The organism is Maritalea mobilis (assembly GCF_004363175.1).
In the GTDB taxonomy this organism is placed as follows: Bacteria; Pseudomonadota; Alphaproteobacteria; order Rhizobiales; family Devosiaceae; genus Maritalea; species Maritalea mobilis.
In genome coordinates this window covers 510,724-623,971 of sequence record NZ_SNYR01000002.1, presented here as the reverse complement: position 1 = coordinate 623,971, position 113,248 = coordinate 510,724, and the positions used below count along the sequence as shown (strand labels likewise).

At 52.8% G+C, this 113,248-nt stretch carries 113 protein-coding genes, 3 tRNA genes, 1 pseudogene and 1 riboswitch (2 of these 118 running past the window's edge); of the genes and pseudogenes, 59 read left to right on the top strand and 58 right to left on the bottom strand.

Going from position 1 to position 113,248, the window contains the following annotated elements:
• Both ATL17_RS10850 and ATL17_RS10845 read left to right on the top strand, forming a co-directional pair.
• Positions 1–1,019 carry the 3' portion of an efflux RND transporter periplasmic adaptor subunit gene (locus tag ATL17_RS10850; protein WP_133572814.1) on the top strand. The gene continues 415 nt to the left of window position 1, outside the view, so 1,019 of the gene's 1,434 nt are visible here — the last part of the coding sequence; its start codon lies beyond the left edge, outside the window; its stop codon occupies positions 1,017–1,019.
• A 2-nt stretch (positions 1,020–1,021) separates the two neighbouring features.
• Positions 1,022–4,180, top strand: a complete 3,159-nt coding sequence (locus ATL17_RS10845; protein ID WP_133572813.1) for an efflux RND transporter permease subunit — start codon at positions 1,022–1,024, stop codon at positions 4,178–4,180.
• 9 nt (positions 4,181–4,189) lie between these two features.
• Here ATL17_RS10845 and ATL17_RS10840 read toward each other — a convergent pair whose 3' ends face one another.
• Positions 4,190–5,635, bottom strand: coding sequence for a TrkH family potassium uptake protein (locus ATL17_RS10840; protein ID WP_133572812.1), 1,446 nt, complete (start codon positions 5,633–5,635; stop codon positions 4,190–4,192).
• Positions 5,636–5,813: 178 nt separating this feature from the next.
• Between ATL17_RS10840 and ATL17_RS10835 the strand changes: the two genes are divergently transcribed.
• Entirely contained in the window at positions 5,814–6,437 is a 624-nt protein-coding gene (locus ATL17_RS10835; RefSeq protein ID WP_133572811.1) for a CDP-alcohol phosphatidyltransferase family protein, read from the top strand.
• Between the two features lie 335 nt (positions 6,438–6,772).
• On the opposite strand, the gene metZ is transcribed toward ATL17_RS10835, so the two are convergent.
• The gene (gene metZ / locus ATL17_RS10830) at positions 6,773–7,978 is read right to left on the bottom strand and encodes an O-succinylhomoserine sulfhydrylase (RefSeq protein ID WP_133572810.1); all 1,206 of its coding nucleotides are present in this window, start codon (positions 7,976–7,978) and stop codon (positions 6,773–6,775) included.
• 47 nt (positions 7,979–8,025) lie between these two features.
• Positions 8,026–8,104, bottom strand: a riboswitch (SAM riboswitch).
• Between the two features lie 89 nt (positions 8,105–8,193).
• Here metZ and ATL17_RS10825 point away from each other — a divergent pair.
• Entirely contained in the window at positions 8,194–9,288 is a 1,095-nt protein-coding gene (locus ATL17_RS10825; RefSeq protein WP_133572809.1) for a 2'-deoxycytidine 5'-triphosphate deaminase, read from the top strand.
• Positions 9,289–9,556: 268 nt separating this feature from the next.
• Here ATL17_RS10825 and ATL17_RS10820 read toward each other — a convergent pair whose 3' ends face one another.
• The 7 genes from ATL17_RS10820 to ATL17_RS10790 form a co-directional block, all read right to left on the bottom strand.
• Positions 9,557–10,003, bottom strand: coding sequence for an ABA4-like family protein (locus tag ATL17_RS10820; protein WP_133572808.1), 447 nt, complete (start codon positions 10,001–10,003; stop codon positions 9,557–9,559).
• Between the two features lie 9 nt (positions 10,004–10,012).
• Complete coding sequence (locus tag ATL17_RS10815; protein WP_133572807.1) at positions 10,013–10,477, bottom strand: cupin domain-containing protein; 465 nt, start codon at positions 10,475–10,477, stop codon at positions 10,013–10,015.
• Between the two features lie 3 nt (positions 10,478–10,480).
• Positions 10,481–10,798 (bottom strand): YbjQ family protein, encoded by a 318-nt coding sequence (locus ATL17_RS10810; protein WP_133572806.1) that lies wholly within the window; start codon positions 10,796–10,798, stop codon positions 10,481–10,483.
• A gap of 5 nt (positions 10,799–10,803) precedes the next feature.
• The gene (locus tag ATL17_RS10805; protein ID WP_133572805.1) at positions 10,804–11,016 is read right to left on the bottom strand and encodes a hypothetical protein; all 213 of its coding nucleotides are present in this window, start codon (positions 11,014–11,016) and stop codon (positions 10,804–10,806) included.
• 855 nt (positions 11,017–11,871) lie between these two features.
• A complete protein-coding gene (locus tag ATL17_RS10800; RefSeq protein WP_133572804.1) occupies positions 11,872–13,515 on the bottom strand; it encodes a thiamine pyrophosphate-binding protein in 1,644 nt (547 codons plus the stop codon).
• A gap of 12 nt (positions 13,516–13,527) precedes the next feature.
• Positions 13,528–14,682, bottom strand: coding sequence for a CaiB/BaiF CoA transferase family protein (locus ATL17_RS10795; RefSeq protein ID WP_133572803.1), 1,155 nt, complete (start codon positions 14,680–14,682; stop codon positions 13,528–13,530).
• Positions 14,683–14,705: 23 nt separating this feature from the next.
• The gene (locus ATL17_RS10790; RefSeq protein ID WP_133572802.1) at positions 14,706–15,929 is read right to left on the bottom strand and encodes an acyl-CoA dehydrogenase; all 1,224 of its coding nucleotides are present in this window, start codon (positions 15,927–15,929) and stop codon (positions 14,706–14,708) included.
• A 381-nt stretch (positions 15,930–16,310) separates the two neighbouring features.
• Here ATL17_RS10790 and ATL17_RS10785 point away from each other — a divergent pair, with 381 nt between their 5' ends.
• A complete protein-coding gene (locus ATL17_RS10785) occupies positions 16,311–16,871 on the top strand; it encodes a type 1 glutamine amidotransferase domain-containing protein (RefSeq protein WP_133572801.1) in 561 nt (186 codons plus the stop codon).
• A 37-nt stretch (positions 16,872–16,908) separates the two neighbouring features.
• Here ATL17_RS10785 and ATL17_RS10780 read toward each other — a convergent pair whose 3' ends face one another.
• Positions 16,909–17,424 (bottom strand): GNAT family N-acetyltransferase, encoded by a 516-nt coding sequence (locus tag ATL17_RS10780; protein WP_133572800.1) that lies wholly within the window; start codon positions 17,422–17,424, stop codon positions 16,909–16,911.
• A 97-nt stretch (positions 17,425–17,521) separates the two neighbouring features.
• Between ATL17_RS10780 and ATL17_RS10775 the strand changes: the two genes are divergently transcribed.
• The 4 genes from ATL17_RS10775 (at position 17,522) to ATL17_RS10760 (ending at position 19,564) form a co-directional block, all read left to right on the top strand.
• Positions 17,522–17,595 (top strand) — tRNA-Gly (locus ATL17_RS10775).
• Between the two features lie 67 nt (positions 17,596–17,662).
• On the top strand, positions 17,663–18,271 hold the full coding sequence (locus ATL17_RS10770) for a response regulator (protein WP_133572799.1): 609 nt from the start codon (positions 17,663–17,665) through the stop codon (positions 18,269–18,271).
• A complete protein-coding gene (locus tag ATL17_RS10765; protein WP_133572798.1) occupies positions 18,264–18,770 on the top strand; it encodes a hypothetical protein in 507 nt (168 codons plus the stop codon). The genes ATL17_RS10770 and ATL17_RS10765 overlap by 8 nt, the downstream gene beginning before the upstream one ends.
• Positions 18,771–18,835: 65 nt before the next feature.
• Complete coding sequence (locus ATL17_RS10760) at positions 18,836–19,564, top strand: class I SAM-dependent DNA methyltransferase (RefSeq protein WP_133572797.1); 729 nt, start codon at positions 18,836–18,838, stop codon at positions 19,562–19,564.
• A 3-nt stretch (positions 19,565–19,567) separates the two neighbouring features.
• On the opposite strand, the gene ATL17_RS10755 is transcribed toward ATL17_RS10760, so the two are convergent.
• Together ATL17_RS10755 and ATL17_RS10750 are read right to left on the bottom strand one after the other, a co-directional pair.
• Positions 19,568–21,277, bottom strand: a complete 1,710-nt coding sequence (locus ATL17_RS10755) for a methyl-accepting chemotaxis protein (RefSeq protein WP_133572796.1) — start codon at positions 21,275–21,277, stop codon at positions 19,568–19,570.
• Positions 21,278–21,423: 146 nt separating this feature from the next.
• Positions 21,424–22,098, bottom strand: a complete 675-nt coding sequence (locus tag ATL17_RS10750) for an SDR family oxidoreductase (RefSeq protein WP_133572795.1) — start codon at positions 22,096–22,098, stop codon at positions 21,424–21,426.
• Positions 22,099–22,353: 255 nt separating this feature from the next.
• Here ATL17_RS10750 and ATL17_RS10745 point away from each other — a divergent pair, with 255 nt between their 5' ends.
• A complete protein-coding gene (locus tag ATL17_RS10745; RefSeq protein ID WP_133572794.1) occupies positions 22,354–23,331 on the top strand; it encodes a DUF808 domain-containing protein in 978 nt (325 codons plus the stop codon).
• Between the two features lie 788 nt (positions 23,332–24,119).
• On the opposite strand, the gene ATL17_RS17230 is transcribed toward ATL17_RS10745, so the two are convergent.
• Entirely contained in the window at positions 24,120–24,347 is a 228-nt protein-coding gene (locus ATL17_RS17230; protein ID WP_425462425.1) for a DUF6966 domain-containing protein, read from the bottom strand.
• A 231-nt stretch (positions 24,348–24,578) separates the two neighbouring features.
• Positions 24,579–25,160 (bottom strand): ATP-dependent Clp protease proteolytic subunit, encoded by a 582-nt coding sequence (locus ATL17_RS10740; RefSeq protein WP_133572793.1) that lies wholly within the window; start codon positions 25,158–25,160, stop codon positions 24,579–24,581.
• A gap of 182 nt (positions 25,161–25,342) precedes the next feature.
• Here ATL17_RS10740 and ATL17_RS10735 point away from each other — a divergent pair, with 182 nt between their 5' ends.
• Complete coding sequence (locus tag ATL17_RS10735) at positions 25,343–26,512, top strand: M20 aminoacylase family protein (protein WP_133572792.1); 1,170 nt, start codon at positions 25,343–25,345, stop codon at positions 26,510–26,512.
• A 62-nt stretch (positions 26,513–26,574) separates the two neighbouring features.
• Here ATL17_RS10735 and ATL17_RS10730 read toward each other — a convergent pair whose 3' ends face one another.
• Both ATL17_RS10730 and ATL17_RS10725 read right to left on the bottom strand, forming a co-directional pair.
• Positions 26,575–27,612 (bottom strand): carbon-nitrogen hydrolase family protein, encoded by a 1,038-nt coding sequence (locus ATL17_RS10730; protein ID WP_133572791.1) that lies wholly within the window; start codon positions 27,610–27,612, stop codon positions 26,575–26,577.
• Positions 27,613–27,636: 24 nt separating this feature from the next.
• Positions 27,637–28,278: an HD domain-containing protein gene (locus ATL17_RS10725; protein ID WP_133572790.1), complete on the bottom strand. Its 642-nt coding sequence runs from the start codon at positions 28,276–28,278 to the stop codon at positions 27,637–27,639.
• Between the two features lie 79 nt (positions 28,279–28,357).
• On the opposite strand from ATL17_RS10725, the gene ATL17_RS10720 reads away from it, so the two are divergent.
• Complete coding sequence (locus ATL17_RS10720; protein WP_133572789.1) at positions 28,358–28,984, top strand: TetR/AcrR family transcriptional regulator; 627 nt, start codon at positions 28,358–28,360, stop codon at positions 28,982–28,984.
• 141 nt (positions 28,985–29,125) lie between these two features.
• On the opposite strand, the gene ATL17_RS10715 is transcribed toward ATL17_RS10720, so the two are convergent.
• Genes ATL17_RS10715 through ATL17_RS10675 form a run of 9 tightly spaced genes read right to left on the bottom strand, consistent with a single transcriptional unit; the run spans position 29,126 to position 38,466 of the window.
• On the bottom strand, positions 29,126–29,362 hold the full coding sequence (locus ATL17_RS10715) for an Lrp/AsnC family transcriptional regulator (protein ID WP_027833800.1): 237 nt from the start codon (positions 29,360–29,362) through the stop codon (positions 29,126–29,128).
• On the bottom strand, positions 29,359–30,195 hold the full coding sequence (gene kynA / locus ATL17_RS10710) for a tryptophan 2,3-dioxygenase (RefSeq protein ID WP_133572788.1): 837 nt from the start codon (positions 30,193–30,195) through the stop codon (positions 29,359–29,361). The genes ATL17_RS10715 and kynA overlap by 4 nt, the downstream gene beginning before the upstream one ends.
• On the bottom strand, positions 30,192–31,388 hold the full coding sequence (gene kynU, locus ATL17_RS10705; protein WP_133572787.1) for a kynureninase: 1,197 nt from the start codon (positions 31,386–31,388) through the stop codon (positions 30,192–30,194). Before kynU ends, kynA begins: the two co-directional genes overlap by 4 nt.
• Positions 31,385–33,010: an AMP-binding protein gene (locus ATL17_RS10700; RefSeq protein WP_133572786.1), complete on the bottom strand. Its 1,626-nt coding sequence runs from the start codon at positions 33,008–33,010 to the stop codon at positions 31,385–31,387. The genes kynU and ATL17_RS10700 overlap by 4 nt, the downstream gene beginning before the upstream one ends.
• A 19-nt stretch (positions 33,011–33,029) precedes the next feature.
• The gene (locus ATL17_RS10695; protein WP_133572785.1) at positions 33,030–34,166 is read right to left on the bottom strand and encodes an acyl-CoA dehydrogenase family protein; all 1,137 of its coding nucleotides are present in this window, start codon (positions 34,164–34,166) and stop codon (positions 33,030–33,032) included.
• Complete coding sequence (locus tag ATL17_RS10690; protein ID WP_133572784.1) at positions 34,166–34,978, bottom strand: enoyl-CoA hydratase family protein; 813 nt, start codon at positions 34,976–34,978, stop codon at positions 34,166–34,168. The genes ATL17_RS10695 and ATL17_RS10690 overlap by 1 nt, the downstream gene beginning before the upstream one ends.
• Complete coding sequence (locus ATL17_RS10685) at positions 34,971–35,438, bottom strand: MarR family winged helix-turn-helix transcriptional regulator (protein WP_133572783.1); 468 nt, start codon at positions 35,436–35,438, stop codon at positions 34,971–34,973. Before ATL17_RS10685 ends, ATL17_RS10690 begins: the two co-directional genes overlap by 8 nt.
• Complete coding sequence (locus ATL17_RS10680; protein ID WP_133572782.1) at positions 35,435–36,181, bottom strand: SDR family NAD(P)-dependent oxidoreductase; 747 nt, start codon at positions 36,179–36,181, stop codon at positions 35,435–35,437. Before ATL17_RS10680 ends, ATL17_RS10685 begins: the two co-directional genes overlap by 4 nt.
• Positions 36,178–38,466, bottom strand: coding sequence for a bifunctional salicylyl-CoA 5-hydroxylase/oxidoreductase (locus tag ATL17_RS10675; RefSeq protein ID WP_133572781.1), 2,289 nt, complete (start codon positions 38,464–38,466; stop codon positions 36,178–36,180). The genes ATL17_RS10680 and ATL17_RS10675 overlap by 4 nt, the downstream gene beginning before the upstream one ends.
• A gap of 137 nt (positions 38,467–38,603) precedes the next feature.
• Between ATL17_RS10675 and ATL17_RS10670 the strand changes: the two genes are divergently transcribed.
• From ATL17_RS10670 to ATL17_RS10625, 10 genes are all read left to right on the top strand, one after another.
• On the top strand, positions 38,604–39,395 hold the full coding sequence (locus ATL17_RS10670; protein WP_208111186.1) for an enoyl-CoA hydratase-related protein: 792 nt from the start codon (positions 38,604–38,606) through the stop codon (positions 39,393–39,395).
• Positions 39,395–40,540, top strand: coding sequence for a 3-hydroxyacyl-CoA dehydrogenase NAD-binding domain-containing protein (locus tag ATL17_RS10665; RefSeq protein ID WP_133572780.1), 1,146 nt, complete (start codon positions 39,395–39,397; stop codon positions 40,538–40,540). Before ATL17_RS10670 ends, ATL17_RS10665 begins: the two co-directional genes overlap by 1 nt.
• Positions 40,533–41,387, top strand: coding sequence for an alpha/beta hydrolase (locus ATL17_RS10660; RefSeq protein WP_133572779.1), 855 nt, complete (start codon positions 40,533–40,535; stop codon positions 41,385–41,387). The genes ATL17_RS10665 and ATL17_RS10660 overlap by 8 nt, the downstream gene beginning before the upstream one ends.
• Positions 41,388–41,595: 208 nt before the next feature.
• The gene (locus ATL17_RS10655) at positions 41,596–42,744 is read left to right on the top strand and encodes an ABC transporter substrate-binding protein (protein WP_133572778.1); all 1,149 of its coding nucleotides are present in this window, start codon (positions 41,596–41,598) and stop codon (positions 42,742–42,744) included.
• Positions 42,745–42,804: 60 nt separating this feature from the next.
• Complete coding sequence (locus ATL17_RS10650; RefSeq protein WP_133572777.1) at positions 42,805–43,725, top strand: branched-chain amino acid ABC transporter permease; 921 nt, start codon at positions 42,805–42,807, stop codon at positions 43,723–43,725.
• On the top strand, positions 43,718–44,707 hold the full coding sequence (locus ATL17_RS10645; RefSeq protein ID WP_133572776.1) for a branched-chain amino acid ABC transporter permease: 990 nt from the start codon (positions 43,718–43,720) through the stop codon (positions 44,705–44,707). The genes ATL17_RS10650 and ATL17_RS10645 overlap by 8 nt, the downstream gene beginning before the upstream one ends.
• On the top strand, positions 44,700–45,452 hold the full coding sequence (locus tag ATL17_RS10640; protein ID WP_133572775.1) for an ABC transporter ATP-binding protein: 753 nt from the start codon (positions 44,700–44,702) through the stop codon (positions 45,450–45,452). The genes ATL17_RS10645 and ATL17_RS10640 overlap by 8 nt, the downstream gene beginning before the upstream one ends.
• A complete protein-coding gene (locus ATL17_RS10635) occupies positions 45,452–46,144 on the top strand; it encodes an ABC transporter ATP-binding protein (protein WP_208111185.1) in 693 nt (230 codons plus the stop codon). Before ATL17_RS10640 ends, ATL17_RS10635 begins: the two co-directional genes overlap by 1 nt.
• Entirely contained in the window at positions 46,144–46,563 is a 420-nt protein-coding gene (locus tag ATL17_RS10630; protein WP_133572774.1) for an acyl-CoA thioesterase, read from the top strand. Before ATL17_RS10635 ends, ATL17_RS10630 begins: the two co-directional genes overlap by 1 nt.
• Positions 46,563–46,964, top strand: coding sequence for a RidA family protein (locus tag ATL17_RS10625; protein ID WP_133572773.1), 402 nt, complete (start codon positions 46,563–46,565; stop codon positions 46,962–46,964). The genes ATL17_RS10630 and ATL17_RS10625 overlap by 1 nt, the downstream gene beginning before the upstream one ends.
• Here ATL17_RS10625 and ATL17_RS10620 read toward each other — a convergent pair whose 3' ends face one another.
• On the bottom strand, positions 46,965–47,924 hold the full coding sequence (locus ATL17_RS10620; RefSeq protein ID WP_166639003.1) for an AraC family transcriptional regulator: 960 nt from the start codon (positions 47,922–47,924) through the stop codon (positions 46,965–46,967).
• 127 nt (positions 47,925–48,051) lie between these two features.
• Between ATL17_RS10620 and ATL17_RS10615 the strand changes: the two genes are divergently transcribed.
• Both ATL17_RS10615 and ATL17_RS10610 read left to right on the top strand, forming a co-directional pair.
• Positions 48,052–49,542, top strand: coding sequence for a flavin-containing monooxygenase (locus tag ATL17_RS10615; protein ID WP_133572771.1), 1,491 nt, complete (start codon positions 48,052–48,054; stop codon positions 49,540–49,542).
• A 12-nt stretch (positions 49,543–49,554) separates the two neighbouring features.
• Positions 49,555–49,998 (top strand): cupin domain-containing protein, encoded by a 444-nt coding sequence (locus ATL17_RS10610; protein WP_133572770.1) that lies wholly within the window; start codon positions 49,555–49,557, stop codon positions 49,996–49,998.
• An 84-nt stretch (positions 49,999–50,082) separates the two neighbouring features.
• On the opposite strand, the gene ATL17_RS10605 is transcribed toward ATL17_RS10610, so the two are convergent.
• The 7 genes from ATL17_RS10605 to ATL17_RS10575 all read right to left on the bottom strand — a co-directional run bounded on the left by ATL17_RS10605 (position 50,083) and on the right by ATL17_RS10575 (position 60,294).
• A complete protein-coding gene (locus ATL17_RS10605) occupies positions 50,083–51,489 on the bottom strand; it encodes a TRAP transporter large permease (protein WP_133572769.1) in 1,407 nt (468 codons plus the stop codon).
• Entirely contained in the window at positions 51,486–52,127 is a 642-nt protein-coding gene (locus ATL17_RS10600) for a TRAP transporter small permease subunit (protein WP_133572768.1), read from the bottom strand. Before ATL17_RS10600 ends, ATL17_RS10605 begins: the two co-directional genes overlap by 4 nt.
• A gap of 68 nt (positions 52,128–52,195) precedes the next feature.
• Complete coding sequence (locus tag ATL17_RS10595) at positions 52,196–53,197, bottom strand: C4-dicarboxylate TRAP transporter substrate-binding protein (protein ID WP_133572767.1); 1,002 nt, start codon at positions 53,195–53,197, stop codon at positions 52,196–52,198.
• Positions 53,198–53,935: 738 nt separating this feature from the next.
• Complete coding sequence (locus tag ATL17_RS10590) at positions 53,936–55,282, bottom strand: sigma-54-dependent transcriptional regulator (RefSeq protein WP_133572766.1); 1,347 nt, start codon at positions 55,280–55,282, stop codon at positions 53,936–53,938.
• Positions 55,279–57,039: a sensor histidine kinase gene (locus ATL17_RS10585; protein ID WP_133572765.1), complete on the bottom strand. Its 1,761-nt coding sequence runs from the start codon at positions 57,037–57,039 to the stop codon at positions 55,279–55,281. The genes ATL17_RS10590 and ATL17_RS10585 overlap by 4 nt, the downstream gene beginning before the upstream one ends.
• Positions 57,039–58,298 (bottom strand): threonine ammonia-lyase, encoded by a 1,260-nt coding sequence (gene ilvA / locus ATL17_RS10580; RefSeq protein ID WP_133572764.1) that lies wholly within the window; start codon positions 58,296–58,298, stop codon positions 57,039–57,041. Before ilvA ends, ATL17_RS10585 begins: the two co-directional genes overlap by 1 nt.
• Positions 58,299–58,356: 58 nt before the next feature.
• Positions 58,357–60,294 (bottom strand): glycosyltransferase, encoded by a 1,938-nt coding sequence (locus ATL17_RS10575; RefSeq protein WP_133572763.1) that lies wholly within the window; start codon positions 60,292–60,294, stop codon positions 58,357–58,359.
• Positions 60,295–60,426: 132 nt separating this feature from the next.
• Here ATL17_RS10575 and ATL17_RS10570 point away from each other — a divergent pair, with 132 nt between their 5' ends.
• A complete protein-coding gene (locus tag ATL17_RS10570; RefSeq protein ID WP_166639002.1) occupies positions 60,427–61,206 on the top strand; it encodes a transporter substrate-binding domain-containing protein in 780 nt (259 codons plus the stop codon).
• On the opposite strand, the gene ATL17_RS10565 is transcribed toward ATL17_RS10570, so the two are convergent.
• Positions 61,175–62,038: a sterol desaturase family protein gene (locus tag ATL17_RS10565; RefSeq protein ID WP_133572761.1), complete on the bottom strand. Its 864-nt coding sequence runs from the start codon at positions 62,036–62,038 to the stop codon at positions 61,175–61,177. The genes ATL17_RS10570 and ATL17_RS10565 overlap by 32 nt on opposite strands.
• Positions 62,039–62,176: 138 nt before the next feature.
• Positions 62,177–62,584, bottom strand: coding sequence for a tellurite resistance TerB family protein (locus tag ATL17_RS10560; RefSeq protein ID WP_133572760.1), 408 nt, complete (start codon positions 62,582–62,584; stop codon positions 62,177–62,179).
• Positions 62,585–62,808: 224 nt separating this feature from the next.
• Between ATL17_RS10560 and ATL17_RS10555 the strand changes: the two genes are divergently transcribed.
• The gene (locus ATL17_RS10555; RefSeq protein WP_133572759.1) at positions 62,809–64,416 is read left to right on the top strand and encodes a lysine--tRNA ligase; all 1,608 of its coding nucleotides are present in this window, start codon (positions 62,809–62,811) and stop codon (positions 64,414–64,416) included.
• A gap of 648 nt (positions 64,417–65,064) precedes the next feature.
• Here ATL17_RS10555 and ATL17_RS10550 read toward each other — a convergent pair.
• Entirely contained in the window at positions 65,065–65,757 is a 693-nt protein-coding gene (locus tag ATL17_RS10550) for an ankyrin repeat domain-containing protein (protein WP_166639001.1), read from the bottom strand.
• Positions 65,758–65,865: 108 nt separating this feature from the next.
• On the opposite strand from ATL17_RS10550, the gene ATL17_RS10545 reads away from it, so the two are divergent.
• Complete coding sequence (locus ATL17_RS10545; RefSeq protein ID WP_166639000.1) at positions 65,866–66,615, top strand: LytTR family DNA-binding domain-containing protein; 750 nt, start codon at positions 65,866–65,868, stop codon at positions 66,613–66,615.
• Positions 66,616–66,617: 2 nt separating this feature from the next.
• On the opposite strand, the gene ATL17_RS10540 is transcribed toward ATL17_RS10545, so the two are convergent.
• Positions 66,618–67,253 (bottom strand): S24 family peptidase, encoded by a 636-nt coding sequence (locus ATL17_RS10540; protein WP_133572756.1) that lies wholly within the window; start codon positions 67,251–67,253, stop codon positions 66,618–66,620.
• Positions 67,254–67,422: 169 nt separating this feature from the next.
• Here ATL17_RS10540 and ATL17_RS10535 point away from each other — a divergent pair, with 169 nt between their 5' ends.
• Entirely contained in the window at positions 67,423–67,764 is a 342-nt protein-coding gene (locus ATL17_RS10535; RefSeq protein ID WP_133572755.1) for a DUF952 domain-containing protein, read from the top strand.
• Positions 67,765–68,877, top strand: coding sequence for a quinone-dependent dihydroorotate dehydrogenase (locus ATL17_RS10530; protein WP_133572754.1), 1,113 nt, complete (start codon positions 67,765–67,767; stop codon positions 68,875–68,877). It begins immediately after the preceding gene.
• Here the strand turns inward: ATL17_RS10530 and ATL17_RS10525 are convergent.
• From ATL17_RS10525 to ATL17_RS10515, 3 genes are all read right to left on the bottom strand, one after another.
• A complete protein-coding gene (locus ATL17_RS10525; RefSeq protein ID WP_133572753.1) occupies positions 68,874–70,238 on the bottom strand; it encodes an MATE family efflux transporter in 1,365 nt (454 codons plus the stop codon). The genes ATL17_RS10530 and ATL17_RS10525 overlap by 4 nt on opposite strands.
• Before the next feature lie 39 nt (positions 70,239–70,277).
• A complete protein-coding gene (locus tag ATL17_RS10520; protein WP_133572752.1) occupies positions 70,278–71,051 on the bottom strand; it encodes an SDR family NAD(P)-dependent oxidoreductase in 774 nt (257 codons plus the stop codon).
• 72 nt (positions 71,052–71,123) lie between these two features.
• Positions 71,124–71,411 (bottom strand): DUF6460 domain-containing protein, encoded by a 288-nt coding sequence (locus ATL17_RS10515; protein ID WP_133572751.1) that lies wholly within the window; start codon positions 71,409–71,411, stop codon positions 71,124–71,126.
• A 63-nt stretch (positions 71,412–71,474) separates the two neighbouring features.
• On the opposite strand from ATL17_RS10515, the gene ATL17_RS10510 reads away from it, so the two are divergent.
• The 3 genes from ATL17_RS10510 to pdeM are packed head-to-tail and all read left to right on the top strand — an operon-like array spanning position 71,475 to position 75,168.
• Positions 71,475–74,018, top strand: a complete 2,544-nt coding sequence (locus ATL17_RS10510; RefSeq protein WP_133572750.1) for a ligase-associated DNA damage response DEXH box helicase — start codon at positions 71,475–71,477, stop codon at positions 74,016–74,018.
• Entirely contained in the window at positions 74,015–74,467 is a 453-nt protein-coding gene (locus tag ATL17_RS10505; protein ID WP_133572749.1) for a GNAT family N-acetyltransferase, read from the top strand. Before ATL17_RS10510 ends, ATL17_RS10505 begins: the two co-directional genes overlap by 4 nt.
• Positions 74,464–75,168, top strand: coding sequence for a ligase-associated DNA damage response endonuclease PdeM (pdeM, locus tag ATL17_RS10500; protein WP_133572748.1), 705 nt, complete (start codon positions 74,464–74,466; stop codon positions 75,166–75,168). Before ATL17_RS10505 ends, pdeM begins: the two co-directional genes overlap by 4 nt.
• Here the strand turns inward: pdeM and ATL17_RS10495 are convergent.
• The 5 genes from ATL17_RS10495 to ATL17_RS10475 form a co-directional block, all read right to left on the bottom strand.
• Positions 75,165–75,665 (bottom strand): GNAT family N-acetyltransferase, encoded by a 501-nt coding sequence (locus ATL17_RS10495; protein ID WP_246028685.1) that lies wholly within the window; start codon positions 75,663–75,665, stop codon positions 75,165–75,167. The genes pdeM and ATL17_RS10495 overlap by 4 nt on opposite strands.
• A complete protein-coding gene (locus ATL17_RS10490) occupies positions 75,605–76,063 on the bottom strand; it encodes a DUF3429 domain-containing protein (RefSeq protein WP_133572747.1) in 459 nt (152 codons plus the stop codon). Before ATL17_RS10490 ends, ATL17_RS10495 begins: the two co-directional genes overlap by 61 nt.
• 1 nt (position 76,064) lies before the next feature.
• Positions 76,065–76,823, bottom strand: coding sequence for a TIGR02186 family protein (locus tag ATL17_RS10485; protein WP_133572746.1), 759 nt, complete (start codon positions 76,821–76,823; stop codon positions 76,065–76,067).
• Positions 76,823–77,758, bottom strand: coding sequence for a sulfite exporter TauE/SafE family protein (locus ATL17_RS10480; protein WP_133572745.1), 936 nt, complete (start codon positions 77,756–77,758; stop codon positions 76,823–76,825). The genes ATL17_RS10485 and ATL17_RS10480 overlap by 1 nt, the downstream gene beginning before the upstream one ends.
• A 143-nt stretch (positions 77,759–77,901) precedes the next feature.
• Positions 77,902–81,705 carry a peptidoglycan-binding protein gene (locus ATL17_RS10475; RefSeq protein WP_133572744.1) on the bottom strand — a complete coding sequence of 1,268 codons (3,804 nt, stop codon included), beginning with the start codon at positions 81,703–81,705 and terminating at the stop codon, positions 77,902–77,904.
• 270 nt (positions 81,706–81,975) lie between these two features.
• Here ATL17_RS10475 and ATL17_RS10470 point away from each other — a divergent pair, with 270 nt between their 5' ends.
• The 5 genes from ATL17_RS10470 (at position 81,976) to ATL17_RS10450 (ending at position 86,623) form a co-directional block, all read left to right on the top strand.
• Positions 81,976–82,407 carry a MerR family transcriptional regulator gene (locus ATL17_RS10470; RefSeq protein ID WP_133572743.1) on the top strand — a complete coding sequence of 144 codons (432 nt, stop codon included), beginning with the start codon at positions 81,976–81,978 and terminating at the stop codon, positions 82,405–82,407.
• Between the two features lie 100 nt (positions 82,408–82,507).
• On the top strand, positions 82,508–83,167 hold the full coding sequence (locus ATL17_RS10465; RefSeq protein WP_133572742.1) for a response regulator: 660 nt from the start codon (positions 82,508–82,510) through the stop codon (positions 83,165–83,167).
• 65 nt (positions 83,168–83,232) lie between these two features.
• Entirely contained in the window at positions 83,233–83,550 is a 318-nt protein-coding gene (locus ATL17_RS10460; RefSeq protein ID WP_133572741.1) for an NIPSNAP family protein, read from the top strand.
• Positions 83,547–83,873, top strand: coding sequence for an antibiotic biosynthesis monooxygenase family protein (locus ATL17_RS10455; protein ID WP_133572740.1), 327 nt, complete (start codon positions 83,547–83,549; stop codon positions 83,871–83,873). Before ATL17_RS10460 ends, ATL17_RS10455 begins: the two co-directional genes overlap by 4 nt.
• A 56-nt stretch (positions 83,874–83,929) precedes the next feature.
• Positions 83,930–86,623: a DUF2339 domain-containing protein gene (locus ATL17_RS10450; RefSeq protein WP_166638999.1), complete on the top strand. Its 2,694-nt coding sequence runs from the start codon at positions 83,930–83,932 to the stop codon at positions 86,621–86,623.
• Here the strand turns inward: ATL17_RS10450 and ATL17_RS10445 are convergent.
• Positions 86,620–86,985: a DUF6713 family protein gene (locus ATL17_RS10445; RefSeq protein WP_133572738.1), complete on the bottom strand. Its 366-nt coding sequence runs from the start codon at positions 86,983–86,985 to the stop codon at positions 86,620–86,622. The genes ATL17_RS10450 and ATL17_RS10445 overlap by 4 nt on opposite strands.
• A 10-nt stretch (positions 86,986–86,995) precedes the next feature.
• Positions 86,996–88,591: an ATP-binding response regulator gene (locus ATL17_RS10440; RefSeq protein ID WP_133572737.1), complete on the bottom strand. Its 1,596-nt coding sequence runs from the start codon at positions 88,589–88,591 to the stop codon at positions 86,996–86,998.
• A 363-nt stretch (positions 88,592–88,954) separates the two neighbouring features.
• Between ATL17_RS10440 and ATL17_RS10435 the strand changes: the two genes are divergently transcribed.
• The gene (locus ATL17_RS10435) at positions 88,955–89,593 is read left to right on the top strand and encodes a response regulator transcription factor (RefSeq protein WP_133572736.1); all 639 of its coding nucleotides are present in this window, start codon (positions 88,955–88,957) and stop codon (positions 89,591–89,593) included.
• Positions 89,594–89,751: 158 nt separating this feature from the next.
• Complete coding sequence (locus tag ATL17_RS10430) at positions 89,752–90,165, top strand: ACT domain-containing protein (RefSeq protein ID WP_133572735.1); 414 nt, start codon at positions 89,752–89,754, stop codon at positions 90,163–90,165.
• Between the two features lie 4 nt (positions 90,166–90,169).
• Here the strand turns inward: ATL17_RS10430 and hemA are convergent, their stop codons facing one another.
• From hemA to ATL17_RS10410, 4 genes are all read right to left on the bottom strand, one after another.
• Positions 90,170–91,450, bottom strand: coding sequence for a 5-aminolevulinate synthase (gene hemA / locus ATL17_RS10425; protein ID WP_133572734.1), 1,281 nt, complete (start codon positions 91,448–91,450; stop codon positions 90,170–90,172).
• A 227-nt stretch (positions 91,451–91,677) separates the two neighbouring features.
• Positions 91,678–91,896 (bottom strand): helix-turn-helix domain-containing protein, encoded by a 219-nt coding sequence (locus ATL17_RS10420; protein WP_133572733.1) that lies wholly within the window; start codon positions 91,894–91,896, stop codon positions 91,678–91,680.
• 9 nt (positions 91,897–91,905) lie between these two features.
• A complete protein-coding gene (locus ATL17_RS10415) occupies positions 91,906–92,439 on the bottom strand; it encodes a DUF2975 domain-containing protein (RefSeq protein WP_133572732.1) in 534 nt (177 codons plus the stop codon).
• A gap of 121 nt (positions 92,440–92,560) precedes the next feature.
• The gene (locus tag ATL17_RS10410) at positions 92,561–93,025 is read right to left on the bottom strand and encodes a TspO/MBR family protein (RefSeq protein ID WP_133572731.1); all 465 of its coding nucleotides are present in this window, start codon (positions 93,023–93,025) and stop codon (positions 92,561–92,563) included.
• A gap of 118 nt (positions 93,026–93,143) precedes the next feature.
• On the opposite strand from ATL17_RS10410, the gene ATL17_RS10405 reads away from it, so the two are divergent.
• From ATL17_RS10405 to pcp, 3 genes are all read left to right on the top strand, one after another.
• A complete protein-coding gene (locus ATL17_RS10405; protein ID WP_133572730.1) occupies positions 93,144–94,403 on the top strand; it encodes a Mur ligase family protein in 1,260 nt (419 codons plus the stop codon).
• 149 nt (positions 94,404–94,552) lie between these two features.
• A complete protein-coding gene (locus ATL17_RS10400) occupies positions 94,553–96,007 on the top strand; it encodes an NAD-dependent succinate-semialdehyde dehydrogenase (RefSeq protein WP_133572729.1) in 1,455 nt (484 codons plus the stop codon).
• A gap of 9 nt (positions 96,008–96,016) precedes the next feature.
• Positions 96,017–96,664 (top strand): pyroglutamyl-peptidase I, encoded by a 648-nt coding sequence (gene pcp / locus ATL17_RS10395; protein WP_133572728.1) that lies wholly within the window; start codon positions 96,017–96,019, stop codon positions 96,662–96,664.
• Between the two features lie 10 nt (positions 96,665–96,674).
• Here pcp and ATL17_RS10390 read toward each other — a convergent pair whose 3' ends face one another.
• The 5 genes from ATL17_RS10390 to ATL17_RS10370 all read right to left on the bottom strand — a co-directional run bounded on the left by ATL17_RS10390 (position 96,675) and on the right by ATL17_RS10370 (position 100,824).
• On the bottom strand, positions 96,675–98,078 hold the full coding sequence (locus ATL17_RS10390; protein WP_133572727.1) for a serine hydrolase domain-containing protein: 1,404 nt from the start codon (positions 98,076–98,078) through the stop codon (positions 96,675–96,677).
• 67 nt (positions 98,079–98,145) lie between these two features.
• On the bottom strand, positions 98,146–99,426 hold the full coding sequence (locus ATL17_RS10385; protein WP_133572726.1) for an NAD(P)/FAD-dependent oxidoreductase: 1,281 nt from the start codon (positions 99,424–99,426) through the stop codon (positions 98,146–98,148).
• A 32-nt stretch (positions 99,427–99,458) separates the two neighbouring features.
• On the bottom strand, positions 99,459–100,154 hold the full coding sequence (gene ung / locus ATL17_RS10380) for a uracil-DNA glycosylase (RefSeq protein ID WP_133572725.1): 696 nt from the start codon (positions 100,152–100,154) through the stop codon (positions 99,459–99,461).
• Between the two features lie 120 nt (positions 100,155–100,274).
• On the bottom strand, positions 100,275–100,592 hold the full coding sequence (locus ATL17_RS10375; RefSeq protein WP_133572724.1) for a hypothetical protein: 318 nt from the start codon (positions 100,590–100,592) through the stop codon (positions 100,275–100,277).
• 157 nt (positions 100,593–100,749) lie between these two features.
• Positions 100,750–100,824: transfer RNA gene (locus ATL17_RS10370), tRNA-Thr, on the bottom strand.
• Between the two features lie 181 nt (positions 100,825–101,005).
• On the opposite strand from ATL17_RS10370, the gene ATL17_RS10365 reads away from it, so the two are divergent.
• The 11 genes and pseudogenes from ATL17_RS10365 to ATL17_RS10320 all read left to right on the top strand — a co-directional run bounded on the left by ATL17_RS10365 (position 101,006) and on the right by ATL17_RS10320 (position 107,431).
• On the top strand, positions 101,006–101,191 hold the full coding sequence (locus ATL17_RS10365; RefSeq protein ID WP_208111184.1) for a hypothetical protein: 186 nt from the start codon (positions 101,006–101,008) through the stop codon (positions 101,189–101,191).
• A 107-nt stretch (positions 101,192–101,298) separates the two neighbouring features.
• Positions 101,299–102,591, top strand: a complete 1,293-nt coding sequence (murA, locus tag ATL17_RS10360) for a UDP-N-acetylglucosamine 1-carboxyvinyltransferase (protein WP_133572722.1) — start codon at positions 101,299–101,301, stop codon at positions 102,589–102,591.
• Between the two features lie 100 nt (positions 102,592–102,691).
• Positions 102,692–103,123: a DUF2948 family protein gene (locus tag ATL17_RS10355; protein ID WP_133572721.1), complete on the top strand. Its 432-nt coding sequence runs from the start codon at positions 102,692–102,694 to the stop codon at positions 103,121–103,123.
• Between the two features lie 8 nt (positions 103,124–103,131).
• The gene (hisD, locus tag ATL17_RS10350; RefSeq protein ID WP_133572720.1) at positions 103,132–104,424 is read left to right on the top strand and encodes a histidinol dehydrogenase; all 1,293 of its coding nucleotides are present in this window, start codon (positions 103,132–103,134) and stop codon (positions 104,422–104,424) included.
• A gap of 22 nt (positions 104,425–104,446) precedes the next feature.
• Positions 104,447–104,911: pseudogene (locus tag ATL17_RS17085) on the top strand (UPF0262 family protein); the annotation flags it as partial.
• A 6-nt stretch (positions 104,912–104,917) separates the two neighbouring features.
• Entirely contained in the window at positions 104,918–105,409 is a 492-nt protein-coding gene (locus ATL17_RS17080; RefSeq protein ID WP_281275890.1) for an arsenate reductase ArsC, read from the top strand.
• A gap of 62 nt (positions 105,410–105,471) precedes the next feature.
• On the top strand, positions 105,472–105,690 hold the full coding sequence (gene infA / locus ATL17_RS10340; protein ID WP_027833738.1) for a translation initiation factor IF-1: 219 nt from the start codon (positions 105,472–105,474) through the stop codon (positions 105,688–105,690).
• Positions 105,691–105,729: 39 nt separating this feature from the next.
• On the top strand, positions 105,730–106,362 hold the full coding sequence (locus ATL17_RS10335; protein ID WP_133572718.1) for a Maf-like protein: 633 nt from the start codon (positions 105,730–105,732) through the stop codon (positions 106,360–106,362).
• A gap of 2 nt (positions 106,363–106,364) precedes the next feature.
• Positions 106,365–106,574 carry a DNA gyrase inhibitor YacG gene (yacG, locus tag ATL17_RS10330; RefSeq protein WP_133572717.1) on the top strand — a complete coding sequence of 70 codons (210 nt, stop codon included), beginning with the start codon at positions 106,365–106,367 and terminating at the stop codon, positions 106,572–106,574.
• A 126-nt stretch (positions 106,575–106,700) separates the two neighbouring features.
• Positions 106,701–106,776 (top strand) — tRNA-Phe (locus ATL17_RS10325).
• Between the two features lie 364 nt (positions 106,777–107,140).
• Positions 107,141–107,431 (top strand): DUF2218 domain-containing protein, encoded by a 291-nt coding sequence (locus ATL17_RS10320; RefSeq protein ID WP_133572716.1) that lies wholly within the window; start codon positions 107,141–107,143, stop codon positions 107,429–107,431.
• A gap of 18 nt (positions 107,432–107,449) precedes the next feature.
• On the opposite strand, the gene ATL17_RS10315 is transcribed toward ATL17_RS10320, so the two are convergent.
• Positions 107,450–108,160 carry a CPBP family intramembrane glutamic endopeptidase gene (locus ATL17_RS10315; protein ID WP_133572715.1) on the bottom strand — a complete coding sequence of 237 codons (711 nt, stop codon included), beginning with the start codon at positions 108,158–108,160 and terminating at the stop codon, positions 107,450–107,452.
• 105 nt (positions 108,161–108,265) lie between these two features.
• Between ATL17_RS10315 and ATL17_RS10310 the strand changes: the two genes are divergently transcribed.
• The 3 genes from ATL17_RS10310 to cueR all read left to right on the top strand — a co-directional run bounded on the left by ATL17_RS10310 (position 108,266) and on the right by cueR (position 110,371).
• Entirely contained in the window at positions 108,266–109,642 is a 1,377-nt protein-coding gene (locus tag ATL17_RS10310) for a multicopper oxidase family protein (protein WP_133572714.1), read from the top strand.
• 181 nt (positions 109,643–109,823) lie between these two features.
• Positions 109,824–109,973, top strand: coding sequence for a hypothetical protein (locus ATL17_RS16930; protein ID WP_166638998.1), 150 nt, complete (start codon positions 109,824–109,826; stop codon positions 109,971–109,973).
• Complete coding sequence (gene cueR, locus ATL17_RS10305) at positions 109,970–110,371, top strand: Cu(I)-responsive transcriptional regulator (protein WP_133572713.1); 402 nt, start codon at positions 109,970–109,972, stop codon at positions 110,369–110,371. Before ATL17_RS16930 ends, cueR begins: the two co-directional genes overlap by 4 nt.
• On the opposite strand, the gene ATL17_RS10300 is transcribed toward cueR, so the two are convergent.
• Positions 110,363–111,283 carry a carbohydrate kinase family protein gene (locus ATL17_RS10300; protein WP_133572712.1) on the bottom strand — a complete coding sequence of 307 codons (921 nt, stop codon included), beginning with the start codon at positions 111,281–111,283 and terminating at the stop codon, positions 110,363–110,365. The genes cueR and ATL17_RS10300 overlap by 9 nt on opposite strands.
• A gap of 110 nt (positions 111,284–111,393) precedes the next feature.
• Between ATL17_RS10300 and ATL17_RS10295 the strand changes: the two genes are divergently transcribed.
• The 3 genes in view from ATL17_RS10295 to ATL17_RS10285 are tightly spaced (at most 23 nt apart) and all read left to right on the top strand, a layout consistent with a single transcriptional unit that may run on beyond the window.
• Positions 111,394–111,885 (top strand): acyltransferase, encoded by a 492-nt coding sequence (locus tag ATL17_RS10295; RefSeq protein WP_133572711.1) that lies wholly within the window; start codon positions 111,394–111,396, stop codon positions 111,883–111,885.
• A complete protein-coding gene (locus ATL17_RS10290; RefSeq protein ID WP_166638997.1) occupies positions 111,878–112,696 on the top strand; it encodes an SDR family oxidoreductase in 819 nt (272 codons plus the stop codon). Before ATL17_RS10295 ends, ATL17_RS10290 begins: the two co-directional genes overlap by 8 nt.
• Before the next feature lie 23 nt (positions 112,697–112,719).
• Positions 112,720–113,248, top strand: the 5' portion of a protein-coding gene (locus tag ATL17_RS10285; RefSeq protein WP_246028684.1) for a cephalosporin hydroxylase family protein. The gene runs 212 nt beyond the window's last position; 529 of the gene's 741 nt are visible here — the first part of the coding sequence; it begins with the start codon at positions 112,720–112,722; the stop codon falls past the right edge of the window.

Below are 113,248 nucleotides of genomic sequence, written 5' to 3'. Positions count from 1 at the left end.
GCGCACTCACCGAAGCAAAGGCCAGCTTGGCCGAAGCAGAATTGGCCGCCACTGAAGCGCGTGAGCGGTTGCAGCTTGAGCAGGATAATCTGAGCTTTGCCCGCGAACAGCTTGAGCTTTCTAAAACCGATTTGGAACGGGCCAAAACCCTATTGCAATCTGGGGCCTTGACCCAGAAAAACGTTGATGATCGGGAATTGTTGGTGTCGCAACGGGCGCAGGCTTTGAAACAGCGTGAAGCCAATATTGCCATTCAGCAAGCACAGTTGGATCGCCAATTGGCCAGCATTGATCGGTTTGAGTGGCAAGTCGAACGCGCAGAGCGCAACCTTGCCAACACCGAAATTCGTGCCCCGTTCGATGCTGTGGTCAACACGGACTCCATTGCTCTGGGCAAAATCGTCAACGCCAACGAAGTGTTGGTGGGGCTATATCGCCAAGATCAGTTGGATGTGCGGTTTACCATGTCAGACCGTCAATATGGGCAAATCTTCGCGGATGGCCTCGTTGGACGACCCATTGAAGTGATCTGGGAAGTTGAACCGCAAAATCTAACCGCCACAGGTGCCATTTCGCGTGCCGGGGCGCAAATCGATGCAGCCAAAGGTGGTGTAGAGGTTTATGCGCGGCTAGACGATGCGCAAGCCGCTACGTTCCGTCCGGGCACATTTGTCAAAATTCTGGTGCCGGGTCGCGCATATGAAAGCGTGATCCGCCTGCCTGAAACCGCCATTTATGATAACCGCCTCATCTACACAATCGAGGATGGCCGTATGGTGCCACACGATGCCGAGATTGTTGCGCGCGATGGGGCGCAGCTTTTGGTGCGGTCAGACGTGGTGGACGGGGCCAATGTGATCACCACACGCTTGGCACAAGCGGGCGAAGGCCTTGCCGTCACAGTTGAAGGCGAAGCGCCGCCCATCCCGCGCCGTGGCAATGGCGAAGGCAATCGCGGCGAGCGTGGGGCGCCGCCACAGGCTGAAGAAGCGGCCTCAAGCGAAGGCGATGGGGCATAATCATGGCGAAAAGCACCCGCGCACGCTCCATCGTTGAGCTATTTGTCCGCCATCGCAACGCTGCCAACTTGTTGATGATCTTGATGATCTTGTTTGGTGCATGGGGCGTGTCCAAACTCAATCGGCAATTCTTCCCCTCGCTTGAAGTCAAGCAAATCCAAATCTCCATGGTATGGTCTGGTGCCAGCGCCGACGATATTCGCAAAAACATGTTGCAGGCGATTGAGCCAACGGTACGGTTTTTAGATGGCGTGCGGTCCATGTCTTCTCAAGCGCGGGAAGGCTCCGGCTTTATCAATTTGGAGTTTGAGCGCGATACGGACATGCGCCAAGCCGAAGCGCAGGTCGAAGCCGCTGTTGCGGGTGTCAGCAACTTGCCCATTGAGGCGGAAACGCCAGAGGTCAACACGCCCAAATTCTTCGATCCCATTGCCGATATCGGTATTTCGGGCCCATTTCCTGAGGCAACCTTGCGCCATTATGCGCGGCAAATTCGTGACGGATTGTTGGATGCCGGGGTCGATCGGGTCACCTTCACGGGCTATCGCGACCGTGAAATTAAAGTGGTGGTCGATGATCAAAAGCTACGCCAGTTAGATTTGACCACGGCGCAGATCGCGCAGGCCATTGCGCAAAATACTGCCGATAGGCCTTCCGGTTCCGTTGAAGGGGATTTGCAAGCACAGATCCGCGCCCTCGCGCCCGAAATTGGCATCAATGAACTCTCAAAGCTGGAAATTAAAACCACCTTCCAAGGCGACAAATTGCTGCTCGGTGATGTGGCAAAAATTACTGACGGATTCAACGCCGATCAAAGCGTTGGCTTTATGCGCGGCGATCAGGCTATTCGTCTGTCCGTCTCTCGCTCAGCTACCGCAGACACGGTCGAGTCCTTCGAGAAAATGAACAATTATCTCGATGAAATCCGCCCCACATTGCCCGCATCGCTGAACATTGAAGTGTTCAACGCCGCCGCCTCATTGGTGGAAGATCGCCTAAATCTGCTCGTGAAAAACGGCGTAACTGGCTTGGCGCTGGTCTTGATCGTCCTGTTTATCTTCTTGGATTTCCGCATCGCCTTTTGGGTGGCCGTGGGCATTCCCGTTTCAATTTTGATGACATTGGGCGTGATGTTCTTCACTGGCCAAACCATCAATATGATTTCCATGTTCGCCCTGTTGCTCACGCTGGGCATCATTGTTGATGATGCCATTGTGGTCGGCGAACACACCGCCACGCGCTATGCATTGGGCGACAGCCGCGCCGAAGCGGCCACCAAAGGGGCAGGGCGCATGGCTGCACCAGTTATCGCTGCTAGCCTCACCACCATGGCCGCTTTCGGCCCCATCCTGTTGGTGGGCGATGTGGTTGGGCAAATCCTGTCAGCCCTCCCGATGGTGGTGATCGCCGTTTTGCTGGCGTCGCTGATCGAATGTTTCTTTGTGCTGCCGGGTCACTTGTCTCACGCTCTGCCAAAAGAGCGGAAAGAGCCGGGCATGTTCCGCCGCAATTTCGACCGAGGCTTCGAGTTTTTCAAAGAGCGCATTTTTGGCGCAGTCTCCCGCGTGTCCTATCGCTGGCGCTACGCCACCACTGCCATCGCCATTGCCTTGGCCATTCTGGGCGGTGCGTTGATCCCTGCGGGCAAATTGGGATTTGAGTTTTTCCCCTCAGTCGAAGGGGAAACGGTTTCGCTGAACGCCAATTTCCAACCCGGTGTGCCGCAGGAAGATATGTATGCGCTCATCGATGAAATGGGCAAAGTGGTCACCAAGGTTGAGGAAGAATTGACCCCCGAGGGCGAAACTTTGATTGTCACCAGCTTCGCCTCGTTGGACGTAGAAAATGGCCGGGCGAACATTCAAGTCTATCTCACCCCATCTGAGTTGCGCTCAGTGCGTACCCGCGAAATTGGTGCCGCTATCCGCCAACAATTACCGCGCTTTGCTGGGGTAGACCGCATTGGCGTGCGCGAGCCTCGTGGAGGCCCTCCAGGTCGCGCCATCGACATTGAATTCACCGGAGCCGACACAGCCACATTAAAAGCAGCAGCAGAAGATTTGACCGCAGTGCTTGAGGGCTTTGATGGGGTGCAGGACATTAACGACACCCTCAATTACGGCAAGCCCGAATTGGTGTTGGAGCTGACCCCGCGCGGCAGCGCTTTGGGCTTTAATATCGATAGTTTGGGCAGCCAAATTCGCGATGCATTTGAAGGCCGGGTGGCCCGCCGCGTTGCTGCAGAAAATGAAGAGATCACCATCCGCGTAGAGCGTGATGGCGAAAATGAAGGCACATCTGCCCTGCGCAATTTGTGGGTGCGCTCACCCGCAGGCAATTTCGTGCCCTTGCTCGAAGTGGCCAGCTTAAGCGAACGTCAGGGCTTCAATCGCATTGTGCGTGAAGAGGGTAAAACGACGGTCCGCGTGATTGCCGATACGGATGGCGACATCATCACTGGCCCCGAAGTGCTGGAACGGCTGGAAGCAGATTATCTCGGCACCATCGTGGCCGACCATGGCGTGGCCTACAGTTTTGGCGGCACCCAAGCTGAACAAAGCGCCGCTTTTGGCGATTTGCAATTGGGCGGCCTGATTGCCTTGGGCATTATGTATGTGATCATCGCCTGGATTTTCGCGTCCTATTTTGCCCCCTTGGCGGTGATGTTGATCATCCCATTTGGCGTCGTGGGGGCCATTTGGGGGCATTATATTATGGGCTATTCGCTCACCATCATTTCGGTGATGGGCTTGTTGGGCTTGGCCGGTATTTTGGTGAATGACTCTATCGTGCTTGTCTCCCGCTTGCAGGAGCGGTTGGAAGAGGGTGACAGCCTGTTCGAAGCCGCCACAGGGGCCTCGCGAGATCGTTTGCGGGCCGTGCTGCTTACCTCATTGACAACCATTGGTGGCCTTGCCCCACTCTTGTTCGAAACCAGCTTGCAGGCGCAATTCCTCATTCCAATGGCAATCACCATTGTATTTGGCTTGGGGTTGGCCACGGCTTTGGTGCTGTTCTTGGTGCCTGCCTTTATTGGCATCGGCGCAGATATTGGCGCTTTCTTTGGCTGGCTTTTCCTGCGGCCCAATGCGCCAAGTTTCCGCGGCCTTTTGCTCGGCCATCACCACACGGAACCGCGCAAGCCAGAACCGGCAGAATAAGCGAAATGGTTAGCCGCGCCAAAAGCGCGGCATAAACAGCACCAACACGGTGAAGATTTCCAGCCGGCCCACAATCATGCCGATGGACACCATCCATTTTGAAATGTCGGGCAGCGGGCCAAAATTGCCTGATGGTCCGATAATTTCACCAAGGCCTGGTCCCACATTGGAAATGGCCGTTGCAGCCCCGGAAAAGGCGGTCAAACTGTCTAATCCGGTCAGCGACAATAACAGCGCCAAAATGATGAAGAACAAGAAGTAGAGAAAGATAAAGCTCATCACAGAGGCGGAAACCGTGTCGGAAATCACTTGCCCATTATAGCGTTTCACAAACACGCCTGAAGGATAAAGGATTTGCCGGATATGCTGTTTCAAATCCAAAAATAGCACTTGGAAACGGAAGATTTTAATCCCGCATGAGGTTGAGCCCGCGCACCCACCAATAAAGGTGATGATAAAGAACAGCGTGATCGAAATCCCGCCCCATTGGCCATAGTCAGTTGTCGCATAGCCGGTGCCTGTCATCACCGAGGTGACAGAAAAGAGCGCGTGGCGGAATGCCACTTCGCCGCGATCAATATCATCAACATATTGGATCAACACGGCCACAAAGGTCACCGCCGCAACCAATATCAAAAAGGTTCGTACTTGGCTGTCGCGCCAAAGCCCCAACAGGTCGCCACGCACCATTTTCACATACAGCAAAAACGGCAAGGCACCCAAAATCATAAAGGTCACCGCAATATAGTCGATCATCGCGGATTCATAACTGTCGATTGATCCATCACGCGTGGAAAAACCACCCGTGGCCACTGTGGTCATAGAGTGGGCAATCGCATCAAAAAGGCCCATGCCTGCAGCCCAATAACAAATGGCGCAAATGAAGGTCAGGGCAATGTAAATGGTGGTCATGTTCGAGGCGATTTGCGCGGCGCGCGGCAAAATCTTTTCTGCGGTGTCAAAGGCTTCCGCCTTAAACATCTGCATGCCCCCAATTTGCAACATAGGCAGCACGGCAACCGCCATCACAATAATGCCCAAGCCGCCAAACCATTGCAGCAAGCTACGCCACAACAAAATGCCCGGGGGCAAATCATCAAGGCCAGAAATCACCGTTGCCCCGGTGGTCGTCAGGCCCGACATGGATTCAAAAAACGCGTCAGTGAAGTTAAGGTTGATCCCTGCCCAATAAAAGGGAAGGGCACCAAATAAAGCCAGCACCACCCAAATGATGGCGGTCATAAAAAAGGCCTGCCGTGCATTCAGGCTTTGATCATAGCCAAATGAAGAAGCCCAAATGCCTGCGCCCAGCAATGTGGTGATCAAACCGGAGGTGACAAAAACGATCCAGTCATCATTGCCCACCAGCGCATCGGCAATAGCAGGCAGAAACATGGAGCAGCCCAAAATCGCGGTCAGCACACCAATGATCATCAAAATCGGACGAAATTCCATAAATGTGCAAATCCCGGATGTTGCCGACTCTTTTGCGTCACCGCAAATCTACCATAACATTCTGCTCACAAACATGTGCAGCCTGTTCTCAACTCTTGAGTGATAGTTTAGTTTGCGTCGCAAGTGAAGCCTTGTCGAAGGCTTTGCACCCAGTCTGATGTTTGTGAGGGATTTATTCATGCTTGATGGCCAGATGCGAAGATGGATCGATCCTCCGCTCAATTTTATCGGCCAGCAAATGGCGCGGGCGGGCATTTCCGCCAATGGCGTCACCTTCGCTGGTCTCGCAATCGGCCTGCTTTCTGCCGTTACGGTCGCCTTGGGCATGTTTTATGCTGCATTGATTTTGATGTTGCTGTCCCGCGTGATGGATGGCTTGGATGGCGCCGTGGCCCGTGCCACGCAGAAAACTGACTTTGGCGGCTATTTCGACATTACCGCAGATTTCCTATTCTACGGCGCATTCCCCTTCGCCTTCATTGTGCTGGACCCCGCCCAAAATGGCGTGGTCGGCGGCCTGCTTCTGGTCAGCTTCTATTTTAACGGTGGCACATTTCTGGGCTATGCGATCCTCGCCGAAAAGCACAAAATGAGCACTACAAAGCGCGGGTCGAAATCACTCTATTTTTCCACAGGCCTTACCGAAGGCACCGAAACAATTGCCTTCTTCGCCGCGCTATGCATCTGGCCACAATATTTCAACATACTCGCAGCCATCTTCGCCGCTGCGTGTTTTTACACCGCCTTTGTTCGGATGCTCTTGGCCTATCAGGAGTTCGGCGGAGTCCAAACTAAGGAGTAGGGCACCGGGACTGTTCCCGGCGCGAGGCTTGGATTCCGGCCTTTAGCGATCCTAGAAATATAAGCGCAGCCAATCCTTCCCACGGCGTCATTGCAAGACTTGATCTTGCAATCCATTTCACCTTTCGGGGCGGCACGAGCTGCAATCAATCTCAAAAACCATCCGGCTCGGCCAATCCCAATTGGACCCCAAGATCAAGTCTTGGGGTGATGGGCAAAGCCAAAGCACACACGACGCTTCATATGTATCCGCTGCAAATCAAACGGCACTGACGCCGCCCCGGACTTGATCCGGGGCCAATACGCCCGCGATACGCCATCAGGCCGTGATCACCCCTAGATTTGGTCCAGTGCAAATTGCAGGTCAGAAAGCAAATCTTCTTCCGCTTCCAACCCAACAGACAAGCGCAACAGCTTTTCTGAAATGCCCAACTCTGCCCGATCTTCTTCTTCCAACCGCTGGTGGGTGGTGGTGGCCGGGTGGGTGATAATGCTCTTGGCATCACCCAAATTGTTGGAGATTTTGATCAGCGCCAAATGGTCCGCAACAGTGTAAGCATCTGCCTGCTTGCCCTTCACGTCAAAGGCCAACATGTTGGAGCCGCCACTCATTTGCTTTTGCGCCAAATCATATTGCGGGTGCGATGGGTGCCCGGCATAATAAACCCGCTCCACCTTAGGGTGGTTGGCCAACATGTTGGCAACAGCGCTGGCATTTTGCGCCATTTTTTCCACCCGCAAGCCAAGAGTTTCAAGCCCCTTGAGCATCACCCATGCATTAAATGGACTGATGGAGGGGCCAGTTTGGCGGATAATCGTGTGCACATCGCCTTCGATCAGCTCTTTATCACCCACAATCACACCGCCCAAACAGCGGCCTTGCCCATCGATATGCTTGGTGGCCGAATAAACCACCAAATCCGCGCCCAATTCCAAGGGGCTTTGATAGATTGGGGTGGCGAACACATTGTCGACCACAAATTTTGCCCCATGGGCTTTGGCAATTTTGCCCACAGCTTCCAAATCGACCAGCTCGATTGTGGGGTTGGTCGGGCTTTCTACAAACACCGCCTTGGTGTTGTCGCGCATCGCAGCTTCAAAATTCTTGGGGTCGCGGCCATCCACAAGGGTGGAGCTGACGCCCCAGCGCGGCAGAAAATCTTCCACCACATAGCGGCACCCGCCAAACAATGCACGCGAGGCCACCACATGGTCGCCCGCCTGCACCAAGCTCATCAGCGCGGTGGTTACCGCCGCCATGCCGGTGGCCGTGCCCCGCGCAGCGTCTGCGCCTTCAAGGCCCGCCATGCGGTTTTGAAACATCTCAACAGTTGGGTTGGAGAAGCGCGAATAAATATGGCCTTCCGTTTCGCCCTTAAACCGCATTCGTGCTTCTTCTGATGTGGCATAAGTAAAGCCAGATGAGAGGTAAAGCGCTTCTGAAGTTTCGCCATGATGGCTGCGCTCAGTGCCGCCATGCACAGCGCGCGAAGCAGGGGATTGGTTTTTCGGGTCCAAAAGTGGATTTGTCTTGGTCGCCATATTTTTTCTGACTAAACGCCAGTCTCCAAACAAAAAAGCCGACCCAATTGGCCGGCAAACGGTCGCCTTTAGCTAATTCTTTAAGGTGGCTGCAAGCAGACCGGCCAAATCACCACCGAATTATGTGATCTAATGCCAATTGTGGCTTGGCGTCAATGTTTAACATTGCTAACAACAAAGGGTCAGCAAAAGAATTTAATGGAAACGTCAAGTAAATGACTTCGCCAACTGGTATCTATTCAGCCCGCATGATCAATCAAATGCATCAGGATGGCGCCATTATTGTCGCCCATGCCTTCGATGAAGATCAGGTGCAACCTGCCAGCTTGGATTTGCGCTTGGGCGAAATTGCCTATCGCGTGCGCGCCAGCTTTTTGCCGGGGCCACAAACTTCGGTGATGGAGCGGATTCAAGACCTAAAATTGCACCAGATCAATTTGAGCGAGGGCGCTGTGCTTGAGCGGGGCTGCGTTTATATCGTGCCGCTGATGGAAGAACTGGCATTGCCAGAAGGCGTTAGCGCCACCACCAATCCCAAAAGCTCCACGGGTCGTTTGGACATTTTTACCCGCGTGATCACAGATGAAGGCCGCGCCTTTGACACGGTGCCCGCTGGCTACAAAGGCAAGCTTTATCTCGAAATTAGCCCGCGCACTTTCCCTGCGCTGGTGCGTCAAGGCTCTCGCCTCAGCCAAATCCGTTTCCGCTCCGGCGATAGCCGTTTGAGCGTTGAAGAACATAAGGCGCTCCACGCTGAACAAACATTGGTGTTTGATGAAAACGCCATCGTAGAGCAGGGCGTTTCTTTATCTATTGATCTGCAAGGCAGCGATCGCGGCGGCCTGATCGGTTATCGCTCCAAGCGACACACCGCGGTTGTTGATGTCGATAAGAAAGCCGCGCTAGACGTGCTCGATTTTTGGGAACCCTTGCACGATCGTGGCACAGGCGAACTGATCCTCGACCCAGACGAATTCTACATTCTTGTCTCCCGTGAGGCGGTGCACGTCCCGCCGGATTATGCCGCCGAAATGGTGCCATTCGACCCGCTGGTCGGCGAATTCCGCGTTCATTATGCCGGCTTCTTCGATCCCGGCTTCGGCCACGCTGGCGCTGCGGGCGCTGGCAGCCGCGCCGTGCTGGAAGTGCGCTCACGCGAAGTGCCATTCTTGGTCGAACACGGCCAAACCATCGGCCGCTTGATCTATGAACGCATGGCCGAACGCCCCGACAATCTTTACGGCGCCGACCTTGGGTCAAACTATCAGGGCCAACATTTGAAGCTTTCCAAGCACTTCAAACAAAACTAGCCACGCATTGGCTCCGCTTGGGGAATAGGGGCTGGAGTAAGCGATACCAAATCGCGACCCAACCACACCCCTCCGTCATCCTCGGGCTTGACCCGGGGATCCAGTCAAGCGCAACCCAAGCGCAAAACATCAAGGTCATCACGAGACGACAGATCCCATCTGGATTCCCGCCTATGCGGGAATGACGCGGGGGGATGAGGCCAACACTCATTTTCCTCCCACTTGTGGGGAGGGATTAAGCGTGGGGGGAGGCGAATTCACCCCCACCTCACTCCTCAAGCGAAGGCACCTGCCGCTCTTTCCAAAAACGGAAAACCATATAGGCGAGCAAGCCAAACGGCCCATAGAGATAAGTGAACAGCATCATGGGCGCCACAATCAAATGGCGGTAGTTGCGCCGCGCCGCATCGCGGCCAATCCACGCGCCAACAAACAGGTCAAACGCCAGATAGTGCGACCATCCAATTAAAACACCATTGGGGTGATCAAACAGCGTCGCCACGCCGTCTAAGGTGAAAAAATTAAACCCCTCTGCCGCTTGCCCCAAAAAGGCTGCTGCCAAAAAGCAAAGCAGATAGAAAAGCCCAATGCCGATGGGGTAAATGCCGCTATGCACCAGCTTCCGGGTCAACGCGGCCCGTGGCATAAACAAGAGCAGCGCCCACGCGGGCACAATAGCCGCATTCAACAACAGATATAGCGTGTCCCAATTCATCGCATTGCCTTACTCTGAAGTGACGATGGGTGTGCCATCCAGCCGTGTGAAGCTCCGCTTGTCCCCATCGCGATGCAAGGTCACATCATGGTCAGGATAATGCACCTTATCCTGCTCAGCATTAGCACCAACGATCAGATAGGCTGCGTTTTCACTTGAACGGTTTTGCAGACAATGGCCAACCGGGCTCCCCGCTTTCCAAGCGGCGCAATCGCCCGCCCGCAAAATGGTCTCTTCATCTTCAACCAAAACCAGTTCGCCCGAAAGCATCAGCAAAAATTCATCTTCAGTTTCGTGCCAATGGCGGTGAGATGAAGCCGAGCCGGGCGGCAGCATTTCCATGCGCACACCAAGCCCGCTCAATCCTGCCAATTTGCCCAGAACCTTCTCGCCATAAGCGCCATCATCCTGCCCTGTCAGCGGATTTGGCTCACTTTCATGGTGGGTCCATTCCGGGATGTCGATTTTAGGCATGGCTTAGCGCTTCAGCTTTACGGCTGTGCCATAAGCCAAAATTTCAGCAGCGCCTTGGGTGATCATAGAGGTGGTGAAATTCACCCCAATCACAGCATCAGCACCCACACTTTGGGCATGGGCCACCATGCGGTCATAAGCCTGCTCGCGGGCCTCGGCCATCAGCTTGGTATATTCACCCACTTCGCCGCCCACCAAATTGCGCAAGCCAGCAATAATGTCTGTGCCCACATGCTTTGCGCGGATGGTGTTGCCCCGCACAATGCCAATTGTTTCGATGATTTCGCCTTCAGGCACGGTCAAGCCAGTTGTCACGATCATGCAAATTACTCCTGAATATTATCTTCGTAATATTTATCTTCTTTGTTGTTCAACTTGTCGGAAATGACTCGTGACATCAAATAGATACCGATTGCCAGCAAAATAAAGAAAGGCCAAAGCGGCACGCCCGAAGCAAAAATGCCAAACGCCATCACGCCGACATAAATCCCGGCTGCAACAATCACAATGATCAGGGCAATCTTATCGAGCGACATCATCTCTCTCCCTCACCGCCGCCCCGCAAAACGCGCAGCGCACAGCTTAAAAGTAGGCAGAGTCCCCACACTTTTCAATCAAATTGCAGCATTTGACGATAGCCACCGCCAACTCGAACACCACTATCGAGCACCAACCGGCGGGGGTGCCGGGGTAGTGAGCGCAGCGAACGACGGCGGCAAGAAAAAATGGCGGGGTGCCGGGGTAGTGAGCGCAGCGAACGACGGCGGCAAGAAAAAATGGCGGGGTGCCGGGGTAGTGAGCGCAGCGAACGACGGCGGCAAGTATCCTAAGTTGCGTGCAAGCGGTTGATCCTGGCTCAAGGCCGGGAATGCAACTGGATGAAAGGTGCGAGCCCTATGGCCGCCCCGGACCTGATCCGGGGCCGCTTCAATCCAATGCACAGCCCTAACCACGCTCTCCGTCATCCTAAGACTTGATCTTGGGATCCATTTGACATCTGCGGTTTGGCAAAGCCCGAGCCAAACATACTGGCGTCATCTTCGGGCTTGACCCGGGGATCCAGTTGGGATTGTCCTTGCGGCAAATAGTGGGCGATGTGCACCTTGGCTAGCTCTGCTTGGATCCTCGGGTCAAGCCCGAGGATGACAGTGGTGCGTGGTGATATTCTTAGCCCGAAACGGGCACTCTTTTCCCTCCCCTTGATGGGGAGGGATTAAGGGTGAGTTGCAATAACCACAAACAAAACGCCAACAAAGATCGATCTAAGATGGCCCAAACAAAGCTAGCACCATTAGCACCTAAACAGGGCTTGGGCGGCTAAGCCCGAAACCTTCAGGTTTCGCCCCCGCGGAGGTTAGGCGCGCAGCGCCGCTCAACCGTGAGCGAAAACTAACCTACTTCCCCCGCAACTGCGATATCGTCGCCGTTGGTGAAATCGCCTCAGCCGCCGTTTTAATATGAATAATCGCAGGCTTGCCGCTTTCCCGCGCCCGTTCAAACGCAAGCGGGAACTGGTCGGTTTGTTCCACCGTTTCTCCATGGCCGCCCATGGCGCGGGCCCACGCGGCGAAGTCAGGATTCACCAAATCCGTTGCGGAAATCCGTTCAGGATAGTGCTTTTCCTGGTGCATGCGGATGGTGCCGTAAATGCCATTGTCGATCACCAGCACAATAATGTTGGCACCAAACTGGGCGGCGGCAGCAAATTCTTGCCCGGTCATTTGAAAACAGCCATCGCCCGCAAAGCAAATCACGTCCCGCTCCGGGTGCCGCAATTTGCCGGCGATAGAGGCGGGCACGCCATAGCCCATGGACCCGGAGGTCGGGGCCAATTGGGTGCCATAGCGCTGGAAGCGCCAGAACCGGTGTAGCCAGATCGCATAATTCCCCGCGCCATTGCACATAATCGCATCGTCAGAAAGTGCTTCACGCAAATAGGTCATCACGCCGCCCATTTGCACATCGCCGGGTGTTTCCGGCATCGCATCGGTCCAAGCGCGATAAATCGCATTGGCCTTTTTGCCGCGATCCGCAGCGGGCAGGGCATCAATATGATCTACCGCATCAAAGAAACATTCCGGCGTCGCATTGATCGAAAGCGTCGGCGTGTAAATCCGCCCCAACTCTTCCGCACCGGGATGAATATGGATTAGAGTTTTGCCCGGATTAGGCATGCCCAACAGCGTGAAATTTTGGCTCGGGTTTTCAGAAAAACGCGCGCCCAGCAAAATCAGGCAATCTGATTGCTCAATCTGCTCTTTCAGCGCTGGGTTGATCCCCAAGCCTACATCGCCTGCATAATGGCTATCTGTGTGGTCAAACAATTGCTGCCGCCGGAAGGAGCAGCCCACCGGAATGTCGTGCTTATGCGCAAAAGCCTTCAACTGCGCCACGGATTGTTCTGTCCACCGCGAGCCGCCTGCAACGATGAAGGGGCGCTCTGCCGTGCGCAACAGCTCTTCAAACCGCGCTGCGGCTTTCAAGCTTGGGGCAGGCTCTGCCACTTCGATGTATGGGCAAACGGGCACGTCCACTTCGTCGCGCAACATATCTTCAGGCAGTGCCAAAACCACAGGGCCGGGGCGACCAGACATGGCAATATGATATGCATGGGCAATCACTTCGGGAATGCGCGCCGCATCGTCAATTTCTTCCACCCATTTCGCCAGATCGCCAAAGGTTTGCCGATAATCCACTTCCTGAAACGCCTCGCGGCCTTTCATGGCGCGGCCAATCTGGCCGACAAACAAAATCATCGGCGTGCTGTCTTGCTTGGCGATATGTACGCCAGCGGCGGCGTTGGTGGCGCCGGGTCCGCGCGTCACCATGCAAATGCCGGGGCGGCCCAGCATCTTGCCGTCCGCTTCTGCCATAATCGCCGCGCCGCCTTCATGGCGCGAGGTCACCACATCGATATTGCTGTCGTGCAGTCCATCGAGCACCGCCAAATAGCTTTCGCCCGGCACGCAGAACACACGGTCCACCTCCTGCGCTTCAAGGCATTTCACCAAAATTTCGCCGCCGGTCATTTTCGCCATTTTATGTGCTCTTTAATTGTCGTTGAGGGCTTTAAGTTCGTTCAAAATCTCTTGCGTATGCTCGCCCACTTTCGGGGAAGGGCGATCAAATGTCAGTGTCGCGTCTGAGAATTGGATCGGCGTGCGCACACCGGGTACCCCATCCATATCAAGCGCCATCTTGCGGGCCAGCACTTGCGGATCGGCAAACACTTCATCAATCCAGTTGATCGGCCCCGCAGGCACGTTCGACGCGTGCAGCGCGTCCAGCAATTTCAGCTTTTCCCACTTTTGAAACTCAGTTTCCAAAAGCGCGGTTAGCTCAATCCGGTTTGCAACACGCGCGGCATTGGTGGCAAAACGCTCATCAGCGCCAATCTGTTCCTGCCCGATCAGTTTGGCCAAGCGTTGAAACTGCCCATCATTGCCTACCGCCAAAATGATATGACCATCTTTCACGGGCAGCACTTGATAGGGACAAATGTTTGGATGCGCATTGCCTAGCCGCGTAGGCGCGGTACCGCTGGCCAAATAATTCATCGCTTGGTTGGCCAAAACGCCCACCATGCTGTCCAACAGCGCCATGTCGACCTGTTGGCCCAGTCCGGTGCGCTCGCGCTGCCACAGTGCCGCTTGAATGCCGATGGTGGCGTAAAGCCCGGTTATGATATCCGCCAGCGCCGTGCCGATTTTTTGTGGCTGACCGTCCGGTTCCCCGGTGATGGACATCATGCCCGACATGCCTTGAATGATAAAATCATAGCCCGGCTGTTCTGCATAAGGCCCATTTTGACCAAAGCCGGTGATGGAGCAATAAATCAGGCGCGGATTAATCGCCTTCAGGCTTTCATAATCCAGCCCATATTTTTGCAACCCATTGAGTTTGAAATTCTCCACCAGCACGTCTGATTGCGTGACCAACTGTCGTATGGTTTCGAGATCATCTTCATTCTTAAAGTTCAGCGCGATAGAGCGTTTGCCTCGGTTGCAGGAATGGAAATAGGCGGCGCTTTTATCGTCGCCGCGTTCAATCCATGGTGGCCCCCAGGCGCGGGTGTCGTCACCATTGGGCGATTCCACCTTGATCACATCTGCGCCCAAATCCGCAAGGGTTTGGCCAACCCAAGGGCCAGCCAAAACCCGTGCCAATTCAAGCACTTTTAAACCTTTAAGCGGTTGCTCTTGCATTGCTTTTACCTTGCTGTCCGGGCTTAAAAGAATGCCTGCAAGCCGGTTTGCGCACGGCCCAATATCAGGGCGTGCACGTCAGCAGTGCCCTCATAAGTGTTCACCGTTTCAAGGTTGATCATGTGGCGGATCACATCAAATTCGTCTGAAATGCCATTGCCGCCATGCATGTCGCGGGCCATCCGCGCAATGTCCAGTGCCTTCACGCAATTGTTGCGCTTCATCAGCGAGATCATTTCCGGCGCGGCTTTCGCTTCATTCATCAAACGACCCACGCGCAGCGAGCCTTGAAGGCCGAGCGTAATGTCGGTCATCATGTTGGCCAGCTTCATTTGGAACAATTGCATCTGCGCCAAAGGCTTGCCAAATTGCTTGCGCTCCTGGCCGTAACGGTTGGCCGCGTGCCAGCAGGCTTCCGCCGCACCCATCGCGCCCCAGCTGATGCCATATCGCGCACGGTTCAAACAGCCAAACGGACCCTTAAGGCCTTCCACATGTGGCAGCAGTGCGTCTTCGCCCACTTCCACATTGTCCATCACAATTTCGCCGGTGATTGAGGCACGCAAAGACAGTTTGCCGCCCACTTTCGGTGCGCTCAAACCCTTCATGCCTTTGTCCAATACAAAGCCCTTGATCTTGCCGCCATGGGCTTCTGATTTGGCCCACACCACAAAAACGTCTGCAATCGGGCTGTTGGAAATCCACATTTTCGTACCGTTCAGCACATAGCCATTCTCAGTCTTTTTGGCGCGGGTCAACATGCTGCCGGGATCAGAGCCCGCATCTGGTTCGGTCAAGCCGAAACAGCCAATCAAGCTGCCATCAATCAGGCCCGGTAAATATTTCTGCCGCTGCTCTTCGGTGCCATAAGCGTAGATCGGGTAGATCACCAATGAGCTTTGCACAGACATCATGGAGCGATAGCCGCTGTCAACGCGCTCAACTTCACGTGCAATCAAGCCATAGGCCACATAGCCTAGATCCGCCCCACCATATTCTTCCGGAATGGTTGAGCCCAAAAGACCCATCTCACCGAACTCTTTGAAAATGTTCGGGTCGGTCTTTTCTTCATTATAGGCCTCACGCACACGCGGACGCAGCTTTTCATCAGCAAAGGCGCGCGCAGTGTCCACCACCATGCGCTCTTCTTCTGTCAGCTGATCGTCCAGCAAAAAGGGGTCTTCCCATTTAAATGAACCTAGGTCAGGGCGGTCTTTGTCGCGCATTGTGGGGCGATCGGCAGTCATCGGCTTATCCTTCTCCTAATGTCGGTGCTTCTTAAAAGGGCCGATATCCTCCTCGATATCCCATTCAATAGCCCGCGCACCCAACAAGGTGATATTTATGAGTTTGAGGCATTAAACGCTTTAGGTTTGAAGGATTGAAGCGATAAATGGGTATAAGTTCATGCATTTGACGCATGAACATATGGTTTTAACTTGAATTAAGTTGAAAAATTAGGTGCGCGATAGTCGTAATGTCTACATCTGGCTCCTTATTAAATTTCTCATGGAACGATCAGCGCCCCGATTTGTTGTGCAGATGAAGGCAAACAGGCTTGCGTTGCGCGCCAACATTTTGGCCGACCAAGCAACTGGTTTGCACATAACTTATTTAAGGAGATTGCTATGCCTAAGCTAAGTGAATCTAAAATCTTGATCATGGCCACTCATGGCTTTGAGCAATCAGAATTGTTCACGCCGCTCGAAAAGTTGAAAGAAGCAGGCGCAACTGTCCACGTCGCCACACCAGATGGCGAGGCAATCACAGGCTGGAACGAAAAGGACTGGGGTAAATCTGTCGATGCAGATTTGAGAATTGCTGATGTGAAAATCGATGATTACATCGCATTGGTGCTGCCCGGTGGCCAAATCAACCCCGATCTTTTGCGGGTTGATGAAACTGCCGTCAGCAAAATCAGAGAGTTCGTCAAAAATGATAAGATCATTGCTGCCATCTGCCATGCCCCATGGCTGTTGATCGAGGCTGGCGTGGTCGAAGGCCGCGAAATGACAGCCTATCCATCTATCCGCACTGATTTGAAAAATGCAGGTGCAAATGTGGTGGATAAAGAAGTGGCCATTTCAAATGGCATCATCACGTCGCGTAATCCAGATGATTTGGAGGCATTCGTGTCCAAAATCATTGAAGAGGTGCGCGAGGGTGAACATCAGCGCAAAGTCGCATAATAAAGCAGAAATGCCCCCGGCCATTGGTTGGGGGCAACTATCGCGCTCTCAGCTGATAAATATCCGTGTCCAAACCGTCTTCATCTTTGGTCTTGGCAAATAGCTCAAAGCCCACCTTCTTCAGTAGATTGATCGAACGGCCATTTTCCGGGTCTACCGTCGCATGCAGGGGCCAGATTTTATAATGCTCCCGCGCCGCGTCCACCAAACCGCGTGCGATCTCGGTGCCCAAACCTTTGCCCCATTCAGTGGGAGATAAACCGTAAATGATCTCAACTTCCTCGCCTTCGGGCCGCACATAGCCAGCCCAGCCAATCAATTGATCATCATTTTTGCGCACAATTGCCCCGGTGCCAAAACCATTCTTTTCGATATTCTCGCGCGAACGGTTGATCCACAAGCTCACCTGATCCGGCGGCAAGGGCTGGCCATCGCCCACATATTGATAGACTTGCTTGTCGCTTTGCAGCGCCAACAGGGCATCAAAATCCTTCGCCTCAAACGGCCGACAAATCACACGATCAGTTTCAAATAACAAGGTTGGCAACGACATTATTCTGTCCAAGCTTCGAAAACGAGTGGGCGCAGCTTATCCCAATTCTTCTTGACGAATAAGCCCAAAGCACGGCATATCAACATCGCTATCTTTCGCGGGTGTAGCTCAATGGTAGAGCAGCAGCTTCCCAAGCTGACGACGAGGGTTCGATTCCCTTCACCCGCTCCAAATCCCGCCAATTCACCATTTACTTACTCAAGACTGTTAGCTTGAACGCCAAGCAATAGGCAGGCACATGTCGAGCAATTTATTCGGGCACAATACAAAATATAATTTCGGTGACATGAAAGTCCTGATCGTCGACGACAATCAGCACATGCACAATATTTTGCGCGATATGTTGCTGGGCATGCGCATCAAAAAAATCCGCCACGCGCTTTCGGCCAAAGAAGGCATGCAAATGGCGGAATCCGAACTGCCGGATATTATGATTGTAGATTTGCTGATGAAGCCGGTGAGCGGCTTTGAAATGATCAAAAATATCCGCAATCACAAAGACGAAACCATTCGCGATTTGGCGGTTTTGGTGCTCACCTCATATTCAACAGTGGTACATGTGCGCCGTGCGCGCGACAGCGGCGCCAATGAAGTATTGTGCAAACCAGTGTCCGTGGCAGGCTTATTTGATCGGTTTACCTATATGCGTGATCATCCGCGCCAATTTGTGAAAACCAAAGACTATGTCGGGCCGGATCGGCGCCGTTCTTTGCGGGGCTTTGATGGCGAAGATCGTCGCTCCAACCCCTCTGGTGCCGAAATTGCAGATGATGGTCATGGTGAAACGGTGCAGATTTCTCCAAATGCGGAAATGACGGATATTGAAGAGGCGGGTGCAAATGAGTGACAAAAAAGAGAACAAAGTCGCCCCGCGCCTTCAAGGCGAACATGCGGTGGAGTTTTACACGCCGCGCAACCGGCTTGCAGAGGTGATCCGCCCGAATTCCGGCCATACGCTGAAGGAAATGGAATTTGCTGCCGAACAGCGCATCCGCAAGCTTGGCGAAGATTATCCAGAGCTCGTCAAAAAAGCCGTCGCTGATATGAAAGCCGATTTAGCATCAGACGCACCGTTTAAGGAGCGGCTCGACGATATTTTTATGCGTGCCCATGATTTGAAGGGGCAAGCTGCCACATTCGGCTATAAGCTGGTGGGCGACGTGGGCAAAAGCCTTTGCGCTGCCATCCGCGCGGTGCCAGACCTGTTGGAAAAAGAGCAGGATATTTTGCAATTGCATATCAACGCTATCTCTTGGGCGCTGCAGCACGAGCACGATGATAAGGTCGCTACCCAGAAAAGCGAGCTGATCAACTCCCTGCACGAGTCGATCAAAAAAGGGCTTTAGCTGTCACCCAATTACACTAGTCAGCGCCTCGTGCCTTCGCCAAACTTCGGCAGCGGAGGGGCGATATGTTTGACTTTACATCAGACCAGTTTGGTCAACTCAATGCAGAAGATTATGACATCCAATTTGATCCAGGCAATGCCAATCAGATTGTGGAGTTCGTCAAATCCTATGGGCATCAAGGCCGCATCTTAGAGTTTGCGATCGGCACGGGCAGGGTGGCTATTCCCCTTGTCGAGGCAGGTTTTGAGCTTGTCGGCATCGAAGGCAGTGCCGAAATGGTCGATAAAATGCGCGCGAAACCCGGTGGCGATGTGCCGTCGCACATTGGCGATTTCGCCTACACCGAAGTTGGTGGCGAGTTTGATATGGTGCTGCTGGTCTATAACACCCTGTTCAACCTCACCTCGCAGAGGCATCAGGTGGATTGCTTCAAAAATGCGGCAAAACATCTAAAGTCGGGCGGACGGTTTATTCTGGAAACATTCGTGCCGGATTTATCAGGGTATAAAGATCATCAGCGCGTTTCCACCCAGCGGGTGGGGGAAGATCATGCATGGTTGGAATCAGCTCTGCACGATCCGTTGGCGCAAAAATTCCATTTCCAACGTATTCGCATAACAAATGAGGGCATAAAGCTCGTGCCGTTGCCCATGCGCTATGCCTATCCGCCGGAAATGGATTTGATGGCCCAATTGGCAGGCTTGCAGTGCGAACACCGCTTTGCGGATTGGCAGCGAAACCCGTTCACCGCCAACAGCAAGTCGCATATTTCAGTCTATAAAAAAGCCTGAGTTTTAGGCCACTGAACGATGGGTGTGGGCAGTGCCGTTGCCGCGTTCGTCCAGTTTGAACTGCTCAACCATCATGTCCAAATCGCTTGATTGGCGTTCACATTGCCCAATCGCGGCATTCATTTCTTCTACCAGCGCGGCATTGCGTTGAGACATTTCGTCGATCTCGCGGATCGCCATGCTCACTTCGTTGATGGTGTTGGCTTGGTCTCTCGTTGCGCTGGAAATTTGCCGCACCACATCGTTGGATTGGGAAATGTCCGTCAACATTGCCTGCACTTTTTCCGTCGCGTCTTTCACAAACTGCTCACCGCCGCCAACTTCCTTGGAGGCCTGCTCAATAAGCTGCTTAATCTCGGTTGACGAATTGGCGGAAGATTGCGCAAGCCGACGCACCTCAACTGCAACCACCGCAAAGCCTTTGCCGGCTTCGCCTGCGCGCGCTGCCTCAACCGACGCATTCAGCGCCAACAGATTGGTTTGAAAAGCAATATCGTCAATCAGGCTGATGATATTCGATATTTTTGAAGAGGATTCGGCAATGGCGGTCATCGCGCCTGTTGCGCGGCTCATCGCTTTGTCGGCATTTGCTGCGCCAACGCTCAATGTGTCCGTGGTTTCCGAGGCGTGAGATGCATTCTTCTTGTTGGCTTCAACCGTTGAAGCAAGCGTCTCAACAGAAGAGGTGGTTTGCGCAATCGCGCTGGCTTCGCGATTGGTGCGATCACTCAAATCGTTTGCCCCCGCCAAAATCTCCTGTGTCGCGGCGCGTATGCCGCTTGTCGAATGCTTGATGCTACTCACAATCCCCACAAAAGTGTCGATGGATTTGTTGAGCGCAATGCGAACTGGATCCAGATCATTATTGAATTTTTGTTCAATACGACAAGTTAAGTCGCGATTTGCCAATGCTTCAAGCGAATGGCCAATCGCTTCCATGGCATCTTTGCGTTCCGTGATCACGGTCGCAAATTTCATCACGCGGATGGGCGTGCCTTCATCATCCAAAATCGGGTTGTAAGAGGCTTGAATCCATACCCGTTTTCCGCCTTTGCCATAACGCAAATATTCGTCAGACTTGAATTGTCCTTTGCCCAAATCTGCCCAAAAAGCGGCATAGTCTTGGCTGGTCGCTTCTTCAGGGGCCACAAACATGCGGTGATGCTTGCCAACAATTTCCGCTTCTTTATAACCCATGGCTGCCAAAAAATTCTCGTTGGCCTTCAAAATAGTGCCGTCTAAATTGAACTCAATTGCCGCGAGTGACCGGTTGATGGCGGCAATCTGCCCGGCGTCACTTACCGCCTGATGCTTCTGGCTGGTAATGTCACAGGCCAGTTTCACAATTTTTACAACCTGCCCGTCAGCGTTCAGCACTGGAGAGTAAATCGCCTGCACCCACACGATTTCACCCGTTTTGGTGAGGCGCTTGAATTGCCCGCCGCTCGATGTGCCCGCTGCCAACTTTCGCCAAAAATTCTGATATTTTGGAGATTGGGCGAAACTTTCCTCGACAAACTGTCGGTGATGGTGGCCGATAATTTCCTCAAGCGAATAGCCAAAAATATCGAGAAAATGCTGGTTTGCAGATAAGACGATGCCTTTAGGATCAAATTCGATCATGGCCTGCGTGTTCGAAATCGCCGCCAAAGTTCTTTCTGCTGAACTTGTTGAACCTGTTTTCCGTTTGAAGGCGTTGAAAAGCAAATCCATGACAATTCTTTCATATCTGAGGGGCGGAAGGCCGAACAGATATATTACCGAATTTGAATAAAATATTAATTAACACCTTGAATTTGCGAAAAAATTTGCCCAAGGCAAGCGAATTTAACCGCCACCTTGGGCCAAAAAAGCGCCTGCTATTGCGTCGGCATCAAGAATATCTCATTCACCGCGCAACGTGGGTTCGCTTCAAGAGCGTGCATCACCGCATCCGCAATATCTTCCGGCTGCAATTTGTCCGGCTTTGGTTCGTCGAAAAACGGTGTGTCCACCATGCCGGGCGCGATCACAGTGCAGCGGCCGCCAAAGGATTTCATTTCTTCGGAAAGATTACCGCCATAACCATGCACAAACCATTTTGAGGCACCATAAACCGAACCGGCAATATGCCTGCGCCCCGCGGCCGATCCAGTCAACAGCAAGTGCCCCGTGCTCTTTTTGAGGTAAGGCATTGCCGCTTTCACGGTCCACAACACGCCCATCACATTCACCTTGATCATGCGCTCCCATTCTTCCGGATCGCCCGCATCGGTGCCCGCCGCAGAAAGGCCCGTGCCCGCATTGGCATAAACCGCGTTGATGCCGCCTGCATGGTCGGCAAACTTGTCCATCGCCGCCGTTACGCTTTCAAAGTCAGTCACGTCGCCGGGCAGGGCGATGGCCTTGTCGCCCAATTCATCAACCAGCGCATTCAGCTTGTCTTCCGAGCGGGCAAAAAGCCCCACGGTCCACCCGTTTGCAATCGCCTGTCGCGCTGTCGCTGCGCCAATGCCGCTTGAGGCACCGGTGATCAAAAGTGTCTTTTCGCTCATGGAAAACTCCCTTGTTTTAAACTTGCTCATTGCACAACGTGCGCAACCCACAATGGTTGCTTCTTGACTTTTAGTCTCGATGATAAGGCCAAAAGACAGCGCTGCCCACCGCCTTGGGTATAACGGCGAATGCCCAAAGGTAAGCCCTTGATCCACCAAACCAATCAGGCAATAATGCCGCAAATGATGGGCTGTTCGGCCCGTCACAACATATAAATCGCCGCAATGCCGGCGCAAATTTTGCAGGAGACAGGCATGAGCGGCTTAATGGCATTGTTGGATGATGTGGCGGCGCTGGCCAAATTGGCAGCAGCGTCAATTGACGATGTGACGGCGCAGGCCGTGAAAGCTGGGTCGAAAGCCGCAGGCGCGGTTATCGACGACGCGGCGGTGACCCCAAAATATATGCAGGGCTTTTCCCCCGCGCGCGAATTGCCGATGGTGTGGAAAATTGCCCGGGCCTCGCTCATCAATAAGCTGATTTTCCTGCTGCCTGCCGGGCTGGCCTTATCCGCTTTTGCACCGTGGATGATCCCGCCTTTGCTGATGTTGGGTGGTGGCTATCTTTGCTTCGAAGGCGCTGAAAAAATTGCCCACTTCCTTGGCTTTGGCAAAGGCCATGGCGGGCCCGATGGCAGCCATACTGAAGGCAATGCAGCGCAGCTAGAACAAGAAAAAGTCGCAGGCGCGATTAAAACAGATTTCATCCTGTCTGCCGAGATTATGACCATCGCGCTTGCCGCCATTCCCGAAAGCACATTGTGGATGGAAGCGGCCACTTTGGCCATGGTCGCCGTGGGCATCACTGCTTTGGTTTATGGCGCCGTGGCGCTGATCGTGAAGGCAGACGATGTGGGCCTTTATCTGGCAGAACGCGGAAAACTAGGCGCAACCCGAGCCATTGGCCGCGGCATTGTTTATGGCATGCCCAAATTCATGACCTTGTTGATGATCGTCGGCACCGCCGCCATGCTCTGGGTCGGCGGCTCCATTATCCTGCACGCCTTAGATCAAATGGGCTTCTCCGCCCCCTATGATTGGATTCACCACATCGCCGTAGATGCAGCTCACGCCATTGGCGCATGGGAAGGCGCCATAGAATGGACCGTCACCGCCGGCCTAGACGGCATCTTCGGCCTCGCCCTCGGCGTGATCCTGATCCCCATCGGCGTAAAAATCATCAAACCCCTCTGGACCCGGTTCGCCCCAAAACCCGTCGCCGCCCCCAAATAGGTCACTGCGCGAGTTATTTTCACTCACGGTTGAGCGGTGCTTGCAGCACCTAACCTCCGCACGGGCGGCCAAAAAGTTGGCCGTGGTCCTCAGCCAGTCGGCTTCGTACGCTCCTTTCTCACGCTTGCTCAGCGTTTGTTTAGTGCGCCATCCGGCGGGGGGGCCGGGGACGGACGCGGAGCGTCCGGTGGCGGCAAGAATAATGCCGGGGGTGCCGAGGACGGACGCGAAGCGTCCGATGGCGGCGCGCAAAAAGAGGCCGGGGTACCGGGACGCCTAACGTCCGATGGCAGCATATAAAAATACAGTGGATGCCGGACTAGTGGGCGCCGCGAACCACGGCGTCGCGTAAAAAAGAGAGACACTGGGCGCGTAAGCCATACGGCTCATCGCCAAAAACACACCCACCCGTCACCCTCGGGCTTGACCCGAGGGTCCAAGCAGCGTCGACGTTTTTGGCAAAGCGCCATCCACCCCTTCTGCGTCATTGCAAGACTTGATCTTGCAATCAATTTCACCTTTCGCCCACGCACGCGCTGCAACCAAACTGAAAAACAATACCGCTCGGCTAATCTCAATTGGCCCCCAAGATCAAGTCTTGGGGTGACGTTGCGGCAATCTAGCTGCACAAGTAAGATGCTGAGATAGAGCCTTAAGTCATTGGGCACAACGCCGACACCGAGCCCACACCTCATCTTCAGACTTGACCTGGGGGAGTCATTGAAGTGCAGTTCAAAGCCCGCAACGCTAGTGTTATTTTTGGGGATCAGGCCATCTAATGCTGTATATTAAAGCAATGCCTGCGCGAGCTTATATGAATGAGTTCGTTCTCTATAAAATATTTCGTTTACCGGTTTGGGAGCTTGCAAAACTAGGTCACCGAAACTCCCCATCCCGCCGAATAGACTCAAGAAACGTTCAATACATGCGCCATCTGAGTTTTCAGCAATTCTCCGAACCCTTTTGATATGCTCAGCCCAAAAATCTTCTTCATACTCAAGAAGAATCTTTTCCATGCGCAAAAGACTTGAAATGAATTCGAGTATATCAGGGTGAAGTTTGTGTGAGGCCATGAGTTGAATTTATCGATTGAAAAGATGCGTTAAACCACAACACTGTAGTATGTTCGGACTTAGAATAACAACTTAAGTCAAGTTGCAAATGGCCGATACAGTTATTGCATCTCGCGTTCCCCCACAAAAAAAAAAGCCGCCTCGCGGCGGCTTCCTCATTCTTGCTTCAACCCCTTAGGTCAAATCTTCGATACTGGTGATCACCCGGCCCAGCAGGCCATAGTCGATGGCCTCTTTGGTGTTGAGCCAGAAATCGCGGTTGGTGTCTTCGGCGATTTTTTCTGGGGTTTGGCCGGTGGCTTCTGCAAACAAAATGTCGAAGCGTTCGCGCATTTGTTTAATTTGCTCGGCCTGAATTTGAATGTCAGACACTTTGCCGCCCACGCCGCCGCTTGGTTGGTGCAGCAAAAAGCGGGTGTTGGGTAGGCACAGGCGGTTTTCGCGTTGCGCACCCACAAAAATCAAAGCGCCCGCGCTGGCCACCCAGCCGCTGCCGATGGTGCGCACGGTTGGTTTGATGAATTTGATGATGTCATGCACCATGTCGCCACTTTCAACATGACCACCAGGTGAGCTGATAAACACATTGATGGGTGCATCTGAATGGTCGGCAAGGGCCAACAAACGACCAGAAGCTTCCCGCGCCAACTTGTCGTTGATTTCGCCTGTGATCAAAACCGTGCGGTTTTCAAACAGGATTTTCTCAACGCTTGGGTCTTTCTTATCGTCTTTTTTGTCTTCGTTCTCATTTGCCATAGCTAAAAAATGTCCTTGCCCTTGAGTTCGCGTCGTAATTTGCATCTTGGCCTTTTAATTCATGATTCGGCTAAATCTAACGTAAAATTGTGTTCAGCCAAACAATTCCATTTGCCATCCTTAATGGGACATGATGATAATCTGACCTAGTATTGGTTGCACCAATGTTCAAGGGGAGACAAATGCCAGTTATTAATCGTGTTGCTGAATTTCATAAAGAACTGACCGAAATACGGCAAGACATTCATGCCCATCCAGAATTGGGCTTTAATGAACATCGCACCGCGGCGCTGGTGGCGGAAAAACTCAAAAGCTATGGCGTGGACGAAATCGTCACCGGCATTGGCAAAACTGGCGTTGTGGCGGTGATCAAGGGGCAACAAAATAAGTCCGGCAAAACCATCGGTTTGCGCGCCGATATGGATGCGCTGCCCATTCACGAGATTCTGGGCCATGAGTATAAATCGCAAAATGAAGGCGTGATGCATGCCTGCGGCCATGATGGCCACACCACCATTTTGCTGGGCGCGGCAAAATATTTGGCCGAAACCCGCAATTTTGACGGCACCGCCGTGATGATTTTCCAGCCCGCTGAAGAAGGCGGCGGTGGCGGCAATGAAATGGTCAAAGACGGGATGATGGAGCGGTTCGGCATTGACGAAGTCTATGGCCTGCACAATTCGCCCGGCACCGACACAAACCATATTCACGCCCGCACCGGTCCCTTGATGGCCGCTGCAGATTTTTTCGAAATTGAAATCATCGGCAAGGGTGCTCATGCGGCGCATCCGGATCATGGCATTGACCCAATCATTGTCGGCACAGATTTGGTGCAAGCTTTTCAGCGCATTGTTTCGCGCAACGTCGATCCGCTGAAGTCCATCGTGGTGTCTGTCACCACCTTCCATTGCGGCACCGCCGACAATGTGATCGAGCAAACCGCCAAGCTTTCAGGCACCGTGCGCACGCTCGATATGGATGTGCGGGACTTTGCGGAAAGGCGGATGCAGGAGATTTGCAACGGCATCGCGCAATTGCACGGCGCCAAAATCAATTTGAATTACCAAAAGGAATATCCGGTCACCATCAACCATCCTGAGCAAACCAAATTCGCGCTGGACGTGGCGAAAAAAGTGGTCGGCGAAGATCGGGTGAAAGACGATATTGAGCCAGTTATGGGCGCGGAGGATTTCTCCTTCATGCTGTTGGCACGGCCCGGCGCTTACGTGTTTTTGGGGCAGGGCGACACGCCAAATTGCCACCATCCGGAATATGATTTTAACGATGAAATCATCCCAACCGGATCGAGCTTTATGGTCAAGTTGATCGAAGAGGGCATGCCTCTTTCATAAATACCTTTTAAAAAGGGAAGTGGGCGCAAGCCAAAACTTGCGCCCACAGGAAACGCCCGAGATTATACCAGCTCTTCTTCATCTAAAACGGCATCATCCTCGCGAAAATCAGATGCAGTTCGTCCAAATGAAGGTGTGGGTTCGCGCACCAATGTGGTGGGGGCCGGTGTGCGGTTTAATAAGAGTTGGGTCACATCTGGGCGAGAGTAATGGCCAGATGGGTCAGCAGCGGCTTTGGCGAGGGAAATCATACCAAGGTCCACCTCAGCCACCACAATGCCTTCTTCATTTGGCGGCAATGGGGTGCTGATCAATTGCCCATCCGGCGCGAAGATGGAAGAGCTGCCGCCGCCCACAGGCAGCAAATCTTTTTGCATCTCATCAAGTCCAAGGGCGTCCTGTATTTCGCTGGTCATCACGGAAGTCGCCGCGATCACAAAACACTGCCCTTCCATGGCATAGGTGCGCGAAAGCGACATATTGGCTTCCGGCCCCAGTGCAAAGGCTTTGCCTTCATATAGCGAAAGGGTTGGCCACGCGGCGGCATGCACCTGCTCATTCATGGAATAAAGCGCATATTTAGACAGCGGTTGCATATGCTCCCAGCAGCAAAGCGCGCCCAAATTGCCCGCATCTTCGGTGCGGTGCACATCAAGGTCCGCGCCGCTGCCTTCGCCAAACACAGCCCGTTCCACATGGGTGGCTTTCAGCTTGCGGCGGTTGGCAATCACCACCCCGTCTGGCCCGATAATGCTTTGGGCAATGTAAACACTGCCTTCAAACTTTTCGGCAAAGCCCAGCACCACATACATGTTGTGGGCCCGCGCTGCGGCGCAAATGGCTTGGTGATGTTCGTCGCCAACTTCCATGGCATTGTCATGATAAGCCTGCACAAATTGCATGCCCCAGGCCTGCGGGCCAAGCCATGCCCAATAGGGATAGCCGGGAATCCAGGTTTCTGGAAACACCAGCACTTTCACGCCTTTTTCGCTGGCCTCCTCAATCAGCTCAATGGTGCGGCGCACCCCGCCTTCAAGGTCATGCACAACAGAGGCAGCTTGCACCGCCCCTGCGATATATTTTGGATGAGAACGTCCCATATTTCCTCCCGATCTCGTTGGTTGTTATTCGGCAAATGGTGAGTGGGTCACAATGTCCACAAAGTTTGGCGCGTGATAATGGTCCACACAGCGGTGGCCCACATGCTCCAAAAAGGTGGTGACGGTGGCGCGCGGGTTGCGCTGCACCACATGGCCCAATGTTTCGATAATGGCTTTTTTGAACCCAAGGCGTGGATAGAGTTCCACAATCTCGTCGATCTGTTTCGCCTCTAACCCTTCATAAGGGAACATGCCCACATCCAAGCCAGCGCCAAAATGCACCAACGCCACTTCAGGGCTCAAAAATTGCGGCACATCATGGGTGGTGTGCAGGGCAATGGCCTGCCAAATCACATCGATTTTCTTGTCGTCATAGCCGCGCTCAGACAAAAATTCCTTAGCGGCATTGGCGCTATCCACTTCAAAGCGGTGGCCATTTTCAAATTGGTCAACAAAGGCAAGGTCATGCATCACCGCGCCCAAAAACAGCATTTCCGCATCAAAGCTCTTGCTTTGCTTCTGCCCGATGGCGGCGCCAAACGCGTAGGAACGCATCAAGTGATTGTACAAAAAGGCGGGCGAAACATCTTTCACCAAATCATGGGCAGCCACACAAATATCAGAATCGGGCCACGTAATTTCAGGGGCGGATTGAAGGGCGGACATGGTTGAACTTGCTCCTTTGCTCAAAATTGTGTACTGAAAAGTACATAAAAAAATCTGCTTGGCAAGAGTTTTGTACTAAATGGTATCAAAAGATGAAAAGCGTCCCCGTGGTCGCCCGAAACAATTTGACGAAAAAACCGCGATCAGAAAGGCGACAGATCTGTTCCGCCGTGCCGGATATGATGGGGTGCGCATTGACCAATTGGCCAAGGAGATGGGACTGAATAAACCCAGCTTCTACCGGGCTTTTGGCGACAAAGAACAATTGTTTGCCCGCGTGGCCGAGGCCTATATGCAAGAGGTGTGGACCGAGTGGCAAAAGGGCATTGAACGCGCCACTAGCTTGGATGAGGCGATTGACCGCACCCTCGACATTTCAATTTCGCGCTTCGCTGCAGCCGCGCCAAGTCGGGCGGGGTGCCTTGTGCTCACCACCATGCCAGCCGCTGCTGGCGAGCATGATCAAATTCAAAAATCGCTTCATCATTTTTTGAACGCGGCGCAAACCCAAATTGCCGAGAAGCTGGCGACCAAGTTTCCAGACTATTTTGAGCAGTCAGCATTGAGCGCGGACGAATTGGCAAGTCTGATCAATTCCACCATGCACAGTTTGGCGATTCAAGCGCGGGGAGGGGCCACTTCGGCAGAGTTGCAAAAGGTCAAAAATATCTTTTTGAAAAGCCTGCAGCCGATGGGCATAAAATAAACTGAAAAAGTGCTGTAATTTTCTGGAGTTTTGCTGAAATAAACTAAAATTTTAGCGCCCGATTTCAGTTTTTACGCAAAAGAAAAGGGATTTCAGATGCTTACACCTGAAATCCCTCTCTAATTTTAATGATTTTGACCCTTAAAATGTTTTAAAGGTCAGGGTGGTCAACGAACGCTCAATGCCTTCAATATCAACAATATTGTCATTGATGAACATGCCCACATCCTCGCCTTCGGGAATATAGATCTTCATCATCAAATCAAAATTGCCCGAGGTCGAATAAAGCTCGGAAACAATTTCGCGCTCGTGAATTTGGTCGGCAACTTCATAAGTTTTGCCCGGTTTGCACCGCAATTGAACAAATACGCAGGTCATAATTGTGTCCTCACATGCCAAAGTTCGGGGAATAGTTCCACATCCAGCATCCGGCGTAAATAGCTCACGCCACCCGTGCCACCTGTGCCCCGTTTAAAGCCGATAATCCGTTCCACCGTTGTGACATGGTTGAAGCGCCAGCGGCGAAAATAATCTTCAAAATCAACAAGCTTTTCCGCCAATTGATACAGCACCCAATATTTCTCCGGGTTCTCATATACCTTGGCCCATGCCGCTTCAACGCCATCGTCCGCCACATGGGTTTTGCTGACATCGCGGCTCAAAATCGCTTCCGGCACATCAATGCCACCCAACTGCAATAATTGCAGCGCCACATCGTAAAGGCTTGGCACATCTAGCTCTTTTTTGAGCATGGCGTGAATTTCTTCCCGATGCGCATGGGGCTTCAGCATGGATTGATTGCGGTTGCCCAGAATATATTCAATCTGCCGATATTGGTAAGATTGAAAGCCGGAGGATTGGCCCAATGTCTCGCGAAACTGGGTATATTCCGACGGGGTCATGGTGCGCAAAACATCCCATGCATTGTTGAGTTGCTCAAAAATACGCGCCACCCGCGCCAACATTTTGAACGCTGGCTCAAGGCGGTTTTCCTGCATCGCCGCGCGGGCCGCATGCAGCTCATGCACCGCCAGCTTCATCCACAATTCGCTGGTTTGATGCTGAATGATAAACAACATCTCATCATGCGCCGTGGAAAGCGGTTTTTGGGTGTTGAGGATGGTATCAATTTGCAAATAGTCACCATAGGACATGCGTCCATCAAATGACATTTGAGCGCCTTCTTCGCTCGGATCATATGGCTTGATCATGTAACTTTTGACCTTCTTTGGTATTTGGGATCGTCCCAAACTTTTTCATTAATAATGGTACCAAGAATGGCCGCAGCGCCACGCACATCATCATGATCAACATAAAGCGGGGTAAACCCGAACCGCATCATATCCGGGGCGCGGAAATCGCCGATAACCCCGTTGGCAATCAGTGCCTGCATCGCCGCATAGCCATTCTCGAAATGGAATGACACTTGCGAACCCCGGCGCTTGCCTTCACGCGGCGACCCCAATTGCAATTGCGGGCAAAGCCGCTCAACTTCATCAATAAACAAATCACATAGCTCGATAGAGCGCTCGCGCACCGCGTTCATCTCCACCATGTCCCAAATGTCCATGCTGGCTTCCAAAACGCTCAGTGCGATGATCGGCGGCGTACCCACGCGCATCCGCTCAATGCCCGGCGCAGCGCGATAATCCAGATCAAACGCGAACGGTGCTTCATGCCCCATCCAACCGGAAAGGGCAGGGCGCGCCGCATCCTTATGCTTGTCCGCCACATAGATAAAAGCAGGTGCACCAGGGCCGCCATTCAGATATTTATAGGTGCATCCCACAGCAAAATCAGCGTTGCAGCCTGCAAGGTCAACCGGCAACGCGCCTGCGGAGTGGGCCAAATCCCAAATGGTCAAAATGCCATTGGCATGGGCTTTTTCGGTGAGCGCCTTCATGTCGTGCTTGCGGCCAGTGCGATAATCCACTTCGGTGATCATCATCACGGCAACATCGTCCGTCAGCGCATTTTCAACCTCTTCCGGCGCGACCACGCGCAGCTCGTATTCATCGCCCAAGCTCTTCAGTAAACCATCTGCGATATAAAGGTCGGACGGGAAGTTTCCCTTATCAGACAGCACCACTTTGCGGTCCGGATTAAGCTCCAATGCTGAGGCCAACGCCTGATAAACCTTGATCGACAGCGTGTCACCCATCACCACAGATCCAGCAGGCGCGCCGATCAATTTGCCAATCCGGTCGCCAATTTCGCTGGGCTTGTTGATCCACCCGGCCTTGTTCCACCCGGTGATCAGCATCTCGCCCCATTCATCCTGAATGGTGCGCTCCACCACGCCCATCGCCGCTTTTGGCAGCGGGCCAAGGCTGTTGCCATCCAGATAAATCACGCCCTTTGGCAGATGAAACTTGGCTTTGGTTTGGGCAAAAATATCGCTCACTTTTGGTTTTCCCTTAGCTGGAACCGCTGGATTTTTCCGGTTTGGGTTTTGGGCAACTGATCGGTGAATACCACAGAGCGCGGATATTTAAAGGGCGCAATGGTCGCTTTCACATGATCTTGCAAAATCTTGGTGGTTTCATCGGATGCTGAAGCGCCTTCGGCGAGCACCACATGCGCTTGCACAATATGGCCGCGCTCCGTGTCGGGCACGCCAATCACCGCACATTCAAGCACATATTCATGCGCCAATAGCGCCGCTTCCACCTCCGGTCCGGCAATATTATAGCCGGATGAAATGATCATATCGTCATTACGGGCGGCGAAATGGAAATAGCCATTCTCATCTTCCACAAAGGTGTCACCCGTAATGTTCCACCCATCTGTGACATATTTCGCCTGCCGCTCATCATTCAAATAGCGACAGCCAGTCGGTCCGCGCACGGCCAAGCGACCCGGCTCGCCACGCGGCATTTCATTCATATTGTCATCAACCACTTTGGCCTCATAGCCTGTCACTGGCTTGCCCGTGCAGGCAGGTTTGGCATCGTCCAAGCGGTTTGAGATAAAGATGTGCAACATCTCCGTTGCGCCAATGCCGTCCAACATCGGCTTACCTGTCTTTTGCTGCCATTCATCAAACACAGGCTCAGGCAATGTTTCCCCCGCAGAGACCGCGCAACGCAAGGTGGACAAATCCGCCCCTTCATCCATGGCCCGCAACATCACCCGATAAGCGGTGGGGGCGGTGAAGCAGATGGTAGCTTTGTGGGTTTCGATAATCTCAATCATGTTCGGGGGCGAAGCAGTTTCCAGCAAAGTGGCCGTTGCGCCAAAGCGCAAGGGGAACACGGCCAAACCGCCCAACCCGAAAGTAAAAGCCAAAGGCGGAGAGCCAACAAAAACATCTTCTGGCGTGACTTGTAACACTTCCCTAGCATACCCATCGGCGATGATCAGCAGATCGCGGTGGAAATGCATAGTGGCCTTTGGCTCGCCGGTGGTGCCAGACGTGAAGCCCAACAGGGCCACATCGTCACGACCCGTTTTCACCGCATCAAACTTTACAGATTTGCCCAAAGCAATCCGGTCCAGTTCCGCATCATGATTGGCGGTGCCATCAAACCCGATAATGGTTTTGAGATGTTTCGATGTTTTGCCGCAGGCAACAATCTCGTCCATCATCCGCGTGTCGCACAAGGCAAATTCAATTTCGGCCTTGTCGACAATGGCACCCAACTCACCTGCACGTAGCAATGGCATGGTGTTGACCACCACAGCGCCTGCCTTGGTGGCCGCAAGCCAACAGGCGACCATAGCGGGGTTGTTGGCAGAGCGGATCAACACGCGGTTGCCGGGCTTCACGCCATAATCTTCCACCAGCGCATGGGCCAAACGGTTGGTCCAGTCGGCCAATTCCTTATAGGTGCGCTGGCGGCCATTGCCGATCAATGCAGTGTGGTCGCCAAAGCCTTTTTCCACCATCGCATCGGTGAGGGCGCGGCCCACATTTAAATATTCCGGATAGGTGAAATCTTCCGTGTTGATCTGCGGCCATTGATCAAATGGCGGCAAGTTCTCCCGGCAAAAATGGTCCACATGACCAGTTGGTCCCAATTCCATGATCCCCTCCCAAGGAATTTTAGCTTAGTGTCTGGCGCGCAATCACAATTTTTTGGACGTCAGAGGCGCCCTCATAAATGCGCAAGGCGCGAATTTCTCTGTATAGGCTCTCGACGATTGACCCTTTGCGCACCCCGTCGCCACCGTGAATTTGCACAGCTTTGTCGATCACCTCTTGCGCTTTGTCCGTCGCGTAAAGTTTGGCCATGGCCGCTTCGCGAGTCACGCGGGCAGCGCCCATATCTTTGGTCCAGGCGGCGCGGTAAATCAGCAAGGCCGCCGCATCCACATCCAACGCCATATCGGCAATATGACCTTGTACCATTTGCAATTCAGCCAAGGGCGCACCAAACAATTCCCGCGATTTGGCGCGGGCCAATGTTTCGTCTAGCGCGCGGCGGGCAAAGCCCAACGCTGCCGCGCCAACGGTGGAGCGGAACACGTCCAAAACGCTCATGGCGATTTTAAAGCCTGCGCCTGCTTCGCCAATCATATTGGTTTTCGGCACATGCACATTGTTAAACTTCAACCGGGCGAGCGGATGCGGCGCGATCACGTCCAAGCGTTCGGCAATCTCCAGCCCCTCGCTATCAGCTGGCACCACAAAGGCAGACAGCCCTTTGGCCCTAGGCGCTTCGCCCGTGCGGGCAAAAACCGTGTAGACATTGGCGATGCCGCCGTTGGAAATCCACGTCTTTTCGCCATTGAGCACATAATGATTGCCCTTATCTTCGGCGCTCAATTCAATATTGGCCACATCCGACCCGGATTTGGGTTCGCTCAAAGCAAACGCGGAGAGCGCTTCGCCTGCGCGGGTTTTGTCCAGCCAAGCCTGCTGGTCCGGCGTGCCAAATAGCGACAGCGCCCCGGTGCCCAAGCCTTGCATCGCAAAAGCAAAATCGGCCAAGCCATCATGCCGCGCCAAAGTTTCGCGGATCAGGCAGAGGCTGCGCACATCCAGCTTCTCGCCTTGCTTCGCGCCGCTATGCTGCAAAAAGCCTGCTTTGCCCAACGCGGCCACCAAATCTTTGCACGCTTGATCCACATCGCTGTGATCGACGGGCAAATTGGCGCTGGCCCAGCTCTCCAGCTCGGCGTGCAAGGCGCGGTGCTTATCTTCAAAAAAGGGCCAGTTGAGAAAGCTTTGATCGGCCATTAATTGCCCTCAAACTTTGGTTTTTCTTTCGCGACAAACGCGTGATAGGCGCGCTCAAAATCCTTGGTTTGCATGCACAAGGCTTGCGCCTGCGCTTCGCTCTCAATCGCTTGTTCGAGGCTCATGTTCCATTCCTGATTGAGCTGGGTCTTGGTGATCCCGTGGGCGAAAGTCGGCCCGGCCACCACACGCTCAGCGAGCTTCATGGCGGCTTCATCCAGCTCATCGGCGCTGTGCAGCGCGTTGAAGAAGCCCCAATTCAAGCCTTCCTCAGCGCTCATAGAGCGGCCCGTATAGAGCAGTTCCGCCGCGCGGCCTTGCCCGATCAAACGGGGCAGCATCGCGCACGCGCCCATATCGCAGCCTGCAAGGCCGACACGGGTAAACAAAAAAGCGGTTTTGGCTTCTGGTGTCGCCAACCGCATGTCGGACGCCATGGCGATAATCGCCCCTGCGCCAACCGCCACGCCATCGACCGCAGAGATGATCGGGGTGGAGCAGTTGAGCATGGCCTTGACCAAATCCCCGGTCATGCGGGTGAAGGCCAACAGCTCTTTCATATCCATACCCACCAGCGGCCCGATAATGTCGTGCACATCGCCGCCAGAACAGAAATTGCCGCCATTGCTGGCAAAAATTACGGCATTGATGTCGTCGGCGTAGTGAAGCGCGCGGAAGAAGTCGCGCAGCTCAGCATAGCTTTCAAAGGTGAGCGGATTTTTCCGGTCGGGGCGGTTCAATTGCACAATGGCAATGTCGCCCTTCATGGTTAGCAAAAAATGCTCTGGTTGATAGTCGGCCAATTTAGTCATGCTGATGATCCTTTCGGATATGATTGAGCGCGTCGATAAAATGCTCAATGTCCTGATCTTGCACATTGTCCATCAATTCATCTATCCAGCGTTCATGCTCGGCGGCCATTTCGGCAAACTTTTCGATGCCCTTCGGCGTGAGGCGCACCAGGGTGGCGCGCTTGTCGCCTTTCACGGAGACGCGCACCACATAACCATCCTGCACCAACCGATCGATAATGCCCGTCACATTGCCGTTCGACACCATCAATTGCTGTGACAATTGGCTCATCAACAGCCCTTCGCGGGTGCGGTCCAACATCGCCATCACGTCAAAGCGGGGCAGGGTGGATTGGTAGGTGACGCGCATGCGCTCGCGCAGTTCATTTTCCACAAAGCGGGCCGTTTTCAGCATATGCAGCCATAGGCGCAAACGCTGCTTGCTCATGGGGTGCCCGGTCACCGGGTCAGTTGCGCTCATATTTCACCTCCTGAAATAGAAAGGGCCACACCATTAAGCCCCTCGCTATGCGGACCGCACAAATTAAGTGCCGCCGCGGCCACTTCTTCCGGCTCGATCAGCCGCCCTTGCGGGTTGTTTTTCGCCAGTGCCTTGAGCGCATCATCCGCGCTCATGCCTGTCTTTTCCATAATATTGGCGACGGACCGCTCGGTCATTTCCGTATTGAGAAAGCCGGGGCAAAGCGCATTGGCGGTGATGCCGCTTTTGGCCACTTCCAACGCCATGCTTTTGATGAGGCCGATCACCCCATGTTTCGCCGCCGCATAGGGCGCGACATAAGGATAGCCTTTCAGGCCAGCAGTTGACGCCACCGCGATCAAGCGTCCCCAGTCTTTGCCTTTCAGCCGCACCAATCCCTCTTTGAGGGTCAGGAAGGTGCCGGTCAAATTCACATCGATCATCTGCTGCCAATCGGCAAGCGAGGTCTTGGCCAAGGGCGCGCTGGATGACGCACCGGCATTGGCGACCACAATTTCCATCACGCCGATCTCATCAAACAGAGTCTTCACCGACTCTTCGTCTGTGATGTCCACGGTCGCCACTTTGATGTTGGCATGTTGGCTGGCCGCTTGGTCAAGCGTTGCGCGGGTGCGGCCCGCCACGGTAACCGTGCCGCCCGCCTCAGCGAACTGCTTGGCCATCACGGCACCAACGCCGGTGCCGCCGCCTGTGATCAATATGTTTTTGCCCGCTAAGATCATACCTTAATCCCGATGCCTTCATTCCGTTCTGCCAATCGCATCATTTGATCCCGACCAGGCAAATAGGGCAAGGGCCATTCGCTGTCTTTATCGCCAAGGGCTGCTGCGGCATGCAACGTCCAATAAGGATCAGCCAAATGTGGCCGCGCCAGACACACCAGATCAGCCCGGCCTGCCATCAGGATCGAATTGATATGGTCCGGCTCATAAATATTGCCCACGGCCATGGTCTTGAGGCCCGTCTCATTGCGAATACGGTCTGAGAACGGTGTTTGGAACATGCGACCATATATCGGTGCCGCGTCAATTGAGGTCTGGCCCGCAGACACGTCGATAATATCAATGCCGACGGCGGAGAACATTTGCGCGATCTGGACCGCTTCGTCTGGCGTCACGCCTTCTGCGCCCACCCAGTCATTTGCGGAAATCCGCACGGACATTGGCTTGTGATCAGGCCACGCGGCACGCATGGCTTTGGCCACTTCCAGCGGATAGCGCATGCGATTGTCCAGCGAGCCGCCATATTCATCCTGCCGATTGTTCGACTTGGGGGAGATGAAGGACGAAATCAAATAGCCGTGCGCGGCGTGCAGCTCGACCATGTCAAACCCGGCCCGATCTGCCATTTTGGTGGAGGCGACAAACTGATCGCGCACCATGTCCATATCATCGCGATCCATGGCCTTTGGCGTCGCATTATCCGGCGACCACGGAATGTCTGATGCCGATAGAAGCGGCCAATTGCCCTCTTTGATCGGCGCATCCATGGTCTCCCACCCCAATTGAGTCGAACCTTTGCGGCCGGAATGGCCGATCTGCATCGCCATTTTGGCGCTGGTCTCGCTATGCACAAAATCAGTAAGACGGGTCCACGCCGCCTCATGCTCGGGGGCATAAAGCCCCGGGCAGCCCGGTGTGATCCGCCCCTCGGGCGACACACAGGTCATTTCCACATAAACAAGGCCAGCGCCGCCTTTGGCGCGCTCAGCATAATGGGCAAAATGCCAGTCGGTGGGGCAACCATTCTTGGCCTTATATTGGGCCATGGGCGAGACCACCACGCGGTTTTTCAATTCCATATCGCGCAGCTTGAACGGGGCAAACATCGGCGCACGATGCACGCCTTTCGCGCCAGCCTGTTCCTGAAACCATGTTTCGGCGGATTTCAGCCATTCCGGATCGCGCAGGCGCAGATTTTCATGGCTGATCCGCTGGGAGCGGGTGAGCAATGAATAGTTAAACTGCACCGGGTCAAGATCGAGATAGCGCTCCACATCTTCAAACCATTCGGTTGAGTTGCGGGCCGCGCTTTGCAGGCGCAAGACGTCGAGACGACGATCTTCCTGATATTTGCGGAACGCGGCGTCTAGGGTCGGCTCGGTGTGCAAAAACTCAGCCAGTGCAATGGCGCTTTCAAAGGCGAGTTTGGTGCCGGAGCCGATGGAGAAGTGGGCCGTCGCCGAGGCATCGCCCAACAGCACCACATTTTCGTGGTGCCACTTTTCACACAATACGCGCGGGAAGTTCAGCCAGGCCGATCCGCGAATATGGTTGGCATTGGTCATCAAGCTATGCCCGCCCAAATGATCTTTGAAAATCTCTTCGCAGATCGCGATGGTTTCTTGCTGGCTCTTTTCGCCAAATCCGAACTTTTTGAAGGTCTCAGGCGCGCACTCTACAATAAAGGTCGCTGTGTCTTTGTCGAACTGGTAGGCGTGGGCCCAAATCCAACCATGCTCGGTTTTCTCAAAGATAAAGGTGAAGGCGTCATCAAATTTCTGATGGGTGCCTAGCCACACAAAGTGGCATTTGCGCGTGTCGATTTGGGGCTTGAAATGATCGGCAAACTCGGTGCGGGTTTTGGAATTCAACCCATCTGCGGCCACCACCAGATCATATTCTTTCATCAACGGTGAGGCGCTATCAATCTCAGTTTCGAACTCCATTTTAATGTCGAGTTCGCGGGCACGTTCTTGCAAGGTCAGCAGCAATTGCATGCGGCCAACGCCGCAAAATCCGTGGCCAGTAGAAACGGTGCGGTGCCCATCATGCACCACCGCAATATCGTCCCAATAGGCGAAATGTTCGCGGATCGCTTCGGCACTCTGCTTGTCATTTTCAGCCATATTATCAAGGGTTTCATCGGACAAAACCACGCCCCAGCCAAATGTATCATCCGGCTTGTTGCGCTCAAAAATCGTGATGTCGTGCGACGGGTCACGCCGCTTCATGCTGATGGCAAAATATAGACTGGCCGGGCCACCGCCCAAACATGCGATTTTCATAATGTCCTCCCATTGGCGCAATGTAGATCACGCATGGTGAGTATGATTGCATCTGAAACAAGATATTTCAAGCTCAAAATTTTAGGCTTGAAATATATTTGTTTTTGGTGAAGACTTAAGGCTGATAGGGAGGATGTATGGGCGAGCAAAATATGCTGCGCATAGAGCAAGTGGACATAAAAGGCTGCAATGCCGCGTGGGCGATTCTCAGCATTGATCGACAAAAGCAGCGCAATGCACTCAACACAGAATTGTTGGGGCAGATTGCCGATGCGTTGGACGATTTCGCCCAATCCTCAACCGTGCGCGCAGTGCTGATTTGCGGCGAAGGAGAGCATTTCGCCGCGGGCGCCGATATCAATGAGATAAAAGATAAAGGCCGTGAAGAAGGCTATCTCGATCCGCGCAAAGCCCATTGGAGGCGTATCCGCAATTGCCCTTTGCCGCTGGTAGCGGCAGTGGATGGCTTTTGCCTTGGCGGCGGATTTGAACTGGCGCTAATGTGCGATTTGATCGTGGCGGGCACCACCGCCAAATTCGGCTTGCCAGAACCCAATCTGGGCCTGATCCCCGGCGCAGGCGGTATTGAGCGACTGACCGCAATGGTGGGCCGCGCACGAGCCGGACGCATTGTGCTTGGTGGCGAGATTGTCGATGCGATTACCGCCAATGATTGGGGTATTATCAGCTACATGGCCGAAGATGGGGCGCTGCCTTTTGCGGCGAAACTGACCGAGCGTATGGCCTTGCGCGCACCCTTGGCGATGCAGGCGGCGAAAAAGGCGATTGTCGCAAGCGCCGAAACCCCGCTGAAACATGTGTTGGGCGAAACCAGAGGCGATTTTGAAATATTGCTGGGCACTACCGATAAGGCTGAAGGCGTGGCGGCCTTTCTTGATAAGCGCAAACCGACATTTGAGGGCAAATAATGGCTGAGCTGAACAAAATCGGCGTGGTGGGGGCAGGCGTGATGGGGCGCAATATCGCGCTCTTTTTTGCGCAAACCGGCCATCAGGTGCAGCTTTTTGATGTGCACCAGGATGCGGTGACCTCGGCGCTGGACGCGGTAGGCCAAACTTTGACACGTGCCGTGGATAAAGGGCGGGTGAGCGCCGATGATGCGGCGGCCACCAAGGCGCGGCTTAATGCAGCGAGCAAATTAGCTGATCTCGCCGATTGTGATCTGGTGATCGAAGCCATTGTCGAGCGGTTAGACGTCAAGCAAACCCTGTTCGCTCAATTGGAAGAGGTTTGTGGTTCAGAAGCGCTGCTGGCGACCAACACCTCATCGCTCAGCGTTGCCGATATTTTTGCCAATCTAACCCATAAAGACCGGGCGCTAGGTCTGCACTTTTTCAACCCCGCCCACATTATGAAGCTTGTCGAGGTCATCACAGCCCCACCCGTATCTCAGATACGATGTGATGACCTCGTCATTTATCTCAATCAAATTGGTAAAACGGCAATCAAGGTAAAAGATAGCCCAGGCTTTATCGTCAATCGTTGTGCGCGGCCCTTTTATGGCGAGGCGCTGGCGATTTTGGAAGAAGGCGACTTTTCGGCCCACCAAATTGATGCGGCGATGCGGGCGCAAGGGTTCCGCATGGGGCCATTTGAACTGATAGATCTAGTGGGCGCAGACATCAATTTGGCTGCTAGCGAAACCATGGCAGAAGCCTTTGATCACCATCCGCGTTATTATGTTTTTAACCAGTTAAAGCAGCAGGTTGAGCAAGGGAATTTGGGCGGCAAAAGCGGCAAAGGTTTCGTGACAGACGAAGCAGATGCAACCCTTGCCGAAAGCGAACAGCAGCAAATTGCGGAGCGCATTTTAGCGACGCTGATCAATGAAGCCGCCTCCGCCGTCGACGACCAAGTAGCCACGCCGCAAGATATTGATCTGGCGATGCAATTAGGCTTGAATTTTCCGAAAGGCCCATTTGCATTTTTCGCTGAAATCGGGCTTGATCGGGTGCGAGAGATTTTGGCGCAGTTGGATGCCAATGCCCCAGCACATTTGAACGGGCGCTATCAACCAGCCGCTGCCTTACAAAGGGGACCAATAGATGCGTGACGGACTGCCAAACTGGACAACACCCAGCGATTGGGACGATGCCTATGCCAATGGCGCTTACATCGAGAATTCAGGCTCTTATGTGGAGCATTGGGAGCGTGCGTCTGAGCGGTTTCGCGACGAGATGCTAGCTGCTAATCGTGCTGAGTTGGACTTGGCCTATGGCGATGCCCAGCGGGAAAAACTTGATTTGTTTATGCCGGAAGGCACGCCGAAAGGCCTGTTTGTTTTTGTGCATGGCGGCTATTGGCTGAGCTTTGATAAAAGCGCTTGGTCGCATCTGGCAGCGGGGCCAATTGCACGTGGCTGGGCCGTGGCCATGCCCTCTTACACTTTGGCACCGGAAGCGCGGATCAGCACCATGACGCAGCAAATTGGCGCGGCGATCCTTTATGCCGCGACCAAGGTGAAAGGCCCCATTCGCATTGCGGGCCATTCCGCCGGTGGTCATTTGGTGTCGCGCATGATGTGCGCAGACACTCCTTTGTCAAAAGAGGTACAGGCGCGCCTGAACCATGTGATTTCGATTTCCGGTTTGCACGATCTGCGGCCCTTGCTCAACACCCGCATGAATGACGGGCTGCAGCTGGATTTGGCTGAGGCGCGGGCGGAAAGCGCCGCACTACGCGAACCGCTTGGCGGCGTGAACCTCACCTGCTGGGTGGGCGCAGAAGAGCGACCCGAATTCTTGCGGCAAAACCAGCTTTTGACCAATATCTGGACGGGACTTGGCGTGGACACCGATGCGGTGGAAGTGCCCTACAAACACCATTTCAACGTGATTGCAGATTTGGAAGAGGCGGATAGCGAGCTGACCAAATTGGCCACGGATCAGGTTGATGATTGAGATATTTTAAGCATGATATTTTAATATTGAAATATATTAAGATTCATGCATGGATGTAACTATTAGAGTTTTGCGGCGATTGGGTATTTTGCCCATTGTTGCGAGAATTGGCCTTTGCTTTGGGAGAGGCAAAGGGCAAGCTAGATGCTTCACCTGTCGTGAAGTGTTGTAATCGGCGAACCTTAGGTTCGCAGTTTGGGAGGAAACTATGAAGACGCTAAAAACAATTATGGCCAGCGCAGTGGCGATGAGCTTAGCCCTTGGCGGCTCAGCCATGGCCGAAGGCGCGAAAATCGGCATGATCACAACCTTGTCCGGCGGTGGCGCTGGCTTGGGCGTGGATGTGCGCGATGGCTTTATGCTGGCGATTGAACAAGCTGGCCGCGACGATGTTGAAGTCGTGATCGAGGATGATGCGCAAAAGCCTGAATTGGCCGTGCAAATCGCCGATAAAATGATCCAATCTGAAAAAGTGGATATTTTGACGGGCATCATCTGGTCAAACTTGGCCATGGCGGTTGTGCCATCAGCCGTGGCGCAAGGCAAAATCTATGTGTCGCCAAACGCTGGTCCATCTGCTTTGGCAGGCAAGGGCTGTAACGCCAACTATTTCAACGTGGCATGGCAGAACGACAATTTGCACGAAGCCATGGGCGCTTACGCCAATGTGGCTGAATATACAAACACCTTCATTTTAGCGCCAAACTATCCGGCTGGCCAAGATGCGTTGAACGGCTTTAAGCGTGAATATCGCGGCCAATTGGCGGGTGAAGTGTTCACCAAATTGGGCGCAACTGACTATGCTGCTGAAATCGCACAAATCCGCGATTCCGGTGCAGACAGCGTGTTCTTCTTCTTGCCAGGCGGCATGGGTATTGCGTTCATGAAGCAATATGCCGCTTCTGGTGTTGATCTGCCTGTGATGGGCCCAGCCTTCTCATTCGACCAAGGCATTTTGGGCGCTGTGGGCGACGCGGCACTTGGCGTGCGCAACTCGTCACAGTGGAGCAAAGACATCGACAACGAAACCAACAATGCGTTTGTTGCTTCATTCCAAGAGAAATATGATCGCTTGCCATCGCTCTATGCCAGCCAAGGCTTTGATGCGGCAAATCTAATCCTTTCTGCGTTGGACAAAGCCGATGTGAAAGACACAGAAGCATTCAGCGCAGCCTTGAAAGAAGCTGACTTTAAGTCCACCCGCGGTGACTTCAAGTTCGGCAACAACAACCACCCCATTCAAGACATTTACGTACGTGAAGTGGTGAAAGAGGGTGACGTTTTGACCAACAAAATCTTGGGTCTGGCACTGACCGATCACCAAGATGCTTATGCGGTTGATTGCCCATTGCAATAATAACTGAGTTGCTTGGCGGGATGCTTCCATCCCGCCAACCTTCAAACCGCTGGGGAAATTATGTCCACCACTCTTTTATTTGAACAGCTCTTAAACGGCTTGCAATATGGCGTGACGCTGTTTTTGATGGCTGCTGGCCTGACGCTGGTTTTCGGCGTGATGGGGCTGATCAATTTGGCGCACGGCTCGCTTTATATGATCGGGGCATTTGCCTGTGCGGCCGTGGCTGCGGCTACAGGCTCGTTCTGGCTTGGCCTTGTGGCGTCCATCGTCGCAGCTGGTTTCGCTGGTGTCTTGATCGAGATGTTTGTGATCAGACGATTATATGATCGCGATCACCTCGACCAAGTGTTGGCTACGTTTGCACTGATCCTGATCCTTTCCGAAGGCTGCCGGATGGTGTTTGGCTCTTTCCCCCTATATTTGGATGCACCGGGCTTTTTGGCCGGTCCAGTCACCCTGTTTGGCGGTTTCCAATATTCTGCTTATCGCTTGGCGATTATCCTTGTCGGCGGTCTAGTGGCGCTGGGGCTTTATCTCCTTATCACGAAAACCCGCCTCGGCATTCGCATTCGGGCGGGCGAAGCGGATCGCGAAATGATCGCGGCGCTCGGCGTAAATATCGCCACGCTTTATACCATAGTGTTCGCCATCGGCGCTGCTTTAGCTGGCTTTGCCGGGGCGATGATGGGGGCCATCCAGTCGGTGCAAGTGGGCATGGGCGAACCCGTGCTGATCTTGGCCTTTGTGGTGATCGTGATCGGCGGTATCGGCTCGATTAAAGGCGCGCTGATCGGTTCCATCCTTGTGGGCGTGGTCGACACGCTTGGGCGTGTCACGCTGCCGGGCTTTTTCAATCTATTTATGGACACGGCAGCCGCCAACTCTGTCGGTGCGGCGCTGTCCTCCATGTCAATTTATGTGCTGATGGCGGTCATTCTGATCTTCAAGCCGGAAGGGTTGGTGAGCAACAATGCCTAATCTTTCCAGAGAAACCTTTTTGAACATTATCATCAGCCTTGGGCTGCTGGTGTTCCCCTTCATCGCCACCGCGATGGATGAACCATTCTACATTACGCTGGCAACCCGCGTGGCCATTTTGAGCCTCGCGGCGGTGGGGTTAAACCTCGCCCTTGGCACCGGCGGTTTGGTGAGCTTCGGCCATGCAGCATTCTTCGGCATTGGCGGTTATGCCATGGGCATCTTGGCCAGTCACGCGCAAACCTACACGCCTATTTTCACTTGGCCTTTCGTGATCGAAGGCACCAATCAGATGCTGATCATTTGGCTGGTGGCGATTGTGATGAGCGGCATTGCCGCCCTGTTTATCGGGCTGCTCTCCCTGCGCACATCGGGTGTTTATTTCATTATGATCACCTTGGCCTTCGCGCAAATGATCTATTATTTCATGATCTCATGGCCCACCTATGGCGGCGAGGATGGCTTGTCCATCTATGTCCGCAACCAGTTCCCGGGCGTGAATACGCTTGATCCGTCCAGCTTCTTCTATATCTGCCTTGCGCTGATGTTTGCCGGATTGGGCCTTTCGGCCATGATCAAAAACTCACGTTTTGGTGCGGCGCTACAAGCAGCGCGGCAAAATGAAGAGCGGTTGGCCGCAACAGGCATTCGCCCGTTCAACATCAAGCTCACCGCGTTTGTCATCTCCGGCATGATCACCGGCTTGGCCGGGGCGCTGATGGCGGATTTGAACCGCTTCGTGTCGCCCACCATGCTGTCTTGGCACATGTCTGGCGAGATCATGGTGCTGGTGATTTTGGGCGGCGTAGGTCGGCTATATGGTCCTGTCGTGGGCGCGCTGATCTTTATCATCTTCGAATTTATTTTCGGCGGCATGACAGAATTTTGGCAGTTCTATTTGGGCCTTGTGCTGCTCGGCGTGGTGTTGTTTGCCCGCGGTGGGGCCATTGGCCTACTGGCCGGAAAGGCACGTCATGACTGATCAAACTGTATTGCAAATCCAAAATTTGAACAAGAATTTCGGCGCGCTGAAGGCCACTGATGATGTGACGCTCGATCTAAAGAAGGGTGAAATTCACGCCCTGATCGGGCCGAACGGGGCAGGTAAATCCACTTTGATCAAACAGATCTGTGGCCAGCTTAGTTCCGACAGCGGCAAAGTGATCTTTAACGGCAAAGACTTGGCGGGCATGGACGTGGCCGACCGGGCGAAGGCCGGGCTGGGGCGCACCTTCCAAGTTTCATCATTGGTGATGGAGTTTTCCGCGTTGCGCAATGTGATGCTGGCGGTGCAATCAAAATTGGGCACCAGCTATCGCTTCTTTAAAAATGTGCGTGGCGACAACAACCTGACCGAGCCCGCAATGGCGGCGCTAAAGCGCGTTAATTTGGAAGAACGCGCACATATCATGACAGCTGAGCTGTCACACGGTGAACGGCGTCAGCTTGAAATCGCGATGGCGCTGGCGCTTGACCCCAAAGCCTTCCTGCTCGATGAGCCAATGGCAGGCATGGGACCGGAAGGCTCGAAAAAGCTAATCGGCTTTCTCGATGAACTGCGCCATGAAGCGCCGATCCTATTGATCGAACATGATATGGATGCAGTGTTCTCGCTGGCTGACCGGATTTCCGTGCTGGTCTATGGCCGGGTGATCGCCACCGGATCGGTGGAGGATATCCGCAATAACCCAGCGGTACGCGAAGCCTATTTGGGGAGTGCAGCCTAATGTCAAACATTCTGCTTTCCATCAAAGATATTGAGGTGTTTTACGGCCCGTCACAGGCACTGTTTGGTGTGTCGCTTGAAGTGAAACAGGGCGAAGTGGTAGCGCTGATGGGCCGCAACGGCATGGGCAAAACCACCACCATCCGCACCCTTTGCAAAATGTCTAAACCCGCCAAAGGCGACATCCATTTTGACGGTACATTGGTCAATAAATTGCCCAGCCACAAGGTGGCAAAATTGGGCGTGGGTCTGGTGCCGGAAGGCCGACGCTGCTTTTCCAATTTGACCGTTGAAGAAAACCTAGTGGCTGCCCAGCGTGAGGGCGAATGGACACTTGAAAAGGTCTATCAACTGTTCCCTCGGCTGGAAGAGCGCAAGCACCAATTGGCCAACACGCTTTCAGGCGGTGAACAGCAAATGCTGGCCGTTGGCCGCGCTTTGACCACCAACCCCAAATTGCTGGTGCTGGACGAAGCAACTGAAGGGCTAGCGCCCGTGATCCGCGATGAAATTTGGCGGGCGGTGAAAGAGCTGAAAGCGCAAGGGCAATCGATTTTGATCGTAGATAAGAGCCTCAGTGAATTGCTACCGTTGGCCGATCATTGTGTGATCTTGGAGCGCGGTGAAACTGTTTGGACGGGCACGCCGGACGCGCTAACGGACGATCTGGCTGATCGCTATTTGGGGGTCTGATGAGCAAAACCTTCACCATCGATCAGGACATATTGTTCCAGCATTGCGATCCAGCAGGGATTGTGTTTTACCCGCGCTTTTTCGAGATGATCAATCTCACCATCGAGCGCTGGTTCGACAAGGCGATTGGCTATTCCTTCGCGCAAATGCATGTGGCCGACCAAACGGCAGTGCCTACCGCCAGCGTGGAAGCTACGTTCAATGCGCCGGGCAAACTGGGCGAAGAATGGCAATGGCACCTCACTGTTGAACGGGTAGGCCGCACCAGCGTGAAAGTGCGCGTGTGGGGCACTCATGATGCGCAAACAAAGGTGGAAAGCACCATGACTTTGGTGCACATCACCAAATCCACTGGGCGACCCATTGAATGGTCGCCAGAGCTTAAAGATAAAATGACACTCTATTTGGAAAAAGAATAATGGCACATATTGTTGTACACCCTGAAGGATGGAAGCCCGCAAAAGGCTATGCCAATGGCATGCTTGCTGAAGGGCGCACGCTGTATGTGGGCGGTCAAATCGGCTGGACGAAAGATCAGGTTTTTGAAGCCAAAGACTTTATCGGCCAAATGGAACAGGCGCTCCGCAACATTTTGGATGTTGTGGAAGCGGCGGGCGGCAAAGCCGAACATTTGACCCGTCTCACCTGGTTCGTGACCGACAAGCAAACCTATCTGGATCACCAAAAAGAGGTGGGCGCTGCTTATCGTCGGGTGCTGGGATACCATTTTCCCGCAATGACCATGGTGGTCGTGTCGGCGCTGGTAGAAGATGAGGCGCTGATCGAAATTGAAGGCACCGCAGTGCTGCCGAATGAATAATTAGATCAATTGCTGTTTGGCGAAATTCAGCGTTTGCTGCGGGGTTTCGCCAAAGGCATCCCGATAATCCAGTGAAAATCGCCCTAAATGGCTAAAGCCTAAATCCGACGCAATTTGTGTGACGGTTTGATCGCCATGCGCCCCTTGCAACATATAATGCGCCCGGCGTAACCGCTCCAACCGCACCATTTGCATCGGCGTCACGCCATAAGTTTCTTTAAACCCATATTGCAGCGCCCGCAGCGATGCGCCAGCGGCGTGGGCCACGTCTTGCAAGCTAATGTCCGATCGATATTCGCTTTTGATATAAGCCATGGCCCGCTTGATTTGTGCGGGTGCAAGATGCACGGGCGCAGCATCAAAGAAACATTGAATGTTGCTGGGCGCCGCTTCCAACAATTGCAGCAGAAGTTCCGATAGGCCATGCGGGGCCACGCCTGCGTCTAAATCTGAAAAGATGGACCGCAATTGTTGCCGCCACGGGCCAAGCTGTTTGGCACGCATCCGCAATTTAGGATCGAACCGAATAGGGGCGTTCAGCGAACGACCGAGCATCAGCTCCGCCTGTTTACGCAGATGCTGCGCATCGATTTGCACCAGCAACATTTCGCAATCCGCGTGCCACACCATGTCCGTTTTTAAGTCTGGATTGAGGATGCTGGCAAACTCAACAGTGCTCTCAACTTCCATTTTGCCATTGGTGATGTGCGCACCACCGGCCAAAGGAATTTGGATCAAATAGAACTTTTCCAACTCACCGGGATTGATGTGCACCGCGCCACCATAGCGCATATAATTGAACGACAAACCGGGCAGGGCCACGTGGTTATGCACCGCGTCCAGCCGCGATTGCGGCGCAACAAAATCGAGCCGATGGGCGCAATATTTCTGCGCCACCATCTCCCGCGCACACTCCAATTCAGCCGATTGAAACAGCCGATATTTAGCCAGTGGCTCCATAAGGTGCCTTCCACCCGGCGGCGATATCCGCATTATTTTGCGTTTTTCGGATAGCCGCCTCCCTCTATCTGACATTTAGTTTAGGCATAAAATAATAAATGTTGCAATCGGCTTGGAGGAGGGGACGATGACAACGAAGAAAAAGGTGGCCGTAATCGGCGCTGGGGTAAGCGGACTTGTAACCGCAAAAACGTTCAAGGAAAAAGGTCACGATGTGACCATTATCGAACGCAGCCATGATTTGGGCGGCGTGTGGGAATTGTCGCGGTCCTATCCAGATGTGCAAACCCAAAGCCCCAAAGATTTATATCGCTATACCGATAAACCCATGCCGGATGATTATCCGGAATGGCCCAAGGGGCCGCAGGTGCATGCCTATCTAGATAGCTATGCCGCAGACTATAATCTGCGCGACCATATTCGCTTCAACACAAGCGTTTCAGAAATGACTCGCCGCACGGACGGGCAAAAAGGCTGGACGCTTCACTTGGTGGATCAAAACGGGGCAGAGAGCACCGAGGAATTTGATTTTGTCTCCGTCTGCACCGGGCAATTCAGCGAGAAAAATATTCTCACCCACCCTGGCCAAGAAGCATTTGAAGCGCAGGGCGGCGAGGTGATGCACTCATCTGAATATACCGACCCGTCCATCGTTGACGGCAAAAATGTCACCGTGCTGGGCTTTTCCAAATCTGCAACCGACATTGCGGTGAATGCAGTGAAAAATGGCGCAAAATCTGTGACCATAGTCTATTTGACTTCGGTGTGGCGGGTGCCCTACTTCATTGGCGGACTGATCAATTTCAAACGCATCCTTTATATCCGCAAGCAGGAGCAAATGTTCCCCAGCTGGGGGTTGAACCCAATGCAGAAGTTTGCGCATGTGATCGGCAAGCCCTTTGTGTGGGCAAATTGGCGCGCACTTGAAGCGTTGCTGACCATGCAGCTTAAGCTGAAAAAGACTGGGCTGCGGCCAGAAATCAAAATTGAGGATGAGATCAATTGCTCCGTGCCGATCGTCACCCCCGGCCTGTTCGATATGATTGCCGATGGCCGCATCAACTGCATCAAAGGCACCTTCAAAGAATATGAAGGCGACAGCGTGGTGCTAACTGGCGGCGAAAAGGTGAAAACAGACCTCGCCATTCTGGCGGTGGGCTGGAAGCTGGGCGTGCCCTATTTGCCGAAAGAATATCAGGACAAGCTAGTTGAAGAGGATGGGCAATATCGGCTTTACCGCATCATCGCCAATCCTGATTTGCCGGATATGGGCTTTGTGGGCTTCAACTCATCTTTCTGCACCGTGCTGTGCGCGGACCTCGCGGCCAACTGGCTGGTGCGCTATGCCGATGGCAAATTGGCCAAGCAGCCCACCGAACAGCAAATGAACGACAATATCGAACAGATGTTGCACTGGAAGCGGCATGAAAAACCGTCGGCCAAAGTCTATGGCGGGCTGTGTGTTGCCCCTTACCATTTCAAACATTTTGATGAATTGCTGGACGATATGGGCGCCAAAGTTCGGCGGCGCAATCCGCTGGCGGAGAACTTTACCCCGCCGGACGCCGACGCCTATCGCCGCTTTTTGGATTCAACCCCGGACTATCGGGTGAATTAGGAGGAGAAGAAAATGACATTAACACCAGGCATTACCGCCAAAGGGGAAGGCCTTGAAGGCACCAAATGGAACATTTTGGGCCAAACCTATATCCCCAAACTGCACTCGGAAAACGCCATGATCTGGCACGCACTTTTGCCGGCAGAAAGCTTTGTGCCGCCGCACATCCATCCCACACAGGATGAGTGGATCACCATGTTGGATGGCGAACTGGAACTGGCCTTTGGCGATCAAATTTTGACCGCCCGCGCGGGCGACACGGTGCGCATGCCCATGGGCATTGCCCACGGCATCACCAACAAATCCGGCAAGGATGCGAACTGCTTTTTCGGTGTGGCACCAAGCCGCAAACTCTTTGATCTGTTTGAAGCTTTGCATGATTTGGGCGACCCAGATGAAGTGGTGCGCCTGTCTGCATTGCACGAAGTGAACTTTCTCCCACCGCCATCTGAATAGGGTTTAACCTGACGCGTCTTCAACAGATGGCACAAAGAAAAAGGGCGGGGAATTTCCCCGCCCTTATGATCTCAATGAAGATGACTAGCCTAACAAAAGGCCAGGCAACCACAACACAATGCTCGGGAAAGCAATAAGCACGGCGATGGTGATTGCATCCGCGACAAAAAACGGGGTAGCACCGCGGAAAACGTCTTGCACTGAGATATCATCGCGCACCCCGGCAACGACGAAACAATTGAGCCCAATGGGCGGGGTGATCAAACACAGCTCTGCCATTTTCACCACAATGATGCCGAACCAGATGGCACAGCCCCAGCCGCTCATGCCAAAGGCACTTTCCGCAGCCGTGACATCCATGCCGCCATTGAGCGCCATCACCGCAGGAAACACCACAGGCAGGGTCAGCAGCAACATGCCAATCGCATCCATAAACATGCCTAGCACCGCATAGGCCAACAGGATCATGATGAGAATGATCATCGGATGTTGATCAAGCGAGGTGATCCAATCCGAAAACGCGCCGGGCAAATCGGCAAAGCCCAAAAAGCGCACATAGATCAACACGCCCCAAATGATGGTGAAAATCATAACCGCCAATTTGGCTGACTCGGTGAGTGCGTCTTTAAACTGCCCCCACTTCATGCCGTGGATTAGGGCCATCACGAAGATGATGAACGCACCAATCGCGCCACCCTCTGTCGGCGTGCCCCAGGCATCGCCGCCAAACGGGTTGTAGATAAAGCAAATAATGATGATCACCACCGCAAAGATCGGCAGGGCAGGGGGCAGGGCTTTAAAGCGTTCGCCCCACGTAAAGCCGCGCACTGGCGGGCCAAGATCTTTGTTGAACGTGGCCAACAGTACCACCAAGCCACCATAAATGAGGGCGGATACAGCGCCGGGCAAGAAGCCCGCAAGCAATAGAGCGCCCACATCCTGTTCTACAATAATGGCATAAATCACCAAAATGGCAGATGGCGGGATCAAGGATGCAAGCGTGCCGCCCGCGGCCACAACGCCAGCTGCAAATCGCCTGTCATAGCCGACTTTCAACATTTCAGGAATGGCAATGCGGGCGAATACTGCTGACGTGGCAACAGACGCGCCAGACACGGCGGCAAAGCCTGCCGTGGCGAAAACAGTGGCCACGCCCATGCCGCCCGGCAACCAGCCAACCCATTTCTTGGCCGCCTCAAACAGGGCTTTGGTTAGCCCCGCATAATAGGCGAGATAGCCGATCAAAATGAAGGTGGGGATCAAGGAAAGGGCCTGCGAGGACACCTTTGAGTGCGGCACTTGCCCCGCAGTTTTCGCGGCAACGCTCAAGGCCCAGAAGAACTGGTTCGGGTCATATCCCTTTTTTGACCAGAACACCCACACCAGCCCGATAACGCCAGCCATCGCAGCAGCGAATGCCACGCGCACGCCGATCAAGACCATCAGAAGCAACAGCCCCGTAACGATCAAACCAATATCAATCGTGGTCATTTGCTGTCCTCCTCAAGGCCGGAAACGCTTTCAGCTTCGCGTTGCGCTTGGGTGGCTGCATCTTCAATCAGCGGCACGGCGACAGGATTGGTCGCATCTGTTTTCACCGCGCGGCCAAAGCCCCACAATTGAATGGTAAGACGCAGGGAAAGCACAAAAAACGCAATGGGCGCCAGCAATTTGGCGGGCCAAAGCGGCAAGCCAATATCAATGGAGGAGTCGCGGCTCCACATGGGCACGCTGAAATCAAACGACCGTTGGAAATGGGCCCACGAACCCCAAAGCAGCAAAAGCGTAAGAACAAGCATCGCAAAGGTGGAAACAAACTCAGCAAGCCACAGTAGACGACCTTTGAGCTGACCAACCAAAATATCCATGCGGATATGGCCGCCCACGCGCTGAGTGTAAGCGATGCCCACAAAGGCAATCAGCGGCATGGCTTGCTCAATCCAATCCACATAGCCCGGCAAGGGGCGGTTGAAAAAGTTGCGACCGCCAACTGAAATAACGGCCATGAGCATAAGCGAGAAAATCGCCAAGCCGCCGATCAGGATCAGTATTTTTTCGATGGAAAAGAGCCGTTGATCTAAACGGCTTAAAAAGCTGTCATCCGTCAAAACGGAAGCTGTGCCCGCCATGGTGTCCTCCCCCGAAAACCAATAGCAAAAAAGAAACCGGCCACGACAAGCGTGGCCGATTGTTCAGATTAATTTGCCAATGTTGAATTGACCAAATCCAGCAATTCTTGCGCTGGCAAGCCTTTGGCGTTGTTTTCTTCAACCCAGTTTTTGGCAATATCACCAGCGGCTGAACGGAAATTGTCCAACTCTTCGTCTGTGTAGGTGATCCGCTCAATGCCACGCTCATCAAGCGCTGGGCCCCAAGCTGCCATGGTTTGGTTGTTGTAGAAATCAACATAATATTGAAGTGACTCTGGAATAGAGCTCAACAAGGCCTCGCGGTGCGCATCAGACAAGCTATTCAACGCATCGGTGTTGGCTACAACAGGGCAGTTCACAGTGCCTGGGTTCATGTTGGTGGTCCACCATTCGCCACTCTCAATTGTGCCGAAAGACATGTGCGCATGCGGTGCAAAAGACACGGCTTTCACAACACCTGAATCAAGCGCTTGGCGCACTTCGGTGGCCGACATGGAGTTTGGTACAGCGCCAATGCTTTCCATCGCCCTGCCAATGCCGCCAGTGGCGCGCACGGTCAAGCCTTCAAAATCATCCAAGCTGCGCGGCGCTTCGCCAACGCCCACAAAGTTATATTGCGGCAAAGGCGATGGCATCAGCAATGTTGCGTTCCAACGGCCCAAATCCGCTTGCGTTGCCGGGTGATTATAAACCGCCATGGATGCAGCAATTTCTTGCTCAAGCGAGGTTACGCCCAAAAATGGCAGTTCCAACACGGTGATGGATGGGTTTTTATCCGCGTGATAACCCGCACAGAACTGCGCCATTTCAAACGCGCCGATGGAGATGCCATCCAAATTTTCGCGGTTATTCGATAAGCCACCATAAGACAAGTTCAGCGTGAACTCACCATTGGTTTTTGCGCTGACCAACTCGGCCAATTTCTCAACATGTTCGGTAAATGCGCGGCGCTGACCCCAAAGGGACACATTCCACTCAACCGCAACGGCTTCGCCCACAAAGGACATGCCCAAAAGCGCAGCGATGGCTGTTTTCGTAATGGTCTTCATCTTGTTCCTCCCAAGAAAACCTAACCCAAATCTGTTTGCACAATTCGTCCCAGCCCTTGGCCGAGTCGATGCTGCCAATAGATTAGGTGGGGGCGAGAAGCTTGGGTATGAAGAAAACTGCCAATGGGAAAAGCACGGCCCTGCGGATTTCCGCAGGGCGGATTTTGTGGGCGGCGGTGGTTGCTGTGCTCAGTCTTTTTGCCGCCGTCGTTCGCTGCGCTCACTACCCCGGCATCCCCGCCAATTGGTGCACCACTTACATGCTGTGCTGGGGATCGTCACACCCTCTCACGTCATTACCGGACTTGATCCGGTAATCCATTTGCGCTGTCCTTTAATCGAAGTGCTTGAGATACATATTTAAACGAGATCACGTTTTGAAATGTGAATTGGACCCCAAGATCAAGTCTTGGGGTGACGTGTGGGAGTGAGAAGCACGGCAAAAATTAGACACTGTCCAGGGTGATGCGAGAGGTTTGGGCAAAATTAGTGCAGTAGCATTGATTAAGGCAGGCCCTTCCAACACGCCGCCGCTACATGGATTACCGGATCAAGTCCGGTAATGACGGAGGGAGATGGCGAAGGTCAATAACTCTCGATCAGACCCAAGGATAATGCGGTTGCTAGTTAACAGGCTCAGGCAAACTTTAGTAGGGAAAAAGGCGGACGAGCGCAGCGAGGACCCCGGCGTACTTTTGTGCCGCCCTGCCGAAGGCACCGATCAACCGTGAGGCAAAACTAAAGCAACTCAGATTTATCCAAGTTCAGCTTCACAATCTTCTCATTCAGCGTCCGCCGACCAATGCCGAGCGCTTCGGCGACAGCGTCCATGCGGCCTTGGTGGGTTTGGATGGCTTTGGCGATCAGGCTCCGCTCGAAGCTCGCGACAGCCTCGCGCAATGTTTCGGGCACATTGCCCATTTCATTGTCGAGCCGCATGGAGGCGCTGATGGAGCCGCCGCCGCGGCGGGCGGAAAGCACCCGCCGTTCAGCCACATTGCGCAATTCGCGCACATTGCCCGGCCAATCATGCGCCAACAGGGTAGCGATCTCTTCGGCGTCCAATTCAGGGGCTGCGGTTTCGTAAAGCGTGGCGTAATGGGCGAGGAAGTGCTGCATCAGCAGCACAATATCGTCCTTGCGCGACCGAAGGTTCGGTAGATCAATCACCACGGTGGAAAGGCGGTAATATAAATCTTCTCGGAAGCGGCCTGCGGCGATGGCATCATCCAAATTCTCATTGGAAGCCGAGACGATACGCACATCAACCGATTGCGGTTTGTCTGAACCAATAGGGGTAATTTCGCGATGCTCAATAGCGCGGAGCAGTTTGGCTTGAATGTCGGGATTGAGCGAGGCCACCTCATCCAAGAACAGCGTGCCGCCTTCGGCTTGCATAAAGGTGCCAAGACTTTCATTTTGCACACCAAACACCATGCGCTCAAAGCTGCTGGCTTCAAAGGTGGCGCAATTCATGGCGATAAAAGGTTGATCTGCCCGGTCGCTCAAATCATGAATGGCGCGGGCCACCAGTTCTTTGCCGGTGCCCGTTTCACCCGAAATCAAAACCGGGGCAGGGGTGGAACTGAAATCGATGATCTGCTCGCGCACGGTTTGCAATTGCGGTGACTGGCCGAGCAATACCCGGTCAATGCCGGAGAGCTTGGCCAATCGTTCCTGCAAGCGCTGGGTATTTTGCGTCAGGCGATGGCGCTCCGCCGCATTGTTCATGATCCGCAACAGGCGCTGTGGGTCGAACGGCTTTTCCAAAAAACTATAGGCCCCGGCGCGCATAGCCTCCACAGCCATGGGAATATCACCATGGGCAGAGATCAGCACGATTGGCGGTGTTTGTTGCTCAAGATGCAGCAACTCCAAACCCGATCCACCGGGCATCCGCACATCAGACAAAATGGCATCTGGCTGCCACTGGTTGAGCTTTTGCTCCACCTGCGTAATGCCGCTGAGCAGTTCCACGCGCCAGCCTGCTGCATCCAAAAGGTGTGAGAGCGAAAGGCGCATTTCCTTGTCATCATCGATCACAAGCGCGCGGAAGGGGCGTCTTTTTTGCTCGGCGTCGCTCATTCTGTGCTCTCTTCATCAAGGGGGGTGAGAGGCGGCACCAACACCGTGAAGGTGGCCCCGCCATGATCATTATCTTCGGCAAACAATTCGCCCGCATGTTCTTTCACAATGGACGCAGAAATGGCAAGACCAAGCCCCATACCCTCGCCAGAAGGCTTGTCAGTGCGGAATGGCTCCTGCAAATCTTCAATCTGTTGCCCCTTAAGGCCGTGGCCATTATCCGCAACAAAGATAACGACCTGACCAAGTTCCAGCGTCCAGCCAATCTCAATGCGGGGCGCATCCACATTATCCACGGCGCTGATGGCATTGCGCAGCAAATTGACCAGCACCTGCTCAAACCGGGCGCTATTGCCCAAAATCTGCGCACCGGGACTTGGGGCTTTAACCTGTAGCTCAATCTCTTTCGCCTGCACATCATGGCGCACCAAGCCCACCGCATTGTCGATGGCGCGGGAAATATCGAACGGGGATTGCTGGTCTTGCTTTGGCTGCGAGAAAAACCGCAGATCGCGGGTGATATTTTCCATGCGCCGCACCAGCGAGGAAAGGCGGGTGGCCAGACTGTCCGGCTTTTGCGTGGCGCCCATTTCCTCAATCGCAATATAATTGCGCATGGCAGAAAGGGGTTGGCCCAGTTCGTGCGTCACCGATGCAGCCAACTGGCCAAGGGCGGCCATGCGGCTGGATTTCTCTAGCTCTTTTTGAGTTTTGGCCAGCGCCTTTTCAGTGGCCTTGCGTTCTTCAATCTCGCGCAACAGGCGTTGCCGATCTTGATGTGAGGCATGGAGCGCGCGGCGCAACCGCTCAGATCGCCAAAAGATGAAGAGAATGGCCAAAAGAGCGACAGAAATGGCCGCGAGGAACACGACGAATAAGGCTCGTTCCTGCAACCCCGCGGTGCTGACGATAAAGTGCAATTGCCAAGGCTGACTTTTTACCGGAACGCGCACACCAATATGGCGTTCCCCCGCAAAATCGATTTCGTCATCGTCTAAACGTGTCCAATCCAATGGCTGCAACGCCTCTTGCCCGAATTGGCGCATATTGCGGATATCCAACAGGCGCTCTTCGCTGATGGGCAGCAATGTGCGGTAATGCCAATCGGGCTGACTGGCGAGCACAATGATTGTATCCAGATTGGTGATCAGGATTTTCTCGCCGGATGCTTGCCAAGCGGCGACCAGTTCATCCAACTCGATCTTGAGCGCAATCACGCCGATGATTTTGCCCGCCAAATTGCGCACAGGTTCTGCGACGAAAAAGCCAGGCCGTTTGGTGGTGGCGCCAATGGCAAAGAACTTGCCACGCTGGCCACTTTTTGCGGTTTGAAAATAGGGGCGAAAACTGTAATTCTCACCGATAAAATTCACAGGCTCAGCATAATTTGAGGCAGCGACCGTAAGCCCCGTCAAATCCATCACATACAGCGCTTCGGCATTGGCACGGCTGGCAAAATCGGCCAAACGGCGGTTAAGGGCGTCGCGGCTATCTGGATCAGTTAGCCCGCGCACAACCGCTGGGTCTTGCCCGACAATAAAGGGCAAGTGTTCAAGCCGATCCAAGGCGCTTTCTAATGTGGTGCGATAAAACTCGGCCCGGCCTTCAGCCCGCTCCAATTCGCTGGCCTTAAAGGTAGAAAAGGCGGCGGCATAGATCACCAGAAAGGACACGGCCAGCAAGAAAATAGCGATAAGAACCGCCGCGAGGCGACGCCGCTGATATTGCAAAGAACTGGTGGTTCCCGCAGCGAACATTAGACAATCAAGCTCGACAGAAGGTCGTTTTCAGTGATGTCTTGATAGGAAAAGCCAGCAGCGGCCATCTTATCAAACAGTGCTTGAAAATTGGCCGGATCGTTGGTTTCTATGCCCAACAGCACCGTACCAAAATTGCGCGCCGACTTTTTCAAATATTCAAATCGGGCAATATCATCGTCGGGCCCAAGCATGTTCAAAAAGTCTTTCAAGGCACCCGGGCGCTGCGGCAGGCGCAGGATGAAATATTTCTTCAGCCCGCGATAGCTCATCGCCTTTTCTTTCACTTCCGGCAGCCGTTCAAAGTCGAAATTGCCGCCAGAAACGATGCACACAATATTTTTGCCTGCAATGCGGTCGGCGGGCAAATCTTCCAACATGTCGATGGAGAGAGCACCGGCAGGCTCCAGCACCAAACCTTCAATGTTCAGCAATGAGCTGATGGTGGCGCACAAGCGATTTTCGGGCACCAAATGCACATGGTCGCTGGGCACATCTTTCAAAATGTCGAAATTCAACTCGCCAATCTGCGCAACGGCTGCGCCATCGACAAAATTATCAATCTTATCGAGCTTCAATCGTGTTTGGGTTTCAAGGCTACGCTTTAGGCTCGGCGCACCAGCAGGTTCCACAAACACAAATTCGGTGTCCGGCGCAATCTCGCGGAACAATTGCAGCAGCCCAGCGCTCAACCCGCCACCGCCGACAGGCAGGATGATCATATCTGGCGCGTTATCTTCCAACTGCTCCATAATTTCCAAGCCGATGGTGGCTTGGCCTTCAACAATATCTGCATGATCAAATGGCGGCACCAGATGCGCGACCTGTTCGGTGCAAAATTGCTGTGCGGCAGCGTAACATTGATCAAAAATATCACCCGTGAGCTTCACTTCAACAAACTCGCCACCGAAAATCTTAGTCTTGTCGATCTTTTGCCGTGGCGTGGTGACGGGCATGAAAATGGTGCCGTGCACGCCAAAATGGGCGCAGCTAAAGGCAAAGCCTTGCGCATGATTGCCCGCAGAGGCGCACACAAAGTGAGGCTTGGCTTCACCCTTATGAGCAGCAAGCGCCTTGGAAATAAAGTTAAACGCGCCGCGCAATTTGTAAGACCGGACCGGGGTCAAATCCTCGCGCTTGAGGTAAATTTCGGCACCATATTGTTGTGATAGATGCACATTGCGCTGCAGCGGCGTTGCGGGCAAAACGGGTGCCAAATTGTCTTTCGCCTGTTTAACTTGTTCTACAAAACTGCCCACGCCAACCTCTTTGCGCCATCAAATCCTTATTTTGTCCTATTGTTTTTCCAGCAAAAGATCAATCTGTGGTGGTGGCGCGGCGTTTAGCTTTGGCGACCCATTGGCGCTTAACGCGTCGCAATTGCACCAAAACGCGCTTGGTGCGGTTTTGCCGTTTCGCCCACAAATTGCGCTGCACGCGGGTTTTACCATGCGTGGTTTTTTCCCAACTGAAAGGATCAACGGCCAATTGCCAGGCCGCGCGCAAAGTGGCCACAGGTGTGAGGACCCAATATAAGGGCAGCAGCACCTGATAGACGATCAGCAAGGGCTTGCCAGTGCGGATAAGGCCTAAAATGCCGGAGATCAAGGCGCTACCATAGGTCATGGACAGCACAATAAAATAGGGCCACGCATGCGCTAAGCGCGCGGGCAGCTCCCCTTGATAATATAGCGCTTCCCCAGTGAATTTGATCAGAAAAATGCCATGCATAGGCGCGGCAAACACCATGCCGCCAATATAGAGATAGAAAAACAAGAAGTTGCGCCAGCCCAACTGCATTTGCAGCACGCGCAATTCACTGGAATGTACCATAAGTGTTTGCATCCAGCCTTTCATCCATCGTGTACGCTGCTTCACCCAAGGCCAAATATTGATCGGCGCTTCTTCTCGCGTGGCCGAAGGCAGCATGGCACAACGCATGCCTACGCGAGCAAGGCGCATGCCCAAATCCGCATCTTCAGTCACGTTAAAACTGTCCCACCCGCCAACATAGCGCAAGGAAGCGGTGCGGAAATGATTGGATGTGCCGCCAAGTGGAACCGGCATGTTCAAATCTGCAAGGGCAGGCATGATCAACGCAAATTGTGCCGCATATTCAGTGGCAAACAGCGCGGTAAGTGCATTCTCGCCGCTATTGTCGATCAGCAGCTCAGCTTGAAAACAATCAATATCTGGCCTTTGGGCAAATAAGGTTGCGGCAAGACGCAATTGATTGGGATGTGGAATATCCTCTGCATCGTAAACCACAACATGGTCGCCGCGCACCAACGGCAGCGCGAAGTTTATCGCTTTGGGCTTGGTGCGGGGCATGCCATCAGGCACTTCAACCAGTTCAAAGGGCAAATAGTCCAACTCTTGCTCAACTGCGGCGATCGTGTCTGGCGAGACGGATTCCACGACAAATTTTATGTCGAGTTTTTCGGGCGGATAATTGAGCGCCTTGAGTGCATCGGCCAATTGCGGCACCAACTGCGCCTCATCCCGCAAAGGGATCATGATGCTGTAAATCGGCAGGCACGCATCGCCCAACAATTTGGGACGACGGCCATGGCCGAGCATCAACCCATATAGCGAAGCGTAAAGCCGGAAACTGGCGGGGCTGACATAAAGTAGCGCCAAAAAGACGAACAGCAAAATTTCTAAAATCGGCGGGTCCCAAGCGGACAGAACCGCGACACCCAGCACCGCCGCCAAAAACATAAAACGCTTGACCCCGCCAAGCCCCAAATGGGCGCTGGCCCGCGGCCAGATGCGGGAAAGAGATTGCACTGCATGGCGATAAAGCGCCGGGCGTTGAACCTGCCGAACCGCCCTCTGTAACGCCTTTGGTGGCACGACACATATCTGTTGCGAAAGATGCGGCTGTTGCCGCAACTGATTTGCCAACTGGGCAAACTTGGCTAAGCCAGGCGACATGAACAACACTTCGCGATCCAACACGGTGGCGCGGATCATCTTTACGCCCGAAAGCCGCGCGACATTGTCCACTTGCGGCATGTGCAGGCGACTTGCGGGCACCACATTAAAAAAGGCCAATCCGATCAGATTGGCCAATTGTTCATAAAGCTGGGCTTCGGTAAGGTGAAAGCGCGCGGCGCACAGGGTGAGCGGTTCAATCTGCTGCTCGCGGGCATAACGAAGAAGCCGCTCAATCTCGGCTTGGCCGATTTGATAGGGAGATAAAATTTGCTGCAACAAATGGGCAGCGGAAATATCGCTCTCGAAACGAAACAATGTAAATCGCTATAAAAATTAAATAAAATAAGCTTAACTGTGGCAAATGGATGTACTTGAGTCAAAGAGTTTATGGATAAGTATTTGAAATTAGTTGTAAAATTGGCTCTCACTTCAACCTTGGGTTTTATTTTGACTGCATTCGCAGTGGCAGCAATGGCGCAGACTTTGCCCAATCATGTGGATGTGGATGCCCATGAAGATGTGTTTAACGCCAGCCAAGTGGGCGCGATCCGGTTTTTAACCACAACTGATTTTCCGCCGCTTAATTTTCGCAATGCGACTGGGGACTTAACTGGCTTTCATGTGGAGCTGGCCGAGGCGCTTTGCGCGGAAATTGATATTAAATGCACCATGCAGTCTTGGCCTTGGGAGCAATTGGCATCGGCGTTGGAAAACAATCAGGGTGACGCTGTGATCGCTGCGATGGCCGTTGCCCCGGAAACGGCAAAGCTGATGGATTTTTCACAAACTTATTTGAAGTTTCCTGCCCGCTTTGTTGGGCGGCAGGAAGGGCAATTGCGCTCTAGTGATCAGGTCAAAAACAAGGTGGCGGTGCGCAAAGGCTCCAGCCAAGCTGAGTTTTTGGCCAAGCATTTTAAAGCGCTTGAAATTGTTGAATATGACAATGAGTTTGAAGCGCTGGAAGCGGTAAAATTTGCCGATGTTGATCGCGCATTTGTTGATGGGATGCGGGCCTCATTTTGGCTGAATGAGAACCCTGACTGCTGTGCCTTTATTGATGGGCCTTACTTTTCAGCCGAATATTTTGGCGCTGGCCTAACCGTCGCGGTGAAAAGCGGAAACGATGCAACCCGCCGCGCCATCAATATTGGCCTGCGCCGTTTGCAAGAAAAAGGCAAATTCACTGAGCTTTACCTCAAGTGGTTTCCTGTGAATTTTTATGATTAGACGCTTGGTCCTTTTTGCGCGATTTCATTTTAAAGAACGGCAAAACAATCGACCATAAAAAGGTCTCTGGCCCTTCTTCTTGCGCGTCAGGTTGACCGATAATCATCTTATCATGGCCTAGTTCCGGCTCGACGCTGTAAACCCGAAACAGGCGATCCCAAATACTGAGCGCAAAGCCATAATTGGTGTCATGTTCGCGCCGCTCAATGGAGTGGTGAATGCGGTGCATATCCGGTGTGACGATGAACCAACGCAAAACATGGTCGAGCTTGGTGGGGATTTTAAAATTGGCGTGGTTGAAAAGGGCTGAGCCATTGACCACCGCTTCGAAAATCACCACCAAAACCGCGCTTGTGCCAAGCAACAACACCGCAGCCGATTTGATGAAAATGGAAAGAATGATCTCCAGCGGATGAAAGCGCACGGCGGAGCTGGCGTCTAAATCCTGATCAGTGTGATGCACCCGGTGAATGCGCCACAAAATCGGAATTTTGTGAGTGATGACATGCTGCCCCCAGATCACAAAATCAAGCACCAAAAACGCGATCAACCATTCCACCCAAACAGGCCAATCGAGCCAATGGAAAATGCCAATTTGATATTGCTGGGCGAATAAGGCGGTGATGACAGCGGTGACTGGCACCAGCAACACCACCAATGTAACCGCCAGATAATCAGAGAACAGGATGCCAAAATTGGTTGCCCAACGGCGTAGCCGCGTGTGCCGACGCTCGCGCCTTGGCCACACGGCCTCCAACGCGATCATGATCAGCAACACAATCACAAAAGCACCAAACCGCCATGCGCCTTCATTAAATCCAAGTTCAGGCATAAATTCTCCTTTGTTCGGATTGTTTTAGCATGGGCGTGCGCCACACAAAAAGCAAATGGCTGTGAACAGTATGTGAGCAATAAAAAACGCGCTCGATTGGCATCAAGCGCGTTTCAAAATAGGCGAGTGCGCTGAAGGCTACACGGTGCGGTGACGCGCGCGGGCGGCCATTTCAATGGCGGCGCTGGTCAATTTGTCCAAACCAAACTTCATGCGCAGCAAATCAAGCACGCGGCTCTCTTCCGGGCGGATTTGCAAATCAGCAGCGGCAATCTCCACAGCCAAGGCATAGGCAGTGTCGTTCAAATGTGATGGCAAATCATTGGTGATGCCGTCGATCACGCTCTGCAAATCGCCATCCGCATCCAACATTTTGGCGCAATCGGCTGCCACCAATGGCAAACTATCTTCCGAAAAATCTTCAAAAACCGGCAATTGACGCACAACGGACCCAATCCGCTTCAATTCTGAATCGTCCATCTTCCGGTCCGCTGCGGAGGTGACGACCATAATGTAAATCAGTGCTTCTTGTGGTGACAATGACATGAATAACCCTCTTTGCTTGCCCCAAAATCTGACTGAAAGTTAGGGCTCTGATGCGCCAATTACAAGCAAAAGACAGCAGCTTTATATAATTTCAAAAAATTCCATCCTATTGACGCCATCGGCGCAACGTGCGAAATGCCGCAGGCACGGGCTTTCGCGCAAGGTGAACGCGCAATGATGGCCTGGCCGTAAAAACAAAATTTAAACCGGAAAGGGACGCCAAAATGGCAAACACCCCCACACTTTTTGACGCTGATTTTTTTGACGCGGCACAAAATGCCCGCGCATGGCCTTTTGAAGAGGCAAAAAAGGTGCTCAAACGTGTGGAGAAATCCGGCAAGAAAGAAGTGATTTTTGAAACAGGCTACGGCCCATCGGGCTTGCCGCATATCGGCACGTTTGGCGAAGTTGTGCGCACATCCATGGTGCGCCATGCATTTCGGCTTTTGACCAAAGATGAAATTCCGTCAAAGATCATTTGCTTTTCTGATGATATGGACGGCTTCCGCAAGGTGCCAACTAACGTACCGAACCAAGAGCGCTTGGCAGAATATATTGGCAAGCCGCTGACCAAAGTGCCTGACCCGTTTTCAGATGAATATGAAAGTTTTGCCCATCACAACAATGCACGTTTGTGCAAGTTTTTGGACGATTTCGGCTTTGAATATGAATTTGCGAGCGCGACGGATTATTACACGTCCGGCCGTTTGGACGCGGCGCTTTTGCGTATGCTTGAAGTTTATGATGACGTAATGAAGGTAATTTTGCCAACGCTTGGTGAAGAGCGGCAAAAAACCTACTCGCCGTTTCTTCCTGTGTGTCCACGCACCGGCATTGTGTTGCAAGTGCCCATGATCGCCCGCGACGTGGAAAAAGGCACCGTGACCTATGTTGATCCGGAAACAAATGAGGAAGTGACCGTGCCTGTAACTGGCGGTGCGGTGAAGTGCCAATGGAAAGCCGACTGGGCGTTGCGCTGGTACGCATTGGGCGTGGACTATGAAATGTCCGGCAAGGATTTGATTGATAGCGTGAAGCTCTCCTCCCGCATCGTGCGGGCGATGGGCGGCACCCCGCCGGAAAGCTTGAGCTATGAATTGTTCTTGGATGATAAAGGGCAGAAAATCTCAAAATCGAAAGGCAATGGCCTGTCGATTGAAGATTGGCTGACCTATGCATCAGATGAAAGCTTGGCGTTGTTTATGTATCAAAAGCCAAAAACAGCCAAGAAACTGCATTTTGATGTGATCCCGAAGGCGGTGGATGAATATTACACCTTCTGCGAAAAGGCGGCTGAACAGTCACCTGCTGAAGTGTTGGAAAACCCTGCCGTGCACATTCACGCGGGCATGCCGCCTAAGCACGATATGCCGCTGAGCTTTGCCTTGTTGCTAAACTTGGTTTCGGCTGCAAATGCGTCAGATGCATCTGTGCTGTGGGGCTTCATCACCCGCTATGCACCAGAAGCGACACCGGAAACGCACCCGGAATTGGACCGGATGGTGGGCTATGCCATTCGTTACTTCAACGATTTTGTGAAGCCAACCAAACAGTTCCGTGCCCCAACCGATCAAGAACGCGCTGCCATGGAAAAATTGGCCGCACGTTTGGATGAAGTGGAAGACCAAAGTGATGCAGAAGCCATTCAAACCCTTGTGTTTGAAATCGGCAAAGAGTTCGAGTTCGAACCGTTGCGCAACTGGTTCAAAGCGCTTTATCAAGTGCTGCTGGGGCAAGATCAAGGGCCACGCTTCGGCTCTTTCATCGCCCTTTATGGCGTGGCAGAAACCAAGCAACTGATCGCCGAGGCACTGGACGGAAAATTCGTCTAGTTGAACTCTGCGTGGTCACCACAAACTTAACCTCTCCCCATCAAAAGGGGAGGGGATTTCTCTTTGCCTCGCTGATAGTTTTACAGCTCCGCACCATCTACCGCCGTCACCCCGGACTTGATCCGGGGTCCAAGCAGTATCGGCGAGGATAAATAACATTAATTGCATTGCTCAATGCTGCCGCTACATGGATTACCGGATCAAGTCCAGTAATGACGTGAGAGGGTGATGCTATGCCCTGCACGGTGCGAAATCGGGGCACCATCTGGCGGGGGTGCCGGGGAAGTGAGCGCAGCGAACGACGGCGGTAAGAAAAGTGGCGGGGGTGCCGGGGACGGACGCGCCAGCGTCCGGTGGCGGCATGTGAAAATGCCGGGAGGCGCCGAGGACGGACACGTCAATCTCCCCCGCGTCATTGCAAGACTTGATCTTGCAATCCAATTCACCTGTCCCCTTGGCACCTACAGAGAAAAGAAGCTGTCGGCTTGCGGTTTGGTACACGTGAAATGGATCCCAAGGTCAAGCCTTGGGATGACGGGAGGAGGTGGGTATAAGCTGTGTTTTATGCAGCAAGCGCACCGGCCGACAGCGGCGCGAGAAATACCCGCGCTCTGCGAGCAGAGCGCAGATTTTTGCGACGTTTATATTTTATTCTATGTCGCAAGGGTTAGAGCCACAAAACTCTGGATGATATTCCTTCAAGAGTGGTAGCGCGAAGCTTTCCCGCTCCCACTTCTTGGAGAATTGAAACGCATTCAACCCATCATTATTGAGAACGGCCGGGTCAACGCCATTTTCCAAGAGCGCCCGTACCACCTTTTCATTGCGTTGATAAATCGCCCCATGCAGGGACGGATCGCCCACCTTGTCTGGCGCATTCAAGTCGACTCCGGCGGTGATAAAGGCCAAGGCATGATCGGTGCGGTGGTTCATGATGGCCAACTGCAATGGCGTCATCACCCATTCACCGCTCTCAAACTCAGTTTCGGCACCGCTTTCAATCAGCAAGGCAATAAGGTCTGCAGCGTCGCGGCTGGACACAGCGGCCAGCGAAAGCGGACGATCTTCACTGCCGGGCCGTACAGGCTGGTTCACATCTGCGCCTGCGTCGATCAACAGTTTTGCGATTTCCGCGTCACCCTTATAGGCAGCCATGCCCAGCGCGGTGAAGGCGCCTTTTTTGAAATAGTTTGCGTCGGCACCCGCAGCCAGTTCGCTTTGCACCATCTCTGCATTTTGATCCTGCACCGCTTTATAAAGCGCGTCGTTGCCAAGGCTGATCTCAGCAGAAAGGCTGCAAAGGCTGATCGCGATGATGATTGATTTCCATTTATTGATCATGGAATTGAACTCTCCCAATTCGTTTAAAAACAAAGGGATTGAATTGGGGAGAAAGAAACGGTTCAATTCAGGATGCATGAGGGACCAATAAAAATTCGGCAACAACCAATGGCACTGCAACAGCTTTTTCAAAAGAGTGATTTTCTAGACGTGCGGCGGCTGCTGTTCTTCCTCGCCATCGCCGCCAGCTTGGCGATGACCGGGCCGTTTGGCACCTTCTATCTGCCTTTGCTCACCCGCGCGACCTATTGGACCTTGTGGCTTATGATGATCTGGGCACCGACCGTGCTGATCTTCGGCGCGGCACAGCGCGGCCCACTGACCACATGGATGCCAAGCTGGACGGTGAGCACAGGCGTATTCATCATCTCATGGCCGATTGTTGCCTTCTGCGCGGTATCCCTCGCGAGCCAGTTTTTTGCGGACTTTCCGCTCACACTGGGCAATGTGATCGCTGAGGCGAAAGTGCTGTGGCCAGTTCTTTTTGCACTGGTGTTGCTGCTGCATTTTACCCATCGCAAAGCCGAAGTGGTCGAGGCCGGGGAAGAGCAACCAATCGCCTTTTTAAAACGATTGCCCGCAAAACTGGGGCAAAAGCTGATTTCCATTTCAAGTGCCGACCATTATTTGCAGGTGAAAACCGAACAGGGCGAAACCCTGATTTTGCTGAGTTTAAAACAGGCAGAAGAAGAGCTGAACGCTTATCCCGGTTTGCGCGTGCATCGCGGCCATTGGGTGGCGCTGGATGCGGTGACGCAAAAAATCTGGCGCGATAGTCGGTTGTTTTTAGAGCTAAAAGATGGGGCGGAAGTGCCCGTTGGGCGTTCTTACAGATCGCAAGTTTTGGCGCAATTATAGCGCTATTGGCTGGCCCACAAAATACGGGCAATCCAATCCAAGTCTTTGGATTTGATGATGCGTGGCTCATGCTCTGGATTGATGGAATGCAGCTCCACCTGATTGGCAGTTTGCCGATGCAAAATCTTCGCCATCACTTCACCATCTTGCGTGCGCACCACCACCCGGTCGCCGCGGCGCACCTGTTCGGTGGGCGAAACGATGATCACATCGCCATCGCGATAGAGGGGCAGCATGCTGTCGCCGCTCACTTCCAACGCATAGGCATTTGCGTCCGGTCCAACGGGGAAATGCACTTCATCCCACCCTTGGCCAACCGGAAAGCCGCCACTGTCAAAAAAACCGCCAGCGCCTGCTTGTGCAAATCCCAATAATGGGATGGGATGTTCATGAATGTCAGGCTGGGTATAGACGCCACCGCCAGCCAGAAAACCATCCATATCCTCATTGGTCGCATCGAGAATTTTTGCTAAACTTTCGGTAGAAGGCCACCGTTCGCGTCCATCCTTGCTGGTGCGTTTAGACGGATTAAAGCTGGTTGGGTCCAAACCCGCAAGGCGCGCAAGCGCAGACACAGAGAGCCCTTTGCGCTCTGCCAAAGCGTCAATCGCGTTCCAAATATTGCGATGAGAAATCATGGTTGGACCCTGTCGTTACAGGAATAGATTCGCAAAAACGGATTAAAATCCTATCTCTTGGTAACTATTCTTGGTAAATTTGTAAAGTAAAAAGGCCTAACTTCGCTTGCACTTTCCGATGGAAAGGACTAAGCCTTTGGTGAATTAAACAATTTAGGGTTTAACACCCATGATCATTTATAAAGTCTGCCCCAATGCTGATTATCAGGCGGCCAAAGACACTGGCCTTTATGCGGGTATGCCGATTGATCATGAAGATGGCTATATGCATTTCTCCACTGCAGCACAATTGAGCGAAACCTTGGAAAAGCATTTTTCAGGGCAGTCAGATCTTGTGCTTCTTTATGTGGATGCAGAGCGCGTTGAAAATCATTTGAAGTGGGAACCTTCGCGCGGCGGCGATTTGTTTCCGCATCTCTATTCCGAATTAAATATAGCGCATGTGCTTAAAACCCACGCGCTCGAAACTGACGAGAACGGACAGTTTATTCTGCCCGACGATATACGATAAATGAAATCATACATCTCTAAATTGCTGAATAACCCGCTGGTTCAAAATCTAACGCGGGACGCTTTGCTGAAACTGGACCCAGAACAAGCCCACCGTACCACCATTAGTGCGCTGAAATTGGGCGCGGTGCCGGAACAGGAAGAGGCTGATCCAACCTGCCTGACCACCTCACTTGCAGGGCTGGAACTGAAAAACCCAATCGGCATGGCCGCCGGGTTTGATAAGAATGCAGAAGTGCCAAACCAATTGATTCAAATCGGGTTTGGCTTTGTGGAAGTGGGCACCATCACCCCGCGGCCGCAAGATGGCAATCCAAAGCCGCGCCTGTTCCGCTTGCCCGAACATATGGGCGTGATCAACCGCATGGGCTTCAACAATGAAGGCCATGAAGCTGCGTTTGAACGCCTGACGCGCAACAAGCAGCCCGGCACCACCATTGGCATCAATGTGGGCGCCAATAAAGATAGTGAAGATTTTGTGGCTGATTATGTGGAAGGCGTGAAGCGCTTTGCCCCGATCGCAGATTATCTAACCGCCAATATTTCATCCCCAAACACGCCAGGCCTGCGCAATTTGCAAAGCAAAGAAGCGCTAAAACGGCTTTTGACCGAAGTGCTTGCTGAGCGCAGCCGCGCTTCAGTTCGCGTGCCCGTATTTTTAAAACTTGCGCCCGATTTGAGCGAGACGGAAATGGACGAAATCACGTCTGTTATTGAAACGCTCGATCTTGATGGATTGATCATTTCCAACACCACCATCCGCCGCGATTTGGTAGAGGGTGCGGAAAATGCAGATGAAGCGGGCGGCCTGAGCGGCAAGCCATTGTTCAATTTCTCCACTCAGCGTCTGGCCCAGATGCGTCAACGCGTGGGCAAAGATATGCCGATCATCGGCGTGGGCGGCATTTATTCCGCCGAAACCGCTTTGGCCAAATTCGAAGCCGGGGCGGACGCGGTGCAGCTTTATTCTGCGCTGGTGTTTGGCGGCATGGAATTGATGACGAGCATCAAAAAAGGGCTGGTCAGCGAGATGATGCGCCATTCTTACAAGAGCGTTGCAGACATTTCTGGCACCAAAACCGACGATTGGGCCAGCGGCAAGATTGAAATCTAAGCCGCTGCCTGCTCGGGATGATCTTCCTCAAATAAGCTCGGCACGCGCCGCATCAACAGCCACAAAAAGATCACGCTGCGGGCGATGAAAAAGCCATGCAGCGCCAGCCATAGCCCATAAATGCCCCAAAGCGGCACTGCAATCGCCCAAATCGCGAAGAAGGCGACAGCGGACAACATCATACCATTGCGCATATCTTTGCCCATGGCCGCGCCAGCAAACACGCCATCCAACACAAAAGCCAGCACCCCAAACACAGGGGCGAGGGCTGCGAGCCACAAAAAGTCGCGTGCGGTTTGGCGCACCACGTCACTGGTGGACATAAAGTCAATGATCATAGGCCCGGTGAGGATGAAAATCACCGTCAAACAGCCCGACAAGATAAAGCCCCATAGGGACGACAGCTTGATGGCGCTGAAGAAAGCAGGCTTCCATCGCGCCCCAATCGCTTTGCCACACAATTGTTCTGACGCGGCGGCAAGCCCGTCTAAAAAGAATGCGGCGACCATCAAAAAGTGCAGCAAAATACCATTGGTGGCGAGAACCGCATCGCCTGCCTGCGCCCCTTCGCGGGCGAAGAACGAAAAGACCGCATTTATGGTGACCGAACGCAACAAAATATTGCTGCTCAAAGAGAGCATCTTTTTGATCTCGGCTTTGTCCAACAAATTGGCTTCATCCAAGCGCCGCGCCAACTGAGAAAAACCACCGAGCGTGTGAATGGCAACAAAGACGCCGATGGTCATAAAAATGACCGTGGCGGCAACCGTGCCCCATGCCACGCCAGCAATGCCCATATCAAACTGGAACACCAGCACATAAGACACGATGATGTTGGTGATATTCAAACCTGCCTGTAGCGCCAACGCGGTGATGGATTGACCGCGGCCCAAAAACCAGCCTGCCAACACAAAGTTCATAAGCGCGAAGGGCGCAGCAAAAAGCCGGATGAAGAAATATTGGTCAAAGGCCGCATTCACCGCGTCGCTGGCACCATAAACCACTTTGGCGAACTGGGCGAGAGGACCGCCGAGCAGCAAGATCAATAGTCCCGCCGCCAACCCGATCACCAAACCTCGCGCCAATTGCGCTGTTTGCTTTGCCTCATCACGCGCGCCGAAGGCTTGGGCAGTGAGACCCGTGACCGACATGCGCAAAAAGTAGAAAAAGGCGAACATAAAGTCGAAAACCAACCCACCCAGCAGCAAGCCGCCCAGCAAATCCACTTCGCCCAAGCGCCCCACAATTGTGGTGTCGGCAATGCCGAGCAAAGGCTCGGTAACGAACGCAAGGGCCGTGGGCAAAGCGATGTACCACACATCTTTGTGCCGCACATCAAACGGGTAGGTTTTGGCTGTCATGTCAGACGCTTTCAAGGCGCGCCGAAGGGCGCAAGGGAACTAGCCGCGCGTGATGGTGGGCGCGCTTGGTGTTTGGGCAATCGGCATCACTTCAACGCAGTTGATGTTCACATGGGCAGGGCGCGTGGCGAGAAACCAAACAATCTCCGCAATATCTTGCGGCACCAAGGGCAGAACATCTTCATAAAGCTTTTCATTGGCTTCTTCGCTGCCTGTGCGCACCAAGGTGAATTCTGACTTGGCCATGCCCGGCTCTAGGCTGGTGACGCGAATATCACCGCCTGCAAGATCACTGCGCAAATTATAAGAGAATTGATGGGTGAATGCTTTTGTGGCGCCATAAACATTGCCGCCGGGGTAAGCAAAGCTGCCCGCGATGGAGCCAACATTGACAATGCTTGCGCCTTTACCAGCTTTTTTCAGGTGCGGCAGCAAGTTCAAAGTCACGTCCAACACGCCCATAATGTTGGTGTCAATCATGGTGCGCCATTGCTCGCGCGATACGTTGGGAACCGGGTCTACACCAAGTGCCAAACCGCCATTATTGAACAAGCAATCCACAGTGCTGTGGCTTTCAGGCAGGGCATTAATACCCGATTTGATGGATGCCTCGTCAGTCAGATCCATCTGAACGATGTGAACTTGCCCTTCAGGAAATTCGCTTTGGAGATCCTTCAACCGCTCTTCGCGCCGACCTGTAGCTACGATCTTCCAACCATTTTGCGCAAACAACCGCGCGGTTGCCGCGCCAAAGCCAGAAGTTGCGCCAGTGATGAAAATGGTTCTTGCGTCAGAAAAATCGTGGTGCGCCATCGTAAACGACTCCGAAAAGTGGTGGGACCACTTTTCTAACAGTGTTTATTTTTGGCTGTAAAGCGTTCTGACCTACTTAAAGGACTTGAGAATGCGAATAAGAATCCAAAGTGGGAAAACAACCGCCGCACCATATCCAAACCAAATGGCAACAGTGCCGATGGTGGAGCCAAAATCAGAGAAGATCGAGCCAACCCAGCGGCCAAATCCGCCAAAAATATCACCCGGGGTGAGGCCGGATTGATACATGACAAAGCCAACCAACAAAGAAGCGAGGACCAGCTTGATAAACTGTTTGCCGTTCGATCTGTTGCGATCTCTCCGATCATCAGCATCATATGTGTGATCATGTTCAGGCATTTTTGTCCCCTTTGTCGAATTTAAGCTGGCGCGATGGCGTCTCATTTGTGAAATATAAGCACGATGGCGAAAACAACAAGAAATCAATCTGATTCTTTTGCGGCCGCTCCGGATTTGTTTTCGCAAAGCTGGGGGCTGCCACCCATTGTGCGCGACTGGTTTTTAAGCCGAAACTGGGCACCACGCGCCCATCAGCTTGATATGTTAGAGGCCGACCGAGCCGGGAAATCGGCACTTTTGATTGCGCCCACCGGGGCGGGGAAAACCCTGTCCGGCTTTTTGCCCAGCATTTGCGATTTGGCCGAAACGCCTCATGAAGGTCTGCACACGCTTTATATTTCGCCGCTCAAAGCCTTGGCGGTGGATGTGGCTCGTAACCTGATCAATCCGATTGAAGAGATGGGGCTGCACGCGCGCGTAGAAACCCGCACGGGCGACACCCCATCCTCGCGCCGTCAACGCCAGCGCTTCGACCCGCCACATATTTTGATGACCACGCCAGAGCAATTGGCGCTGATGCTGTCGCATCAAGAAGCGCCAAAATTATTCGGCAACATCAAACGCGTGGTGTTGGATGAACTCCACGCGCTGGCCTTGTCCAAACGCGGTGACCTGCTGGCGCTCGGTTTGGCGCGACTGGGCACGCTCTGCCCTGATCTGAAAGTCTCGGCCCTGTCGGCCACCGTGGCGCACCCGGAAATGTTGCGCGATTGGATTGCTGCCCCGTGCCCGCAACGCGAGGTGGCGATGGTCACCCACCAAGGCGGGGCAAAACCGCAATTGTCTATTTTGGCCAGTGATGATCGCGTGCCTTGGGCGGGCCATTCGGCGCAATATGCGGTGCCGGATTTACTGAACATCATCAAGGATAATGGCACCAGCCTATTGTTTGTGAACACCCGCTCACAGGCGGAATTGCTGTTCCAATCCCTATGGGAATTGAATGAGGACTCGCTGCCCATCGCCCTGCATCATGGCTCGCTGGATGTCGAACAACGCCGCAAGGTGGAGGCGGCGATGGTCGCGGGCAAATTGCGGGCGGTGGTGTGTACGTCCACCCTCGATCTGGGTATCGATTGGGGCGACGTGGATTTGGTGATGCAAATCGGTGCACCCAAAGGCTCGTCACGTCTGCTGCAACGCATCGGCCGCGCCAACCACCGTTTGGACGAACCTTCGCGCGCCATTCTGGTGCCCGCAAACCGTTTTGAAGTGCTGGAATGCGAGGCGGCGGTGGAGGCTGCAGAGGAGGGCGCACAGGACAGTGAAGACCCACAGCCTGGCGGGCTGGACGTGCTGGCACAGCATATTCTGGGCATGGCTTGCAGCGATCCGCTTGATGCGGATGCGCAATATGAAGAAACATTACGCGCATGGCCCTATCGCGAGCTTAGTCGTGATCTGTTTGATCGTGTGATCGAGTTTGTGGCGACAGGTGGCTATGCCCTCAAAGCCTATGAGCGCTACGCACGCTTGCGCAAAACCGCCGATGGCACATGGCGTATTTCCCACCCGAAAGTGGCGCAGCAATATCGGCTGAATGTAGGCACCATTGTGGAAGAGCCGATGCTTAAAGTACGGTTGGTGCGCTCCAAAGCCCATAAGCGCGGCGCGACCACGGGGCCGATTGGCCGGGGCGGGCGCGTTCTGGGCGAGATGGAGGAATATTTCCTCAGCCAATTGATGCCCGGCGATACCTTTCTGTTCGGTGGCGAAATGGTGGCGTTCGAAGCCATTCGCGATAATGAAGCCTATGTGTCGCGCTCTTATAACAATAACCCGAAAATCCCGTCCTATATGGGCGGCAAATTTCCGCTCTCGACCTATTTGGCAGAGCGGGTGCGGGCAACCTTGGCGGACCCCACAAGCTGGAAAGTGCTGCCCGATCAGGTGCGCGAATGGCTGAGCCTTCAGCGCGACGTGTCGCTGCTGCCGGGCAAGGAAAGCCTGTTGGTGGAAACTTTTCCCAAGGCCGATAAATATTTCATGATCTGCTACCCCTTTGAAGGGCGGCTGGCTCACCAGACTTTGGGCATGTTGTTGACCAGACGGTTGGAGCGTGACCGCGCCAAACCGCTCGGCTTTGTCGCCTCCGAATATGCGCTGGCAATTTGGTGCGCTACCGACATTGGCCATCAATTTAAATCTGGACGCTTGAGCCTTGATGAACTTTTTTCTGAGGATATGCTGGGGGATGATCTGGAAGATTGGCTGGATGAATCCAGCCTGATGCGCCGCACCTTCCGCAATTGCGCCATTATTTCCGGGCTGATTGAGCGCCGCCATCCGGGCAAGGAAAAGACCGGGCGGCAAATGACCATGTCGTCTGACCTGATTTACAATGTGCTCTATGAGCATGAGCCTGACCATATTCTAATGCAGGCCACGCGGCGCGATGCCGCGCGCGGCTTGTTGGATATTGAGCGGCTTGGCCATTGTTTAAAGCGGATCAAACGGCATATTATTCATCAAAAGCTGGACCGAATCTCTCCGCTGGCGGTGCCGGTGATGCTGGAAATTGGCAAGGAGCCAATCTTTGGTGAAGGGCGCGAAAGCGTGTTGGTGGAAGCGGCAGAAGAATTGATGCGCGAGGCAACAGGACAATGAGCAAAGCTGAAATCCGCGAAATGCGGCCTGAAGAACAAGACCATTGGGCACGCATGCGCGCCGAACTCTTCCGCATCTCCTTCGATGAGGCGAAAGAAGAAACAGCAGCCTTTATGGCGGGTGAGCATCTGACCCTCAAAATTGTATTTGTTGGTGTCGTCGATGGCGACGTCTGTGCGTTCCTAGAGATCAGCGAACGCATCTATGCGGATGGCTGTTATGATGGGCCCGTGGCCTATATGGAAGGCTGGTTCGTAGGTGATAAGGCCCGCGGCATGGGCGTTGGCAAAGCACTGGTCGACGCGGCAATCGCTTGGGCAAAATCCAAAAACTATCCGCATTTGGCATCTGATGCTGAACTGACCAATATTGATGGCCATCGCGCCCACGAAGCCGTGGGCTTTGAAGAAGTGGACCGCGTGGTGCAATATCGGATGGCGTTGAAATGACCAGCGCTGCAGTGCGGCAAAAACAAGAACCAGTGATGTTGAGTTTTGGCGGGCAAGACTTTGTGCCGCTGCTCTCTGGCGCACTATATTGGCCGAGCCAAAATGCGCTGTTGGTGGCGGATTTGCATTTGGAGAAAATGTCGTCCTTCGCCAAATCACGCCAGTTTCTGCCGCCTTACGACACAAAGGCCACGCTGGCCAAGCTAGAGCGTGACTTGACCCAAACAGGCGCAAGCCGCGTCTTCTCACTGGGCGATAGTTTCCATCGGGATGAAGGCACCACCACCTTGCTGCCGCACGACCGTGAGTTGGTCACCAGCTTCGTGGCGCATTATGATTGGATTTGGATTGCTGGCAATCACGACCCAAGCGCCCATGATTTGGGCGGCCATTGCTGCGATGAATTGTTTATGGATGGCCTGACCTTGTCACACGAGCCAGACGCTAGGTTCGCGCCGCAAATTGCAGGCCATCTGCACCCCGGCGCACGCATCCGCATCAATGGACGCTCCACCAAACGCCCATGCTTTGTGTTTGATGAAGCGCGGCTGATCATGCCGTCTTACGGCGTTTCCACGGGCAACCTCAATGTGTTGAACCCGGCGTTCAAGCCTGTGATCAATAAAGATGAAATGCGGATATTCGCGATTGGCCGCGATCAGATTTATCCGGTGAGCGCGAAATATCTGGTCAAAGGCTAGAGCCGTTTCTGAAAACCAGTTTTATCCTGTGTTAGCCCCGCTTCAAGATAAAAATCGAGCGTACCCTGTGTTGTGCTGCCCGTGAGCAACATCACCTTATAGCAGCCCGCTTTCTCCGCCCGCGCAAACGCATCATGCAGCACGCGCTTGCCCAATCCCATGCGGCGATATTGCTTGTGGGTGACCACATTTTCAATCAGTGCCATAGGGCGATTGCCGCGGGTAAGGTTTGGCAAAATAAACAGCGTGCAGCTCGCAACAATAAGACCGTCCATCTCAGCAACGATGATTTGGCGATCTGGATCGTCCAGCAGCTTTGCGAGGTCTTGCTCAAATTGGGCAGGGCTCACCGCTGGATCATCTGGGTTGAGATGGGTGTAAATATCCTGAAGGGCAATGGCATCGCGAATGGTCGCCAGCCGAATGGCACATCCCATCATTGGCCGACAAGCAACCGTGCGATCAGGATCAACACCAAGGTGACGCATACAAGCCATGTCATCACAAGACGTAACCGAGCATAGGCGGGTGGCACCCGGCCACGAATGCCGGACCAAACGTCCCAAAGCCCATGAATCCCAAAGCCAACTGTGAGGATGAGCAAGCCGATGGTGAGCGGCAGCAAGAGGGTAATAAACCCGGCCACAGATCCGAAAATACCCACAATATAAGTGAGATCGCTGCCCGCGCCGCCTTGCAGGCGAATGCCCCAGCGCACGCCGCCCAAAAAGGACAGGATCAACGCGCCATAGCCGAGCAAGGCCCGTTCAAAAACAACGGGATCAACAGGCGAAAGCCCGGGAAAGATAACAATGAGAAAGCCCATGGCAAAGGGCACCCAGCCTGCCAAGGCAGCCAACGAAACAGTGCGTGACCAAAATATGGGAAGAGACATATTATCTCCTAAATACAACCCCACTCAACCAACCGGTGAATATGGCTAGGATGACGCAAACCACGCCATAAAGCAAAGAATATTCTTTAGCGCTGTTCGCAACGAACCGCTCAAATCCGACCGTACGCACAGTGAAGCGCTGCGGGGCATTGTCGATCAACTGCCCTTCTTGAAACACATATGTGTTTGCCAAATAGGTGCCGTTGGGCACATGAGCGGGTAACGCAATACGGGCCGAGAAAAATGTGTCCGATAGGAACTGAACCCCGTGCTCGTCTAACGAGTAAAGCCCACGCTTTTTCATCAGGCGAATAAGCTCTTGCGCAAATGGATCGGTGTTCTGTGTGCGACGCACAGGGCGAATGTGCGGGGCGCTGTCGAAAGCCAACCCAGCAACGCTGAGCACACCGGGATCAGCGATCTTTTCAAGCGGGGCGCTAGACACCAAGGCGAAGTAAGACGGAAAGCCTTCATAGGCTTCCTGCTCGCCATTGAGCCAAATGCCATATTGCCGGGTTTTCTTGCGCGCCACATAGGTGCCAGATGGCCCCTTGATAGAGATCACAATATTATAATTGTTGGTCACCTGTTCGGCCGAGCCGCCCACATCTGGCTCGATGGTGCCAAAAATGGTGATCGTGTCGCCCGCAAAGTTCGAGCTGATGGACACCACTGGCTCAGATGTCGACATCACCAACCGTTGCGCAGAAGCTTCAATCGTGACTGCAGCAAGCGTGAGAAGGGCAAGAAGCAACCGCATTAGCCGCCTCCCACACTGGTCATCACCGCCACAGAAAAAGGATCGCTTGGGGTGAGCAACAATGACAAAGCAAAGCGCAGCGCAACGGCCAAAACGATAATGGCCAGCAATGCCCGCAACTGATCACCACGCAAATATTGACCAGCGGAAACGCCAAATTGGGCGCCAATCACAGAACCAGTCATCAGCGTGAAGGCCAAAACAATGTCTACAGTCTGCGAGTTCACCGCATGCAAAATCGTGGTAGCCGCCATGATGGCCAACACTTGCAACAACGAGGTGCCAATAACGATAGAGCCGGGGACGCGTAGCAAATAAATCAGCGCAGGCACCAAAATAAAGCCGCCGCCAATGCCAAGCAAAGAGCCGAGAAAACCAATGCCGCCGCCAATCAGGATCACCGGGAAAATCGACACATAAAGGTTCGAGCGCTTAAAGCGTACGCGCATGGGCAGGCCATGCACCCAAGTGTGTTTGCCGGGAAGTTTGGTTGGGGGCGGGTTGCCTTGCTGACGATGTTTGATGATGGACCGCACAGCTTCCACCAGCATCAAGCTGCCGATTGAACCCAAAAAGATCAAATATCCCAGAGAGATAACAAGGTCGAGCTGACCAGCGCTACGCAATTGCCCAAAGGTCCACACGCCGCCAAATGCGCCGCAAACACCAGAGACAATCAGAAAAAGCGCGAGCTTTAAATCAATGCCGCCACGCCGCCAATAGGATAGGGCACCCGATGTGGAGGCCGCTACAACTTGGCCAGTGACCGAGGCCACAGCAACAGGGGCAGGAATGCCCGAAAAGATCAACATCGGGGTGAGCAAAAAGCCGCCGCCTACGCCGAATAAGCCCGATAAAAAGCCCACAGCTCCCCCCAAACCAACCAGCATAAACAGGTTGAGCGAGAGTTCAGCAATGGGCAAATAAAGCTGCACGAGACCGCGATCCTATAATTCCATGCGCACCCTGATCGGCGCAATCATGTGCGCACGGTTTAGGCCGGGCCACAATAGGCTGTCAATTGGTGAGAACCAAGATTTGGTTCGAATTTTCTAATCGCGAGCCGTTTCGCGCAAAATTATATCGGTTGGCTGCTCAAAATGGCCATCAAACGCGGATTGATTTCGCCACTTTCATTCATGCCCAGCGCACGTTCAAAGCCACGAATTGCATCTTGTGTTTTCGGCCCCATCACGCCATCAGGCTGGCCGACTGAAAAGCCGAGTTTAAGCAACGCAGTTTGCACGCCCAAAACAACTTCTTTTTTGTCGATAGCCGGGCCTGGATCAAACTCAGGGTCCCATGTGCCGATTGGCGCATAGTTGGAGCCCAAAGCAACCTCTTCAGATTTCCAATTGGAAATGCGGTCTTTGAGTTCCTGCATCTGCGCAGCATCAATAGAGCGGGCCACATCATCACGGGCGCCCTTCGCATCCTGATCACCTTGCAAGGCTGCAAGGGCAAACCAGAAGTAAGACTGGTTCAAATCCTGCTCAACACCAAGGCCACGGGCATAAAGCATGCCCAAATTAAACTGGCTATCCACCACGCCCTGATCTGCAGCGCGTTTAAACCAAACGGCAGCCTTATCAAAATTTTGCTCGCTCTCATTTGCTGATGCAAACAGCGCAGCCAAATTATGCATGGCCATCCGGTTGCCGTTTTCTGCAGAGCGCTTGTACCACTCTTTGGCTTGCGCAATATCTTGCTTCACGCCAATACCATGTTCAAACGCGGCGGCAAGGCGGTATTGCGCAGGGGCATAACCCGCGGCGGCGGCTTGCTCAAACCATTTGGTGGCAGCTTGAGAATCCTTCGGCACAGCCTGGCCTTCCATCAGGATCGCGCCCATTTCGAATTGTGCGCGCACATCGCCCGCAGCCGCAGCCATGCGCAAGCCTTCCGGCCCCACATCGCCCACCAATTCTTGCAAATCGATCTGTTCTGGCGCAGGTGAAATGGAGGCGGTGGTCAAATCTTGATCCACATTCTCCGCATGGGGCGGCACCAAGCCAACGTCTTGATCTGCCAATGCATTTTGATCGGTCAGCGCGGCCAAATCACCCACTTCAACGGGCGCGGTTTGCGTCATATCGATCTGGCGCGGCGAAGGCAAATCTTCCAAAGCAGACAGGTCAGCTTCCGCTGGCTCCATAATTGCTGGCGCATCGCCAGTAGCTTGAGCAGAATTGCTGCCTGAATTCTGGTTCATCAAATTGGCGGTCATGGCAACAATTGCCACAATGGATGCGCCCAGCAAAATCGGCTGACGATGACGGCTCAAAAAGCTCTCTTTGGCCTCATCTTCATCTTCTTCGCCATCGTGAAGATCGCGATGGTCTGGCTGGCCATCCAACGAGATTTGATGCTCATCATCAAAAGAGCTCTTTGGCGGATCAATTTGCTCAACGTCTGGTGCGTCTTGCTTTTTCTTTTTGCTGCCAAAGGGCATCATGAACCGCTTGCGACGCTCTTCGGCCGCTTCGTCCATTTCCGCCGCTTCATCTTCAATGGTGGCGCTTGCAGCGTGCAGATGGTTTTCACCCGCATTCAGCTTGCTTTCAGATGCATCATCTTCTTCGGGCTTGTTTTCTTTGCCTGCTTTGATGCGTGCAAAGGCGCGGCCCAAAAGGCTTGTGGTTTGCTCTGGCGAGTCATTCTTGGCTACAGCTGCGCTGCGTGCGGCGGCAATAAAGCTCTGCCGGGCGTGGTGCAATGTATCGTCTTGCGCTTGGCCTTCATACATCTGCTCATCAGCTGCATTTGGTTCTGGTGCATTAAACCCATGCGGCGCAGGGGCTGGTGCATCATCTAAATCAGAGAGCGAACGTGGCCCTTCGCCAAAATCACCGCCATCACTGCCAAATGATGAGCGTGGCTGTGGCACCTCTTCAACTTGCTCTTCAGATGGAGCGTCATCTTGCAGATCATCAAGCTCTGGCGCGGATGCTTCAATCGGCAGCGGATTGGCCGCAGGCGCAGCTGCACCTGTATCCAGTCCCGCTTTGGCAAACTCATCATCCTGATCTTGCTCAGGTGCTGATGGGGAAGATCCAAGATCAGCAAAGCCAAGCCCAACAGGTTCCTCTGGTGCGGCTTCAGGCTCGCCGAACCCCATTGCTTCGTCAAACGACGGAACAGGGGCAGCAGACTCTTCAGCCTCATATGGTGCTGGGGCAGGCGCAGCCATGGTCGCCATTGGCGCTGGCGCATCATCCTGGTCTTTATCATCGTCCCAAGCAGCAAAATGATCTGGTGCTGCGGCGCGCGGCGCAGCGTCAAAACCACCCATTGCCGCTGGTGCAGCGGCAGCAGGCGCAGCTTGCAAGCGCTCATCAAGTGCTTCCAATTGAGCTGCCAAACGCGCTTCAATGGCTTTCAGCCCATCAAGGTCCAAGCTTGCAGCTTGTGGCGCCATAGATTGGTCGCTGGCAGAGCGCAAAGTTTTAATCGCATCTACAATGCGATCTTCCATGCCTTTCAAGCTCTGATAAAAATTGTCAGCAGGCGCATCATTATTTTGCTGTACGCGATCAATGGATTCAATGGCGCTGTTCAAGCGCTCTTCCATTGCGCTCAGCGCACCAAGCACATCATCATTATTCTGGTCGGCTTGTGGCGCGCCACCTTCAAAGCGCACTGCGTCCAAGCTGGAAATCGCATCATTCAAGCGCTGTTCAATGGCATGCAGTTCGCTCAAATCCGGCTGCGCCATTTCTGGTGCGCCTTGGGCGAAATTTTCCTGCAATCCATCCAAGCGAGATTCAATGGAGTCAAAACGCGGTTCAAGCGCACCAGTAACTTCCGAGCGCACGCCCTGCATTTCGCGGCGAATATGATCGGTTACGCGCGTTGAGTGCTGGTCATCAAGCGTTGAGATACGGTCGCCAATTTGCTGCAATTGCGCGTAAATCTCTGGCAGCTTTTGCGCCATGGACTCTTCTTGCAAATGGCCAACAGCGCTGGCAATGCTCGCCACAGAGCGGGCGATTGTATCGAGTTCTTTTGACGGTGCGCTGGTGGTGCGCTCCAAAGCGTCCAACCGCTCATAAAGATTGTGAATACCATTTTCCAACCCATCCAGATTCAAATCCGGGGTCTTGCTGCTTTCACGAAACTCTTCGATTTGCGCCATTTGCTTGATTTGAATTTCAGCCAAGCGTTCAGTGGACTTCATCAATTGATCAAGTCGATGGCCCATATCTTTAAGCGCGGGATCGCTGTGGCGATCTATCAGGTCGCCCAGCGCACCAATGCGCTGCTCAATTTGGTTGAAATTGGCGCTGAACTGTTCAGGATCATGCTGCAAATTCTGGTTTGCCAAATCCCGTACGCTGCGGTGCAACCCTTCCATGCCCTGCATGATCTCGCGCACATAAGCTGGCGTTTCCTGCCGTTGGGCAACTGCGGGTTGCGCTGGGGCCGAACGTGGTGCTGGCGCATTATCCTGGCTGCTGGCAGGGCGCAATTGACCTTGGCGGGCACGAATTTGCGCAACGGCCCGGTCCAACCGAGACCCAACTGGGTCATTATCATCTTGTCTCATAGAGTGACGCTGTGCTGATTGCTTGCGGTCCATGCGTGCCACGGCAGTTTGCACCTGACGCAATGCATCTTGCCGGCGCGGATCCTGTCCGCCCAAATCCTCATTCATCTGGTCGTGCTGCATAAAATGGCGCGCACCATCGTCGGTGCCATAGCGGCGCACAGGCTCATATTGATGTTGGCGAATATCTTGCTTGTGCTCAAACTCGGCAATTTGCCCGTGGACCTGATCCAGCAATCCTTCAAGTTCACCTTTTAAGGCATCCCACTCACTCGACCCATTTGAGCCTTGTGTGTAGGAGGGGGTATTTTGCGTAGGGAACCGACGGTTTGGCATCTTCTATCCATATCGCGTACAGGCAAATCAGCACGCATGTTTGAGTTCTCGAACACCCATACCTTTTAACAACCTTGGTAAAGAAGCTGTTAATTTGCGCCAATATTCGCTGCAAATTGGGAAAATTTACTGAAAATCAGTAGATTTTTTTGACTTTTGAGATGCCAACGCACAAGTGTTTGTTAAGATTTGCCCGTCATGCCATAAGAAGATGACAAACCGTTTCATCGCCCAGTGAGGGGCGGTGGTCAACCAAATAGGCCGAGCATTATGTCGACCCCAACGCGCGAAAAACCAAACGACACCCACAATCTGGCGGGCTATGTTTACACCATTGGTGATTTGGCAGATTTTTTTGGCCTCACCCATCGCGCGCTGCGTTTTTATGAAGATAAGGGCATGCTCAAGCCAAAGCGGGTAGGGCAGAAGCGCCTATATTCCAAGAAAGACCGCACCAAATTGCGCCTGATTTTGAACGGCAAGCAGATCGGCATGACCATCCGCGAAATTCAAGACTTTCTGGAAAGCTATGAATTGCGTGACGGCAATGAGCGGCAAATGCGCGAAGCGCTCAACAAAATCCGCTCGCAACGCCTGTTGCTGAAACAGCGGCGCGAGTCCATTGAAATGAGCTTGGCGGAGCTGGAACGGGTTGAGCAAATTATTGCTGGTATGGTGGATGCTGGCCTCACCGATGATTAAGCATTTAATGACAGAACAATGACAAGCTGGTCAAAAGGCGACTTGTTTGCCAATAAAATGTCAGTTAAACCAAAATAATCGGGACCAACCGGATAAGTAAATGGCACAAACGCGCATCATTATCGCCGACGATCACCCGCTGTTTCGCGCAGCTTTGCGGCAAACCATTGAAACCCATTATGGCGACGCTCTGATTGAGGAAGCTGGCGATATTGAAGCTTTGACTGGCCTTTTAGAGCAAAATCGCGAATGCGATTTGGTGCTGTTGGATTTGGCCATGCCAGGCGTGCGTGGTTTTTCGGGCCTGTTGCTGGTGCGGGCGCAATATCCTGATATTCCGGTGATGATTGTTTCGGCCAGTGATGATCAGCAAACCATGTCGCGCTCCATTGATTTGGGTGCCTCTGGCTTTTTGCCAAAATCAACCGATGCGGACGCCATTCAATCCTCTATGAAAACCGTTCTTGAAGGCGGTATCTGGGTGCCGGATGGGTTCACCTTTGATGATGGGCAAGCCGAGATCGCGGAATATACCAAACGCTTGGCGACGCTGACCCCGCAACAAGTGCGCGTGTTGATGATGCTCTCAGACGGGTTGATGAACAAACAGATCGCTTATGAACTAAGCGTATCTGAAGCCACGGTGAAAGCCCACGTTTCCGCCATTTTGCAAAAGCTGAATGTGGACAGCCGCACCCAAGCGGTGATTGTGGCCTCCAAGCTGGAGCAAGGCCAAATCGAAGCGGTGGCTGGCGCCTAATTCGACCAGTATCGAACCATCCCGATTGGATAAATCTCTAAGGTCTCCTCGCAAAAGGAGATCTTATGATTACGTGTTTTATTCAATATCAAATCGACCCGACCCAAAAGGCACAGTTTGAGCAATATGCCCGCAATTGGGGTGAAGCCATTCCCCGCTGTGGCGCAGACCTGTTTGGCTATTATGCACCCCATGAAGGCTCAAGCACGTTGGCCTATGGTGTCTATTCCATCGAAAGCCTTGCCGCCTATGAAGCCTATCGTGCGCGCTTGGCAGCAGACCCGCTGGGGCAGGAAAATTATCAATTTGCCCAACGTGAAAAATTCATCCTGAAAGAAGAGCGCACCTTCCTGAAGCTCGCGTCAGGACGGGTGCACAAATGATTGCGTTGATCTTTGAAGTGCAGCCAAAAGCTGATCACGCGAAAAGCTATTTCGATATTGCGATAGATTTGAAGCCAGAGCTTGAGCAGATCGAAGGCTTTATCAGTGTGGAGCGTTTTGAAAGCCTTGCGGAAAAGGGTAAGTTTCTCTCGCTTTCATTTTTTGAAAATGAGGAAGCCATCGCCCAATGGCGCACGCACGCTCACCATCGTGCAGCTCAAAATCGTGGCAAAAACGATCTGTTTGCGGGCTATCGCATCCGGGTTGCGCATGTGGTGCGCGATTATGGGCATGGCGCGTTAACTCCAAGCTCATCCCCTTGACTCTGAAGGCAAAAGCTTGGCAGCTATAGCGCTAGTTTATTAGCGCTATGGTTTTTATGTTTGAGCTTCTTTTCCTCGTCGGCTTTCTGATCATTATTTTTAGCCATGTTCGTTCAAAACAAAATGAACGTGAGATCAAATCTTTAAAGCAGCTTGTTCAGCGGCACGAGATTGAGATTAGTCTTCTCAAAAAAGCAGGCGTGGCGCCAACAGAAGCAGAGGCAGAATTTGTCGCTGAGCGCGAGGAGCCGGAAGCCGAAGAAGATAGCTCTTGGCAGAATGCCGCGCCGCCAGTTCAGGCACAGGAGGAGAAGCCAGAGCCAGCCGCCGCCCCATATCAGCGGCCCATGCCAGCGGGCATGGCCAAGCAAGAAAGCAAGGTTGAGCAACCTGCAGCGAAAAAAGCACCCGAGAAAAAGGGGCCAAGCTTTTTCGATCGCGCGCTTGCAAACTTCAAAGCCAATTGGGTGATTTGGCTGGCCGCACTATCGCTGGCACTCGGCGGGCTTTATTTCATTCAATATAGCATTGAGAACAATCTTATTCCGCCAAGCGTGCGGTTGGGCATCGCCACCCTGTTCGGCTTTGGCCTGTTGGCATTTGCCAACCATTTGCGCTCAAAACCATTTGCAGAACTGCACGGATTTTATTCCGTACCCGCAGCCTTTGCCGGGGCGGCACTTGCCATATTGTTTGGCACGGCCTTGGCCACGCACATGCTTTATGGCTACACCCAAGGCTTGCTGGCCTTTGCTTCGATAGCAGGGGTGGCGGTTGCCGCCATTGGCTTGGGCCTGCGCTTCGGGCCAATTGTGTCTGTGATTGGCGTGTTGGGCGCGTTTGTGTCGCCCTTGCTCGTGAGCGGCGGCACTCTATCGCCCACCATGATCATCTATCTTTTAGGCGTATTCTTGGCTGCGCTTCTCGTGGAGCGCGTGCAAAAATGGATTTGGCTTTCCGCCTTCGCCACGGGGCTGGCCCTGATGTGGACTGTGCCGCTGCTCACCCTAGATGGTGCTGGGCTTTGGCTATCCATTTATTTGGGCGTTATTGCACTTTCATTGATCGGCATCCCAGCATTCAATTTGCCGCCTAAATGCGAAGATACATCGATGCTGAATGTGCCGAACTTGCAAAATCTCTCAACATCCTACCCCACTGTCTTGGCGGTGTTAGGCGCAGGCATCAGCATGTTGTTTATGGCCTATCTGCCGATCAATGGGCAGATCGAAAGTGTTGCGCAATCCTCTGTTTTGATCCTGTTCGCGTTCTTCGCCATTTACATGTGCGCCCGCGCGCAAAATCTCGATCAGCTTGCCTCTATTGTTGGCTTTGCCTTGTTGGTCGTGATTGCAGATGAGGGTCAAAGCTATATCTTTGAACAGGCCTTTGGCGCGGCGAGCGCGGCAAATCTGTTCTTGATTATTCTGCCCGCAATTTTCTATTTCGCAGCTGCCTTTGTGCGTGCGCCAACGTCTGTGCGCCCAAAATATTGGATGGTGATTGCTGCCCTGTTCCCCACGCTATTCGTGATGTTGCAGCTTACCAATTTGCAGCGCGAAGGCCTTTTGTCTGATCAAGGTGAATTGCTGGCACTGATGTTGCTCAGCATGACATACATTGCGGGCATGGCCGCTTTGCTGGCGCGCAAAACACAAAGTGCTAAATTTGGCGCGGATATGTTCGCCATCGCTGCCCATGTGATCGCCTTTTCAATGTTGGCCAGCCGCGTGGAAGTCGAATGGCTGCCGCATATCGTGGCCGGACTGTCGCATACCCTTATGGGCTTGGCGCTGCGCTTCGAATTCAAATTCTCGCGCTATCTGGCGAATGGCTTTGTCGGCATCTCATTGGTCACCGCGGTAACGGTGCTGTATCCACAATTGCTGTGGCAGGCGAGCATAGGGCAAATGTTGATCGCATTGCTGTCGCTGCTGGCCCTTTGCGCCGCAGGCTATGCCATCGCACGCCAAAGCAAATATCGCATCGGCTATGAAAGCTATGGCCTATTCCTGATCGCTCTGATTGTGGCGGGCTTCATCCTGAAATTGTTGCAGCCAGAACCAGACGCCTTTAGCCATTTCAGCCTAAGCCTAATGGCGTGCGCAGCAATCATCTTGGCTGGATCACAAGTTGCATATGCGCGGGTGAGCGAAGGCATCTTCCAAAAAATCCGCTATGGCATGGCGATTTTTTATGCGGTGATCAGCGGCGCAAACATGTTCGGTGCGATTATATATGCGCCATTGTTCGCCAACGAGCGCATTGTCGGCCCATTCCCGCTCGACAGTATCATGCTGGCCTATGGCTTACCTATGCTGGTCATTTGGGGGCTTTATCGGCTTGTGGCCGATGAAGAATGGCGCGAAAAAGTGCCCGCTCATTATCCGCTAACCGCGTTGGCGTTGTTTGTGATGATCCAAGAAGTGCGCCATTTCTGGCACGGAAATCTGATCAGTCTCGAGCGTGGTTTTGTCACCGGCGAGCTTTACACTTACACAGTCATGTTGATGGGGCTGACATTCTTCTTCATTGGCCAGGCGGTTTGGAAGAAAAGCGAAAACTTGAAACGGATGGGCCTGATCTTCGCGGGATGTACCGCTGCCAAAGTGTTCTTGGTCGATACTTCCGGCATGGAAGGCATTGCCCGCGCCACCATCATGGTGCTGTTGGGCTTTTCCCTTGCCGCGATCTATTGGCTGTTGCAGGTGAGCTTTAAATCCAAAGAGGAAGCCGAAGGCGCAAGCTAAAATATGGTGAGCGCCAAATAGATCAAGCCAAAGCAGCCCGGTGCCCAAATGAGGAATTTGGAAAGCGGGCTGTGAAAGCGATATTCCTGATGATGGCGATAAAGCCAATGGGCACCAATGTGCAAAATGGCAAATATGGCAAAGCCTATTTTGGCCTTTGCCATCACTTCAGCGCTGGCGAGGAAAAACAGCCAGTTCAGCAGCACAAATAGTGGTACATGAAGCACGGTAAACACTTGAAAGCCCATCTGGTCGGGCAGCAGATTGGTGCCGGGAAAAATGCGCCATTCCTTTTGCTGTATCGCATCTAGCTCATGGCCGATCATCAGCGCATAGCAAGTAAGAAAGACCCAATCCGCCATGGTACTCGCCTCAGGTTAGGCGCGACATCAAAGCGCGCAGGGCCGCAGGCTTGAGCGGTTTGGGCAGCACAGAAACATTGCGCTCTTCTGCCAAATTTTGCACCTGTGCGCTGCGATCAGCGGTGATCAGAATGGCAGGCAAATGGCCACCCACCGTTTGCCGCAACCATTGGATCGCATCAAGGCCGGAGGATTGATCAAGGTGGTAATCCATCAACACAATGTCGGGCACCCAACCTTCCAAAAGGTTCTTTTGCGAAATCTCTTTCAGCGACCGTGCCATGCGCACATCGCAGCCCCAACCATCTAGCAAAGCCTGCATCGCATCCAAAATGTCGCGTTCATTATCAACGCACAAAATTTGCTTGCCTGCCATTGAAGCGTTGGGCGGCGGTGCAGGCGCTGCCGCGGGTGGTGGCGGTGCTGCATCGGCGGATGGCGGTAGATAAATCGAAAAGCGGGACCCACGCCCCGGCACGCTATCCACCTCAACATCCAAATTTAGCGCTTGGCCAAATCGCTGCACGATTGAGAGTCCTAGGCCCAAGCCTTGTGCAATGCGGGCGCCAGGCTCCAGCCGTGAAAACTCAGTAAAAATCAGCGAGTGCTGGTCTTTATCAATGCCGATGCCATTATCAATCACATCAAGCCGAAGCCGCCGTCCGCGCTTACGGCAGCCCACCAACACCGCGCCGCCCTCAGCCGTATATTTCACCGCGTTGGAAACGAGATTTTGCAGCACCCGCGCCACCATGCGGCGATCTGTGCTCACCAGGGCATCCGCGCCTACAAGGCGCAATTGAATATTCTTAGCCGTGGCGGCGGGTTCAAACTCTACCTTCACCTTTTTCAAAAGTTCGCGGATGGAGAAGGTGGAAATGGCAGGCTTAATGGCGCCACTATCGACACGTGATATATCCAACAGGGCCGACATAATGTCTTCCACCGCCACCAAAGCATCATCAACATTGGTGGCCAATCGCGCCAAATCGGTGCCATGCGCGCGCTCCACCATAGTGGAGGTATAGAGCCGTGCCGCATTGAGCGGTTGCAGCAAATCATGGCTTGCTGCGGCCAAAAATCGGGTTTTGTCCAAATTGGCGGCATCGGCTTTGGCCCGCGCCCGTTCCAATTCCGTATTCAAATGGGTGAGGGCCTTTGTGCGCTCTTGCACCCGCTTTTCAAGGCTTTGATTGACCTGCGCAAGTGCGCGCTCGGCCTCAAAACGAGCAGAAATATCGTTATAGCTGATCACCAGTCCGCCATTGGGCAGGCGATGGGTGCGCACTTCCAAATATTGCCCATTCGGCCCGGTGCGTTCTAATAGGCCAGACGTGTTTTGCTCAATGTCATCCAATCGGCTTTGGGCCAATTGGCCGATGTCGCCGTCGCCAAAATCGCCGCGCTCTGCCAAATGCCGCACAATATCAACCAAATGGGTGCCCGCTTCACAAAGGGCAGGCGGCAAATCCAAAATAAGCTGAAATTGATCGTTAGACACATCAAGCTGACGCGCCTGATTGAACACGGCAATGCCTTGGCCCAAATGTTCAACCGCCATTCGCAAAGCGGATTCGTCACATTTGTGATTCTTTTGGTCGGCCATGCTCACTCCCAAGCTCTTTGCTCAATCTATATCCAATTCCACACTTTCCGCAAAGCCCGTTCAACCGGGCGTTTTAGAACAGTAGATAATAAGCTTGCGCACAATTAAAGGTTGTGTTATTCGATATAGGAAAATAAACCTATAAAGGAAATAATTCAGGATATACGGGTTAGTACCTAAGAAAATTTACCTAAGAAATTTGTCGGACTGGTTATTATGCGCACCCCAAGCATAATTACGGATATGGCAGTGTTTCGCATTTTAAAGCATTGAAGCTATACTTAAAACCAAATTGGAGTTTAACATGTTTGCGCTGCAACCAGCTCCGCCTAAACAAGTATTTTTTCCTAGGAGACTAGGAATATGACCAGCAATATCTATTATCATAATGCCCTTAATCGCGACCTGTTGGTGAAGATTGTTGATGAAGACAATGCCACCTGCGAAGCACTTGGTGTTTTATTCCGGCTTGAAGGGTTTCAAACCAGCGCCTCCACCTCAATTTCGGAGTTTCTGGCCTCCATTGAACGCAAAATACCTGATGTGGTGATCATCAATATGCAAGTGGGCGGAGAGGATAGCCTGCCCACAGTAACCCGATTCAAAAATATGCGCACGGGCGCACCCATTTTTATGCTGACGGAATCACAAAATATCGGCGGTGCGGTTGACGCGATGAAGGTGGGGGCAGCTGATGTGATCACTAAACCCATCGACACTGAACATTTGGTCCGGTCCGTGCGCCAGGCGCTTCAACGCAATGTGCATATTGGCGCGGTGCAATCTGGCTCCCATCGACCAGTTGAAGTGCGTGGCTTTAGCCAACTCACCCCGCGGGAGCGCGAGGTGCTGCAATTGATCACCAATGGCCAATCCAACAAAGAGGCTGGCCGCGAACTCGGCATTTCCCCCCGAACCATCGAAGTGCATCGCGCACGGGTGATGCAAAAACTAGGCGCACGCAACACAGCCGATTTGGTGCGCATTGTCTTGACCAGTTGATCTTGCTTCCTCTCGACTGATCTCAACTGGCGGTCCTGTTAAAGGGCCGCCCTTTTTTCTTGCGCTTTCGACATAGTGTTTTAAAGTTCGCTCTGTGGGACGACCCACCGCTGAACTTTCCTTCAGGACGACCTGACCCAATTGAAAGCGGAGGTATCATGTCCGATCAATCCACCAATGGCGAAACCGACCTCAACAAATTGCTGGCAGAAATGACGCCGCAATTGGATGAACAGATTTGGGTTTTCCTCAGCCTTAAAGCGCGTGATGCAGCGCTGGAAGACAAGGCGTTGATGCGCTTTGATGAGGAGGAGGGGGCGACCTACATCCTCAAAGAAACGGATGCAGAAGGCTATGACACAACATTTCGCTGCCAGCGCATCACGCTGCAAATTCACTCGGCTTTAGAAGCTGTTGGATTTTTGGATGCGATCTCGACCGCGCTCACCCTGAATGGGATCAGCTCCAATGTGGTCTCGGCATTTTACCATGACCATTTGTTTGTGCCGGTTGAGAAAACGGCACAAACCATGTCTGTGTTAAAGGCGCTTAGTGCGTCTGCGCGAGAATAAAGGCTTAGCCACCAATAGTTGGCAGCACCAAATCACCTGAATTGAGCGCTTGGGCAGTCAATTGTGAGGTGTCGATGTTTTTCGGCAAACCAAGCACATCCCAAACCTGCAACAAGGCATCGCGCAATTCAAAGATCATCTCATCATTGTGCAACGGTGTTGGGGTGATCCGCAGCCGCTCTGTGTCTTTCGGCACAGTTGGGTAGTTGATCGGCTGAATATAGATATTGTGCTTTTCCAAAAGCATATCGCTTGCCGCTTTGCAGCCGCGTGCTTCGCCCACAATCAGTGGCACAATATGTGTTTCAGTTGGCATCACCGGCAGGCCTGCTTCGGTCAAAATCTCTTTTGTCCGCTGCGCCTGGCGTTGCTGGCCTTCGCGTTCAACACTGGATTGCTTTAAATGATCAATTGAGGCACGTGCTGCCGCGCAAAGTGCAGGGGGCAAAGCAGTGGTAAAGATAAATTCAGACGCATAAGAACGCACGGCATCCACAATCGGCTGGCTCGCAGTAATATAGCCGCCCATCACGCCAAAAGCTTTGGCCATGGTGCCTTCAATAATATCAATGCGGTCCATTAAGCCTTCGCGTTCGCAAATGCCTGCGCCGCGGGGGCCATACATGCCAACCGCATGCACTTCATCAATATAGGTGAGAGCGTTAAACTCTTCTGCAAGATCGGCAATCTGCTCGATCGGCGCAACATCGCCATCCATAGAATAAACTGATTCGAACACGATTAATTTCGGACGATCTTTGCCCGCCGCTTCCAACAATTCGCGCAAATGGGCCATATCGTTGTGGCGGAAAATTTTCTTCTCCATGCCAGACTGGCGCACACCAGCAATCATGGAGGCGTGGTTCAACTGGTCAGAAAGCACTAGGCAATTCGGGATCAGTCGCGCAATGGTCGAAATCGCCGCTTCGTTGGACACAAAACCGGAGGTGAACACCAAAGCCGCTTCTTTTTTGTGTAGGTCAGCGAGCGAACGCTCAAGCTCAACCAGCGGGCGGTTTGTGCCAGAAATATTGCGGGTGCCACCGGCGCCAGCGCCGAGCTTGCCTGCAGTTTCCTGCATAGCGGTGATCACTTTATCATTTTGGCCCATGCCCAAATAATCGTTGGAGCACCAAATCGTGATTTCCCGCGCATTGTCTGCCGCATCGCGGAACACCGCCCGCGGAAACTTGCCCGCAACCCGTTCCAAATCAGCAAATACTCGATAGCGTTTTTCACGACGTAGTGTGTCGATGGCGTCTTCAAAAAGTCCGCGATAATCCATCAACTCGTCCCCTATTTCTCATGCCCGTGTCGGCCCTTATTCACAAGGCCAACTTAGCCGCAAATTATCATGCAAGCGATCCGGCAACATGACGCAGGTCAATTGATGAGATATTTTTTCGCGACCATATATGCAATAACGCGAACCCGTTAACGATTGCAATTGATTTTGGCTAAAAACCAGCAATTTCCGGGGCCTAATCCATCAAATAGATGTGAGGGAAAGCGCTATTCATCCTCAGATTCGGGCACATATTCCAACAAATCACCCGGCTGACACTCCAGCACGTCACAAATTTTCGCCAATGTTTCAAAGCGCATGCCCTTGGCTTTGCCCGTTTTGATCATGGAGAGATTCTGTTCGGTCAGTTCCACCCGCTCAGACAATGTTTTAAGGCGCATTTTTCGCTTGGCCAGCATCACATCAAGATTTACGACAATGGGCATAAAGCGGGCCTAAACAAATGATTGGTTCTCTTCATAAGCGGTTTTGCCAGCAGCAAAAATGTGCGCCACAACCAGAATCGCCAAGGCAATAAACAAAGCGGTGAAAAACTCTGTGGTCAACCCAAACATAAATGAGATCTGGTTGGGAATCTGCTGCAAGCGGATATAGGTGACCAAAAATGCACCACCAAACACTTCATAGCATATCAGCGCTAGATTGGCCCATGCAAAGCGCTGAAAGCCAGCAACGGACTTTTCTGAAAGCCAGCGCGCCTGCGCCGCTTCGTCAAATGTTTGCTTCAATCCCATAAAGCCCACCAGAAGGGGGGTGAGATAACCAATGGCAAACAGTCCCAAAATCGCGCGCATCACCGGGGTGAAATCATCTTTTTGCAGCTCAACATCTGCATTGCCAAGCAAAGACAGTTCGAGCGAGTCGCCAAAGGTGACAAAGGCAAAAATCATGGCCGGGATCAGCACAGAGGCGATCACCAGAAAAATGGACAGTGAACGGGCTAAAGTTGAAATTGCGCGCGGCGACATGGTGCACTCCCTAAAGGCTCGAAATTCAACTATTACTTTAATTTTTAAAAGTCAACAATCGGGCGGAAGGCAAAAAAATGGCCCGCCAACCAGCGGGCCATGAGGTGAGGAGGGAGGATGTCTAACCGTTCAAGATGAAAAAGCCAGCATTAAGCGCCGTGGCAAAGCCAATCCAGGCCATGTAAGGCGCCGCCAGCCAGAAGCTGATCCGGTCACGCGACCACAGCAAATACATGGTGCCCAGCACCACAATATCGAGCGCGCTGATGTAAATAAGCGCAATACCCAAATTCTGCGCCCCAAAGAAACTAGGCGTCCAGATGGTGTTCAACGCAAATTGCAACGTCCAAAGCGCAATCAATACCGGCTTAAGATGGCTCTGCGGTGCCATCACAATGCGATAAGCGATGGTGGCGATAAAGATGTAAAGGATCGTCCAAACCGGACCAAATAACCACGCAGGCGGCGCAAAAAACGGCTGCTCCAACGCGAAGTAATAAGATTGTATCTCCCAAAGCGCTGCGCTACTCGCAGCCACAATGGTGGCCAGATAAAAAATGATCCAGATAAATATCTTGCGTGCCATAATAAACTCACTTTCATTTTATCAACGGCTGACCGTTGAATTCGGATCAAATTGATTGAGATGCGGCGGAAATTGTCCTAATCCATTGACACAACACTTCATTTGCCCGGGCCGTTCCATGTCGATCTCCATCAAAAAAATCAATTTGAAACTGGCAGAGCGGCTAGAGCCCTACTATTTTCGAATGGTGAGAGGGTTTGAGCGATCAAACGCTGTACGCAAACTGGAAAAATTTGAGCCATTTACCATCGGCATCACAGGAAGCTGCGGTAAATCCACAACCACAAAACTTCTCTCGGAATTGTTGGCGGAAGCGTACAAGGAAGATGTGCACTCTGGGCTTGGCAACAACACCAAGCGTTGGGTCTATCGTGGCCTGCGCAAGTTGGAACGGCCGAAGCAAACGTGGGTGCAAGAAATCTCAGGTGGAGAGCCGGGATATCTAGACTATGTAATAAACGACATTCCGCTGGATATTGCCATCCTCACCACAATTGGCGGTGACCACATTTCAGCATTCGGCACAGAGCAAGCCATTTTGGACGAAAAGTCCAAACTCATCACCGCACTGAAGCCCGATGGCGTTGCATGCCTAAACATTGATGACGCGCACCTTGCTGGTTTGTCAGCACTGCGCAAAGACCAAAAGAACATCGTCACTTATGGACTGCATAAGGATGCGGACATTCGGGCAGAGATCATCAGCGCCAATTGGCAGTCTCGTTTGCAGTTCAAATTATTTGCAGGGCAAGAGCAGTTTGATGTGTCGACAAAGTTTGTTGGCAGCTTGCTGTTGACCAGCATATTGGCAGCACTTGCAGCTATTCACGCGAAAGGGCTGCCATTGGGACCAGCCATCGAAAAGTTGGCCGAACTAGAACCGATGATGAACCATATGAGCGTCCATCAAACCGTCTCCGGCCAAACCTATTTGATGGATGCATTTAAGGCTCCATATTGGGCGACGAAATTATTCGCGACTGATGTCGCCCAAATCAAAAAGGGCAAAACGGTTCTGGTGTTGGGGCAAATTTCAGACACTGGAAATACGGGGTCGCGGGCATATCGGCAAATTATTCGTGCGGTTGCGCCGCACTGCGACTTAATCGTCGGCATGGACGGTGCCTTCCGCGCTGCAGCGCGTTTTGAACACGAGTTTGATCACTGTCAAGTCATCGCCAGCAACGATATTGTGGAAGTCCATCAGCTTTTAGGACAGCATAAAGACGCATTGATCATTGTAAAGTCTGGCCGACGGTCAAAGCTATGGCGTCTTTGGGAAATGGCACAAGCACCAATTGATTGTCACATTATGCCCTGTGACCTTGAAACGGGTTGCCCATTCTGTCCCAAACTACGCGATAAATCATTGATGTGATCCCAACCATCAATATTTGTGACTAAGACATTCAAAATGATCATATAAAACGGTCATTTGAGTAATGACACTGATAAAGTCACACGCTAGCCTGCCCCGCAATAGGGAATGATTGCCGTCCGATATGGCACAAGAAGGCAGGGGATAAAATGGCGTTCGATCAGGTTCTTCATCAAAAAGCATTTATCAATGGCGCGTCGGTCGACAGCAGTGATGGTGCGCAATTTGCAGTGATCAATCCGGCCACGGGTGAAACCATTACCCAGATTAGCGACTGCACTGCACGGGATGCGGAAAAGGCAATCGCTTCTGCCAAAGCCGCGCTGAAGCCGTGGGCTGCAAAAACCGCGAAAGAGCGGTGCGAAATTATGCGCCGTTGGTTCGACATTGTGATCGAGCATGAACAAGAATTGGCAGAACTATTGTCCACTGAGCAGGGCAAGCCGTTGGCCGAAGCGCTTGGCGAAATCCGCTATGGCGCGGCCTATATTGAATGGTTTGCTGAGGAAGCCCGTCGCACCTATGGCGATTTAATCCCAAGTGCAAAAGGCGACGCCCGCATTCTGGTGATGAAACAACCCGTTGGCGTTGTGGCGGCCATCACACCGTGGAACTTCCCAAATGCGATGATCGCGCGCAAGGCTGCACCCGCGCTTGCCGCAGGTTGTCCCATTGTGATTAAGCCCGCAGAGGATACCCCGCTATCTGCCCTTGCACTGGCGCAAATGGCCAAACTGGCTGGCGTGCCGGAAGGGGTGATCAATATTGTCACCACCAGCAAAGCACAAGAAGTTGGCCAAGTGCTGACCACCCATCAGGATGTGGCGAAAGTGTCCTTTACCGGCTCAACTGAAGTGGGTCGCATTATCATGCGCAACGGGGCGGAAACCATAAAAAAGCTCTCACTGGAGCTGGGGGGCAATGCACCCTTTATCGTGTTTGACGATGCGGATTTGGACCGCGCTGTTGATGGCGCCCTAATGTCTAAATATAGGAACTCTGGCCAAACCTGTGTTTGTGCCAACCGAATTTACGTGCAAGCCGGCATTTATGATGCGTTCGTGGAGAAATTCAGTGCCAAAGCTGCAGAGCTGAAAGTTGGCGGTGCGTTTGAGAGCGATGTGGCGCTCGGCCCGCTGATCAACACGGAAGCCGTAGCCAAAGTTGAAGAGCTTGTGGCAGACGCCATTGAAAAAGGCGCAAGCGCCACCATCGGTGGCAGCAAAAGCGATAAGGGCGACCTGTTCTACAATCCAACAATTTTGCGCGATGTTAGCCGAAATGCCCGCGTTCTGCGCGAGGAAATTTTTGGCCCCGTGGCCCCGGTGATCAAATTTAAAGATGAGGCAGACGCAATTACCTTGGCCAACGATTCCGAATTTGGCTTGGCTGGTTACTTCTTCTCGAAAGATTTGGGCCGCGTCTGGCGCGTTGCAGAAGCGCTAGAATGCGGCATTGTGGGCGTGAATGAAGGTGTCACTTCCGCCGTGGAGGCGCCATTTGGGGGTGTAAAGCAATCTGGTCTAGGTCGAGAAGGTTCTCACTATGGCCTCGACGACTATCTTGAATTAAAATATGTGTTGATGGGCGGATTGGCTGAATAGGCAAAAACAATGAAAATATTGCTGACTGGGTTTGAGCCCTTTGGAGGCGAAACCACTAACCCGGCGCAGCAATTGGCCTTGGCACTGGATGGCGAAACCCATAATGGCGCTCAAATTGTTAGCGCCATTTTGCCCGTCGCCCGTTTTACCGCGATTGATCAAATGCGCGATTTGCTCGACATGCATGATCCACAATTGGTGGTGGCCTTGGGCCTCGCGGCGGGCCGAGCGGACATCACGCCTGAAAAAGTGGCGATAAATTTTGATGATTTTCGCATCGCAGATAATCAGGGCCATCAACCCAAAGGTGAGCCAATCGACGCGGACGGGCCAGCGGCCTATTTCTCCTCGCTGCCAATCAATCTGATGGTGAAGGAAATGGGGCATCTGGTGCCCGCCAGCGTGTCGTTCAGCGCAGGTACATTTGTTTGTAACCACCTCATGTATGGCCTGATGCATGCCTGTGCGCAGCATCGTCCAAATGTGCGTGCAGGCTTTGTGCACGTGCCACAGGCCACAGAAAATTTAGCGCAAGACGATCACGAAATGCCGCATTTGCCACTCGCGCAGATGACCGAAGCGTTGGAACGTGCTATTTGGGCCGCCGCCGCTCACACGGGAGACGATATTCAGGTGCAAGCGGGCGATACCCACTAACGCCGAGCGGTTAGTCGCGAAGCACTTCCAAAGCAGATGCGACAAGCGGCTGCGGTTTATAGCCCCAGCGCGATGGCGTTAGCCCCATGCGCACCACCACCAATTCTGCCTCCCGGCTGATGGCAATGGATTGTCCGTCATGGCCCAACATCCAAATCATATCTTCAGGCAAGCCAAAGCCAGCATCCGGATCAAGTTGGTCGGGCGTTTGCCCGCGCGGGCCGTGCAGCCACAATTGGCCTTGGCCATATTCATTTTCTCCCCATGGGGTCACAGATTTTGGCGTGGGCGACACCATGAAATCGTAAAATGATTCAGGCAAAATTTGCTTGCCATTCCACTGGCCGCCATTGGCCATCATCAAGCCAAATCGCGCCCAATCCTGCGCTGTGGCATAAAGGTAGGATGAGCCCATAAAGGTGCCGCTTGCATCTGCCTCGAACACTGCGCTGCGCATGCCCAGAGGTTCAAACAAAGCACGGTCAGGCCATAAGAGTGAGTTGCGCCCAAGCTGGTTTTGCCAAATGCGCGACAGCACAACACTGGTGCCGGAAGAATACTCAAACTTGGCATTGCCCACATCATCCTGCAGCTCTTTGCCCGCAGCAAATGCCGCTGCGTCCTCGCTAAGATAAAGCATGCGCGTCACGTCAGAAACGTCGCCATAATCTTCGTTCCACGCCAATCCACTTTCCATGCCCATCAGCATTTTGAGGCTGATATTGGCGCGGGTATCATTGTGCCAATTGGTCATCAAATCAGCGCGGTTTAAGGTGAAGTCGTCAGTCAGCAAAGCGCCAACTAGGGCGGCGTTTACGGTCTTGGTCATGGACCAGCCGATTAACGAGGTCTGTGCGTCAAAGCCTTCGCCATAACGTTCAGCCACAATGCGCCCCTTATGTACAATAATTGTCGCCCGCATATTGGGGCCAACCAAGGCAGAATTATCCAACAAATCTTGCAGGCGCTCGCTTTGGGCTTGGATCACCTTATCGCCCGTTGGCCAAATGGCATTCGCATCAAACTGTGCAAATTCTGGGCGGGTCAAACTCATATCTGCGAGATGGTCGCGATCATTTGAGGGGAGGGCCGCACAGCCCAAACCATCACGATAAGCGGCCGTGCCGGGTGCAAAAATACCAAACAGACGCGCGGTGACCTGCTTTTGATCCTCATCCACATCAAGGCGAACATGGCGCAATAAGGGGTGTCCCGGCGCTTGTACGTCTTCGCGCAACACCATTTGTGCATCGCGATTGGCAATGAACACATTTGAGCAAACAATTTTTGCAGCATAATTGGTGCCAACCCGCAAAAGATCAGGCGGAGCCACCAGCAGAAAGCCAAAGGCGCCCACACTTAAAACCAACAAGGCCCCAATAATCCATTTAATGGCCGATTTAACGCGCCGCATTCAGTTTCCTCCCCAAATTTTTGGCCATTGAAAGTAGTTTCGTGGCCAAATGCAAGATGAAGATGCGTTAAGCGCGTTCTTCCCACCAATCTTGCATCTGCATGGTCCAATACGCCATTTGCGTGCCAAAGCGACCAATCATGCCGCCGCCCCACCGAGCTTTAAACGGCGCAAACAATTTATAGCGGTCCGATGTGCCGGTAATCGCTTCCGCCACCAACTTGCCAATCGTTGCCGTTGTGTTTAGCCCATGCCCGCCTGTGGCAGTTGCAGACCAGATGCCGGGTTCTAGCTCACGCAAAATCGGCATTTTATGCACGCAATATCCCATCAGGCCCGACCAGGCATATTCAATCTCAAGCGCGTCCAATTGCGGGTAGATCGCTTGAATGTCCTGTTTCAGCATGTTGGCCAGTTCTTTGGGCTCAGATTTCTGGGTGGTAATGCGCCCACCCCACAAAAGCCGTTTGCCCTCATCCACTAGGCGATAATAATCACCAGCACGGCGCGTATCTGAAATAGCACCGCGATAATTAATGGCTTCCGCCAAAAGCTTTTCCATGGGCTTTGACGTCACGACATATGTGGCAACAGGCAGTACGGCGCCTTCAATGCGCGGATATAGATTGTGCAAATAGGCCGAGCCACACAAAATCACCTGCCCGCAATTTATGCGCTTGCCTTGCGCTGTGTTCAGCTCAAAGCCATTTGCCAGTTTTTGCAGGTCAGTTGCAGGGCTGTGCACGTAAATTTGCGCCCCAAGGTGTCGTGCTTCATCTGCCAGCGCCAGCGCGTAATTTAGCGGATGTATATGAATGGCGCTGCTGTCCTCAAGGCCTTGAAAATATGTGTTGGATTTGAGCAGTGCCCGCACTTCATCTGTGCTGCGCGCTTCATAGCTAGCACCATATTCCGCATTCATTTCGGCGGCACGGCGCAACATCGCGTCCCCCACATCATGGCGCACAACCGACATATATTTATGCCCCATTGGTTGCTGCGGCATGGAAAAGCCTGCCATGCGGTCTTTCACATATTGGGTGCCTTCTTGTGACAATTGAAACAATTGCTTTGCGTGGTCTCGACCCAATTTCTGGGCAAGGCTACCTATGCCTTCGGCATAGCCATTTGACACAAAACCGCCATTGCGGCCAGAAGCGCCCCAACCAATATCTTGTGCTTCCAGCACGCACACTGATTTGCCTGCTTCAGTCAATTGCCGTGCGGCTGTTAGCCCCGCAAGGCCGGCGCCAACAATGCAAATGTCGACATCAATATGGTCATCCAACTTGGAAAATGGCGCGACGCTGATGCGCGTGTCGGTGTAATAGCTGTCAATATAGGTCATAATGGCCCCATGAAATAGGTTGGACCAGTAGGCTAGCTTGTTTCCACCTGATCGGGAAGTCGCCAATCAATTGGCCCACGATCTTTTTCGGCCAAAAATGCATTGGCTCGAGAAAAATGACCACATCCCAAAAAGCCGCGATGCGCCGATAAAGGTGACGGGTGAGGGGCTTTCAACACCAAATGGCGTTTCCGATCAATGAAATTTGCTTTCTTTTGGGCATAGCTGCCCCAGAGCATAAAGACGCAAGGCTGTTCTTGTGCATTAACCTGTGCGATCACCGCATCCGTAAACTGCTCCCAACCCTTGCCTTGGTGCGCGCCCGCTTGCCCTTGCTCCACGGTCAAAACACTGTTGAGCAACAACACACCTTGTTTCGCCCAGCTTTCCAAAAAGCCATGGCGGGGCGGGGCTAGGCCCAGATCGCGCTCGATCTCTTTATATATATTGATCAAAGAAGGCGGTATGCGCACACCGGGCCGTACGCTAAAGCTCAAACCATGGGCTTGGCCCGGGCCGTGATACGGATCTTGGCCCAAAATCACCACTTTGACATTGTCTAGCGGGGTTAAATCAAGCGCGCGGAAATAATTAGAACCAGCAGGAAAAATCACCGCATTCTGCGATTTGCGATCAAGCAAAAATGCCTTCAAATCCTGCATATAAGCGCTGGCAAATTCCTCTGCCAACGCCGCTTTCCAGCTTTCTTCCAGTTGAATTTCACTCATAATTGCTCACTTCAAGTTTCGCAATTAAAGAGTAAACAATTTGAAGAATTCAGCAAGAACTGCGATATGCCCGCTAACAATTATGTCACTTGCTTAATATCAAGCTAAAAAGAAGTGCGCTTAATCGTACTCTGCTTCACATGGGTCATATTCAACCCGAGCTAATCGTGGAACTTCACACTCATCTTCTTCTTCGTCTTCCTCGACCGGCACACTTGAACCTGATGAGCCACCTGAAGCATGTTCCTTGATCATACATTCTTGCATTTTTACGCCATCACGGATGTCCATATCGCCGGAGCGTGGGAATATGCAGAAGATGTCCCAAGTACAGCTACCATCATTCGGCCAAGGATGTACGGGTTCGTGACAAGCAGCCATTGCTGAACTTGCGCTAAAGACGCCGAAAAATACGGCTGGAATAATTAGTTTTTTCATAGGTAAGTCCTCTTTACCTCTTGTTAACTATGTGCCGCGCCTTTTAAATCGCACTTCGGTTAAATGAGGACAAGCGAAAATGCGAATCAATGTTAAGTAAGATGCTTAACGCGATGGCAGATTTCACGCGGTTTAAAGCAGATATTGTGGAGGAAAATGGTGCTGCCGGAGAGAATTGAACTCTCGGCCTCTCCCTTACCAAGGGAGTGCTCTACCCCTGAGCTACGGCAGCATCTTTGTGATCAAATGGTGATCTGTGCGACGCGATCATTTTCGCATCAAGCGCCGTGGTTACTGCCATAATGATTTCAACAACGCAAGGGGAAAACTAGACGAGAGTGTAAAAAACGTGCAAGAAACGGATCAAACGCTGATGAGCCCGTTTTTCACCCAATAAATTTATGATTGCTGTGATGACAACTCAAAATCAAAAGACCAAAGAAGAAATGCGCAAAGAGCGCCTAGCCGCCCAGTTGCGGGCAAATTTGCGCCGGCGCAAAAGCCAATCTAAAGCCCGTGTGGAAACACCCACCGGGTTGGCAGAACGCCCGAAAGGCAAGCCCAGTGCCTTTGAAAAAATGAAGCAAAATAAGGATTAAGTGCCGAACAAGGCGCGAAAATGCTACCTTTTGGCCGCATTTTTGGTCATAAGGTGCGTCACGACTTATCTATGATCCCCTGTCGGGTCACACTAGAAGGAAAAATTATGGATCGCATTCGACTAGTTGGCGGCAACGAACTTAATGGCGAATTGCCCATCTCAGGGGCCAAGAACGCCGCTTTGCCGCTTATGATTGCATCTTTGCTGACCAAAGACCCGCTTGTGCTGAACAATGTCCCGCGTTTGGCCGATGTGAAACAGCTTGAACGCATTTTGGAAAATCATGGTGTGGATATTGCCGTGCAGGGTCGCCGTCGCGGTGACGACGAAATGCAAGGCCAGCGGATCACATTCACTGCGCACGATATTGTAGATACATGCGCACCATATGAATTAGTGTCCACCATGCGGGCCAGCTTTTGGGTAATTGGCCCACTTTTGGCGCGGATGGGTGAAGCCCGCGTGTCTATGCCCGGCGGTTGCGCCATCGGCACACGTCCAGTGGATTTCTATATTGATGGGCTGCAGCAATTGGGCGCCAAAATCGAAATTGACGGCGGCTATGTGAATGCAACGGCTCCCGGCGGCCGCTTGAAAGGTGGCAAAGTGGTGCTGCCGCGTATTTCAGTTGGCGCAACCCATGTGATCATGATGGCGGCGGCATTGGCCGAAGGCACATCAATCATTGAAAACGCGGCGATGGAGCCAGAAGTCACCAACTTGGCCGAATGCTTGATTGCCATGGGCGCAAAGATTGAAGGTGTTGGCACACGCACATTGACCATTGAAGGCGTAGAGGCGCTGCATGGCGCTGAAGTTGACGTGATCCCTGATCGTATTGAAACCGGCACCTATGCGATGGCCGTGGCGATGACAGGCGGCAATGTGTTGCTTAAGGGCGCCAATGCAGAACATTTGCAAGCCGCGCTTGATGTGTTGAAGCAAACTGGCGCTGAAATCACCGAAGAGGAAGACGGTATTCGCATCGTCAAAAATGGCGGTGGCATCACGCCAATTGACGTGGATATTGCCGAATATCCGGGCTTCCCAACCGATTTGCAGGCGCAATATATGGCGTTGATGAGCCGGGCTGATGGCACGTCGACCATTCGCGAAACCATCTTCGAAAACCGCTTTATGCATGTGAGTGAACTGGCACGCCTTGGGGCCCATATTGATGTGGATGGCCAAGCGGCCAAAGTGACAGGCGCTGACAATCTTAAAGGGGCGCAAGTGATGGCCACCGATTTGCGGGCGTCAGTGTCGCTGGTGATTGCGGGCTTGGCCGCTGAAGGCGAAACCATCGTTAACCGCATCTATCATTTGGATCGCGGATTTGAGCGCTTAGAAGACAAATTGAGCCGTTGCGGCGCAAAAATTGAACGCGTTTCTGGCTAAAATGCACAGGGCAGGGCGATTTATTATGGCAAAGCCATTGTGATCGCCCGCGCCACACATTAGGTAAAGTTCACAGATGACGGAACCTAAGGACCCTTTTATGGCTGATCTGAAATTACTCGCGCTCGACCAAGAAGATTTGGACGTCATTTCTACTTATACGCAGGATGCGATTGTCAAAGTTGCTGATATGGGCTTTGCGCCAAGTGATAAGCGGTTCGCGCTTTTGATGAATCGCTTTGCCTGGGAAAGCGGCGAGAAATCAAAAAAGGGCGAACGCAAACGCAGCGCCATGCATTTTGATAATGTGCTTTCCGCCAAAACTTCTGGCTTTGATGTTAATGCCAAGGATGGCGTTTTGAACCTGCTCACCATTCAGTTTGAAACCACTGACGCGCCTTCAGGCCGGGTAACGCTTAGCTTTGCTGGCGGCGGCTCAGTTGCGCTAGAAGTGGAATGTTTGGAAGCACGCTTGGCTGATTTGGGCGCCGCATGGCGCGCCAAGGCGAAGCCCGTACACGAAATCGAATAGGAATTTTTATGCCGCAAAGACTGCGCACTTTTGATGCCGACTTTGAAAACAAGTTTGATCTGCTTTTGAATGCAAAGCGTGAATCCTCAGTTGAGGTGAGCGATGCCGTAGCGGATATTTTGCATCATGTGCAGCAACGTGGCGACGATGCGTTGATCGAGTTCACCGCAAAATTTGACGATCTACAGCTCACGCCCGAAGGGCTGGCATTTGATCAGGACGAGATAGATCAAGCCTATCTTGATACGCCGGATGAACTGATCGATGCGCTCAAGCATGCCTATAAACGGATCACGGCCTATCACCAGCGGCAATTGCCAAAGGACGAACTGTTCGAAGATGAGCAGGGCGTGACTCTCGGGTCAAAATGGAATGCGGTGGATGCGGTTGGCATTTATGTGCCGGGCGGTTTGGCCAGCTATCCCTCATCGGTGTTGATGAACACGGCGCCAGCGCGTGTGGCGGGCGTAGAGCGAGTCGCGATGATGGTGCCTACACCAGGTGGCAAAGTGAACCAAACGGTTCTCGCTGCAGCAAAAATCGCTGGCGTTGATGAGATTTATCGCGTCGGCGGTGCGCAAGCGATTGGCGCGCTGGCATTTGGCACGGAATCTATTGCGCCGGTGAACAAAATTGTCGGCCCAGGCAACGCCTTTGTGGCGGCGGCCAAACGCCAAGTCTATGGCAAGGTGGGCATTGATATGATCGCCGGCCCATCGGAAGTGTTGGTGATCGCAGATGATAGCGCCAACCCGGCGTGGATTGCGGCTGACTTGTTGGCGCAAGCAGAGCACGACACGGCTGCGCAATCTATCCTCGTCACCACCAGCCCCAAGCTGGCTGATGATGTGATGGCCGAAGTTGAGCGCCAACTCGACTTGCTGCCGAAGAAGCATTTGGCCGGACCTTCTTGGGCGGATTATGGCGCGGTGATTGAGGTGAACGATCTTGATGAGGCGTTCAATATTTCCAACCGCATGGCGCCCGAGCATTTGGAATTGTCTTTGGACAATGCTCAGCAATATATTGATAAGGTGCGGCATGCAGGTGCGATCTTTTTGGGGCACCACACACCAGAAGCGATTGGTGACTACATTGGCGGCACCAACCATGTGTTGCCCACCGCGCGTTCCGCACGTTACGCCTCTGGCTTGAATGTGCATGATTTCATCAAACGCATTTCCATTTTGGGTTGCACGCCAAGTTCACTTTCGGCACTGGCGCCGGACGCGATTGCCTTGGCAGAAGCAGAAGATTTGCAAGCCCATGGACGTTCGGTTTCAATTCGGCTTAATCTGTAGCTGAATTTTTAATTGAGGCTCGATGCGTATTTTGGACCCAGAAACCGATAAGCTGGTCACCGTAACCCTTGATCCGGAAACCATCATTTCGATTGATCCGGATGAGGTGCATGAGCGGCGCATTGCGGTTTACGATCTGGTGGATCAGAACGCCTTTGCACCGGCCAACGGTGCCAGTGGTCCATTTGCATTGCACTTGTCCATTCAAGGCAATCATCTGGTGCTGGATGTGCGTAATCCAGAAACCAACGAGCCAATTTCCGCACACTTCCTGTCGCTCACGCCCATGCGCCATATGATTCGCGATTATTTTCGCATCCGCGACAGTTATTATGACGCAATCAAAAGCGCTCAGCCAATGCAGATCGAAGCAGTGGATATGGGGCGCCGCGGCCTGCACAATGATGCTGCGGAAATGCTGCGTGAGCGGCTTAATGGCAAATTGGTGATGGATTTGAACACGGCGCGGCGCTTGTTCACACTTATCTGTGCGGTGCAACCCTATGCCGATCGCTCGGTCAGCGTGGCGCAAAAACAACCTTCAGTGCTGTTTGTCTGTTCCATGAACTCAGTGCGCTCACCTATGGCGGCTGCGTTGGCGCGGAAATATTTTCCGTCTGAGCTAATCGCCCGGTCAGCAGGCGTTCGCTCCGGTCAGGTGGATCGTTTTGTCCATGATGTGATGGAAGAAATTGGCATCGATATGTCGGTGCATACGCCGCACACAATGGACGAATTGGTGGCCACCAGCTTTGATTTGATCGTGACGCTATCAGAAGAAGCGCCCGCAGCGGTGGACGCAAAAAATTATGAAGCGGGCGCGCGCTTGCATTGGGATGTGAGCGACCCGACCCTTGAAGAAGGCAATCGCGAACAGCGATTGGACGCTTATCGCGCCTTGCGCGAAGATCTAACCCGTCGAATTAAGGCCGAATTGCCCAAAGCCTTGACGGCAGCGCAAGCAAATGGTTCACAAAAGCCGTGATTTTGTATAGTTTGCGCCAACCTATGCTGCTATAAGGCAGAAAAATTAGCTCAGGAGACAGAATGGCTAAAGAAGAAATGCTCGAATTCCCGGGCGTCGTGCAAGAATTGTTGCCGAACGCGACCTTCCGGGTGAAGCTTGAAAATGATCACGAGATCATCGCTCACACAGCGGGGCGTATGCGCAAAAACCGTATTCGTGTTTTGGCAGGCGATAAGGTGCTGGTTGAAATGACACCTTATGATCTGACCAAAGGGCGGATCACCTACCGCTTTAAATAAGCGAAACGCGCGTCAAGCGCTGTTGCGGAGAGTTCATTTATGGTGGCCCGTCCAGATCTGATTTTGGCGTCTGCATCGCCGCGCCGTTTGGCGCTGCTCAATCAAATTGGGATTGAGCCAGATCATCTTGTGCCTGCCGATATTGATGAAACCCCGCACAAGGGCGAAACTCCGCGCAAGCTTGCTGCGCGCTTGGCCCATATGAAGGCCATTGCCACCCAGCATAAAGCCCGCCAAACCGGCATTGATGATAATGCACTGGTTTTGGGTGGGGACACAGTGGTGGCTGTTGGTCGGCGCATTCTGCCTAAAGCGGAAATGCTGGAAGATGCCGCCAATTGCCTCAAGCTTTTGTCAGGCCGCACCCATAAGGTTTATACGGGCGTTTGCTTGTTGACACCCAGCGGGCAGGCACGCCGCCGTTTGGTGGAAACAAAAATCCGCTTCAAGCGCCTATCAAATGACGAGGTGGAAGCCTATCTCGCCTCTGGCGAGTGGCAAGGCAAAGCTGGTGGCTATGCCATCCAAGGCATTGCCGGGGCGTTTGTGGTCAAATTGCAAGGTTCCTATCCTGGGGTGATGGGCTTGCCTCTTTTTGAAACCGTGTCGCTTTTGAAAGGCGAGGGTTATCCCATCCAGTTCAACTGGTTGAACTCCGCATCAGGTATCTAATAATGGCTAAAGACGTAAAAACCAGTGAGGTTAAAGTCACCGGCTTGCGCAGCCCAAAGCCTTGCGTGATGTGTGGCAAACCGAGCGACCGCAAATTTCATCCCTTCTGTTCCAAACATTGTGCCGATCTAGACCTCGGCAAATGGCTAAACGGGTCATATGCAATCCCGGTTGTGGAAGAAGATGGAGCGGAATTTGATGAGGAAAATTAAGCGCTTGGCTGCAAAATAAATTTTTCTCTCAAAATTTTGCATTTTTTGCATCTCGGCGCTGGACACAAGGGATTGAACGCCCTATAACCTCGCCATCATGCTGATTGCACCACGCAATCAAATTGTGCCCGGATAGCTCAGTTGGTAGAGCAGCGGATTGAAAATCCGCGTGTCGGTGGTTCGAATCCGCCTCCGGGCACCACGCTTCCCTCAAAAATCAAATTCGAAGTTTACGCACAGCACAAGTCTATTTGCGCTGCGCATTTTAATGTTGCGCACAACCCAATGCGTAGCAACCAGCTTGGTGCCAATCTCCAACGATCTCAAGCACTTGCCTCAATAGTTTAGAATGGTTCTAAACTATTGATTTTTCTATTGATTTTTAATTTCACCCGGTTTAGAACACACTTTATAAAAATATGATTAGAAAAATCATATTAAAGGCGTGCAGATGCGTCGAACTCTAAATATTGCTGTCGATCGCGACCTTTGTGCAGCAATATTTAAACTGGAGCGCAGGTGATCCTGCGTTCCAGACTTTTTGAAAATTTAGGAGGGAGAGGCCTATGCAAACCTCGAAAACTCAATTCATCACCGAAAAAGGCACTCGCTATATGGGGCAGCTGTGCAAGCACTTTGCCCACAAGATTGATGCGGGCGTTGATGGCAATCAGGGCTATGCCAATTTTCCGTTTGGCACCGCAAAAATGCGCGCGGATGAAAATCAGCTAGAGATTGCTATCTCCGCAGAAGATGAAGCCGCGCTCACCCGCACCAAAGATGTGATTGAGAGCCATTTGGTGCGCTTTGCCTTCCGTGAGGAACTGGAAAAGCTGGATTGGCGCGACGCGGCATAGAGGGGCACTGGCTGGCGGTTATGCAACATAGCTATAATAGGTCAGCACAATCAGGCTGCCATTATAGACCGCATGGGCGAAGATAGACGGCACAAGGCTTTTGCTCCAGATAAATAGGGCTGTGTAAAGCACCGTCGGGATCAAAATGTCCATCCATTCAACGCCATTGGAGGGCAGGTGGCCCGCAGCGAAGAACAGAATCGAAAATAAGGCACCGAGCCAAAGTCCCATTTTTTTGTTGGCAAAAAGGTCTTGAAAGCCTCGGATGACATAGCCGCGATTGAAAAACTCTTCCGCAATGCCACCACCGACAATACCGAGCACCAAAAAGCCCAACAGCCCCCAAATGCCGCCTTGCAACATGTCTAATATGCCTTGCATATCCGCGCGCTCAACACCGCCTGTGACGGGAATAAGCCAGAAATGCTGCACTATCGTCCACGCCAAGCCGACACAGATGCCAATTGCTGCGAATTTGGGCCAGTGACCGAAATGCCAGCCAAGCCATTTGAACTCTTTGCCATGCAATCGCAGAGCAATTTGCAGCACAATAAGTATCAGCACCAATTGCAGCACGCCGATAATGGCCAAATTGATGCCCTGCAGCCCGCCATTGATTTTGGTGACGCCAAAAAAGATGTTGGGTGCAGCAAATGCTGCAAACCCGAAAATCAGCGTGGCAATATAGATAATGATATTTTTTGTGCGATGTTGATGTAAATCAGTCATGGCGGGCCCTGTTCGAGTAGAAATAAAATATGTTTCGTTGATGTAATAACGATTTTGTGATCGACAAGTTGCATCGGCCAGAATGCCAAAATTAGAGAGGCGCAGATGGACAGAAGAGAATTCTTTTTAGGTAGCGCCGCGGCCTTGTCCTTGGGGGCCGCGCTGGGCACCAACGCGCTCGCGCAAACCGATGCGCCATCAATCATCAATGTGCAAAATGCCGTTTTCGATTTGGGCAAAGGGCTGACCCAAGGACTGGTCTCAACCTCTGCAGATGCACCACCGCCCGTTTTGCGCATGGCGAAAAATCGACCCGTCAAATTGCGGGTGCACAACCAACTTGCTGATTATACCAGCATGCATTGGCATGGCCTGCGCATTGCGAACAAAATGGATGGCGTGCCTTATCTCACCCAGTTTCCCATCGCGCCGGACGAAAGCTTTGATTATGAGTTCACGCCGCCAGATAGCGGCACCTATTGGTATCATCCCCATTGCCAAACCATGGAGCAAATGGCCCATGGCCTGACCGGCGTTCTGGTGGTTGAAGATAAAAATGATCCTGAGTTTGACGCAGAACTTGTGCTCAATTTGAAAGATTTTCACCTCGATAAAACTGGTGCATTGGATTCGCCCTACACCAAACGCGGTGCGGCCCGTGGCGGCACCATGGGCAATGTGATGACCACAAATTGGCTGCAGAACCCGATTTATGACGCTCCTGCGGGCGGCGTGGTGCGTTTGCGCATTGCGGCCACCGACACGGCGCGGATATACCGTTTGGCTCTTTCTGGTGCCAAAGGCAAAGTGGTGGCGATGGACGGCCACGCCACAGAGCTATTGCCCTGGCCGACACCGGAAAACTCATTAGTCCTTGCGCCGGGCCAACGCGTGGATATGGCAATTGAACTGCCAGCCGAGGGCACGGCAGTGACGCTTAGCCATCACGCCCTTTCCGGCAGTCGCCCCTTGGCGCGGATCAGGCCTGTTGGCCAAAGCCTGAACCATGCGCTAGATGATTTGCCGCCTCTTGCGCGCAATCAACTGGCGGAGCCAGACTTGTCTGCAGCAGAAACCCATGAATTTTTGTTTGGCTGGACACCAGAGGCAGACCCGCAAAATAATGGCTGGTGTGGATCGTTGGGATATTCCTTCTGGTCGATCAATAAAAAGCCATGGCCGGGCGATGCAGAGCCAAATGTGGGGCCACTGGCCGAATTGAAATTGGGCAAGAGCTACATTCTGCGCCTACGCAATGAAAGCCCAAATGATCACCCCATCCATTTGCACGGCTTGGTGTTCAAATTGCTACGGTCTAACAAACGTGACATTCCACAAATTTGGACGGACACGGCCCATCTGTTGAAAGATGAAACCATGGAAGTGGCGCTGGTGGCCGATAATCTGGGTGATTGGGCATTCCATTGCCATGTGATCGAACATCAAAAGACCGGATTGGCCGGATATTTAAGCGTGGTTTAGCTTCATTTTCGGCAACAAACTTTTTATCGCTTGACCTTCCATTGACTGGAAGCTTTACAACCTTCACCATAAGATCAATGTCCCTGAGGCGATTTGGCGCGCAAAAGGCCCGCTAATTTGCCTCATTAGTCGTCTCAATTCTGGTCGTGCAGAAATGATAGGCGCATGTGAAAGGTTCAAAATGTCGACACTTTGTGAAGAAAAGAAAGCCGAACAAATGCCAGATCCGATCAAGGAGCTGTTGTGCAAGGCGCACGCCATTGGCTTTTCTGAGGAAGAGTTGGCCGAATTGCGCAATCTTTATGGCCGCGGGCAGGAGGCAGCAAAATGAACATTGGCAGCGCTGCTGAAGCCACAAACCTGCCCAGCAAAACCATCCGCTACTATGAAGATATTGGCTTGGTCAAACCCGGTCGGGCGGACAATGGCTATCGCGATTATTCAGATGAAGATGTGCACCGGCTGAAATTCTTGCAGCGTTCCCGCAGCCTCGGCTTCACCATCGAAGAATGCCGCATCCTTCTCTCGCTTTATGATGATGAATCACGCGCCAGCGCCGATGTGCAAACCATCGCACAAGAGAAGATCAAAAAGGTCGATGAGAAGATTGCCGAGCTGCAAAGCCTGCGCGCCACGCTGAAAGTTTTGGTGAAAAACTGCCATGGTGACCAGCGGCCAGATTGTCCGATTTTAGACGATCTGGCAGGCCGCAAAGCCAAATCAGCTTGACAATTCATGCCGCCAAGGCGGATTGGCCCCGTGGCGCGACACAGTGATGGACGCTGCTTGAGCGCCTAAACTCAATGCGCGGGTCAACTGCTCTTTGCTGAGGGTCAACAGGCTTTCAAACAATTGGTCCTCTTGCAAGGCGCACAAAAAGCCTGCGCTAAATGTGTCACCCGCTCCTACAGTGTCCACCACATTGGCAGGAACAGACGGCACCTCCACGCGCAAATGCTTGCTCACAGCTTCAATCCCGTCACCACCCTTGGTGATCAGGATCAGCTTGGTGCCCAGCTCCAGAATATGATCAATCACAGCCGCCAAGCTTCGCTCTCCAGCAATCCAAGCCAAATCCTCGTCAGAAACCTTCAAAATGCTCGCATGGGCAAACATCTGGTCTAACTCAGCACGATATGCCCCTTCATCCTGAATAAAGTTCGGACGTATATTCGGGTCCAGCATCACCGGCACATATTGCGCCACCTTCGCCATCAATTGGCGATAATAGGGGCCAGAGCGCACGCCCAAAAGGCTAATGCCTCCAAAAAACGCAACCTGTATCTCCGCAGGCAGGTTTACCTTGTCATCCGGCCCGAAATCTTGCGCAGCCGTTCCCTCATCATAAAACTGATAGCTGGCATGTCCATTATTCAAATGAACCATCGCCAATGGGCACGGCAAACTGCTTTCGACAACCATATCCGTACCAACCTTGCTGTCCTTAAGTGCAGCAATCAATTGTTGACCCAGCTCGTCGGTCGCGATCTTGGAATGGAACTGAACATCAGCCCCCAAACGCCCCAGCGCAATTGCAGTGTTGAACACAGAACCACCCACCGCAGGTGCAAAACCAGTCCGCCCATCCACAGCCTCAACAGGCAACATATCCACCAACGCTTCACCACAACACAAAATCACGATCGCAAATTCCTCAATAAGATCAAAGCCGATTTACGTTTGACCAGTTATTAATCCCGTAGCACTATCTTGACGAAAATGCCATTCGCGCTGAATCGTAAAGTTGATAGATGAATAAGATTGATCCCACAGCTGTAATTTCAGCTCTGTCAGACATTGAAACGTCTGCGCGGGGAACTTCCGTTGAGATAGGCGCAAATTCGGTCATTGATGCATTTGTGAAAATCAAAACGGTCGGCGGTGACGGGGATATTGTCATTGGGAAAAATGTCTATTTGAATTCCGGTATTGTGATTTATTCCGGCAATGGCATCAAGATTGGCGATAATTGTTTGATCGCTGCCAATTGCACTTTTGCTGCAACCAACCATGAATTTGCTGATCCAAATAAGTTGATTAGAGAGCAAGGCTTTAAACCAAGTCGAGGTGGAATTACGCTAGGTAACGATGTGTGGGTTGGTGCGAATTCTGTATTATTGGACGGCACAGAAATTGGCGAAGGTGCAGTTGTTGCAGCGGGTAGCGTAGTGCGCGGAAAGCTTGAACCATATGGTGTATATGCTGGTTCACCCGCCTCAAAAGTTGGTCATCGCAATGGGTGAGCAATTCACGGTTTTTGGCGCACGCGGCTATATCGGCGAGGCTCTAGTTCAGCACCTTCGAACGCAAGGCCATCAAGTCCAAGCCATCACACGTGATAATTGGCCCGAAAAGGGGAGCCAATTAGGGCATGTAGTCTTTGCTGCTGGAATGGCGGCTAACTACCGCCAAAACCTAATTGGCACGCTGCAAAGTCAAACCATCTTGCCAACAAAACTGATAGAGGAAACGAACTTTTCGTCTTTTCTTTATCTCTCTTCCACCCGTTTATATGGCGGCGCAAGCTCAACGGATGAAGATGCGAAATTGCAGGTGTGCCCGCAAAATGCAGAGGATATTTACAACCTCACTAAGGCGACTTCGGAATGCTATTTGTTGGCGCAAGACAATCCTAAAATCAGAGTTGCCCGGCTGTCCAATGTTTATGGGCAGTATAAAAACACCAACAGCTTTTTAGCAGCTATTCTGTGGTCAGCCGCTCAAAAAGGTGAAGTGTTTTTCGAAACCGATGCAGCTTCCAGTAAGGATTATATCCCTCTCGATAAATGCGTAGACAGGTTGGCGAAGATCGCACTGACTGCTGAGCGTCGAATATATAACGTTGCGCGCGGAGAGCGTGTTTCGCATGATCAAATTGCGCGCAAATTATCCGATTTGGGCATTGCAGTCAGGTTTCAAAAAAATGCCCCTCTACAATCATTTCCTGAAATAAACACGGCAAAAATGGATGCTGAATTTGGCGCCATAAAGTCAAATCTAATCGAGAGGCTACCCATGCTTCTTGAGGAAATAAAAGCAAAGGCAAATCAATGATTATTTTTGACGATGAGAATGGCGTGATTGTTGAAAAGCACAAAGATGGAAGCCAATCTGAATTTGCTTTGGATAGCGCGGAAGGGTTTGAGTTGATGTCAAAGGCTTGGCTCCGTGCCGGGTGGGATACTAAATATGTCTATAGTTTCAGCTGGATGGGGCGCCCAATTATTCAGCTCCCTGAAGATATGGTGCGCATTCAGGAAGTAATCTGGGCACTTCAGCCCGACGTTATTGTTGAAACGGGGGTGGCACATGGCGGCTCACTGATCTTTTACGCCAGCCTTTTCAAAGCAATCGGGAAAGGGCGTGCGATTGGTGTTGAGCTTGCATTGCGCGATCATAACCGCAAGGCAATTATGGAACATCCGTTAAGTGAATTTATCGACATCGTTGACGGTTCTTCTACTGCGCCAGAAACTATTGAAATGGTGAGGGAAAAAATAAAACCAGACGAGAATGTAATGGTTATATTGGACGCCAACCACACTAAGGAACATGTTTTGGCAGAGCTAAAAGCCTATAGCTCTTTCATTAGTGTGGGCGGCTATA

Bases quoted from the DNA above. Each gene is read 5' to 3' on its own strand.
- ATL17_RS10590 (WP_133572766.1), bottom strand. From the start codon at position 55,282: ATGAGCGACGCCGAGCAAAAAAGACGCCCCTTCCGCGCGCTTGTGATC.
- ATL17_RS10720 (WP_133572789.1), top strand. From the start codon at position 28,358: ATGGTATCAAAAGATGAAAAGCGTCCCCGTGGTCGCCCGAAACAATTT.
- ATL17_RS10455 (WP_133572740.1), top strand. From the start codon at position 83,547: ATGATTGCGTTGATCTTTGAAGTGCAGCCAAAAGCTGATCACGCGAAA.
- ATL17_RS10845 (WP_133572813.1), top strand. From the start codon at position 1,022: ATGGCGAAAAGCACCCGCGCACGCTCCATCGTTGAGCTATTTGTCCGC.
- ATL17_RS10585 (WP_133572765.1), bottom strand. From the start codon at position 57,039: ATGTTCGCTGCGGGAACCACCAGTTCTTTGCAATATCAGCGGCGTCGC.
- ATL17_RS10595 (WP_133572767.1), bottom strand. From the start codon at position 53,197: ATGAAGACCATTACGAAAACAGCCATCGCTGCGCTTTTGGGCATGTCC.
- ATL17_RS10635 (WP_208111185.1), top strand. From the start codon at position 45,452: ATGTCAAACATTCTGCTTTCCATCAAAGATATTGAGGTGTTTTACGGC.
- ATL17_RS10525 (WP_133572753.1), bottom strand. From the start codon at position 70,238: ATGACAGCCAAAACCTACCCGTTTGATGTGCGGCACAAAGATGTGTGG.
- ATL17_RS10800 (WP_133572804.1), bottom strand. From the start codon at position 13,515: ATGGCGAAAATGACCGGCGGCGAAATTTTGGTGAAATGCCTTGAAGCG.
- ATL17_RS10375 (WP_133572724.1), bottom strand. From the start codon at position 100,592: ATGAAAAAACTAATTATTCCAGCCGTATTTTTCGGCGTCTTTAGCGCA.
- ATL17_RS10700 (WP_133572786.1), bottom strand. From the start codon at position 33,010: ATGGAATTGGGACCAACTGGTCATGTGGACCATTTTTGCCGGGAGAAC.
- ATL17_RS10765 (WP_133572798.1), top strand. From the start codon at position 18,264: ATGAGTGACAAAAAAGAGAACAAAGTCGCCCCGCGCCTTCAAGGCGAA.
- yacG (WP_133572717.1), top strand. From the start codon at position 106,365: ATGGCTAAAGACGTAAAAACCAGTGAGGTTAAAGTCACCGGCTTGCGC.
- ATL17_RS10310 (WP_133572714.1), top strand. From the start codon at position 108,266: ATGGACAGAAGAGAATTCTTTTTAGGTAGCGCCGCGGCCTTGTCCTTG.
- ATL17_RS10450 (WP_166638999.1), top strand. From the start codon at position 83,930: ATGTTTGAGCTTCTTTTCCTCGTCGGCTTTCTGATCATTATTTTTAGC.
- ATL17_RS10750 (WP_133572795.1), bottom strand. From the start codon at position 22,098: ATGAGCGAAAAGACACTTTTGATCACCGGTGCCTCAAGCGGCATTGGC.
- ATL17_RS10390 (WP_133572727.1), bottom strand. From the start codon at position 98,078: ATGCGGCGCGTTAAATCGGCCATTAAATGGATTATTGGGGCCTTGTTG.
- ATL17_RS10445 (WP_133572738.1), bottom strand. From the start codon at position 86,985: ATGGCGGATTGGGTCTTTCTTACTTGCTATGCGCTGATGATCGGCCAT.
- ung (WP_133572725.1), bottom strand. From the start codon at position 100,154: ATGAGTGAAATTCAACTGGAAGAAAGCTGGAAAGCGGCGTTGGCAGAG.
- pcp (WP_133572728.1), top strand. From the start codon at position 96,017: ATGAAAATATTGCTGACTGGGTTTGAGCCCTTTGGAGGCGAAACCACT.
- ATL17_RS10410 (WP_133572731.1), bottom strand. From the start codon at position 93,025: ATGGCACGCAAGATATTTATCTGGATCATTTTTTATCTGGCCACCATT.
- ATL17_RS10665 (WP_133572780.1), top strand. From the start codon at position 39,395: ATGGCTGAGCTGAACAAAATCGGCGTGGTGGGGGCAGGCGTGATGGGG.
- ATL17_RS10625 (WP_133572773.1), top strand. From the start codon at position 46,563: ATGGCACATATTGTTGTACACCCTGAAGGATGGAAGCCCGCAAAAGGC.
- ATL17_RS10405 (WP_133572730.1), top strand. From the start codon at position 93,144: ATGTCGATCTCCATCAAAAAAATCAATTTGAAACTGGCAGAGCGGCTA.
- metZ (WP_133572810.1), bottom strand. From the start codon at position 7,978: ATGGCGACCAAGACAAATCCACTTTTGGACCCGAAAAACCAATCCCCT.
- ATL17_RS10430 (WP_133572735.1), top strand. From the start codon at position 89,752: ATGTCCGATCAATCCACCAATGGCGAAACCGACCTCAACAAATTGCTG.
- ATL17_RS10555 (WP_133572759.1), top strand. From the start codon at position 62,809: ATGGCAAACACCCCCACACTTTTTGACGCTGATTTTTTTGACGCGGCA.
- ATL17_RS10740 (WP_133572793.1), bottom strand. From the start codon at position 25,160: ATGGCAAATGAGAACGAAGACAAAAAAGACGATAAGAAAGACCCAAGC.
- ATL17_RS10670 (WP_208111186.1), top strand. From the start codon at position 38,604: ATGGGCGAGCAAAATATGCTGCGCATAGAGCAAGTGGACATAAAAGGC.
- kynA (WP_133572788.1), bottom strand. From the start codon at position 30,195: ATGATCAAGCCATATGATCCGAGCGAAGAAGGCGCTCAAATGTCATTT.
- ATL17_RS10295 (WP_133572711.1), top strand. From the start codon at position 111,394: ATGAATAAGATTGATCCCACAGCTGTAATTTCAGCTCTGTCAGACATT.
- hemA (WP_133572734.1), bottom strand. From the start codon at position 91,450: ATGGATTATCGCGGACTTTTTGAAGACGCCATCGACACACTACGTCGT.
- murA (WP_133572722.1), top strand. From the start codon at position 101,299: ATGGATCGCATTCGACTAGTTGGCGGCAACGAACTTAATGGCGAATTG.
- ATL17_RS10520 (WP_133572752.1), bottom strand. From the start codon at position 71,051: ATGGCGCACCACGATTTTTCTGACGCAAGAACCATTTTCATCACTGGC.
- ATL17_RS10725 (WP_133572790.1), bottom strand. From the start codon at position 28,278: ATGTCCGCCCTTCAATCCGCCCCTGAAATTACGTGGCCCGATTCTGAT.
- ATL17_RS10440 (WP_133572737.1), bottom strand. From the start codon at position 88,591: ATGGCCGACCAAAAGAATCACAAATGTGACGAATCCGCTTTGCGAATG.
- ATL17_RS10645 (WP_133572776.1), top strand. From the start codon at position 43,718: ATGCCTAATCTTTCCAGAGAAACCTTTTTGAACATTATCATCAGCCTT.
- ATL17_RS10660 (WP_133572779.1), top strand. From the start codon at position 40,533: ATGCGTGACGGACTGCCAAACTGGACAACACCCAGCGATTGGGACGAT.
- ATL17_RS10560 (WP_133572760.1), bottom strand. From the start codon at position 62,584: ATGTCATTGTCACCACAAGAAGCACTGATTTACATTATGGTCGTCACC.
- ATL17_RS10475 (WP_133572744.1), bottom strand. From the start codon at position 81,705: ATGCCAAACCGTCGGTTCCCTACGCAAAATACCCCCTCCTACACACAA.
- hisD (WP_133572720.1), top strand. From the start codon at position 103,132: ATGCCGCAAAGACTGCGCACTTTTGATGCCGACTTTGAAAACAAGTTT.
- ATL17_RS10290 (WP_166638997.1), top strand. From the start codon at position 111,878: ATGGGTGAGCAATTCACGGTTTTTGGCGCACGCGGCTATATCGGCGAG.
- ATL17_RS10435 (WP_133572736.1), top strand. From the start codon at position 88,955: ATGACCAGCAATATCTATTATCATAATGCCCTTAATCGCGACCTGTTG.
- ATL17_RS10530 (WP_133572754.1), top strand. From the start codon at position 67,765: ATGAAATCATACATCTCTAAATTGCTGAATAACCCGCTGGTTCAAAAT.
- ATL17_RS10825 (WP_133572809.1), top strand. From the start codon at position 8,194: ATGACTTCGCCAACTGGTATCTATTCAGCCCGCATGATCAATCAAATG.
- ATL17_RS10785 (WP_133572801.1), top strand. From the start codon at position 16,311: ATGCCTAAGCTAAGTGAATCTAAAATCTTGATCATGGCCACTCATGGC.
- ATL17_RS10600 (WP_133572768.1), bottom strand. From the start codon at position 52,127: ATGGCGGGCACAGCTTCCGTTTTGACGGATGACAGCTTTTTAAGCCGT.
- ATL17_RS10540 (WP_133572756.1), bottom strand. From the start codon at position 67,253: ATGATTTCTCATCGCAATATTTGGAACGCGATTGACGCTTTGGCAGAG.
- ATL17_RS10400 (WP_133572729.1), top strand. From the start codon at position 94,553: ATGGCGTTCGATCAGGTTCTTCATCAAAAAGCATTTATCAATGGCGCG.
- ATL17_RS10675 (WP_133572781.1), bottom strand. From the start codon at position 38,466: ATGAAAATCGCATGTTTGGGCGGTGGCCCGGCCAGTCTATATTTTGCC.
- ATL17_RS10685 (WP_133572783.1), bottom strand. From the start codon at position 35,438: ATGAGCGCAACTGACCCGGTGACCGGGCACCCCATGAGCAAGCAGCGT.
- ATL17_RS10510 (WP_133572750.1), top strand. From the start codon at position 71,475: ATGGCGAAAACAACAAGAAATCAATCTGATTCTTTTGCGGCCGCTCCG.
- ATL17_RS10605 (WP_133572769.1), bottom strand. From the start codon at position 51,489: ATGACCACGATTGATATTGGTTTGATCGTTACGGGGCTGTTGCTTCTG.
- ATL17_RS10715 (WP_027833800.1), bottom strand. From the start codon at position 29,362: ATGACCTGCGTATTTGTTCAATTGCGGTGCAAACCGGGCAAAACTTAT.
- ATL17_RS10385 (WP_133572726.1), bottom strand. From the start codon at position 99,426: ATGACCTATATTGACAGCTATTACACCGACACGCGCATCAGCGTCGCG.
- ATL17_RS10690 (WP_133572784.1), bottom strand. From the start codon at position 34,978: ATGACTAAATTGGCCGACTATCAACCAGAGCATTTTTTGCTAACCATG.
- ATL17_RS10490 (WP_133572747.1), bottom strand. From the start codon at position 76,063: ATGTCTCTTCCCATATTTTGGTCACGCACTGTTTCGTTGGCTGCCTTG.
- ATL17_RS10655 (WP_133572778.1), top strand. From the start codon at position 41,596: ATGAAGACGCTAAAAACAATTATGGCCAGCGCAGTGGCGATGAGCTTA.
- infA (WP_027833738.1), top strand. From the start codon at position 105,472: ATGGCTAAAGAAGAAATGCTCGAATTCCCGGGCGTCGTGCAAGAATTG.
- ATL17_RS10515 (WP_133572751.1), bottom strand. From the start codon at position 71,411: ATGCCTGAACATGATCACACATATGATGCTGATGATCGGAGAGATCGC.
- ATL17_RS10650 (WP_133572777.1), top strand. From the start codon at position 42,805: ATGTCCACCACTCTTTTATTTGAACAGCTCTTAAACGGCTTGCAATAT.
- ATL17_RS10365 (WP_208111184.1), top strand. From the start codon at position 101,006: ATGACAACTCAAAATCAAAAGACCAAAGAAGAAATGCGCAAAGAGCGC.
- ATL17_RS10780 (WP_133572800.1), bottom strand. From the start codon at position 17,424: ATGTCGTTGCCAACCTTGTTATTTGAAACTGATCGTGTGATTTGTCGG.
- ATL17_RS10550 (WP_166639001.1), bottom strand. From the start codon at position 65,757: ATGATCAATAAATGGAAATCAATCATCATCGCGATCAGCCTTTGCAGC.
- ATL17_RS10790 (WP_133572802.1), bottom strand. From the start codon at position 15,929: ATGACTGCCGATCGCCCCACAATGCGCGACAAAGACCGCCCTGACCTA.
- pdeM (WP_133572748.1), top strand. From the start codon at position 74,464: ATGACCAGCGCTGCAGTGCGGCAAAAACAAGAACCAGTGATGTTGAGT.
- ATL17_RS10640 (WP_133572775.1), top strand. From the start codon at position 44,700: ATGACTGATCAAACTGTATTGCAAATCCAAAATTTGAACAAGAATTTC.
- ATL17_RS10805 (WP_133572805.1), bottom strand. From the start codon at position 11,016: ATGATGTCGCTCGATAAGATTGCCCTGATCATTGTGATTGTTGCAGCC.
- ATL17_RS10495 (WP_246028685.1), bottom strand. From the start codon at position 75,665: ATGGCTTGTATGCGTCACCTTGGTGTTGATCCTGATCGCACGGTTGCT.
- ATL17_RS10470 (WP_133572743.1), top strand. From the start codon at position 81,976: ATGTCGACCCCAACGCGCGAAAAACCAAACGACACCCACAATCTGGCG.
- ATL17_RS10770 (WP_133572799.1), top strand. From the start codon at position 17,663: ATGTCGAGCAATTTATTCGGGCACAATACAAAATATAATTTCGGTGAC.
- ATL17_RS17230 (WP_425462425.1), bottom strand. From the start codon at position 24,347: ATGGAAAAGATTCTTCTTGAGTATGAAGAAGATTTTTGGGCTGAGCAT.
- cueR (WP_133572713.1), top strand. From the start codon at position 109,970: ATGAACATTGGCAGCGCTGCTGAAGCCACAAACCTGCCCAGCAAAACC.
- ATL17_RS10730 (WP_133572791.1), bottom strand. From the start codon at position 27,612: ATGGGACGTTCTCATCCAAAATATATCGCAGGGGCGGTGCAAGCTGCC.
- ATL17_RS10795 (WP_133572803.1), bottom strand. From the start codon at position 14,682: ATGCAAGAGCAACCGCTTAAAGGTTTAAAAGTGCTTGAATTGGCACGG.
- ATL17_RS10760 (WP_133572797.1), top strand. From the start codon at position 18,836: ATGTTTGACTTTACATCAGACCAGTTTGGTCAACTCAATGCAGAAGAT.
- ATL17_RS10315 (WP_133572715.1), bottom strand. From the start codon at position 108,160: ATGACTGATTTACATCAACATCGCACAAAAAATATCATTATCTATATT.
- ATL17_RS10460 (WP_133572741.1), top strand. From the start codon at position 83,233: ATGATTACGTGTTTTATTCAATATCAAATCGACCCGACCCAAAAGGCA.
- ATL17_RS10810 (WP_133572806.1), bottom strand. From the start codon at position 10,798: ATGATCGTGACAACTGGCTTGACCGTGCCTGAAGGCGAAATCATCGAA.
- ATL17_RS10820 (WP_133572808.1), bottom strand. From the start codon at position 10,003: ATGAATTGGGACACGCTATATCTGTTGTTGAATGCGGCTATTGTGCCC.
- ATL17_RS10545 (WP_166639000.1), top strand. From the start codon at position 65,866: ATGGCACTGCAACAGCTTTTTCAAAAGAGTGATTTTCTAGACGTGCGG.
- ATL17_RS10630 (WP_133572774.1), top strand. From the start codon at position 46,144: ATGAGCAAAACCTTCACCATCGATCAGGACATATTGTTCCAGCATTGC.
- ATL17_RS10815 (WP_133572807.1), bottom strand. From the start codon at position 10,477: ATGCCTAAAATCGACATCCCGGAATGGACCCACCATGAAAGTGAGCCA.
- ATL17_RS10485 (WP_133572746.1), bottom strand. From the start codon at position 76,823: ATGCGGTTGCTTCTTGCCCTTCTCACGCTTGCTGCAGTCACGATTGAA.
- ATL17_RS10335 (WP_133572718.1), top strand. From the start codon at position 105,730: ATGGTGGCCCGTCCAGATCTGATTTTGGCGTCTGCATCGCCGCGCCGT.
- ATL17_RS10695 (WP_133572785.1), bottom strand. From the start codon at position 34,166: ATGGCCGATCAAAGCTTTCTCAACTGGCCCTTTTTTGAAGATAAGCAC.
- ATL17_RS10735 (WP_133572792.1), top strand. From the start codon at position 25,343: ATGCCAGTTATTAATCGTGTTGCTGAATTTCATAAAGAACTGACCGAA.
- ATL17_RS10610 (WP_133572770.1), top strand. From the start codon at position 49,555: ATGACATTAACACCAGGCATTACCGCCAAAGGGGAAGGCCTTGAAGGC.
- ATL17_RS10320 (WP_133572716.1), top strand. From the start codon at position 107,141: ATGCAAACCTCGAAAACTCAATTCATCACCGAAAAAGGCACTCGCTAT.
- ATL17_RS10505 (WP_133572749.1), top strand. From the start codon at position 74,015: ATGAGCAAAGCTGAAATCCGCGAAATGCGGCCTGAAGAACAAGACCAT.
- ATL17_RS10615 (WP_133572771.1), top strand. From the start codon at position 48,052: ATGACAACGAAGAAAAAGGTGGCCGTAATCGGCGCTGGGGTAAGCGGA.
- ATL17_RS10835 (WP_133572811.1), top strand. From the start codon at position 5,814: ATGCTTGATGGCCAGATGCGAAGATGGATCGATCCTCCGCTCAATTTT.
- ATL17_RS10840 (WP_133572812.1), bottom strand. From the start codon at position 5,635: ATGGAATTTCGTCCGATTTTGATGATCATTGGTGTGCTGACCGCGATT.
- ATL17_RS10745 (WP_133572794.1), top strand. From the start codon at position 22,354: ATGAGCGGCTTAATGGCATTGTTGGATGATGTGGCGGCGCTGGCCAAA.
- ATL17_RS10680 (WP_133572782.1), bottom strand. From the start codon at position 36,181: ATGATCTTAGCGGGCAAAAACATATTGATCACAGGCGGCGGCACCGGC.
- ATL17_RS10465 (WP_133572742.1), top strand. From the start codon at position 82,508: ATGGCACAAACGCGCATCATTATCGCCGACGATCACCCGCTGTTTCGC.
- ATL17_RS10535 (WP_133572755.1), top strand. From the start codon at position 67,423: ATGATCATTTATAAAGTCTGCCCCAATGCTGATTATCAGGCGGCCAAA.
- ATL17_RS10420 (WP_133572733.1), bottom strand. From the start codon at position 91,896: ATGCCCATTGTCGTAAATCTTGATGTGATGCTGGCCAAGCGAAAAATG.
- ATL17_RS10565 (WP_133572761.1), bottom strand. From the start codon at position 62,038: ATGCCTGAACTTGGATTTAATGAAGGCGCATGGCGGTTTGGTGCTTTT.
- ATL17_RS16930 (WP_166638998.1), top strand. From the start codon at position 109,824: ATGTCGACACTTTGTGAAGAAAAGAAAGCCGAACAAATGCCAGATCCG.
- ATL17_RS10755 (WP_133572796.1), bottom strand. From the start codon at position 21,277: ATGGATTTGCTTTTCAACGCCTTCAAACGGAAAACAGGTTCAACAAGT.
- ATL17_RS10415 (WP_133572732.1), bottom strand. From the start codon at position 92,439: ATGTCGCCGCGCGCAATTTCAACTTTAGCCCGTTCACTGTCCATTTTT.
- ATL17_RS10355 (WP_133572721.1), top strand. From the start codon at position 102,692: ATGGCTGATCTGAAATTACTCGCGCTCGACCAAGAAGATTTGGACGTC.
- ATL17_RS10620 (WP_166639003.1), bottom strand. From the start codon at position 47,924: ATGGAGCCACTGGCTAAATATCGGCTGTTTCAATCGGCTGAATTGGAG.